This is a genomic window from Modestobacter sp. SSW1-42 (assembly GCF_046635825.1).
In the GTDB taxonomy this organism is placed as follows: Bacteria; Actinomycetota; Actinomycetes; order Mycobacteriales; family Geodermatophilaceae; genus Modestobacter.
The window spans coordinates 57,672-173,014 of sequence record NZ_JBISCA010000006.1 but is presented as its reverse complement, the minus strand read 5'-3'; the positions used below and the strand labels follow the sequence as shown (position 1 = coordinate 173,014).

The window sequence follows — 115,343 nt, the reverse complement described above, 5'->3', positions numbered from 1 at the left end:
GCCGCCGAGCTCGCCGACATGGTCCGCGAGCACATGGAGGGCGAGGGGTACGAGACCTTCGGCGACGTCGAGGTCCGGCTCGAGCGCGACGAGAGCCTGCGCACCGGCGTCTTCGAGGTCGCCTCGCACGTCGGCGACGACGGCCACCGCGGCGCCCCCGCCGCGCCGCCCCCGCCGCCCGGCCTGCCCCCGCTCCCCCCGCTGCGCGGCGGCGCCCCCGTCGCGGCGCCGCCGCCGGTGGCCGGGCACCCCGCCGACCAGGTCACCCACCTGCTCGTCGTCGACGGTCCGGGCACCAAGCACGTGCTCGAGCCGGGCAGCAACGTGCTGGGCCGCGGTACCGAGGCCGACATCCGGCTGCCCGACACCGGGGTGAGCCGCAAGCACGCCGACGTCCAGCTCACCGACGGCGCGGTCGCCGTCCAGGACCTGGGGTCCACCAACGGCACGCTGGTCAACGGCCGGCGGGTCGGGTTCCAGGAGCTTTTCGACGGCGACGTGATCCGGGTCGGCCACTCGGTGCTGGTCTACCGCCAGGACGGCGCGTGAGAGGCCCGGCTGTGTCCCGGTCGGGCGAGGTGGCATCGTGACCTCCGAGATCGTGCTCCAGGCCTTCCGCTTCGGCTTCCTGCTGTTGCTGTGGCTGTTCGTCTTCGCCGCCTTCCGGGTGGTGCGCGCCGACCTGTTCGGTGGCCGCACCGGCCGGGTGGCATCGGTGCCGCCCCGCGCGGCGCCGGTCCGCAAGCGGGGTTCCCGGGGCCCCCGGCACCTCGTCGTCACCGCCGGCCCGCTGACCGGGACCCGGATCACCCTCGGGGAGCAGGCCATCCTGATCGGCCGCGCCGACGACTCGACCCTCGTGCTCACCGACGACTTCGCCTCGTCCCGGCACGCGCGGCTGACCAACCGCGGCGGGCAGTGGTACGTCGAGGACCTCGGGTCCACCAACGGCACCTACCTCGACCAGCAGCGCGTGCAGGGTCCGCTGCTGGTCTCCCCCGGCCAGCCGATCCGGATCGGGCAGACCGTCCTGGAGCTCCGCACGTGACCCGGTCCGCGAGGTCGCGCAGCAGCAGAGCACCCAAGGTCCACGGATCGACGAGCGCCAGCGAGGAGACACGGTGACCCTGGTCCTCCGCTACGCGGCACGTTCCGACCGCGGGCTGATCCGCGGCACCAACCAGGACTCGGTCTACGCCGGGCCACGGCTGCTCGCCGTCGCCGACGGCATGGGCGGCCACGCGGCCGGTGACGTCGCCAGCAAGGTGGTCATCGCCGCGCTCGAGCACCTCGACGACGACACCCCCTCCGGCGACCTGCTCCAGGCGCTGCGCCAGGCGGTCTTCGACGGCAGCGAGCACCTGCGCGAGGTCATCCGCGAGTCCCCGCAGCTCGAGGGCATGGGCACCACACTCACCGCCGTCCTGTTCGCCGGTGGCCGGCTGGGCCTGTGCCACGTCGGCGACTCCCGCGCCTACCTGCTGCGCGACGGTGAGCTCGCCCAGATCACCCACGACGACACGTTCGTGCAGTCGCTGATCGACGAGGGCCGCATCACCGAGGAGGAGGCCAACAGCCACCCGCAGCGCTCGCTGCTGCTGCGCGCCCTCAACGGCCAGGACGTCGAGCCCGACCTGTCGATGCGCGACGCCCGCGCCGGCGACCGCTACCTGTTGTGTTCCGACGGGCTGTCGGGCGTGGTCAGCCACGAGACCATCGCCCAGGCGATGCGCGACCCCGACGCCCAGGCCACCGCCGACCGGCTGATCGAGCTGGCGCTGCGCAGCGGCGGCCCGGACAACATCACCTGCATCGTCGCCGACGTCGTGGAGGACGACGGCCGCGGTGCCCGCATCGACCCGGTCATCGACGGCGCCGCCGGCGACAACGTGGGCCAGCGCGAGGTCGATCCGCGCTCCGCCGCCGGCCGCGCCGCGCTGTCCCAGCCGCCGACCGGGGCGCCGACCGCCGTCCAGGCCACGGTCTCCCCGCCGGTCCGTCGCCGCCGTCCGCTGCGCACGGCCCTGATCGCGCTGACGGCGGTGGTGGTGCTCGGCGCGGCCGCGATCGGCGGCTACCTGTTCGTGATGGGGCACTGGTTCATCGGGGTCGCCGAGACCGCGGACGGCGACCGGGTCGGCGTCTTCCGCGGTCTCGACACCTCGGTCGTCGGGGTCGAGCTCTACCGGCTCGAGCAGGCCACGACGCTGGCCACCGGCGATCTCACCCAGGCCGCCCGCAACCGGGTCGCCGGCGGGATCGACGCCGCCGACCGCGCCGACGCCGACCGCATCCTGAGCAACCTGGAGGGGCAGCAGCTGCCCCCCTGCCGCACACCCAGCACAGCCAGCACCCCCACCACCTCCGCCGCAGCCACCAGCAGCGCGGCCCCCAGCACCGCCACGTCGGCCGAGGGCGTCCCCGCCGCCCCGCCGGCCCCCGGTGCCCTCCCCACCACGACCGGCGGCGCGCCCACGAGCAGCGACCCGGCGACCTCCTCCCCCACGACCACCAGCTCGGCTCCGGTCCCGGGTCAGTCCCGCTCCGGTGAGCCGGGGGTGGACTGCCGGGAGAGCGACTAGTGGCCGGTCCCGCCAGCGCTCCGGGCACCGACCCGAACGCCGCCCCGGCCACCACCGGCGCCACCCCCACCCGGCGCGGCACCGAGCTGCTGCTCCTGGGCTTCGCCGTCCTGATCACGCTGGCCGCGCAGTGCATCGTCGACCTCACGCTCACCGACGCGCTGAGCCCCGAGCTGGCCACCTTCGGCACCTGGTTCACCGCGCTGTGGCTGGTCGCCCACCTGGTGGTGCGCCGCTTCGCGCCCTACGCCGACCCGCTGCTGCTGCCGTGCATCGCCACGCTGTCGGGCCTGGGCCTGACGATGATCCACCGGCTCGACATCGCCGGGAACACCCTGGGCCGCAACAACTCCGGCGAGGACGCCCCGGTCCAGCTGCTGTGGGCCACGGTCGGGCTGGCGCTCTTCGTCGCCGTGCTCGTCGTCGTCCGCGACCACCGGGTGCTCGCCCGGTTCGCCTACACCCTGGCGCTGGTGGGCCTGGTGCTGCTGGCGCTGCCGGCCGTGCTGCCCAACTCCACGATCAACGGCGCCAAGCTGTGGATCCGGGTGGCCGGGTTCTCCATCCAGCCCGGTGAGTTCGCCAAGATCTGCCTGATCGTCTTCTTCGCCGCCTACCTGGTCGACAAGCGCGACGTGCTGGCGCTGGCCAGCCGGCGGGTGGCCGGCCTCGAGCTGCCGCGCGGCCGCGACCTGGGCCCGGTGCTGCTGGCCTGGGTGGCCTCGATCCTGGTGCTGGTCTTCGAGCGCGACCTGGGCAGCTCGCTGCTGCTGTTCGGCATCTTCGTGGTGATGCTCTACGTCGCCACCGAGCGGGCCAGCTGGCTGGTCATCGGCCTGCTGCTCTTCTCCGGCGGCGCCTACGTCGCCTACCAGGCCTTCTCCCACGTGCGGGTGCGCGTCGACACCTGGCTCGACCCGTTCGCCTACGCCGACACCGGCGGCTACCAGATGGTCCAGTCGCTGTTCAGCCTCGGCACCGGCGGGCTGTTCGGCGCCGGCCTCGGCGGCGGCCGGCCGGACCAGGTGCCGGTGGCCAAGAGCGACTTCATCGCCGCCGCGATCGGCGAGGAGCTGGGCCTGTTCGGCCTGGTCGCGCTGATCATCCTCTACCTGGTGCTGGTCGAGCGCGGCCTGCGCACCTCGCTGGTCGTCCGCGACGGCTTCGGCAAGCTGCTGGCCGCCGGGCTGGCGTTCGCCGTCGCCTGGCAGGTGTTCGTCGTCCTCGGCGGGGTCACCGGGCTGCTCCCGCTCACCGGCCTGACCACCCCGTTCGTCGCCTACGGAGGCTCCTCGCTGGTCGCGAACTTCGGCCTGGTCGCGCTGCTCGTGCGGATCAGCGACGCCGCCCGCCGGCCGGCCGCACCCCCGGCCCCGCCGGCCGCGAAGTTGACCGACGCGCCCACGGAGGTGGTCCGGCCGTGAACGCACCGCTGCGCAAGGTCGCCATCGCCGTCCTGGTGCTGTTCACGCTGCTGATCGTCAACGTCAACGTCATCCAGGTGGTGCGGGCCGGCGACCTGCGGGACGACCCGCGGAACACCCGGACGCTGTCGGAGGAGTACAACCGCGAACGCGGCGCCATCGTCGTCGCGGGCAACGAGATCGCCTCCTCGGTGGCCAGCCCTCCCGACGACCCGCTGCGCTACACCCGCACCTACCCCCAGGGCCCGCTGTTCGCCCCGGTCACCGGCTACCAGTCGGTGCTCGCCACCGCCAACGGGCTCGAGCGGGCCGAGAACGACGTCCTCATCGGCGACGACAACCGGCTCTTCGGCCGACGGATCGCCGACCTGTTCACCGGCCGCAACATCTCCGGCGGCAACGTCGAGGTCACCCTCGACCCGGCCGTGCAGCAGGCCGCGATGGAGGGCCTGGACGGCGTCACCGGCGCGGTCGTGGCGCTGGACCCGAAGACCGGCGCCGTCCTGGGACTGGCCAGCACCCCCACCTACGACCCGAACCGGCTCGCCAGCCACGACCTGGACGCCGTGCGCGCCTACGACTCGGAGATCACCCCCGACGAGGGCTCCGACGACGTCGACCCGCGCGTCAACCAGGCGACGTCGGAGATCTACCCGCCCGGCTCGATCTTCAAGGTGGTCGTCTCGGCCGCGGCGCTCGCCGGCGGCGACCACACCCCCGACACCGTGGTCGCCGCACCCCGCGACTACGTCCTGCCGAACACGAACACCCCGCTGCGCAACTTCGGCAACGAGGCCTGCGACCCCTCGGGGCAGCAGCGGCTCATCGACGCGCTGACCATCTCCTGCAACACCGCGTTCGCCCAGCTGGGCATCGACCTCGGTGAGGACCGGGTCCGCGACATGGCCGCGGCGTTCGGGATCGACGGCGAGAAGTTCGACATGCCGCTCACGGTCGCCGGCAGCACGGTCGGCGACATCCCCGACGACGCCGCGCTGGGGCAGAGCTCGATCGGCCAGAGCAGCGTCGCGGTCACCCCGGTGCAGGCGGCGATGATCGCCGCGGCCGTGGCCAACGACGGCAGCCTGATGCGGCCCTACCTGGTCGACTCCATCCAGGCGCCGGACCTGTCGGTCATCGACCAGACCGAGCCGGAGGAGATGTCGCAGCCGGTCTCGGCCGAGGTCGCCGAGCAGCTGACCACGATGATGCGCAGCGTCGTCGACAACGGCACCGGCCGCCGGGCCCGCATCGACGGCGTGCAGGTGGCCGGCAAGACCGGGACGGCGGAGACCGGGCGGCCCGACGAGGCCGACCACAACTGGTTCATCGGCTTCGCCCCCGCCGACGACCCGACGATCGCGGTGGCGGTCTTCGTCAAGAACGGCGGCGGCACCGGCGGCGACACCTCGGCGCCGATCGCGCGCGCCGTCATGCAGGCCCACCTCGGGCAGGGGAACTGATGGCCGTCCGCGTGGGCACCGTGCTGGCCGGCCGCTACCAGGTCACCGAGCCGATCGCGACCGGCGGCATGGGCGAGGTGTGGCAGGCCCGCGACCGCACGCTGGGCCGGATCATCGCCGTCAAGGTGCTCAAGAGCGAGTACACCGGCGACTCGAGCTTCCTCATCCGCTTCCGGAACGAGGCACGGCACACCGCGGCGCTGTCGCACCCGAACATCGCCTCGGTCTACGACTACGGCGAGACCACCGAGGACGGCCAGCGGCTGGCCTACCTGATCATGGAGTTCGTCGAGGGCAAGCCGCTGGTCACGATCCTGGCCGAGCGCGGCCGGCTCACCGCCGAGCAGACCCTCGACGTGCTGGGCCAGGCCGGCGACGGCCTGTCCGCCGCACACGCCGCCGGGATGGTGCACCGCGACATCAAGCCGGGCAACCTGCTGGTGCGGCCGGACGGCGTGGTCAAGCTGACCGACTTCGGCATCGCCTACGCCCGGGACGCCGCCCCGCTGACCCGCACCGGCATGGTCGTGGGCACCGCCCAGTACCTCTCGCCCGAGCAGGCGCAGGGCCACGTGGTCACCGCCGCCTCCGACGTCTACTCCCTGGGCGTGCTCGGCTACGAGTGCGTCGCCGGTGTGCGCCCCTTCGACGGCGAGTCGCAGGTGGCGATCGCGCTGGCCCAGATCAACCGGCCGCCGCCACCGCTGCCGGCCGACGTGCCCCCCGCGGTGCGCCGGCTCATCGACCGGGCCCTGTCCAAGGACCCGGCCGCCCGCTTCCCCGACGGCGGGGCCTTCGCCGCGGCCGTGCGCCAGGTCGCCGCCGGCGGCGCGGTCCCCCCGCCCACCGGCGCCACCCAGGTCCTGGGCCCCGACGGGACGGCGACCGCGATGATCCCGATGGCCGACGCCGCGACCGGTGTCATGCCCTCGACCGCACCCCGGACCATGCCGCCGCTGCAGGGCCCCCCGACCGGTGACGGCGGGAAGGGCCGCAGCCCCGGCGACCCCTGGGACGGCGAGGACGCCCAGGACCCCGCCGACCGCCGGCGCACCCGCCTGCTGTGGGCCGCCGGCGCGCTGCTGCTGCTCGGGCTGGCCGTGGTCGGCTTCATCGTGCTGAACTCCGGCGACCGCAGCCGGGACACCGGCGGCTCGGCCGCGCTCACCGGCGCCCCGCCCGCCGCGTCGAGCACCGCCCCGGTCAGCCCCACCGGGACAGACCTGGTCACGATCGACCCGGCGTCCTTCATCGGCCGGAACCTCGACGAGGTGATCGACGAGCTGGAGGCCGAGGGCCTGGAAGTGTCCGCCCAGGAGGCCACGGCAGAGCAGCTGCAGGCCACCGGGATTGACCTGGAGGAGGACGACGTCGCGGCGGTCGAGCCGTTCACCGACCGGGTCGACCGGGGCTCGACCATCACGCTCTACTACGCGACCGAGGACCACACGGCCCAGCCCGAGGAGACCAGCTCCGCGCCGACGGACGGCGGCGGCGGCGGCGAGCAGTCGAGCAGCGCGCCGACCTCGGCCGCCGGCGGTGGCGGAGGCGGTGCCGGCGTCCCCAGCAGCAGCAACGCCGCCCCGTCCAACCGCCCGTCCACCCGCCCGTCCACCTCGCCGGCACCGAGCGGGGGCGGCGGCGCCTCCTCGTCCGCGCCCGCCCCGGCACCCAGCAGCACGACCGCCGTCAGCACGCCGGCGGCCCCGAGCACGACCGCCTCCGAGCCGGCGGTCTCCCCGACCCCCACGGTGACCGAGTCACCGGCGGCGCTGGGCGGCGCCGTGGGCACGCCGCCCGCCCCGTGAGCCACCGGTGACACACCCGTTCCGCGCCGCCCGCGTCCTCCCGGTGCGGCCCCGGCCAGCGATTAGGCTCGCCGACGGCCCGCCGCACCGCGGTGGGGCGGTCCCGGCGTCGCGACCACGGCTCTGCTGCACCCCCCGAGAGGACCCCCGATCCCGATGACCACCCCCCAGGTGCTCGGCGAGCGCTACGAGATCGGTGGGGTGCTCGGCCGGGGCGGCATGGCCGAGGTGCACCGTGGCCGCGACCTGCGCCTGGGCCGCGAGGTCGCGGTGAAGGTGCTGCGCCAGGACCTCGCCCGTGACCCGTCGTCGCAGGTGCGCTTCCGCCGCGAGGCGCAGGCCGCGGCGTCGCTGAACCACCCGGCCATCGTGGCCGTCTACGACACCGGCGAGGACCGCACCGCCACCGGCGCCACCCCGTACATCGTCATGGAGTACGTCGAGGGCGAGACGCTGCGCGACCTGCTCCGCAGCGAGGGCCGGCTCTCCCCCGAGCGCGCCATGTCGCTCACCGCGGACATCTGCGCCGCCCTGGACTTCAGCCACCGCAACGGCATCGTGCACCGCGACGTCAAGCCCGGCAACGTCATGATCACGCCGCAGGGCACGGTCAAGGTGATGGACTTCGGCATCGCCCGCGCCGTCTCCGACTCCGCCGCGACCATGACCTCCACGGCCGCGGTGATAGGGACCGCCCAGTACCTCTCCCCCGAGCAGGCCCGCGGCGAGGGCGTCGACGCCCGCTCCGACGTCTACTCCGCCGGCTGCCTGCTGTACGAGCTGGTCACCGGCACGCCGCCGTTCACCGGCGACTCACCCGTCGCCGTGGCCTACCAGCACGTGCGCGAGGACCCGAGGACGCCGTCGTCGATCAACCCGGCGATCCCGCCGGCGCTGGACGCGATCCTGCTCAAGGCCATGAGCAAGAACCCGGCCAACCGGTACCAGTCGGCCGCCGACATGCGGGCCGACCTCCTCCGCGCCGTCGCCGGCCAGCGTGTCGAGGCGACGCCGGTCATGAGCGAGGCCGACCGGACCACGATCATCGGCGCCGCCCCCGCCGGGTACGACGAGGGGCAGTGGGACGGGCAGGACGAAGACCGGGGCAGCCGCAAGACGCTGATCGCCGCGATCGTCGGCGGCCTGGTGCTGCTGGCGCTGGTGGTCGTCGGCATCGTGGTGCTCAACAGCGGCGGCGACCAGGAGCCCACCGCCCCGGCGGTCGTGCAGGTGGCGGTGCCCGACCTGAGCGGCCGGACGGAAGAGGCGGCCACGACGGCGCTGACGTCGGCCCGGCTGACGCTGGGCGAGGTCAGCACCGAGGCCAGCGACACCGTCGCCGAGGGCCAGGTCGTGCGCACCGACCCGGCGTCGGGCACCCAGGTGGCCGAGCAGTCCCCGGTCGACCTCGTCGTCAGCGCCGGCCCGGACAGCATCGGCATCCCGGACCTGGCCGGCCGGGAGACCGCCGACGCCCGCGAGCGGCTGCAGGCCGCCGGGTTCACCGGCAGCGTCAGCACCGACCAGGTCGACAGCCTGGAGCCGGAGGGCACGGTCGTGGAGAGCGACCCGCCGGCCGGCACCGAGACCGCCCCGGACACCCCCATCCGGCTCAAGGTCTCCACCGGGACGATCGACCTGCCCGACGTCCGGGGGCTGACCGCGGCCGCCGCCCGCGAGCGGCTGATCGCCGCCGGGATCGACAACGGGGTGATCAGCGAGATCAACGGCGAGTCCGACACCGTCGCCCCCGGCACCGTCATCGACACCGACCCCGGCCCGCGGGCCCCGGTCGCCCGCGACGACGTCGTCGAGCTCCAGGTCGCCGTCGCCATCCCGGCCGACCCGGCGCCGAGCAGCACGCCGCCGTCCAGCAGCTCTGCGGCACCGAGCTCCACCCCGCCCGCGAGCCCCGACCCGGCGACCGTCAGCCCCACCCCGAGCGGCTGACCCCGGCGCACGCCGAGCGCGACACGAAGGGCCCCCTCCCGACCGGGAGGGGGCCCTTCGTCATGTCGGCGTGGAGCCGTCAGACGGTCGCGGTGGACAGCCGCCGCGTCGCGGCCGAGGCCGCCTCGACCAGGGCCGGGTCGGGGCTCAGCCCGCAGGAGACCAGCCAGTTGGCCAGCAGCTGGTGCCCGCCCTCGGTGAGCACGGACTCCGGGTGGAACTGCACGCCCTCGATGGGCAGCTCCCGGTGGCGCAGCGCCATCACGATGCCCGACGGCGTGCGCCCGGTGACCTCGAGCTCGGCGGGCACGGTGCCGTCCTCGACGGCCAGCGAGTGGTACCGGGTGGCGGTGAACGGCGAGGGCAGCCCGGCGAGCACGCCCACGCCGTCGTGCACGACCTGGCTGGTCTTGCCGTGCAGCAGCTCCGGGGCACGCCCGACGACGCCGCCGAAGGCCTCGGCGATGGCCTGGTGGCCGAGGCAGACGCCCAGCACCGGCAGGCCGGCCTCGGCCGCCGCGCGGACCATCGGGACCGTCACCCCGGCGTCGACCGGGGTGCCGGGGCCGGGGGAGAGCAGGACGCCGGCGACGTCGAGGTCCGCGAGCTCGTCGACGGTCACCGCGTCGTTGCGCCGGACCACGCTGGGCACGCCCAGCTGGCCCAGGTACTGGACGAGGTTGTAGACGAAGCTGTCGAAGTTGTCGACGACCAGCACCGGACGGACCGGTGCGGGCCCCGGGCCGGCTGCAGGGGCGTCAGGGAGGGTCACGGCGGGTTCAGGGCTCCGGAGGACGGCGACGGGGACGGACGGGCGCCAGGCGGGCGCTGCCGGGTCCAGGTGTACACGCCCCGGCCGCGGACGTCACCCGCCCCCGGGTCGCTCCGTCCGTGCGTACCGCATGTCCAGCGTGCCGTCGTAGGCCGGCAGGGCGATCTCGCGCTCCTCCTGCACGTCGTAGGTCAGGCCGTAGCGGTCCGCGTACCAGCGCAGCAGCGCGACGTCGGCCGAGGTGTCGAGCTGGCTGCGCATCTGGGTCGTGCTGCCGACCGCGGAGATGACGAAGGGCGGAGAGTAGGTGCGGCCCTGCAGCAGCAGGGTGTTGCCCACGCAGATGACCGCGCTGGTCGCGATCAGCCGCCGGCCCATGATCGACACGCCGTCCGCCCCGGCGGCCCACAGCGCGTTGACGACGGCCTGGACGTCGGACTGGTGGATGACCACGTCGTCGTTGGACTCCGCCCCGGCGGGGAGCGCCCCGTTGGGCCCCAGGTCGGCGTCGTCGAGGGTGACGGTCAGCCCGGGGCCGACGAGTCCGCTGAGACCGGCGGCGGTCAGCCTGGACCGGCCCACGGCCTGGGCCTCGGCCACGGCCCCGTTGCGGGTGGCGGCCTGGTCGGTGAGCGCCTGCACCTCGGCCTGCAGCTCGGCCAGCGTCTGTTCCTGGTCGGCGACCGAGGCATCGCGCTGGGCGATGAGGTCGGTCAGCTGCGAGCTCTGCCCGGCCCGCAGGTCGGTGCCCTGGGCGGTGGTCGAGGTGGTGGCGAAGATGAACCCGGCCACGAGCGCGACGACGGGCACGAGCGCCGTCCACGGGGTGGCGCGCGATGAGCCGCCGGACCGGCGCACGTCGACCTCCCCTGCTGGCTCCGCCGGGACACCCCGGCACACGGATCGGGTGACCCGGCCGCACGCTGGAGCCGTTCCGCTGGGCTTGCAGCTTAGGCTGGACGGAGTTCACGCCGGGGCGACAGGCCACGGCCCGGGAGGGAGTCCGCAGGTGCCGAAGTCGAAGGTGCGCAAGAAGTCGGTGTACACGCCGCCCGAGGGGGTCCTCCCCTCGTCGGCCGCCCGGGCCCGCGCCGTGCAGCCGAGCCCGCGCTGGTACGCCGTCCTGATGGTCGCGCTGATGCTCGTCGGGCTGCTGTGGATCGTCGTCTACTACGTGGCCGGCGACCGGATCGGCGTCATGGTCAGCCTGGGCGCCTGGAACTTCCTGATCGGCTTCGGCCTGATGGTCGCCGGTCTCGTGATGTCGATGCGCTGGCGCTGACCCCGCCCGGCCCCACCGCCGACAGGCCCCCGTCCCCTCCGGACGGGGGCCTTCGTCGTCCCGGGGACAGGTCGCCGGGGCGGTCGGGAGGGTCCTCGACCTGGGGACGACGACGGTGACCGTGCGGAGCGCTGCGGTCACACCCAGACAGAGTCGACAAGACGGTCAACGTGCAGGTCAGGCGCTCGTCCGTGCACGGCGGGACGATCCGCTGTGCACAGCCTCCCGGTGTGTCCACAGGCGGCCGCGGCGTCCGTCCACGGACTTGTCCACGAACTGTGGAGTTCCGCTTGGCGACGGCGAGACGCTGACCTGCGGTGATGCCCCCCGTGTGACTACTGGGGCGGAAACTACAGCGGGGTGACTACACCCGTGGAAGTCCGTCCCCAGCTGTGTACACAGCTGTGGGAAACCAGGGGCCTCCATCCACGTCGCGGCGGCCTACTACCCGCCTGCCGCCGAGGCAAACCAACAGCGTGACGCGATGTTCGTCGGCGTGTCCCGGCGCCATGTCGACAACTTCGGGCGGTGATCGGACGGCACTGGTGCGTGAGGAGAGCCGTGGGCCCGCCGCGTCAGGCTGTGGACGGACGAGTCGCCCGTACCGCCCCGGACCTGGGGACGCAGGGGCGCTCCGGCGGGTGACAAGCTGGCCGGGTGCAGTGGTCACCCCGCCTCGCCGAGACGACCGTGACGGCGCTGGCGGGGCTGGGACTGGCGCTGGGCGCCCTGCTCGCCGACCCCGTCGGCCGGGTGCTGCTGGGCGGCGCCGCCGCGTTGCTGCTCGGCCTGGCCGCTCGCGACGGGCTGCTGCGTCCGCGGGTGCGCGCCGACGGCGCCGGCGTCACCGTGCGGGCGCTCACCGGGACCACGACGATCGCCTGGCCGGTGCTGCGGGCGCGGGTGCGGAGCCAGCGGCGGTGGGGCGTGCGCTCGACCACGCTGGAGCTGGAGGACCGCAGCGACGACGCCGTCCTGGTCGTGCTGGGCCGCCGTGACCTGGGAGCCGACCCCGGGGTGGTCGCCGAGGCGCTCCACGCCACCGGGGCCGGCTCCTGACCGCCGTGGGCTAGCGGATCCCGCCGAAGACCAGCACGAGCAGGACGACGACCAGCAGGGCGGTGCCACCGAGGGCGACCGGCCGGTTGCGCCGGCCCAGCACCAGCGCCGCGGCCACCAGCGCACCGGCGACCAGACCGCCGAGATGTCCCTGCCAGGAGATGCCGGGCAGGAAGCTGACCACCAGGTTGATCGCCAGCAGGGTCAGCAGGCCGCGCAGGTCCTCGCGGCGGGACAGCAGGAGCACGCCCAGCCCGCCCAGGAGGCCGTAGATGGCCGCGGAGGCGCCCACCACGCCCTGGTAGGGCGGTGCGAACAGCTGGATCGCCGCAGCGCCGCCCAGGGCCGACACCAGGTAGAGCGTCAGGTAGCGGCCGCGGCCGAGCTGGCGCTCGAGCTCGGAGCCGAAGACCAGCAGCGCCAGCATGTTGAAGACCAGGTGCACCAGGCTGACGTGGGTGAAGGCGCTGGTGACCACCCGCCACCACTCGCCCTGGTCGATGGCGATGGGAGCGGTGGCGAAGTCGTTCTGCAGCGGCGAGGAGAAGCTGCGCAACGGGTTGACCCCGACGCTGATCGCCGAGGCCGCGGTGGCCAGGGCCACGAGCACGTTGACGCCGATCAGGCTGAGCGTGACCGGCCCGAACCGGCGGCTGGCTCCGCGCAGTCCGGTGGTGGGCCTGGGCTGCCGCACACCGGCGTTGCCGGCCGCGACGTCGTCCGGGCACTGGAAGCCGACCGAGGCCGGGTTCATGCACTCGGGGCAGATGGGCCGGCCGCAGCGCACACAGGAGACGCCGGTGGGCCGGTCCGGGTGCCGGTAACAGGTCCTGGCGGGGGGCGCCGGCTGCGGGTCTCCCGCGCCGGCGCCCCCGTTGCCCTCGGACGTGCTCAGCTGCGCTGCACCTCGACGGACTCGATGACGACCTCGTCCACCGGCCGGTCGCCGCGGGAGGTGGGCGTCGTGGCGATGGCGTCGACGACCTTCTTGCTGGCCTCGTCGACGACCTCACCGAAGATCGTGTGCTTGTTGTTCAGGTGCGGGGTGTTGGTGACGGTGATGAAGAACTGCGACCCGTTGGTGCCCGGACCGGCGTTGGCCATGGCCAGCAGGTAGGGGCGGTTGAACGACAGGTCGGGGTGGAACTCGTCGCCGAAGCGGTAGCCGGGGCCGCCGGTGCCCTGCCCGAGCGGGTCGCCGCCCTGGATCATGAACCCGTCGATCACGCGGTGGAAGACGGTGCCGTCGTAGAGCTTGGCGGTCGTCTTCTCGCGGGTGCGCGGGTCGATCCACTCGCGGGTGCCCTCCGCCAGCTCGGCGAAGTTGGCGACCGTCTTCGGCGCGTGGTCGGGGAACAGGTCGACGGTGATGTCGCCACGGTTGGTGTGCAGGACGGCACGCCGTGCTGCAGGAGTCTGCTCAGTCACGGGACCACTCTCCCACTGGTCACCGCAGCCCCGCTGGGCGCCCGCCCCCGCCGCCGTCCCAGGACCGGGCAGTGCGCGCTCCGGCGCGGTCGAGGAGCTCGCCGGCCGACGCCGGGGAGCGGGAGTGGAGACGAGGGGAATCGAACCCCTAACCCCCGCCTTGCAAAGGCGGTGCTCTGCCAATTGAGCTACGTCCCCGGACGGCGCGGCGGGCGCACCGGGTGGATCAGTGCCGGTGGATCAGGAGGAGCGGGGCGTGCTGACCGCGTCGGGTCCGCTGGTGGCCTGCGCCCAGAGGTCGGCCTCGCCCTTGGCGGCCGTGCGCTTGCGCACCGCGACCACGGCACCGGCAGCGAGCGCTGCCACCGCCAGCTTCTTCAGCACGCGTGACCTCCTCGGACTGTGGTGGCCACCGCGGTGCTGGTGACCGCTTCGCCGCGCCTCGGCGAGGGAGCCGACCCGCAGGCCGTGACTCCCCCGCTGTCGGTGCACGGTGGGCGTGGGAGGACTTGAACCTCCGACCTCATCCTTATCAGGGATGCGCTCTAACCGCCTGAGCTACACGCCCGTGAACCGGTGAACAGCTTACCTGCCCGCCTGGAGCCCCCTGACAGGGGGCTCCGTCAGGCCCCCTCGCAGGGGCCCGCCCCGAGGCACGAGGGGTGGGGGGCGAGGGGGTCCTTCATCACTCCCGCTCGGCGAGGGTGAGCTCGAGGCCGCCCACCAGGTCCGAGCAGAGGTTGTAGACGAACGTGCCGACGGTGCACAGCGCGGTCAGCAGCAGGATGTTGACCGCGCCGATCACGGCGGCGCCGGTGAACACCAGGCCGGCGGTGATGGTGAAGGACTCGACGGCCTCGCCACCGGTCGACGTGCTGACCTGGCCGATGAGGTCGTTGACGCTGTCGAAGACGCCGAGCCCGCTCAGCACGCCGTAGAGGACGCCGACGGCGACCATCCACACGAAGAACAGCGCGATGGACACCACCAGCGAGATCTTCAGCGCCGACCAGGTGTCGATGTGGCGCAACTGCAGCCGGGCCCGGCGGGGCCCGCGGCGGCCGCGTGCGGCCGGGCGGGGGGCGTCGGCGGTCGGTCGCGGCGCGGACGGAGCGCGCTGCGGGTCGATCGGCCGCGCGTCCTCCACCGGCCGGGCCGGCTCCCCCGGCCGGGCCCCGGCCGGGGGCAGGGTGACCGACTGGGTGGCGTCCAGCGGGGCGGAGCTGCGGGCCGCGGCCGAGCGGACGCCGGCCGAGACGCGGTTGCCCTGTCCCGTCTGGGGCACCGGCGGCGCGGGCGTGGACACTGCCCGGGCGTCGTCGGCCGGGGCGGCGGCCGGCACCGGCTGCCCGGCCAGCGGACGCGCCGTGGCCGCGGTGGACCCCGCAGGCGCGGGCGCCGCCGGGGCCTCCGCCGCAGCAACGGCCGGCTCGGCGACAGGAGCGGGTGCCGCCGCCGGGACGTCGGTGGCCTGGGTGGCGTCCGCCGGCTCCGCGTCGGCCGCTCCCGACCCCTCGCGGGAGTCGGTACGCACCGAACTACGCGCCCGGTCGCTCATCCCAGTCTCCTGTCAGCCTGCGGCTCTCGCCGCGTCGCTTCACCGGCCGGTGCCGTCCGGGATGGGACGGCGGTGCGGTCGGTGCCGTGGTCGTCGCGCAGGCCGGGACCAGGACGTCGTCGTCCCGGAACCCGACCTGGCATCCGCCCCACCCTAGGCTTCGGGCTCGTCGTTGTCCGTCGTACGCGCGATCGCCACGATGGAGACGTCCTCCGGCAAGTTCATGAGCTTGACGCCCATGGTCGCCCGGTCCCGGGTGTGCCGGACGCCGTTGACCGGGGTCCGGATCACGCCGCCGCCGGAGGTGATGGCGTAGAGCTCGTCGCCGAGCACCACCGCCAGCGCCCCGACGAGCGCGCCCTTGCGGGCCTTGGGGTCGGCGGTGAGCACGCCCTTGCCGCCGCGGTTCTGCTCCGGGTAGTGCTCGATGCCGGTGCGCTTGGCGTACCCGCCCTCGGTGGCGACCAGGACGTCGACGCCCTCCTGGACGACGATCATCGACAGCAGCGTGTCGTCGTCGGACAGCGAGATGCCGCGCACGCCCTCGGTGGCCCGGCCCATCGGGCGCAGCTGCTCGTCGGTGGCCTTGAAGCAGATCGACATGGCCTTGCGGGTGACCAGGAGCAGGTTCTGGTCCTGGCTGATCAGCGCGGCGCCCACCAGCTCGTCGCCCTCGCGCAGGTTGATGGCGATCACGCCGCCGGTACGCGGGGAGTCGAAGTCGGCCAGCCGGGTCTTCTTGACCTGGCCGCGGGCGGTGGCCAGCACCAGGTACGGGGCGACCGTGTAGTCCTTGATCTGGATGACCTGGGCGATCTTCTCGTCCGGCTGGAAGGCCAGGATGTTGGCCACGTGCGCGCCGCGGGCGGTGCGCGCCGCCTCGGGCAGCTCGTAGGCCTTGGCCCGGTAGACCCGGCCCTTGTTGGTGAAGAACAGGATCCAGTCGTGGGTCGAGCCCACGAAGAACTGCTGCACCAGGTCGTCCTGCTTGAGCGCGGCCCCCATGACGCCCTTGCCGCCACGCCGCTGCGAGCGGTAGAGGTCGGCCTTGGTGCGCTTGGCGTAGCCGGTGCGGGTGATCGTCACGACCACCTGCTCCTCGGCGATCAGGTCCTCCATGGACACGTCACCGTCGTGCGCGACGAACTGGGTGCGCCGGTCGTCGCCGTACTTCTCGACGATCTCGGCGAGCTCGTCGCGGATGATCTGCCGCTGGCGCTCCGGGGAGTCCAGGATCGCCTGCAGCTCGGCGATGCGGGCCTCGATCTCGGCCAGCTCGTCGAGGATCCGCTGCCGCTCCAGGGCGGCCAGCCGGCGCAGCTGCAGGTCCAGGATCGCCACGGCCTGGATCTCGTCGACGTCCAGCAGCTCCATCAGGCCGGTGCGGGCGGCCTCGGCGGACTCGCTGCGGCGGATCAGGGCGATGACGTCGTCGAGGTGGTCGAGGGCCTTGGCGTAGCCGCGCAGGATGTGCGCGCGCTCCTCGGCCTTGCGCAGCCGGTAGGCGGTGCGCCGGACGATGACCTCGACCTGGTGGGCGACCCAGAGCCGGACGAGCTCGTCGAGCCGCAGCGTGCGGGGCACGCCGTCGACGATCGAGAGCATGTTGCAGCCGAAGGTGGTCTGCAGCTGGGTGTGCTTGTAGAGGTTGTTCAGCACGACCTTGGCGACCGCGTCGCGGCGCAGCGTGATGACCAGCCGGCGGCCGACCCGGTCGCTGGACTCGTCGGCGATCTCGCTGATGCCCTGCAGCCGGCCGTCACGGACGCCGTCGGCGATCGCCTCGGCCAGGTTGTCCGGGTTGACCTGGTAGGGCAGCTCGGTGACCACCAGCTGCACGCGGCCGCGGGCGTCCTCCTCGACGGTGACGACGGCGCGCATGCGCACCGAACCACGGCCGGTGCGGTAGGCGTCCTCGATGCCGTCACGGCCGACGATGAGGCCGTGGGTCGGGAAGTCCGGGCCCTTGATCCGCTCCATGCAGGCGGTGAGCGCCTCCTCGGGCTCGGCCTCGGGGTGGTCGAGCATCCAGAAGACGGCCTCGGCGACCTCGCGCAGGTTGTGCGGGGGCATGTTGGTGGCCATGCCGACGGCGATGCCGGCCGAGCCGTTGATCAGCAGGTTCGGGATGCGCGAGGGCAGGACGAGCGGCTCGAGGTTCTTGCCGTCGTAGTTGGGCTGGAAGTCGACGGTCTCCTCGTCGATGTCCCGCAGCATCTCCATGGCCAGCGGCGTGAGCCGGGCCTCGGTGTAGCGCATGGCCGCGGCCGGGTCGTTGCCCGGCGAGCCGAAGTTGCCCTGGCCGTCGATCAGCGGGTAGCGCATCGACCACGGCTGGGCCAGCCGCACGAGGGCGTCGTAGATCGACGAGTCACCGTGCGGGTGGTAGTTGCCCATCACCTCGCCGACGACGCGGGCGCACTTGACCGTGGCCCGGTCGGGGCGGAAGCCCTGGTCGAACATCGCGTACAGCACGCGGCGGTGCACCGGCTTGAGGCCGTCCCGCACATCGGGGAGCGCACGCCCGACGATGACCGACATCGCGTAGTCGATGTAGCTGCGCTGCATCTCCTGCTGGAGGTCGACCGGTTCGACGCGGTCGCGGCTGGGGGTCTCGGTCACGTCTGGTTCTCCACAAGTCGATACACAGCGGTGGACAAATGCCCAGGTCAACCGACGAGTGAGAAGTCATCGTCGGGGCGGGCGCCACGCCGGGCAGCTGGTCGGTGCCGCGGCGTGGCGTCCAGGACGGGTCGCCGTCCGGTCGTGCAGGGGCCTACACGTCCAGGAAGCGGACGTCGCGGGCGTTGCGGGTGATGAAGCTGCGGCGCGCCTCGACGTCCTCGCCCATCAGGATGCTGAACAGCTCGTCGGCGGCCGCGGCGTCCTCGATGGTCACCTGCTGCAGCAGCCGGTGGTCGGGGTCCATCGTGGTCTCCCACAGCTCCTTGGCGTCCATCTCGCCCAGGCCCTTGAAGCGCTGGATGGCGTCGTCCTTGAGCTTGCGGCCGTTCTCGGCACCGAGCTTGAGGGCGCCGTCCTTCTCCTTGTCGGTGTAGACGTACTGGTCACCGACCTTGCCGCCCCACTTGATCTTGTACAGCGGGGGCATGGCCAGGTAGACGTGGCCGGCCTCGACCAGCGGCCGCATGAAGCGGAACAGCAGGGTGAGCAGCAGCGTGCGGATGTGCTGACCGTCGACGTCGGCGTCGGCCATCAGCACGATCTTGTGGTAGCGCAGCTTGCTCAGGTCGAACTCGTCGTGGATGCCGGTGCCGAAGGCCGTGATCATCGACTGGACCTCGGTGTTCTTGAGCACCCGGTCGATGCGCGCCTTCTCGACGTTGATGATCTTGCCGCGGATGGGCAGGATCGCCTGGAACATCGAGTCCCGGCCGGACTTCGCCGAACCGCCGGCCGAGTCGCCCTCGACGATGTAGACCTCGGAGTTGCGCGGGTCGGTGGAGCGGCAGTCGGCCAGCTTGCCGGGCAGGCCGCTGACCGACAGCAGGCTCTTGCGGGCGAGCTTCCGGGCGTCCTGCGCCGCGCGGCGGGCGCGGGCGGCCGAGGCGGCCTTGGTGATGATCGTCTTGGCCTCGGTCGGGTTGGCCTCGAACCAGTGGCCGATCGCGTCGTTGCAGACCTTCTGGACGAAGCCCTTGACCTCGGTGTTGCCGAGCTTGGTCTTCGTCTGGCCCTCGAACTGCGGGTCGCCCAGCTTCACCGAGACGATCGCGGCCAGGCCCTCACGGATGTCGTCGCCGGTGAGCGAGTCGTCCTTGGCCTTGAGGATGCCCTTGTCCTTGGCGTAGCGGTTGACGATCGAGGTGAGCGCCGCCCGGAAGCCCTCCTCGTGCGTGCCGCCCTCGTGGGTGTTGATGATGTTGGCGAAGGTGTGCACCGACTCCGAGTAGGCGTCGGACCACTGCATCGCGACCTCGACCGACATCGCGGTGTCGTTCTTGCCCACGCCGTCGGCGGAGAAGCCGATGACCGACTTGTGGATCGCGGTCTTGCGCCGGTTCAGGTGGGCGACGTAGTCGACCAGGCCCTGGTCGTAGCGCCAGGTGACCTCGGTGGGCTCGAAGGCCTCGTCGACGGCCTCGACCGGAGCGGCGTGCTCGGCCAGCGACTCCTCGCCGATGCCGGTCTCGGCCTTGCCCTGACCGGGGCGCTCGTCGCGCAGCACGATGGTCAGCCCCTTGTTCAGGAAGGCCATCTCCTGCAGGCGGCGGGCGATCGTGTCGTAGGAGTAGACCGTCGTCTCGAAGATCGAGGGGTCGGCCCAGAAGGTGATCGCCGTGCCGCGCTTGTCGGTGGCGCCGACCTGCTCCAGCGTGCCGGGCTTGGCCTCGGTGTAGTGCTGGTGCCACTGCTGGCCCTTGGTCCAGATCGTGACGTCGAGCTCGGTGGACAGCGCGTTGACCACGGTGACGCCGACGCCGTGCAGACCACCGGAGACGCCGTAGCTCTTGCCGTCGAACTTGCCGCCGGCGTGCAGGATCGTCAGGACGACCTCGACGGTGGGGCGCTTCTCGACCGGGTGCATGTCGACCGGGATGCCACGGCCGTTGTCCTCGACCCGGACGCCGCCGTCGGCCAGCAGCGTGACCCGGACGGTGTCGCACCAGCCGGCGAGGTGCTCGTCGACGGCGTTGTCCACGACCTCCCACACCATGTGGTGCAGGCCGCGCTCGCCGGTCGAGCCGATGTACATGCCGGGGCGCTTGCGGACCGCCTCCAGGCCCTCGAGGACGGTGATGGAACTGCCGGAGTAGGCGGTCTCGTTCTGGGGCGCAGCGACCACGTGGGGCCCTTCTCTTGCGCAGCCGCTCAGCCGGGGGCGACCACGTCGACTCCTCTGTCGACCGGCGCAGGGCGGCTCTGAGAGGGCTGCTGGCGGTGTGTCACCTCCAGCGTACCGGGTCGTGGACGCCAGATGCCGTCGTCCACGCCCTGACGTCGCGCGAGAGGCTCTGCCGGCAGACCCACCACCACCCGTGCAGCCCCCCGGCCGGACACGCCGTCCTGCGGCGGCTGGGACGGGCGGGACGACGCCCCGCTAGTTGACCGGGCCCTCGCCGGTGAGCTGGGTGGGGTCGAGCCGACCGGTGGGCTTGCCCGTGCGGCGGTCGACCAGCACGGTCACGCCCCACAGGACGACACCGATGACCAGCAGCACGCCGGCGATCCGGTACTGCTCGCCGGGCCGCCCGGCCCAGGGCGTGGCCAGGAAGGCACAGGCCAGCGCGCCGACGACGGGCAGCACGGTGGGGGTGCGGAAGTGGTCGGCGTCCACGCGGTCGCGCCGCAGCACCAGCACCGCGACGTTGACCACGGTGAACACGACGAGCAGCAGCAGCGCCGTCGTCCCGCCGAGCGCCGGGACGGCGCCGACGAAGGTGATCAGCCCGAACGCCAGCGCGGTGGTGAACAGGATCGCGGTGGTGGGCGTGCGCCGGGCGCGGTGCACCCGGCCCAGCAGCGGGGGCAGCACGCCCTGGTTGCTCATGCCGTAGACCAGCCGGCTGGCCATGAGCATGTTGATCAGCGCCGAGTTGGCGACGGCGAACATCGTGATGACGCCGAAGACCCCGATCGGGAAGCCGGGGGCGCCGGCCTGCACGACCTGCAGCAGCGGGGTGTCACCCTCGCTGAGCTTGTCGGCGGGCACCAGCGCGATCGCCGAGATTGACACCAGCACGTAGATGACGCCGGTGGCCAGCAGCCCGATCAGCAGCACCTTGGGGAAGATCCGCCGCGGCTCCTTGCACTCCTCGGCCATGTTGACCGAGTCCTCGAACCCGACCATGGCGAAGAAGGCGAGCCCGGTCGCGGCGATCACCCCGCCGATCATCGAGCGGTCGCCGGTGTCGACCTCGGTGACCCGGCCGAAGTCGCCCTCGCCCATGCCGAGCGCCCAGGCGCCGACCCCGATGACGATCAGCAGGCCGGTGAGCTCGACGCAGGTGAGCAGCACGTTGGCCTGGACGCTCTCGCCGACCCCGCGGTGGTTGACCAACGCGACCAGGCTCATGAAGCCCAGCCCGATGAGGGTGATGCCGATGCCGTCGGAGAACCCGAGCCCGAACACCTCGGCGGCGTTGGAGCTGAAGGCGCGGGCCGCGGTGGACGCCGAGGTGATGCCCGAGCTCATCACCGCGAAGGCGACCAGGAACGTGACGAAGTGGATGCCGAACGCCTTGTGCGTGTACAGCGCGGCGCCGGCGGCCTGCGGGTACTTGGTGACCAGCTCCAGGTAGCTGAAGGCGGTGACCAGTGCGACGAGGAAGGCGACCAGGAACGGCAGCCAGACCACCCCGCCCACCTGGGCGGCGACCTGGCCGGTGAGCGCGTAGATGCCGGTGCCCAGGATGTCGCCGACGATGAACAGCAGGAGCAGCCCGGGGCCCATCACCCGCTTCAGGCTCGGCTGGCCGTTCGCGGACCGGTCCTCGGTGTGCACGCTCTCGGCCATCGCGGTGCCTCCCCTGTGTGGTGACAGGGATGCTGCTGTGTGCGAGGTCACCTGTCGACCCGAACCGGCGCGCTGTTCCACGTGGAACGCGGCGGCAACACGGCGGCTACACGAGCAGCTGGGCCGTGGCGAGCTCGCGGTACAGCGGGCTGGTGTCGACCAGCTCGTCGTGCGTGCCGGAGGCGACCACCCGGCCGGCGTCCAGGGCCACGATCCGGTCGCTGTCGAGCACGGTCGACAGCCGGTGGGCGACCACGAGCAGCGCCCGGTCGGCGGCTGCGGCGGCCAGGGTGTCGCGCAGCAGCCCCTCGTTGCGGGCGTCGAGGCTGGCGGTGGGCTCGTCGAGCAGCAGCAGCGCCGGGCGGGACAGCAGCGACCGGGCGATCGCCAGCCGCTGGCGCTCACCCCCGGAGAGCAGCACGCCGTCGTCCCCCACCGGGACGTCCAGCCCGAGCGGCGACCGCTCGACGACGCCGGTGAGGCCGACGTCGGCCAGCGCGGCCCACAGCTGCTCGTCGGTGGCGTCGGGCGTGGCCAGCTGCAGGTTCTGCCGCACGGTGCCGGCCAGCACCGGCGCCTCCTGCTCGACGTAGCCCATCCGGGCGCGGAGCGCGGCCCGCGGCAGCTCGCGGGTGTCGGTCCCGGCCCACCGCACGGCGCCGGCGGTCAGCGGGTAGAAGCCCTCGACCAGCGCCAGCACGGTGGACTTGCCCGCACCCGACGGCCCGACCAGGGCGACCCGGCTGCCGGCGGGGACGGCGAAGGACACGTCGTGCAGCACCGGGGTCCCGTCGGGGTAGCCGAAGCCGACCCTGTCGAGCTCGAGCAGCGGCACCGGGTCGGCGGCCGATGGCACGCGCAGCAGCACCGGCGAGCGCCCCGGTCGCTCGGGCACCTCGTCGTGCTCGGGGTCCAGGGCCAGTACCTCCTGCACGCGGGCCAGCGCACCGAGGCCGGTCTGCAGCTGGGTGTAGGAGCTGATCACCTCGCCCAGCGGCCTGATCAGCAGGAACAGGTAGAGGATGAAGGCGACCAGGTCGGCCACGGCGATCGAGCCGGTGGCCACCCGGTACCCGCCCAGGCCCAGGACGGCGAGGAACGCGCCCTGCACGGCGATGCCGGCGGCCGGGCTGACCAGCGCCTGCAGCCGGGCCACCTGCACGCCCGCGGTGTAGGCGCGCGCCGCGCTGGTGCCCACGGTGGCGACCTCGCGGTCGGTCGCCCCGCTGGCCCGGATGGTGCGCACCGCCGACAGTGCGCGCTCCACCGCCGAGCTCATCTCCCCGACCTGCTCCTGCGCCTGCCGGGACAGCTCGCGGACCCGGCGGGAGGCCAGCACCGCCGTGGTCACCCCGACGCTCACCGCGAGCACCGTGACCAGCAGCAGCCAGACGTCGACCACCGCCATCGCGATCAGCGCCCCGACCCCGACCACCACCGACCCGGCCAGCTCGACCACCCCGCTGGTGACCGTGGCCCGCAGCAGCGTGGTGTCCGAGCCGACCCGTGACATCAGGTCACCGGTGCGCCGCCGGTCGTACTCGGCGACCGGCAGCCGGAGCAGCCGGTCGGTCAGCAGCCGGCGGGTCGACAGGACGACGCCCTCCGCCGTGCGCTGCAGCAGGAACTGCTGGCCGGCGCCCAGCACCGAGGCCAGCACCAGGACGACGACCAGCGCCAGGACGCCGGGCAGCACCGCCGCGTCGGAGCCGACCGCGCTGATCACCCGGCCGACCAGGGCAGGCTGGGCCAGCGCGGCGGCGGCCGAGACCAGCGAGAGCGCGGCCGCGCCGGCCAGCGCCCGGCGGTGCGGGCGCAGCAGCGGCAGCAGCTCGCGCAGCCCGGCGGTCGGCGGCGCCTCCGGCACGACGGGTGGCGCGGTCTCCCCGGTGGTCACCCGGCAGCGGCGAGGGCGCCGGCGATCGCGGCGAGCAGCCGGGCGTGGTGCTCGATCAGCTGCGGGCGGTTGGGGTCGGGGCGGACCGCGGCCAGGAAGCCGGCGGCCGTCCAGATCTCGTCGCCGTCGTCGGTGCCCAGCAGCGACTGGCGGACCAGCGGGTCGGCCACCAGCCGGCGCACCTGCGGGCCGTCCTCGGCGGTCAGCAGCACCCAGCGGCGGTCGAACTCCGGGTCGGGGCTGGGGACCTGCAGCAGGCCGCCGGTGCCGTGCCGCCACAGCCGGGCCGGGGACAGCCGGAAGGCAGGCACCGAGCCCAGCAAGGGCGCGGCGGTGACCGCGTGCGTGCTCACCCAGTCCCGACCCACCGGGGAGGCGATGTCGAAGGCGACCAGGTCCAGGCCGTCGCCGCGGCCGCGCAGCACCCGGCTGGGGCGGTCCTCGCGGCCGGGGCGCACCGGCGCGCTCTGGATCAGCGGCACCAGTTCGGCGTCCTGCGGGCTGGTGCCGTCGGAGGGGATCCAGCCCCACTGCCGGGCCCACGCCAGCGTGCCGAAGGGGTCGGTCGGGTCCGGCGCCGGTACGGGGTACGACTCGGCGTCGGGGCGGTCGTCGTCCACCGGCTCCTTGCGCAGGTCGTCGTCCCGCGACCGGCCGCCGAACAGGCTGCCGAGGCCGCGGCGCGGGCGGCCGGCGGCCGGGTCGTCCTTGGTGACCGGCTCGTCGGCCGGCCAGGGGGTCGGCGCCGGTGCGGGCGCGGGAGCGGCGGACGGCAGGCCGGGGCGGTCGGGCTCGACCGCCGGCAGGTCCCAGCCGGCCGGCTGCCAGCCCGCGCCGTCGGCGGCGGTGCTGCCGGTGGACCCGGCTGCGGGCGGGGTGTCCGGGCCGGGCGGGTCCTGGGGCGCGGGCGTGCCGGGTGCGGGCTCGCCGCCCAGGTGGGCCGGCTCCTGCCAGCCGGCCGGGCGGCCGTCCTCGAAGCCGTCGCCGTCGCGATCGCGCGGGCTGCTCATCGCCGGGTGCTCCTCGTCTCGCTGTCCGTCTGACTCACCGGGTGCCCGCTGTGGGCACCTCAGCCGTACGTGTCCCGCGGCCCCCGGCCGCGGACGGTGCGCGGGCCCTTCTTCCAGCTCGGCGCCGTCGGACCGACAACGCGCAGCCGGGTCACGACGTCCCCGCCCACCCCGGCGCGCAGTCGGCCCAGGATGCTCGGGGCCAGCAGCCGCAGCTGGGTGGCCCACGCGGTCGACTCGGCGACGACCAGCAGCTCGCCCTCGTTGAGCGACTCGGGCCGGCAGTGCGCGGCGATGTCGGCGCCGACCAGGGCGTCCCACCGGCCGAAGACGCTGCCGACCTTGGTGCGGGCGGTCCAGTCCTGCTGGCTGATCAGCGAGTCGACCAGCGCGCCGAGGGGCTGGGGGTCGTCGGCGCCGGGTCCCGGGCCGGTCCACCGGCGGCGCGGCCCGGCGATGCGGCGGCGCGTGGGCTGCGGCCGGGACGCCGACGCCGCACGCGCCGCCTCGAGCGCGGCGCGGGCGATGTCGGAGGGGCGGGCCGGTCGTTCCTCAGCCACCGTGGACCTCCCCGCCCTCGTCCTCGGCCGGCAGCACCGTCGCCCGGCCGTCGGCCACCTGAACCCGGGTGCCGCGCAGCGCCGGGGGGACGTCCTCGGCGACGGCGGCGGTGATCAGCGTCTGCTCGGCGCTGCCGGCGACCTCGGCCAGCGCCGACCGGCGGCCGGCGTCCAGCTCGGCGAAGACGTCGTCCAGGACCAGGATCGGGTCGTCGCCCTCGGCGCGCAGCAGCGCGAAGCAGGCCAGCTTGACCGCCAGCGCGAACGACCAGGACTCCCCGTGGCTGGCGTAGCCCTTGGCCGGCGCCGGGCCCAGGTGCAGCACGAGGTCGTCGCGGTGCGGGCCGACCAGGGTGATCCCGCGGTCGACCTCCTCCTTGCGACGCTCGGCGATCCGGTCGCGCAGCGCCGCGGCGAGCTCCTCGGCCGAGGGCAGCGCGCGGTCGGGGTCGGCGGGGGTGCCGTCGCCGGCCAGCGGCACGCTGCTGGTGTAGCCCAGCGCGGCCCGGTCGGCGCCCGGCCCGGCGACCCCGGCGTAGGCGTCGGTGACGTAGGGGGCGAGGTCGGCGACCAGCCGCAGCCGGGCGGCGAGCAGCTGGCCGCCGAGCTCGGTGAGGTGGTTGTCCCAGACGTCGAGGGTGGCCAGCGCGTTGCCGCGGGCGAGCTTCGCCGTCTTGAGCAGGGCGTTGCGCTGCTTGAGCACGCGGTCGTAGTCGCTGCGCACGCCGGCCAGCCGCGGCGTGCGGCTGACCAGCAGGTCGTCGAGGAACCGGCGGCGCTCGGCCGGGTCGCCGCGCACCAGGGCGAGGTCCTCGGGGGCGAAGAGCACCGTCCTGACCAGGCCGAGCAGCTCACGCGGGCGCTGCAGCGGGGCGCGGTTGACCCGCACCCGGTTGGCCCGGCCGGGGTTGATCTCGACCTCGACGAGCAGCTCGCGCTCGTCCTTGCGCAGCGCCGCCCGGACGACGGCCTGGGTGGCGCCGTGCCGCACCAGCGGGGCGTCGGCGGAGACCCGGTGGCTGCCCAGCGTGGCCAGGTAGCCGACCGCCTCGACCAGGTTCGTCTTGCCCTGCCCGTTGCGGCCGACCAGCACCGTGGGCCCCGGGGTCAGCGCCAGGTCGGCCAGCTCCCAACTGCGGAACTGGCCGACCTGGAGGTGCCGGAGGTACACCTGTGGTCAGGCCACCCCTGGGGCCAAAGTCGCGACTTTGGCCCCAGGGGTCAGCCGGGCACGGGGGTCCGTCATCACGCGGGCTTCTCGGCCACCCCGGTGTCGATGGAGCGCACCGCGTGGCCACCGAACTGGTTGCGCAGCGCGGCGACGGCCTTCATCGTCGGGGAGTCGTCCTGCCGCGAGGAGAACCGGGCGAACAGCGAGGCGGAGATGGCCGGCATCGGGACGGCGTTGTCGATCGCGGCCTCGACGGTCCAGCGGCCCTCGCCGGAGTCCTCGGCGTAGCCGGTGATCCGCTCGAGCTCGGGGTCCTCCTGCAGCGCCCGGACCAGCAGGTCCAGCAGCCAGGAGCGGATGACGGTGCCCTGGGTCCAGGAGGCGACGACGCCGGGGACGTCCTGGATCAGGTCGACCTTCTCCAGCAGCTCGTAGCCCTCGCCGTAGGCCTGCATCATCGCGTACTCGATGCCGTTGTGGACCATCTTGGCGAAGTGGCCGGCGCCCACGGGGCCCGCGTGCACGAAGCCCGCGCCCGGGTTGACCGGCGCACCCTCGGCGGCCTCGGCCGGGGGCTTGAGCGCGTCGAAGACCGGCTGAACCTTGGCGACGTCCTCGGCGGACCCGCCGACCATCAGCGCGTAGCCGTTCTGCAGGCCCCACACACCGCCGGAGACGCCGGCGTCGACGTAGCCGATGCCCTTCTCGGCCAGCTCGTCGGCGTGGACCTTGTCGTCGGTGTACTTCGAGTTGCCGCCGTCGACGACCACGTCGCCGGGGGAGAGCAGCTCGCCGAGCTCACGGACGGTCTGCCGGGTCGGGTCACCGGCCGGGACCATCACCCAGACCACGCGCGGTGCCTGCAGCGCGTCGACCAGCCCCTGCAGGCTGTCGACGTCCCGCGCACCCGGCGCCCGGTCGTACCCGACGACCTCGTGACCGGCGCGACGCACGCGCTCGGCCATGTTGCCGCCCATCTTGCCCAGCCCGATCATGCCCAGCTGCACGCCGGTCCTCCTCGTACTCGATGTCTCCGTCGTCCCGCGGGATGCCGCGGTCGGTCCAGCGCTGTCGTGCGTGTCCAGGGGCGCCCGCGACGCTGCGGGTCCTGTGCCACCGGCCGCCGGGGCCGAGGCTCGCTCGCGCCCATCGTGCTCGCCCGTCGCGTCGTACGCGCGCCGGGGTCCCCCGGTCCGGGGACGGCGTCCTCCGACCTCCCTCAGCCGGGCAGGCGCACCGGCATGATCAGGTAGCGGTAGCTGCCGGGGCGCTCGGCGGGACGGTCCCCGCCGTCGTCACCGGCCGGCTCGTCGACACCCGAGAGCACCGCGGGCTTGAGCGCGGTGGTGAAGTCCATCCGGGCGCGGGGGGTGTGCACGGCGGCCAGCCCGTCGAGCAGGAACGTCGGGTTGAAGCCGATGGTCAGCGGGTCGCCGTCGAACACGACGTCGCAGCGCTCCTCGGCCTGCCCCTCGTCGTCGGTGCCGCCGGCGCGCAGGGTGACCTGACCGGGGGTGAACTCGCAGCGCAGCGGCGTCCCGCGCTCGGCGACCAGGGCGACGCGCTTGGCGGCGTCGGTGAACAACCCGACCGGCAGCTCGGCGAACGACGAGGACTCGCTGGGCATGATCGCCCGGTACTTGACGAACTCGGCGTCCAGCAGCCGGGTGGTGGTCTGCCGGTCCTTGCCCGACATGCCGAGGATGCCCTCACCGGAACCGCCCGAGGACAGCGACAGCGTGACCTCCGGCCCGCTGGTGAGCGTCTTGGCCGCGTCGGCCAGCGTGCGCGCCGGCACCAGGACGGCGGCCGACAGCCCCGGGGTCTCCGGGCGCCAGGCGAACTCGCGGACGGCGAGCCGGTAGCGGTCGGTGGCGGCGAGGGTGACCAGGTCGCCCTCGATCTCCAGCCGCACGCCGGTCAGCATCGGCAGGGTGTCGTCACGCCCGGCGGCCACCGCGACCTGGCTCACCGCCTCGGCGAACGCGTCGCTGTCGACCACGCCGGCGGCTGAGGGCATGGACGGCAGGGAGGGGTAGTCCTCCACCGGCAGGGTCGGCAGGCTGAACCGGGCGTTGCCGCAGGTGATCGACAGCCGGGCGCCCTCGGCGACGACGTCGACCGGGTGCGGCGGCAGGGCCCGGGTGATCTCGGCCAGCAGCCGGCCGGGGACCAGGGTGCGGCCGCTCTCGGTGGACTGGACGTCGACCTCGGAGCGGGCGGAGACCTCGTAGTCGAAGCCGGAGACCGACAGCTGACTGCCCTCGACCTCCAGCATGATCCCGGCCAGCACCGGCACCGACGGCCGCGGCGGCAGGCTGCGTGCCGTCCATGCCACGGCCTCGGAGAGCACCTCGCGTGCCACCCGGAACTTCATCTCGTGACCAACCCCTTGCTGGTGTGCCGTGCTCGTCTGCGCTGGCTCGTGCGGCGCGGTGTGCGGCGCCATCCTCTCCTGTCCGACCCCCTGCTTGGCCAGTCCCCCGGTCGCGACGTCCGCTCCCGCACCGCCTCGTCACCGTCGGTGCGCAGTTCCCGTTCCCGGCCGGGCGGGTGGCGGAGCCCCCGTTCCGGCCCTCCCCAGCCTGAATGTGGTTCAAGAATCCCCGAGCAGAGATAACTCATCCTCGTCATCACGGGTGTGGATCCTGGGGAACGACCTCGTTTCCGCAGGTCGACCGCGCTTTCGCCCTGTTGGCCCGCTGTGGGCTGGTGACCCGTTCCCTGTGTCGACACGTGGACAACTCGACAGTTGTGCACCGTCACCGTGCGCTCTCCACCCCGTCTCCCCCGGTCACCCGCAGGTTCGTCCCCATCCCCAGGCGAAGCACGGGTTCGTCCACACGCGCAGATGTCGACATGTGGACCCCCGGGGGACATCAGGGGGACGACCTGCGGACGCCTGACCTGGGACGACGCCGGCGAGCACCGGACGGCACCGGGTGGTGACCGCTCTCCCCAACCTGTGCACAGCTCTGGGGACAAGACGACACGGGGACACGGTCGGTGACCGTGCCGCGGGGGACGGCCACCGGTCGGGGGACCCCGGAACAGGTGAACGTGCTGGTCGAGCGCAAGTTCGGTGCTGTGGACAGCGGCCGCGCGGGGGCAGGGGCGGCGTCCCGCGGGCACGTGCCGACGGCCCACGGGACCCCTCCGGAGGGGTCCCGTGTCGACCCGGACGGGCGGTCGGGCGACCGGTGGGACGCCGTCGTGCTCCGTGCCCACCCTGTGGGCGGCGGGGCACGACGGCTGTCCACTACTGGCGGGCGCGGCTCTTGATCCGGGCGGTGAGCTCGGTGACCTGGGTGTAGGTCGCGCGGCGCTCGCTCATGAGGCCGGTGATCTTCTTGACGGCGTGCATGACCGTGGTGTGGTCCTTGCCGCCGAAGGAGGCCCCGATGCGGGGCAGCGAGAGCTCGGTCAGCTCACGGCACAGGTACATGGCGATCTGCCGGGCGTTGACCAGCGTGCGGCTGCGGTTGGCCCCCTGCAGCTCCTCCATGGTCACCGAGAAGTACTCGGCGGTCGCGGCCATGATGATCGCCGCGGTGATCTGCGGGCCCTGCTCGTCGCTGATGAGGTCCTTGAGCACCAGCTCGGCCAGCGCCAGGTCGACCGGCTGCTTGTTCAGGCTGGCGAAGGCCGTGACCCGGATCAGCGCGCCCTCGAGCTCGCGGATGTTGGTCTGCACCTTGCTGGCGATGAACTCCAGGACCGCGTCGGGAGCCTGCAGCCGCTCGCCCCAGGCCTTCTTGCGCAGGATCGCGATGCGGGTCTCGAGGTCCGGCGCCTGGACGTCGGTGATCAGGCCCCACTCGAACCGGGTGCGGAGCCGGTCCTCCAGCGTCGTCAGCTTCTTCGGCGCCCGGTCGGAGGTGATCACGATCTGCTTGCTGGCGTTGTGGAGCGTGTTGAAGGTGTGGAAGAACTCCTCCTGCGTGCGCTCGGCGCGCTCCAGGAACTGGATGTCGTCGATGAGCAGGAAGTCGATGTCCCGGTAGCGGCGGCGGAAGTCCTCGGCCCGGCCGGAGTGCACCAGGTTGATGAACTCGTTCGTGAACTCCTCGGTGCTGACGTACCGCACCCGCACGTTGGGGAACATCCGCGCCGCGTAGTGCCCGATCGCGTGCAGCAGGTGGGTCTTGCCCAGCCCGGAGTCGCCGTAGATGAACAGCGGGTTGTAGGCCCGGGCCGGCGCCTCGGCGACCGCGACCGCGGCGGCGTGGGCGAACCGGTTGCTGTTGCCGATGACGAAGCTGTCGAACACGTACTTGGCGTTCAGGCCCGGGTCCAGCCCGGCCGGACGGCGGTCGGCGAACAGCGGGACGGCGCCACCGCCCCGGGCCGAGCGGTCGGCGGGACGGCGGTCGTCGGTGCCGCGGGCCTCGCCGGACTGGCCCTCGGTGGCGGCCTCACCCGGGTCGCGGTCCCAGGGGGCGAGCCGGCGGGCGGTGCCGTCGGACTCCGCGGTGGCCGAGCCGCGCGACCAGTCCCGGCCGTCACCGGACTCCGGCAGCCAGGCCTCGGCCCGGACGGCGTCGGTGCGCACCCCGAACGCGCTGCGGCCGTCGTCGACCCGGTCGCGGTCGGCGCGGTCCTCGGCGGCGCGGTCCTCCGCGGCCCGGTCCTGCGCGGCCCGCTCGCGGGCGGCGAGCTCGGCGGAGGCGCGGTCGTGGGCGATCCGGTCCTGGGCCAGTCGGTCGTCGTCCCGGTCGGCGGCCGGCCACTCGGGGGCGGCCGCGGCGGGGCGGTCGGGCCGGCCCCAGCGGCGGTCGTCGGGCTGGGCGTCGCGCCGGTCGGTCGCCTCGGGTGCGGCCGGCATGTCCTCCAGCTGCACCGCGACCCGGATGGCCCGGCCGAACTCGGCCGACAGCGCCTCGGCGAGCTGGATCCGCATGCGGGACTCCAGCACCGTCTGGGTGAACTCGTTGGGTGCGGCGAGCACGGCGGTGTCCTCGACCAGGCCCAGCGGCCGGGTCAGGTTGAGCAGTGCGTTCTGCTGCGGGGACAGGCTGGTGGCCAGGCGCTCGCGGATCTGGTCCCAGACCGTCGCCAGGTCGACCGTGGAGTCGGCCATCGACTGTGTCCCTCCTCGTGCTCCGGGTGGTGCGCTCCGGTCCCGCCGGACGCGTTCGTCCACAGGGGACGGACGGCGGTCGGTGGACTGCTGGATCCCCCGGCCACTCCCCAGGTGTGGACACCCGCGAGGGCGTCGTCCACATGAGTGTCCACAGTCTGTGCACGCCCGGCGACAGGGGTGCCGGTGCCGGCGGGGCCGGCGGCCGGTTCCCGCGTCACCACTGGTCAGCGCAGTGGGTGGGTGGTCGGGGAGCGAGCTGGGGACCGGTCGGACGACGGAGTGGGCATACGGACGCACGTCCATTCGTCCAACACGGAGCGACGGCGACGCTAACAGCCCCATCCACAGCCCGGCAACGACCCGCGCACGGGTCACCGCGGCCGGGCACCCGGCGTGGGCGCGTCCGTCGTCCCCAGGCGTGGACGACGGCGCACCCCGGCCGGTCGGGCTCACCCGCCAGGAGCCGCGCGCACTCGGCTATGCTGGTCGGAGTCTGTGCACAGGACCCGTCGCACCTGCCCCACCGGGGTGCGGCCCGGGGCCCGGGCGCAGCAGACCAGCCCCGGGGGAACCGGGTGCCGGTCGCGGGCCCGTCCACCGGGTCGGTGGCCTGCCCGTACCCCGCGCGTGCGCTGCCCGACCGGGTCCGCGCGCACCCACGTCGTCAGCAGTAGGAGTCCCTCGTGAGCAAGCGCACCTTCCAGCCGAACACCCGCCGCCGGGCCAAGACCCACGGCTTCCGGCTGCGCATGCGCACCCGGGCCGGCCGCGCCATCCTCGCCGCCCGCCGTGGCAAGGGTCGCGACAAGCTCTCCGCCTGAGGTGCTGCCCGCGCAGGCACGCCTGCGCCGGCGGCCGGACTTCACCGCGGTCGTGCGGTCCGGCCGTCGTGCCGGGCGCCCGACCCTGGTGCTGCACTACCTCTCCGAACGGCCCGTCGGTCCGGCCGGGCGTCCTGCGGACGTCCCGACCGGACCGCGGGCCGGTTTCGTCGTCGGCAAGACGGTGGGCAACTCCGTCTGCCGGCACCGGGTGACCCGGCAGCTGCGGCACCTCGTCGCCGCGGAGCTCCACCGGCTGCCCGCCACCGCCGACCTGGTCGTGCGCGCCCGTCCCGAGGCGGCCGATGCCGGTTCGGCGGTGCTGGCGCGCGACCTGGACGCCGGTCTGGACCGGCTGCTCGGTGCCCGTCCGGCCCAGCCGCGGGCTGCACGGCCGTGACCGGCTCGCCCGCCCGGGCCCTGCTGTCCGCGGTGCGCTTCTACCAGCGCGCGATCAGCCCGGCCTTCCCGCCGCGCTGCCGCTTCGAGCCCAGCTGCAGCGCCTACGCCGCCGAGGCCCTCGAGGTCCACGGCGCCGCCCGGGGCAGCTGGCTGGCCGTCAGGCGACTGGTCAAGTGCGCCCCGTGGCACCCCGGCGGGCTCGACCTGGTGCCCGCACGTCCCGCCCGGTCCGAGGACGGCGGAACCGTCGGAGGGGCCCACTCGTCGTCCCCCTCGGCGCAGTCGTCGGCACCTCCCGCGGCACCTGCTCCACCGGCCCGGGGCGCACGTCGCACGGGCCGAGCCACTTCGCCGGCTCCCCGCCGGTCCGCGCAGCAGGAGGCTGGCGTTGCTTGACTGGATGTACACCGCGATCGCGTGGGTGATGAAGACGTGGCACTCCGCGTTCTCCACCTTCCTGGACCCGGCGAGCGGGTGGACCTGGGCGCTGTCGATCGTCTTCCTGGTCATCACCATCCGGGTGCTGCTGTTCCGCCTGTTCGTCAAGCAGGTCAAGTCGCAGCGCGCGATGCAGGAGATCCAGCCGGAGATGGCCAAGCTGCGCAAGCAGTACGGCAGTGACCGGCAGGGCCTGAGCCAGGCGATGATGGCGCTGCAGAAGGAGCGCGGGGTCAACCCGCTGGCCGGCTGCCTGCCGCTGCTCCCGCAGATCCCCGTCTTCATCGCGCTCTTCCACGTGCTGCGCCGGCTCGCGCCGGGCAAGCCCGGCCTCTACAGCTGGGACGACACGCTCACGAACCAGGCGGCCAGCGCCAAGCTGTTCGGGGCGCCGATCTCGGCGTCGTTCAACATGGACGGCGCCAAGGAGCAGGCGATCCTCGGCCTGACCGGCGGCAGCTACACCAACATCCGCCTCGTCGCGATGGTCCTCATCGTGGTCATGTGCTTCACGACCTTCTTCACCCAGAAGCAGATCCAGAAGCGCTCCGGCCCGGTCGAGGGCCAGGCCGCGATGGTGCAGAAGCTGCTGCTCTACGGGATGCCGATCAGCCTCTTCGTCTCCGGCTTCTTCTTCCCCATCGGCGTGCTCCTGTACTGGTTCACGAACAACCTGTGGACGCTGGGCCAGCAGTTCTACATCCTCAAGGCCCTGCCGATGCCCGGCTCCCCCGACGCGCTGGCCAAGGCCGCCGCCGAGAAGCCGGCCATCGACCCCAAGACGCTGGCGCCCAAGCCCGGTGCCAAGCCGGTCCGCCCGAAGAACAAGCCGGCCACCGCGTCCCCCGCCTCGACGGTCGACGCCGACGGGTCGGTCGTCGACCCGGCCTCCCCCGTCGACGGCGACCCGGCCCCCACCGCCGACGCCGCGCGCACCGGCTCGTCAGCGACCGGCGCGACCGCGGCCGGCTCGGCCGGCGGCCGTCCCTCGGGCAGCGCCAACCGGCCGCGGTCCGGGGCGTCGGGCAGCCGTTCGGCGGCCGGCCCGGCCAACCGCGGCAAGCGCGGCAAGCGCCGCTGACCGGCCGGGGCACCCGGGCTCCTGGCCCGCCGCGTGCCCGGCCCCTCGACCACCGGGTTCGCCCGGCCGCCTGCACCACACGGAGGACCTGACATGAGTGCACCCCACAGCGACACGGCCACGACCGCCGAGGCGACCTCGGATGCGGTGCTGACCCCCGCCGGTGGGTCCGGCGACCCCGCGCTCCCCGATGCCGATGCCGCCTCGGTCGACGCCGTCGTCGAGCCCGTCGACGTCGACGAGGACGACGAGGAGGGCGGCGAGGGCCTGCTGGTCCGCGAGGGCGACGTCGCCGGCGACTACCTCGAGCGCCTGCTGGACATCCTCGACGTCGACGGCGACATCGACCTGGACGTCGAGGGCGACCGCGCGTCCGTGGCCGTGGTCGGCGGCGAGCTCAAGACCCTGATCGGTCCCGACGGCGCGACGCTCGAGGCGCTGCAGGAGCTGACCCGGCTGGCGGTCGCCCAGTCCACCGGTGTCCGCAGCCGGCTGATGCTCGACATCGGCGGCTTCCGGGCCAAGCGGCGGGCCGACCTGACCGCGCTCGCCTCGGCCGCGGCCGAGCGGGTGGCGCAGAGCCGGCAGCCCGAGCGGCTGTCGCCGATGAACCCGTTCGAGCGCAAGGTCGTCCACGACGTCATCGCCGGGGCGGCCGGGGTGCACAGCGAGTCGGAGGGCGAGGAGCCCAACCGCCGCGTCGTGGTCCTGCCCGACCGGTGACCGGCCAGGCGAGCGGGCCGGCGCCCCGGCGGCCCGGTGTGCGCGCATGACCGGCCCTGACGTCCCGGCCGAGCAGGCCGGACTCCCGGACGACGGTGTCCCGGAGATGCCGGCCGTGGCGGCGTCCGTGTTCGGGGACGCCACCGAGGCGGCGGCCCGGTACGTGGCGATGCTGGCCGGTGACGGGGTCGTCCGGGGCCTGATCGGCCCGCGGGAGGTCCCGCGGCTGTGGGACCGGCACCTGCTCAACAGTGCGGCGCTGGCCGAGGCGGTGCCGGTGGGCGCCCGGGTGGTCGACGTCGGCAGCGGCGCCGGTCTGCCCGGCATCCCGCTGGGGCTCGCCCGCCCGGACCTGACGCTGACGCTCGTGGAGCCGATGGCCCGCCGGGTCGAGTTCCTCACCGACGTCGTGAGCGCCCTGGGAGCGCCGTGGCGGATCGTCCGCGGCCGGGCCGAGGAGCGGTCCGTCGTCCGGGCCGTCGGACCCGTGGACGTCGTCACGGCCCGGGCGGTCGCGCCGCTGCCCCGGCTCGTGGGCTGGTGTGCGGGACTGCTCACGCCCGGCGCCCAGCTCATCGCCCTGGTGGGCGAGCGGGCCGCCGCCGAGGTGCCCGAGCTGGTCCCCGAGCTGGAGAAGGCGGGGATGCGCGACGTGCACACGCGCGCGGTCGGTGGAGAGCTGGGCTCGGCAGCCACTACCGTGGTGGTCATGACCCGCGGCGGCTCCGGCCGGCCCGCGCGCACGCCCGGGTGACGTCGTTCCACGTGGAACGGCACCAGCGACGCATCGACGTTCCACGTGGAACACGGTGGTGAGGAGGACGCACCGATGACTGACCCCGGTGAGCGGCTGCGCTCCAGTCTCGCTGCTGACCAGGCCGTCGGTCCGGACTTCGACAGCCCGATCGCCATGGAGGCGATGCGGGCCACCCGGGTGCTCCACGCCGCCGATCAGGACCCGTTCCCGGCGCCCGGCCGCATCCGCGTCGTCACCATCGCCAACCAGAAGGGCGGCGTCGGCAAGACGACGTCCACGGTGAACCTCGGCGTCGCCCTCGCCTTCTACGGCCTGCGCACGCTGGTGATCGACCTGGACCCGCAGGGCAACACCAGCACCGCCCTGGGCGTCGACCACACCGTCGGCACCCCGTCGATCTACGACGCGCTGGTGGGCGACAACACCCTCGCCGAGGTCACCCACCCGACCACGGCCAGCCCCAACCTGTTCTGCGTCCCGGCGACCATCGACCTGGCCGGCGCCGAGATCGAGCTGGTCTCCGTCGTGGCCCGTGAGCACCGGCTCCGGCGGGCCATCGAGACCTACCTGCACGAGCTGCCCGCCACCGAGCGGCCGCACTACGTGCTCATCGACTGCCCGCCGTCGCTGGGGCTGCTGACGCTGAACGCGCTGGTGGCCGGGGACGAGGTGCTCATCCCCATCCAATGCGAGTACTACGCGCTCGAGGGGCTGGGACAGCTGCTCTCGAACATCGACCTGGTGCGGCAGCACCTCAACCCGGGCATCGCGGTGAGCACCATCCTGCTCACCATGTACGACGGGCGCACCAAGCTGGCCGACCAGGTGGCCGACGAGGTCCGCAACCACTTCGGCGACCTGGTGCTCAAGTCCGCCATCCCGCGCAACGTCCGGGTCAGCGAGGCGCCGGGCTACGGCCAGTCGGTGCTCACCTACGATCCGGGCTCGCGGGGCTCCACCAGCTACGTGGAGGCCGCCCGGGAGTTCGCCGAGCGTGGAGCGCTGCTGCCGGCCGCCACGGCCCAGCCGACGACGCCGCCTCCCCCGCCCCCGGTCGCCGGTCCGCCCTCGGTGGCGGCCATGGTGCTCGGTGAGCCGGTGGCGACGCCGGCACCGCGCGGGCGGCACGCGACGTGAGCCCGACCCCAGGCGCGACGGGCCCCGCAGGCCCCAGCACGACACCCGGGCCGCGTCGGCGGACCACGGGCCCTGACGAGGAGGACCAGTGACGAAGCGCGGCGGTCTCGGCCGGGGCCTGGCGGCCCTCATCCCCACGAGCGCGCCCGCACCGACGGCCACGCCCGCCGCACGGGCGGCCGAGGCGGCCGAGGCCGCGGTCAGCGGGGCGGCCGAGGCCGCGGTCAGCGGGGCGGCCGAGGGGCGTGCCGCGTCGGTGACGGAGCTGCCCGCCCGCGTGCTCGAGGAGGTCGCCGGCGTCCCCGGTGCCCAGCTGCGCGAGCTCCCGGTCGGTGAGGTCGTCCCCAACCCGAAGCAGCCCCGTCAGGTCTTCGACGACGAGGCGCTGGAGGAGCTCACCCACTCGGTGCGCGAGTTCGGGCTCCTGCAGCCGATCGTCGTCCGGGAGGGCGCCGGCGGCCGCTTCGAGCTCATCATGGGCGAGCGCCGGCTGCGGGCGGCCCGCGCGGCCGGGCTGGAGACCGTGCCGGCCATCGTCCGGGACACCACCGACGACGCGATGCTGCGCGACGCCCTGCTGGAGAACATCCACCGGGTGCAGTTGAACCCGCTGGAGGAGGCCGCGGCCTACCAGCAGCTGCTGGAGGAGTTCGGGGCCACGCACGAGGAGCTGGCCAGCAAGATCGGGCGCAGCCGCTCGCAGGTCACCAACACCATCCGGCTGATGAAGCTGCCGGTGAAGGTGCAGACCCGGGTGGCCGCCGGGGTCATCTCGGCCGGACACGCCCGCGCGCTCCTCGGGCTCCCCGAGGCCGACGCGCAGGACGCGCTCGCCACCCGGATCGTGGCCGAGGGCATGTCGGTGCGGGCCACCGAGGAGGCCGTCGCCATGGCGGTGGCCGACTCCCCCACCGCGGCCCGGCGCTCCGCGCGCAAGATCAGCGCCCCGGGGGTCGAGGACCTCTCCGGACGGCTGTCGGACATGTTCGACACCAAGGTGAAGATCCAGATCGGCCGGGCGAAGGGCCGCATCGTCGTCGAGTTCGGATCGGTCGACGACCTGCAGCGGATCATCGGCATGATGGCCCCGGACATCACCGGGCGCTCCGACCAGACCGACCAGTGACCTCCGGACCATTCCGTCATTGACGGAACGGTCCGGAGGTGGAGCTCAGACGGAGGGCTCCTCGCCCTCGGCGCCGTTCGCCGGCCCGATCACCGGCGGCGGGTACGCCGCTGCCGACGACGGCCGGGACGACGGCCGCGGCGTGGAGGTCACCGCGCGGAAGGTGCCGGTGTCGACCGAGTCGAACGTGGAGTGCAGGTCGAGCTCGGCCTCGATGACCCGCGCCAGCCGGCGCACGCCCTCACGGATCTGGTCGGGCTCGGGGTAGCAGTACGACAGCCGCATGTGCTCCCGGCCCGAGCCGTCGGCGTAGAAGCCGATCCCGGGCACGTAGGCCACGTGCGCGGCGACGGCGCGCGGCTGCATCAGCTTGGCGTCCAGCCCGTGCGGCAGCTTCAGCCACACGTAGAAGCCGCCGTCGGGCTTGCTCCAGGTGGTGCCGCGGGGCATGAGCGCGGCCAGCGACTCCAAGGTCGCGTCGCGGCGCTCCCGGTACAGCTCGGTGAAGACCTTGATCTGCTGCTGCCACGGCTGGGTGTCGAGGTACCGGGCGACCGCGTACTGGGTCAGCGACGGCGGGCAGAGGACCTGCGCCTCGGTGGCCAGCACCAGCTTCTCGCGCACCGCCAGCGGGGCCAGCACCCAGCCGACCCGCAGCCCCGGGGAGAAGGTCTTGGAGAACGAGCCGAGGTAGATGACCCGCTCGTCGTTGCGGGCCCGCAGCGCACGCATCGGCTCGTGCTCGAAGCCGAGCAGGCCGTAGGGGTTGTCCTCGATGACGAGCAGGTCGTACTGCTCGGCGATCGCCATGACCGCCTCGCGCCGCTGCTCGGAGAGGGTGACGCCCGCGGGGTTGTGGTAGTTGGGCACCGTGTAGAGGAACTTGACCCGGTCGCCGCGCGCCCGGCACTCGATCAGCGCCTGCTCCAGCGCCTCCGGGACCAGTCCGTCGGCGTCCATCTCGACGTGCCGGACCTGTGCCTGCGCGGCCTGGAAGACGCCCAGGGCACCGACGTAGGACGGGCCCTCGGCCAGGATCGTGTCACCGGGGTCGACGAACACCCGGGTCACCAGGTCGAGCGCCTGCTGGGAGCCGACGGTGACCACGACCTCGCTCGGCGAGGCGTCCACGATGCCCTCGAGGGCCATCACGTCGCAGATCCGCTCGCGCAGCCGCGGGTCGCCCTGCCCGGAGCCGTACTGCAGCGTCTGGGCGCCCATGCCGGAGACCAGCTCACCGATCATGGAGCCGACGACGTCCAGCGGGAGGGCGGTGACGGCCGGCATGCCGCCGGCCAGGGACACGACCTCGGGCCGGCTGACCACCGAGAACAGGGCCCGGATCTCCGAGCTCTTCATCCCGTGGGTGCGTGCTGCGTACCGGTCTGCCAGAGGGTCCAGCCGCGGGTGCCGCAGAGAGACGTGCGAGGGCGCACCCTGTGAGCGCGCCCCGGCCTGACCGGGACCGACCGAGGGGTCGGGCACAGGAGGGGTCACCTGTCGCAGTGTAAGCGGCCCACCCCGCAGCCGGACCGGTCCGTCCCCCTCGGCGTGCCGCGGTCCTCGCTGCGCCCGCCGCACGGTGCGGCGAGGGGGTCGTTGCTCAGCGCCGGGCGGGGAGCAGGAACGTGCCGGTGGGCGGGTCGGCGTCGGCCGGGAGGAACAGGCGCTGGACGGCGGCGGCGACGGCCTGGGCGACGGTGCTGCGGACCCGGGCGTCGAGCAGCAGCAGCCGGTCGACGGGGTGCGAGAGGTACCCGCAGTCGACCCGTACGGCCGGCATCCGGGTCATCCGCAGGATGTCCCAGGTCTTGGGGTGCGAGCCGCAGTCGAGCAGGCCGGTACGGGCGATGACCTCGCGGCGCACCAGGTTGGCGAACTGCTCGCCGACGGTCGAGCTGGCCCCGGACCCGGTGCCGTAGTAGTAGCTGGCGACCCCGCGTGCGTGCGCGGAGTCGTGCGCCTCCATGTGCAGGGACAGGAAGAGGTCGGCGCGGGTGTCGTTGGCGAAGGCGGTGCGGTCACCGGCCGCGGGGTCGCCGTCGCGGCCACGCGTCAGGTAGACCGTGGCGCCGGCGGCGGCCAGCCGGCCCTCGATCCGGGACGCCAGGTCGAACACCAGGTCGGCCTCGGTGGTCTCGCCGGCGGTGAACCCGGTGTCCGACCCGCCGTGGCCGGGGTCGAGGACGATGACCCGGCCGATGAGGTGCGATCCGGACTCCACCATCGAGGCGCTCTGCCGCAGCAGCTGCGGGCGGCCACCGGTGACCCGGCGGCCCAGCTGCTTGAGGGCGCGCAGCGTGGCGGGCCCGCAAGTGCCGTCGGCGGTCAGCCCGTAGTCGCGCTGGAAGGTGCGCAGCCCCGACTCGGTCTCCGCGCCCAGGATGCCGTCGGCGCGGCCGGCGTCGTACCCCAGCTCCAGCAGGAGCTCCTGCAGCCGCCGGACGTCGTCGCCGCGGACGGGCCGCTCGGGGTCGTAGCGCAGCAGCCGGTCACCGAGGGACCAGCGGGCCTCGTACAGCGCGCGGTAGGTCTCGTCGCCCACGCGACCGTCGACCGACAGCCCGCGCACCTGCTGGAAGTGCCGGACGGCGAGCTCGGTCTCCGCGTCGTAGTCGGCCGTGGGGCCGGCGGGCTGGGCGGGGTCGCCGTCGAGCAGGCCGAGGGAGCGGAGCACTGCCTGCACCTCGGCCACGGCGGGGCCGGTGCTGCCGGGTCGCAGGACGTCCATGCGGCGCTCGTCGCTCCTCTACGGGTCAGGGGGCCGGTCGCAGGGGGCGGCCGGTCGTCCGGACGTCGATTGTGGCCCGTGGTGACCAGCCGGTGTGCACCGGGTGACCCGGCGGGGACGGGACCGCCGTCCCGGAGGGGGCCGGAACGGCGGAGGCCCGCCGGTCCGGGAGGGACGGGCGGGCCTCGTGCGGCCCTCCTGCAGGGGCAGGAGGGGGCGTCGTCAGATGTAGTCGGACAGGTCCGAGAGGATGGCGCCCTTGGGCTTGGCGCCGATGATGCTCTTGACCGGCTTGCCGCCCTGGAACACCGTCATCGTCGGGATCGACATGACCTGGTAGTCGCGGGCGATCTGCGGGTTCTCGTCGATGTTGAGCTTGGCGATGGTGAGCTTGTCGGCGTGCTCCGCCGCGATCTCCTCCAGCACCGGGGCGACCATCTTGCACGGGCCGCACCACTCGGCCCAGAAGTCGACGAGCACGGGCTTGTCGCTGCCCAGCACGTCGGTGGCGAAGCTGGCGTCGGTCACGGTCACGGTGTTCTTGCCTGCCATGGTGGTGCTCCCTGTGGTCGCGGGTGAGACGGTCGGTAGAACAGGAGCAGGGCCGGGTCTATGCCCCCGGCCCCGCCTCAGCGCTCGTCGAAGGTGTCGGCGAGCCACCGCTCGGCGTCGATCGCGGCGGCCGCACCGGTGGCGGCCGAGGTGATGGCCTGCCGGTAGATGTGGTCGACGACGTCGCCGGCGGCGAAGACGCCGTCGATGCTCGTGCGGGTGGTCGGGTGGTCGACCACCACGTACCCCTCGTCGTCCAGCTTCACCTGGCCGGCGAACATCTCGCTGCGCGGGTCGTGGCCGATGGCGACGAACAGACCGGTGACCGGGAGCTGCTCGGTGGCGCCGGTCGCGACGTCGGTGAGCTCGACGGCCGAGACCGCACCCTCACCGTGCACGTCGGTCACCTGCTTGCCCAGGGCCCAGCGGATCTTCTCGTTGTCCTGCGCCCGCTTGACCATGATCTTCGACGCGCGCAGCTCCTCGCGGCGGTGCACCACGGTGACCGACTTGGCGAAGCGGGTCAGGAAGGTGGCCTCCTCCATCGCGGAGTCACCACCCCCGACGACCACGATGTCCTGGTCGCGGAAGAAGAAGCCGTCGCAGGTGGCACAGGCGGAGACGCCGTGGCCGAGCAGACGCTGCTCGTTGTCCAGACCCAGGTACCGGTACTTCGACCCGGTCGCGATGATCACCGCGTGCGCCCGGTGCACCTCGTTGCCGACCTTGACGATCTTCGGGTCGACCGTGAGGTCGACCTCGGTGACGTCGGAGGGCACCAGCTCGGCGCCGAAGCGCTCGGCCTGGGTGCGCATGTCGTCCATCAGCTGCGGGCCCTGGATGCCCTCGGGGAACCCCGGGAAGTTCTCCACCTCGGTGGTCGTCATCAGCGCACCACCGAACTGCGAGCCCTCGAACACCAGCGGGTGCAGGTTCGCGCGGGCGGCGTAGGTGGCGGCGGTGTACCCGGCGGGGCCGGACCCGATGATGATCAGGTCACGGACGCCGTCGTGCTCCGCCGGGGGGATGGCCGGGTGCGCCGGGTCGGTGGAGACCGCGGGGCCGGGAGCGGGCTGGTCGTTCGTCACGGGCGGCACAACGGACAGCCTAGGTCGGGCATTCCCCGAGGCCCCGCTGCAGGGCCCCGCGGGGAGCTCGCGAGTCGTGGGGGGCAGCGGGGTCCTCCTGCACACCCCGCACGGGGGGTGCTGGGGACGCGGGCGTCAGCCCGCGGCCTGGACGGTGACCTCGGCCAGGTCGGCGTTGAAGACGCTGCCCGCGGGGACCAGGCCGGTGACCCAGACCAGCACGTAGCGGGTCGTGACCGGTGCGGCGAAGGCCAGGTCGGTGGTGCCGGTCAGCTCGCCCTGGGCCGCGACCGTGAAGTCGCCCAGGTCGCCGTCGGGGGTGCCCCCGGTGCGGACCTCGACGGTCGCGCCGGGCTTCGTGGTCTGCAGCTGGACGCCGCCGACCGCCTGGTCGCTGCCCAGGTCGTAGACCACCCCGACGCCGTCCTTGAGGTTGCCGAAGTCGGGGGAGTTCCGGTAGTCCAGCGTGGTCCAGGCGGTGGCCGGGTCGCCGTCGGTGGTGAGTGGCACGTCGTCGTCGTTCTCCGGCTCCCCGTCGCCGAAGGGGTCGTACACGGCGGCGGTGGTGACCGGCAGCGGAGCGCCCGGTGCGGCTGCGGCCGGGGACGACGGCTCGCCGGCCGCGGGCGAGGAGCCGGCGGTGACGCCGGGGACCGAGCCGGTGCCGTCGGAGTCGACGCTGCTGGCCACGGTCAGCACGTTGCTGCCCACCCACCAGCCGATCGCGATGATCACGGCGAGGGCCAGCAGCGGCAGCCCGACGACGGCCAGGCGCCGGCGGGCGGTGGGGGCCGGCTCGTCGTCCGCCTCCTCCTCGTCGGGGAAGGTCTCCTCCCAGTCGAGGTCGTCCTCGTCGTCGACGGCGGGGGTGTACCGGGCGGCCAGCGGCCGGGCCATCGCGCGCCCGGGGACCGGCGGGAGGGTGTGCGGGTCGAGCCGGACCGGGCCGCCCGGGTCGTCCGCGGCGTCGGCCAGGTCGCGGCGGTCGCGCAGCTTGCGCATCCAGCCGCTGTCGGTCAGGCCGTCGGGGCGGGCTGCCTCCTGCGGGGCCGTGCGCGGGCGCTCGGCGAGCAGCGCGACCATCGCGCCGGCGCTGGACAGCCCGTTCGCCGGGTCGGTCGAGCGGGCCCGGCGCACCAGGGCGGCCAGGTCCGGAGAGGCGATCGGGGTGGGGCGGCCGGCGGTGAGGCACAGCTCCAGCAGCGCGCCCAGCGCGGCGATGTCGCCCTTCTCGGTGCTGGTGGCGGCCGGCACGGACAGCAGCCCGACGAGGCCACCGGGGCGCAGCACGACGTGCTCGGCGGTCAGCCCGCCGACGGCCAGGCCGACCCGGTGGGCCTCCGCGACGCCCTCGGCCAGGCGGCGGACCACGGCGCTGGCCTCGCGCTCGCCCAGCGGCCCGCTCTCGGCCAGCCGGTCGGAGAGGCGGGTGCCCTCGATCCACTCGTTGACCACGTAGGCGGCGCCGCCGGGCTCGGTGCCACCGGTGCCCTCGGCCGCGTCGTAGACCATCGCCAGCGCCGGCGTGGCCAGCCCGCCTGCGGTCAGCGCGCGGTTGATCCACTCCCGGGCCGCGGGGCCGCCGGGGGTGTGCACGCGCAGCGCGACGTCCCGGTTGAGCACCCGGTCACGGGCCCGCCACGAGCGGATGACGCCGGTGGGGGTCACCTCGTCGGGGGCGACCTGGTCGAGCGGGCGGTAGCGGTCGGGCAGGCCGGTGGTCGTGGACGTCACGGACGCTGCCGACCTCCTGCTCTGTCCTGCCGAGGACGACGCCCCCGTGCCCGGCACCGGTGGTCTGGTCACCGTGATCGCCCGAGCCGCGCCCGGACACCGGCCAGGCCGTCCCGGACCTCGGGGACGCCGACCACCACGGCACCCGCGACCACCGCGCTGCCGATGACCACGGTACCGAGGAGGACCGCTCCGAGCGACCCCGGGACCGACTCCCCCAGCGACCGGCCGGCGAGGGAGACCGCGACCCAGCCCAGGACGCCGGCGACCAGCGAGACCAGGGCCATCCGCGCGACCGTGCGGCCGGCGTCCGGGCCGGCGCGGACGCCGAGCTTGCGGTGCAGCGCGATGCTGCCGGCCAGCCAGCCCATCAGGTACGTGGTGCTGGTGGCGATCATCAGCCCGGCGACGACGTGCTCGGGGCTGACCAGCGCGGGCACCAGCAGCAGCAGCGGCACCCGGACGGCGACCATGGCCAGCTGGATGAACGTCGGCGTCCGGGCGTCCTTCATGGCGTAGAAGACGCGCAGCTGCAGGAGGGTGACCGCCATCGGCAGCAGCCCGAAGGCGCCCCAGGCCAGCGCGATGCCGATCGCGTGGGCCTGCTCGACGCTGGTGTTGCCCCAGCCGAAGGCGACCGTGGCCACGGCGGGGCCGAGCACCACCAGGACGGCGGTCACCGGCAGCAGCCCGGTGGCCGACAGGCGGGTGCCCAGGGTGAGGTCGGCGACGACGCCGTCCAGGTCCTGGCGGGCGGCGGCGCGGCTCATCCGGGGCAGCAGCGCGGTCAGCAGGGCGACGCCGATGATCCCGTAGGGCATCTGGAACAGCAGGCTGGCGATGGCGAAGGCGCTCGAGCCCAGCCCGCCCTCCCGGCCGGCGGCGTTGGCCACGCGCATCGCGATGATCACGCCGACCTGGCTGATCGCCGCGTAGGCCACGACCCAGATGCCCAGCGAGCCGGCCTCGCGCAGCCCGGTCCCGCGCAGCCCCCAGCGCGGGCGCAGCGGGACGCCGGCCTTGTGCAGCAGCGGCAGCAGGACCAACGACTGGACGGCGATGCCGGCGGTCGTGCCGATGCCGAGCAGCCACACCTGGTAGTCGCTGATGGTGACCGGGGTCAGCTCGCCGGGGCCGCTGGCGGCGATGAACAGCGCACCGGTGGCGATGACCACCAGGTTGTTGAGCACCGGCGCCCAGGCCGGGGCGCCGAACACCCCGCGGGAGTTGAGCACCGCGGCGGCCAGCGCGCCCAGTCCGTAGAAGACGATCTCCACCAGCAGCAGCCGGGCCAGCCAGTTGGCCAGCGCGACCTGGTCGGCGTCCCCGCTGATGTCGGCGAGCCGGGTGAGCAGGGGTGCCCCGAGCACGCCCAGACCGGTGATCACCAGCAGGCCCGCGGTGGCGACCGTCATCAGCCGCTGGGTGTAGCCGACGCCGCCGTCGGGGTCCTTCACCTGCGCCTGCACCAGCAGCGGGACGACGACCGAGGACAGCACGCCGCCCAGCAGCAGCTCGTAGACCAGGTTGGGCAGGGTGTTCGCGGTATTGTAGGCGTCGTTGACCAGGGTCACGCCCAGCGCCGCGGCGATGACCACGGTGCGCAGCAGCCCGGTGAGCCGGCTGACCAGGGTCGCGACCGCCATCGTCCCGGCGGCCCGCAGGATCCCCTTGCTGCCGCCGGGGGCGCCCTCGCGTTCGGTGACCTCCGCGTCGTCCTCGTCGACCCGCTGGACCGGCGGGAAGGCGGGGATGAGCTGGGTGTCGTCGGGCCCGGGGACGAAGCGGCGCACGCGGGTGGACGGCGGGACGGGCGGCAGGTCGGTGCGCCGGCGCGGCACGACCGGGGGCAGCCCGGCCACGGGGGCGGGGTCCAGCGGCGCCACCGGCGGCAGCGGCCGGCGCGCCGGCGGCGGGGGCACCTGCGGCAGCTCGGCGCCGGTGCGCGGGCCGGCGCCCGACGGCCGGACGGAGGGGTAGTTCGGCGGCAGGGGCAACGGCCGCGGCGGGACCCGGGAGGGTGCGCCGTCGGCGGAGGAGCCCGCGTCGCGGGGCGGCGGCGGGGACGCCGGGGGCGCGGTCTCGGGCCCGCCGACCCCGCGCACGCCCTTGTACGGCGGCGGCGGGAGCGAGACGGGCGGTCCGGGACGGACGGGCGGGCGGGCGGCACCGTCGGCGTGGGAGCGGTCGCCGGGGCGCTGCTCGTCGCCCGGCTCCCGGGACCCGGCGGCGGCGCGCTGGTCCTCCGCGGAGCGGGCGCGGGGTCCGTCGCTCACACCGGGCTCCGGGTGGGCGGCAGGCTGGCGCCGTCGGCCGGGGACGCGTCGCCGCCGGCCTCGCCGCGGCGCCGGGCCAGCACGAAGTTCACGGCCCGGCGCAGGAAGAGCAGACCGAGCAGGCTCGCGGCGCCGATGGTGAGCCCCAGCGTGATCGGGCCGTAGGCGGTGCTCCGCACCTGCATCCGGACCTCCTCCCCCAGCAGCTCGCCGCCGGGGGTGGTCAGCCGGGCGGTGACGGCGAAGCCGCCGGACTGCTGGACCCGGGAGGGCACCTCCAGCTGACGGCGGGAGTCGGGCTCCAGGGTGGTGACGCCGATGTCGTCGGTGGTCAGCTGCACGTTCTCGCGGGTGATGAGCTCGAGCTCCACGTCGATGGGGAAGGGCAGGTCGTTGCGCACGGTGAGCACCAGCGGCGCGTCCTGGGAGGCGAGGCTGTACGTGCCGTCGACCGGGGCGACCAGGGTGACCTGGCGGCGCAGCGCGTCGAAGGTGTCCCGCAGCCGGGCGGCCGAGGCGGTGAACCCGACCGGGTCCCCGCGCCAGCCGGCCGAGGCGGCGCGGGCGATGGCGGCGTCGTAGCCGGCGAGCACGGTGGCCGGCTCGGTCACGGCAGCGGCGAAGTCGTCGCGCACCCGGGCGGTCGCGGCGACCACGCCGACGTCGTCGGTCGACAGCGGCGTCCCGGTCCCCGCCTCGGGCACCAGGTCGCCGGCCGGCCCGGGTGTCGTGGCGGCCGGGTCGGCGCCCGTGCCGGCCAGGTCGGGCACCGGGACGGCGGCCAGCCACGGCTCCTGGACGGTGTCGGCCATCATCGCCGCGACGGTCGCCGGGTCGGGGTCGATGCGGCGCGGCGGGACGACGAGCAGCGTCGAGGGCGCGTCCGTCGTCTGGGTGGCCAGCGCGCCCAGCTCGGCCAGGAAGCTCTGCTCGGTGAGCCGCCCCGTGTCGGTGCCCTCGGTCGCCTCGGTCACGAGCTCGGTGAGCCGCTGGTCGGCGACCAGGGCGGTGACCGGCCCCGCCGCGGTGGGCAGGGTGCTGGCCGGTGCCGCCGAGCCGCCCGCGGCGCCGACGGCGCGGTCGCCCGCGGTCAGCGACCCCTGGGCGAGCACGACGGTCCGGGCGCCGCCGCTGCGCAGGGCGTCCAGGGTGTCCGGGCGGACCGCGCCGTCGACCGGCCAGGCGACGTCGGTGCGCGGGGTCACCCCGAGGACGTCGCGGACGATCGCGGCGCCGGCCCCCTCGGCGGTCGCCTCGGTGGTGCCGGGGACCCCGGGCTGGCGGGCGGTGCCCTCGGGCGTGCCGGGCAGGGCGCGGGTGAGCACGTCGGTCGCCCCGGCGGCGACCACCGCGTCGCCGTCCACGTCGGCGTAGGGCAGGGCGACCACCGACGTGGCCGCCGCGGTGCGCAGCCGCCCGAGCAGCTCGGCGGCGTCGGCGGTGCCGGTGCCCTCGGCGTCACCGACGCGGTAGGGGCCCGCGGCCATGACCGCGAGCTCCTCCAGCAGCGCCGGGTCGACGGCCAGGGTCACCGGCACGGCCGGCCGGGACTCACCGGGCGCCCGGGGCAGCCGGTCCAGGACGTCGAGGGCGCGGTCGAGCCGGCCGCCCTCGGCGACCTGGGCGGCCAGCTCGTCGTCGAGGAAGGTGCCGGCGGGGTCGCGGTGCGGCCGGTCGGTGATCGGCCAGAGCCAGGCGACCGTGGTCCGCCGGTCGGACGGCGCTCGGACGACGAGCTGGGTGGCCAGCTCCCCCACCCGCTCCTCGGTGCCCTCGCTGCTGACCCCGTTGACGTTGACCAGCACCGGGTAGACGCCGTCCTCGGTGAGCTGCAGCGCCTCGGCGGTGGTGGCGTAGTCGAGGGTCAGCGACTGGCCGGGGGCGAGCCCGCTGTCGACCTCCTGCCAGGGCGCCGCGGCGGTCGCTCCCGCGGTGTCGGCGGCGTCGCGCTCGGCGTCCAGGCCGGCCCGGGTGCGCAGCACGTCGCCGCGCTGCAGCCGCACCGACAGCTCGCGGTAGGTGGTGGGACCGTCGTTGACCAGGGTGAGCCGGAGCTGGACCGGGGCCCCGGGGGTCACCGTGCGGGGCTCGAGCTGCTCGACCACCACCCGCACCGGCCGGGTCGCCTCCGTGGCGGCGCTGGCGGCGCCACCGTCGTCCGGCGTCGCCTGGGCGGCCGGCAGGCCGACGACGCCGGTCAGCACCGTCAGCACGGCCCCGAGGACGGCGACCCGCCCCGCGGCCCGGGAGCCCGGCAGCGTCGCGCAGGAGGCGGCGCCGAGGCCGGGGTGGCGGCCGTCGGCGCGGCCGGCGGCCCGCCGCCTCACGCGCTGTCGGCCAGCAGGCCCGGCGCGCGCTCCACCAGGGCGCGCTCGTCGGCGTAGGCCAGCCGCCCGCCCAGCTCGGTCAGCGGCACCCAGGCCACCTCGGTGACCTCCACGTCCTCGTCGGACAGCGCGCCACCGGTGGCCCGCAGCAGGAAGTGGTGGACGGTCTTGTGCACGCGCCGCCCGTCGGCGACGAACCAGAAGTCGATGATCCCCAGCGGCGCGACGACCTCACCGATGATGCCGGTCTCCTCGGCGACCTCGCGGACGGCGGTGTCCTCGGGCGTCTCGCCCTCCTCGATGTGCCCCTTGGGCAGGGACCAGAGCAGGCGGCCACGCCGGTCGGTGCGCCCGATGAGGGCGGCCCGCGGTCCGGTCAGCGCGTCGTCGGCGACCACCAGGCCGCCGGCCGAGGTCTCGTCGACCCGGCGCAGGCGGCGGCCGGGGCGCTGTCGCCCGCCCGTCCCAGCCATGCGGAGAGGGTAGCGCGCGCGACCGCACTACCCTCGATCGTCGTGTCCGTCGAGCATCCGCGTCGCCCTCCCGCCCAGCCCGTCCCCGCGGCGGTGCAGGCGACGGTCCGCGAGCTCGTCGAGGTCGAGCCGGTGCTCGTCGAACTGGGTGAGCGGTTCACCGCGGCCGGCTTCGAGGTGCACCTCGTCGGCGGGTCGGTGCGCGACGCGCTGCTGGCCGCGGGGTCGTCGTCCCCGGTGCCGGCCGGTGACCTGGACCTGACCACCGACGCCCGGCCGGAGCAGACCCTGGCGGTGCTGCGCGGCTGGGCCAGTTCCACGTGGAACACCGGGATCGCGTTCGGCACGGTGGGCGCCGAGATCCGCGGCACGCGGGTCGAGATCACCACCTTCCGGGCCGACCGCTACGACCGCGAGTCCCGCAACCCCGAGGTGGCCTGGGGCGACTCGCTGGTCGACGACCTGGCCCGTCGGGACTTCACGGTGAACGCGATGGCCGTGTCGCTCGGGCCCGACCGGGCGGTCACCGACCCCTTCGGCGGGCTCGGCGACCTGCTCGCCCGCCGGCTGCGCACGCCCGGCCGTGCCGAGGACTCCTTCGCCGACGACCCGCTGCGGATGCTGCGCGCGGTCCGGTTCGTCGCCCAGCTGCAGCTCACCCCGGACGACGAGGTCGTCGCGGCGATGACCCGGCTGGCCCCGGAGCTGGCCCGGATCACCGCCGAGCGGGTGCAGCACGAGTTCTCCCGCACGCTGCTCAACGACGCCCCCCGCGAGGCGCTGGACCTCTTCGTCTCCACCGGGCTGGCCGACGTGGTGCTGCCGGAGCTGTCGGCGCTGCGGATGGAGATCGACGAGCACCACCAGCACAAGGACGTCTACGTCCACTCGCTGATCGTGCTGGACCAGGCGATCGCGCTGGAGCGGGCCGACCCGGCGTCCCCCTCGCCGGACCTGGTGCTGCGGCTGGCCGCGCTGCTGCACGACATCGGGAAGCCGGCCACCCGCCGGCACGAGGAACGCGGCCGGGTCTCCTTCCACCACCACGAGGTGGTCGGCGCCAAGCTGGTGCGCAAGCGGCTGACCGCGCTGAAGTACCCCAAGGAGGTCGTCGAGGCCGTCGCCCGGCTGACCTTCCTGCACCTGCGGTTCCACGGCTACGGCAAGGGCGAGTGGACCGACTCCGCCGTCCGCCGCTACGTCACCGACGCCGGTGACCTCCTCCCCCGGCTGCACAAGCTGGTGCGCTCGGACTCCACGACCCGCAACAAGAGGCGGGCGGCCGCGCTGTCGGCGACCTACGACTCGCTCGAGGAGCGGATCGCGGTGCTGTCGGAGGCGGAGAACCTGTCGCGGATCCGCCCCGACCTCGACGGCAACCGGATCATGGAGCTGCTGGACATCCCGCCGGGCCGCGAGGTCGGCGAGGCGTGGCGCTTCCTCAAGGACCTGCGCCTGGAGCGCGGCCCCCTGGAGCCCGACGAGGCCGAGGCCGAACTCCTCACCTGGTGGCGCACCCGCTCGTGAGTGGAGTCCCACGGCGCCAGAAACGCACCGCTGGGACTCCATGACCGGGCACCTGTGGATGACGGGGCACTGGTCCCGCGGCTTCGACCACGCTCGTCGGGTGCCGTCCGAACCGCCCACCGTGTCCACGCGGGCCCAGCTCGCGACCCAGGGGGTCACGCGGCACCGCGTCCGTCGGGCCCTCGGCTCGGGTCGCTGGCTGGAACCGGTGCCGGGCGTGGTCGTACGCCACTCCGGGAGCCTCACCCGGCGGGAGCGTCACGAGGTCGCGCTCGCCTGGGGTGGCCCGGGCGCGCGGCTCTCGCACTCGACGGCGTTGTGGCTGCACCGGGCGCGGATCGAGGAACCCCGGGCCGCTCACCGGGTGGCGGGGTGCGCGGGGACTACCGGCAACCCGCCGACGGCGGGCTCGTCGAGGTCTCGGTGCCTCACGGGCGGCACCTCGAGTCCACCGGCTTCGTGGTCGTCCACCAGACCCGGCGTCCGTTGGGCGATCAGGTCGTGTCCGGACTCCCCGTCACCGGTGCAGCCCGGGCCGCCGTCGACGTGCCGCTGTCGGCCCGTCGACGTCAGGACGTCGAACACGTGGTCGCCGACGTCCTGCAGAAGGAGCTCACCGACCTGGCCGAGCTGGCGGCCGAGACCCGAGCGGTGGGCCGGCTGGTCACGCCCTGGCTGCGTCAGACGCTGACCGACGCCCTGCGTGGCATGCGCTCGGTCGGCGAGGCCGACCTCCGGCGCGTGATCCTGGCCGCGGGACTACCGGAGCCGGAGTGGAACGCAGCCGTGTCCACCCCGTTCGGCGCGTTCCACCTGGACGCCTACTGGCGAGCCCAGCAGGTGGGCGCGGAGGCGGACGGCACGGCGTTCCACCTGTCGGCCCGTGACTGGCAGGCCGACCTGGTCCGCCAGAACGCCGTCCACGTGACCGGCATCCGGCTCATGCGCTTCCCCGTGCCTCGACTGCGTTCCGCCGGTCAGGCCTGCGGCCGCGAGCTGTGGGCGGCACTCGGGCTCTGATGGAGTCGGAGGGGTGCGATTCTGGCGCGCTGGGATTCCATGGCGCCGTGGCGGGCCCAGCGGGAGAAGGCGAGGGCGGTGAGGAGGTAGCCGGCGCCGACGGCGACGAGCACCGGCCAGCTGACCCCGGTCGCGGGCAGCAGCAGTGCCCCGACCAGCAGCGCCAGCACGTAGAAGACGTTGAACAGGGTGTCGTAGGCGGAGAAGACCCGGCCGCGGAAGTCGTCGTCCACCGACTCCTGCAGGGTGGTGTCGACGCAGATCTTCACGCCCTGCGCGACGAACCCGAGGGTCAGCACCGCGGCCACGACGGCCGGCGGGGTGAACAGCCCGCCGAGCACCAGTTGGCCCACCCCGGCGAGCAGCAGCAGCGCGATCACCCACGGCGCCTTGCCCCACCGGCGCACCGCGGCCGGGGTCACCGCGGCGGCCAGCAGCGTGCCGGCCGCGCCGGCGGCCAGGACCTCGCCCAGCCCGGCCAGCCCACCCGGGAACAGCCCCGACTCGTCGGTGAAGCTGTTGCGGTAGAGCAGCAGGGTCATCAGCGTGAGCAGCCCGTAGAACACCCGGTGCACGGCCATCACCGACAGGACGGCGGTGGCCGGCGGGTGGGCGAGCATGTGCCGGGCGCCGGCGACCATCCCGTGCAGGACGTCGCGGGCGCTGACGGTGGCCGCGAGGGTCAGGTGGTCGGGCCCCAGGTACGGCCGCGGGAAACCGGAGACGACCGCGGAGGCCACCAGGTAGGGCACCGCGGACACCAGCGCCAGCAGGGCGTAGCTGGCCGAGCCCGAGCCGGCCAGCTCGGTCGCCCCGATGGCCACCCCGCCGCCCAGCACCGCGGCGATCGCGCCCGAGGTGGTGGACAGGGCGTTGGCCGAGACCAGTGACGGCTCGTCGGTGACGTGCGGCAGCCCGGCCGACAGCGCCGAGAGCACGAACCGGTTCACCGAGAAGACGAGCAGCCCGGCGACGTAGAAGCCGGCCCCGGTCACCTCGGCCAGGATCAGCGCGGCCACGCCCAGGACCAGGACGGCGCGGACGAGGTTGGCGACCAGCAGCACCTGCCGGCGGCTCCAGCGGTCCAGCCACACGCCGGCGAACGGGCCGACCAGCGAGTACGGCAGCAGCAGGACGGCGAAGCCGGCGGCCACGTCGAACGGGTCGGTGGCCTGCGAGGGGTTGAACAGCACCGTCCCGGCGAGCGCGGCCTGGAACACGCCGTCACCGAACTGGGAGGACAACCGGGTCGCCAGCAGCCGGCGGAAGTCGCCGCGCAGGAGGAGGTGACGCACGGTCGTGGGCGCCTGCTGCACTCCGCCAACACTACGTCGCCGGTGGTGACCTGCCAGCCCAGCGCGGGCCACCGGTGGACGGCGCACCCGACGCCGGCCGGCAGGTCGGCGTGGCGCCCCTCACCGTCGAGGCTGATGCACACTGGAGGGGATGAACCCGGTGCCCTCGTCACCCGATCCCGAGCGCCGTCCGACCGCCGAACAGGCATCCGGACGCCGCCGGTCCACCGACGCACCCGCGCTGTCGGTCGGCACCCTGGACGACGTCCGTCCTGGCTCGTTGCTGGTCGCACTGCCCGGGCTGACCGACCCGACGTTCACCGGCTCCGTGGTCTACGTGCTCGACCACTCCGACACCGGCACCATCGGCGTCGTGCTCGGCCGGCCCAGCGAGGTGCGCATCGGCGACGTCCTGCCGGGCTGGTCGGAGCTGGCCGTGGCGCCCGAGGTGTTCCACGTGGGCGGGCCGGTCGAGGCCGACACCGCGCTGTGCCTGGCCACCCGCCGCGGCAGCTCGCCGCTGCCGGCCGACAGCGGCCTGCGGCAGGTGTCCGGCGCGGTGCACCTGGTCGACCTCGACAGCGACCCCGATGCCCTGGACGGCGAGATCGGCGGCCTGCGGGTGTTCGCGGGCTACGCCGGCTGGTCCAACGGCCAGCTGGCCGCCGAGCTCGCCGAGGGCGCCTGGGCCTGCGTCACCGGCCTGCCCGGCGACGTGCTGACCGGCGCGGCCGGTCCCGAGCTGTGGCGGTCGGTGCTGCGCCGTCAGTCCGGCCGGCTGGGCGTGCTGTCGACCGCTCCCGCGGACCCCAGCGCCAACTGACCCGGCGTGTCGGGTCGACACCTGCGCGTGTCGACTTCCCGTCCCCGGCCCTCAGCTGGTAGGAAGGAACCCGCAAGAGGGGGCGGCCTGGGGAAGAGGCCGCCCCCTCTTGTGCTGTCTGTCGGCCCTCGCTCAGAGCCCCAGGGTCGCGGCGATCTCCGGGTGCGCGGTGAGGTCGACCGTGTCGGCGTCGGCGGGCAGCGGGATCTCCCGTTCGCCGTGGTCGGACAGGTCGATCGTGACCTGGAAGTCCTGCAGCTCCGTCACGTACCGCAGCAGCAGCCGGCTCTCCGCACCCACCGCGATCGTGGCGCCGGTGCCGCTGCGGAAGACCGAGGCCAGCTCGCCGTCGACCTGCTCGGCGCCCTGCCAGGTGTAGGCACCGAACGACCCCGGGTCGTCGGCGCTGGGGGCCGACAGCCGGGTGACCATCTGCACCAGCACGTCCAGCAGCGACGCCGTCCCGTTCGCGTTCGCCGCGGTGACCGGACGGCGGACGTAGGTCGCGGCCGGGAGCCCGGCGCCGCCGAGCGCCTCGGCCAGCCCGGGCACGTCGCCCTGGTACAGCTCCTCCTGGCTGAAGAACAGCGTGCGCGTCTCCTCGGGCCGGCCGTCGCCGTAGGTGGTCACGGCCTGGGCGCGGCCGATGCTCCGGGCGAAGTCGACCTCGCCGGTGAGGGTCAGCACCGCGCCCTGGGCGTACGGGGCGCGGACCTCGAAGTCGGCGCCACCGGCCTCGCGGTCGGCGTGGAGCACCTGGCTGAGGACCTCGGCCTCCTGGGTGCTGACCGGGTCACCCGGCGTCCGCTGCGCGGCCTCGTCCTCGCCGCAGCCGGCCAGCAGGACGGCGACCACACCGAGGACCGCGACCCGGGACGACAGGCGCGCGAGCGGACGGGGACGACGGAGCGGGTGCATGCCCCCAGCGTAAGGACCTCCTCGCCCCCCACCCCTCGCAAGCTCGGCATGGGCCCCTGCGAGGAGGCCGAACAGATCAGGGCCCCGGACCGTGAGGTCCGGGGCCCTGTGCAAGACCTGCGTCAGCGCTCGACGTCGCCGCGGATGAAGGCCTCGACGGCGTCCCGGGCGGTGCTGTCGTCGTACTGCTCCGGCGGGCTCTTCATGAAGTACGAGGACGCCGACAGGATCGGGCCGCCGATGCCGCGGTCCTTGGCGATCTTCGCGGCGCGGACGGCGTCGATGATGATGCCGGCCGAGTTCGGGGAGTCCCAGACCTCGAGCTTGTACTCCAGGCTCAGCGGGACGTCGCCGAACGCGCGGCCCTCGAGGCGGACGTAGGCCCACTTGCGGTCCGACAGCCACGGCACGTGGTCCGAGGGGCCGATGTGGACGTTGTCCTTGCCCATGTCCCGGTCGACCTGGCTGGTCACGGCCTGGGTCTTGGAGATCTTCTTGGACTCCAGGCGCTCGCGCTCGAGCATGTTCTTGAAGTCCATGTTGCCGCCGACGTTGAGCTGCATCGTGCGGTCCAGCTGCACGCCGCGGTCCTCGAACAGCTTGGCCAGCACCCGGTGGGTGATGGTGGCGCCGACCTGGCTCTTGATGTCGTCACCGACGATCGGCACCCCGGCGGCGGTGAACTTGTCGGCCCACTCCTTGGTGCCGGCGATGAAGACGGGCAGGGCGTTGACGAACGCGACGTTCGCGTCGATGGCGGCCTGCGCGTAGAACTCGGCGGCCTGCTGCGAGCCGACGGGCAGGTAGCAGACGAGGACGTCGGCGCCGGACTCGCGCAGCGCGGCGACGACGTCGACCGGCTCCTCGTCGGACTCCTCGACGATCTCCCGGTAGTACTTGCCCAGGCCGTCGAGGGTGGTGCCGCGCTGGACGGTCACGCCGAGCGGCGGGACGTCGGCGATCTTGATGGTGTTGTTCTGGCTGGCGGAGATCGCCTCGGAGAGGTCGCGGCCGACCTTCTTGCCGTCGACGTCGAACGCGGCGACGAACTCGACGTCGGAGACGTGGTAGTCGCCGAACCGGACGTGCATGAGGCCGGGGACCGTCGCGGTCTCGTCGGCGTCCTTGTAGTACTCCACGCCCTGGACGAGCGAGGCGGCGCAGTTCCCGACGCCGACGATGGCGACCTTGACCGATGCCATGGACTGTCTCCCTCCGGCGGACCCGCTGCGGGCCCGGACGATGTGTGGTGCGGATCTGGTCGTGCTGATCAGGTGGTGCTGGTCGAGCTGTGCGGTGCGGGTGGTGCCGTCCTGGGGGGCGGCGGGCCGGCCGCCGGTGGTGCCGCACCGGGGTCGGTGCGCTCGCTGTCGATCAGCTCGGTCAGCCACCGGACCTCGCGGTCGACGGAGTCCAGACCGTGGCGCTGGAGCTCGAGCGTGTAGCGGTCGAGCCGCTCCTGCGTGCGGCGCAGCGAGTCCAGCAGCCGGTCGCGCTGGCGCTCGAGCGTGCGGCGGCGGCCCTCGAGGATGCGCAGCCGGACGTCGGAGGCGGTGTGGGCGAAGTTGGCGAGGTGGACGCCGAAGCGGCCCTCGTCGTCGTAGGCCTCCGGCCCGGCCTCGCTGACCAGGTCGGCGAAGCGCTCGCGGCCGGCGTCGGTGATCGTGTAGACGACCTTGCCCCGCCGCCCGGTGAGCGCGGGGGCGTCGGCGGGCAGCAGCGCCCGCGGGGTGGGCTCGTCGCTGGAGATCAGCCCGGCGGCGTGCATGCGCTTGAGCGCGGGATAGAGCGAGCCGTAGGAGATGCTGCGCCGCCCGCCCAGGACGGCGGCGAGCTCCTTGCGCAGCTCATAGCCGTGCACGGGCGACTGGTGCAGCAACCCCAGGATGGCGAACTCGAGCACCGTGTCACCTCACTCTCGGCCGGTCGATGTATCGGGACGATACATCCGGCCGCGGTACCGAGCGCAAGTCGGAACGGACCCGGTCGGGACCGCGCGTGTCCGTCCCGACATCGCGGGAGGGTCGTCGCGCGGCCTCCCGCTGCGTACATTGACCCCGTGCCCCGGGCGCCGAGCCGCTCCCCGGACGGGCAGCACGCACGAACCGGCGCCGCGTCGCGACGGAGTGGTCGCCACACGGCTGGGTCCGGTGTGCCGTGTGGTGCGCACGTGCCGGATCCCGGTCCGCTCCCTGCCCGGGCACAGCCGGAGACGGCATCCTGGGTGGGCCGGGCGGAGCGACACCCTCGCCACCCGACATCCCACGAGCTGCAGGAAAGGGGCCACCGCGTGCCTCCCTTCGACGAGACCGCCCGCGTCGGCCCCAGTGCCGGTCAGGTGCGCCGCCCACCGGCGGCCCGGGCGGCGAACGGTGGCGGCGCCGCCGGACCGCGCCGTCCGGCAGCGCCGAGCCGCAGCCGGGCGACGGCCTCCCGCAGTGGTGAGGCGCGCCCGCCGGCGGCCCGGTCCGGTGGGGGTGGCGGGCGACCGCCGGTCAAGCCGCCGACCGGGGGACGCCGTCCCGGGGGCTCGGGCAGCGGCGCGGGCCGCCCACCGGGCGGGGCGGGGAAGAAGCGCACCGGCAAGCAGCGGCGGCGTCGCTTCCTCAAGTTCGTCGCCGGTGCGTTCCTGGGCATGCTGGTGCTGCTCGGCGTCTTCGTCGGGGTCGTCTACGCCTCGACCGAGGTCCCGTCGCCGGACTCGATCACCAACAAGCAGACGACGGTCCTCTACTACGCCGACGGCGTGACCGAGATGGCCCGGCTGTCCGACGGGGAGAACCGCACCAGCGTGCCGCTGGCGCAGATCTCCGAGCCGGCCCGCAACGCCGTGCTGGCCGCGGAGAACCGGGGCTTCTACTCCGACCCGGGCATCTCCTTCACCGGCATCGCGCGGGCGGCGTGGAACAACGTCACCGGCGGCTCCACCCAGGGTGGGTCGACGATCACCCAGCAGTACGTGAAGAACGCGATCCTGAACTCCGACCAGACGTTCAGCCGCAAGTTCAAGGAGCTCTTCCTCGCGGTCAAGCTGGACAACGAGTACTCCAAGGACGAGATCCTGGAGAACTACCTCAACACCATCTACTTCGGCCGTGGTGCCTACGGCATCGAGACCGCGGCGAACACCTACTTCGGTGTCCCGGCGTCCCAGCTGACCGCCGAGCAGGGCGCGGTGCTGGCGGTGCTGATCCGCAACCCGAGCGCCAACGACCCCGAGACCAACCCCGAGGGCGCGCAGAAGCGCTGGGGCCTGGTCCTGGACGCGATGGTCGAGGCCGGCTGGGTCGACCCCGCCGCCCGGACGCCGATGGCCTACCCGCCGGTGCAGCCGAGGACCGGCGCCAACCTGGGCATCCCGTCCGGGCCGGAGGGCCTGATCGTCGAGCAGGTGCTCGACGAGCTGACGGGCCCGGGCATGGGCTTCGAGAACGTCGAGGGCGCGGGCCTGCGGGTCACCACCACGATCGACAAGGGCCACCAGGACGCCGCCGTGGCCGCCGTGAACGACGTCATGGACGGTGAGGACCCGGGTCTGCGGCAGGCGCTGGTGGCGGTCGACCCGCGCACCGGTGGCGTGGTCGCCTACTACGGCAACAAGCAGCACGGCAGCGACGACCCGACGGTCGACACCACCGACTACGCCCAGGCCTACAAGCAGCCCGGCTCGTCGTTCAAGCCCTACACCGTGGCCACCGCCCTGCAGAACGGCTTCAGCGTCGACACCCGGCGCGACGGCACGTCGCCGCAGGAGTTCCCGGACCGCGAGCGCGAGGTGGTCAACTCCGGCAACGCCCAGTGCGCCGCCTGCACGATCAAGGAGGCGGTCACCCGGTCGCTGAACACCACCTTCTACGGCCTGGCCTACGACCTGGGCCCGGCGAAGGTGGCCGAGCAGGCGCGGGCAGCCATGGGCATCGGCGAGACCTGGCCGGACGACGGCTCGGTCCCGGAGACGCTGCGGGGCAAGACGTCGCTGGCCAGTCCGGAGAACGGCCAGACCGGTGGCGCGATCGGCATCGGTGAGTACGAGGTCCGCCCGATCGACCAGGCCGTGGGCTTCGCGACGCTGGCCGCCGGCGGGATGTACCACGAGCGCCACTTCGTGGCCCAGGTCGCGGACACCACCGGTGCGGTGCTGCGGACGGTGACCGGCGCCGAGAACGCGCGGCCGGTCATCCCGGCCGAGGTCGCCAGCGACACCACCTTCGCGATGGAGGACGTCGCCAAGTCGTCCAAGCGGGCGCTGGAGGGCAACCGCCCGGTGGCGTCGAAGACCGGCACCCAGGGCCTGGGCGCGGAGAACTCCGACGCCTGGATGGTCGGGTTCACCCCGTCGATCTCCACGGCCGTGTGGATGGGCACCCAGGGCATCGCGCCCATCCGCGACGCCCAGGGCAAGATCATCTACGGGTCGGGGCTCCCCGGTCAGATCTGGCAGCAGTTCATGGACGCCGCGCTGGCGGGCACGCCCGAGGAGCCGCTGCCCGCCAAGGCGGTGATCAAGGCCGACCCGCAGGTGGACGACGTCGCCGAGGCGACGACGGAGGCGCCCGCCTCGACCAGCCAGGCGCCGGTGACCCAGGAGCAGCAGCAGGCGACGCAGGCCCCGGCGCCGTCGACCGCGGCCCAGAGCACCGGTGCGGCGGAGTCGCGGGCCCGGGAGCGGGCGCGGGCCGAGGCCGAGCGGGCGCGTCAGGCGGCGGCGAGCAACAGCAGCGCCGCGGCGGCGAGGTCCACCGCGTCGACGAGCAGCGTCCCGGAGCCCACCGCGACCCCGGAACCGCAGCCGGCCCAGCCGTCGGCGCCGGTGCAGCCGATCCCCACCCCGAGCACCAACTGACGCAGGCACACTGATCGCGTGACCGCACCGCCGACGGGCCCGTCCTCCGCACTCCCGGAGGGCGGGCCCGTCGCGTCGGGCGCCTCCGCGTCGAGCCGGCGGCGGGTCGACGTTGCCGTCCCGGCCGACCCCGACCGCGTCGTCCCCAGCTGGGTCGACCCGGTCGCGGCGCAGGCCAGCGAGGCCGTGGGCGGCCCGTGGGGGCGGCACGCGGTCACCGGACGGGCGCTGTTCTGGACGCCGCTGCGGGTGTGCCTGCTGTTCACCGTGGTGGTGCTCGGCCTGGCCTGGGCCAAGCAGGCGCCGTGCGCCTCCGGCGACTGGTCGGGCTCGAAGCAGTACACCCACCTCTGCTACAACGACGCCGTCCCGCTGTTCGGCATCCACGGGCAGGACGAGGGACTGGTGCCCTACCTGGACTCCGCGGTCGAGTACCCGGTGCTCACCGGCGGCCTGATGCAGCTGGCCGCGGTGGTGGGCCGGGCCTACGACGCGCTGGCCGAGGGGCCGGGGCTGCTGCCGGACACCGTGCCGGTGGAGACCTACTACGTCGTCACCTGCCTGCTGCTGTCGGTGCTGGCCCTGCTGGTCACCCGCGGCGTCCTCGGGCTGACCGGCCGCCGCCCGTGGGACGCGGCGATGGTGGGGCTCTCGCCGCTGCTGCTGGTGCACGCCTTCACCAACTGGGACCTGCTGGCCGTCGCGCTGACCACCTTCGGGATGCTCGCCTGGGCGCGCCGCCGTCCGGTGCTGGCCGGGGTGCTGATCGGGCTGGGGATCGCGGCCAAGCTGTACCCGGTGCTGTTGCTGGGCGCCCTGTTCGTGCTGTGCCTGCGGGCCGGGCGGTTGCGGGCGTGGCTGTCGGCCACCGTGGCCGCGGGGCTGGCCTGGCTGGCGGTGAACCTGCCGGTCGCGCTGGCCGCGCCCGAGAACTGGGCCCGCTTCTTCAGCCTCAGCGACACCCGGCCGGCCAACCCCGAGAGCGTCTGGGCGATGCTGCTGGACCTCACCGACGGGCAGGCGCTCGACGGCCCGCTCGCGGCGGGGCAGACGCCCTCGGTGCTCAACGCGACCGTCGCGGTGCTGATGCTGGCCGCGTCGGCGGGGGTCGCCTTCCTGGCCCTGGCGGCCCCGGTCCGGCCCCGGGTGCCGCAGCTGGCGTTCCTGCTGGTCGCGGCGTTCCTGGTGTTCAACAAGGTGTGGAGCCCGCAGTACTCGCTGTGGCTGCTGCCGCTGGCGGTGCTCGCCCGGCCGCGCTGGCGGGAGCTGCTGGTCTGGCAGGTCACCGAGGCCCTGGTCTGGCTCACGACGATGCTGTACTACCTCGGCACCGACAACCGCGGCATCGGCGTGGAGTGGTTCTACCTCTCCGTCGGGGTGCGCGACGTCGTCGTCCTCGTGCTCGCCGGCCTGGTGGTGCGCGACGTCTGGCGGCCCGACGGCGACCTGGTGCGCCGCAGCTGGCCCGGGATCGACGACCCCGCCGGCGGCGTCCTGGACGGCGCCCCCGACCGGGTCACACTGCGACGCTGGCGCGCCGCACCGCGGCCCGGAGCCGTGCCCCTGTCAGGGTGAGCCGCTGAGCCGCTGAGCCGCTGAGCCGCTGAGCCGCTGAGCCGCTGAGCCGCTGAGCCGTTCGGTCGTGGGACCCTCCGGGCCCCACTCCTCGCGGTCCCCAGTGGCCGGGCCCCGCCGTCCGCCGACGGGTGGTGGTCCCGGTCCGTCGTCCGCTGCTCCGCCGGTCGTCCGGGGGTCAGCCGAGGGCCTCGCGGAGGAGGGTGATCTCCTCGGCGTGGCCGGCGGCGTCGCCGGGGGTCTCCAGGACCACCGGCGCCCCGGCGGCCCGGGCGACGCCGACCAGCAGCTCGAGCGGGATCTCCCCCGACCCCAGCGGTGCGTGCCGGTCGCGGCCGGAGCCGGCGGGGTCGCGGCTGTTGTTCAGGTGCACCAGGTCGATCCGCCCGGTGATCGCACGGACGTCCTCGACCACCCGGGTGAGGTCCCAGCCGGCGGCCCAGGCGTGGCAGGTGTCGAGGACGAACCCGGCGCCGAACTCCCCCACCGCGTCCCAGAGCCGGGCGACGGCGGCGAGCTCGCGGGCCATCGCGTTGTCACCGCCCGCGGTGTTCTCGATCAGCACCGGGACGCCGAACCCGCCGTCCTCGGCCTGCCGGGAGAACGTCTTGCGCCAGTTGTCGACGCCGGCGGCCGGGTCGTCCTCCGCCAGCACGTGCCCGCCGTGCACGACCATGCCGGCCGCGCCGATGGCGGCCGAGGCGGCGGCGTGCTGGCCGAGCAGCTTGCGGCTGGGGATGCGGATCCGGTTGTTGGTCGAGGCCACGTTGACGATGTACGGCGCGTGCACGAAGACGGCGACGTCGGAGGCCAGCAGGTCCGCGGCGTCCGGGCGGTCCAGCGGCTTCTTCCAGCCCTGCGGGTCGGCGAGGAAGACCTGGACGGCGTCGGCGTCCATCTCCGCGGCCCGGGCCAGCGGGCCACCGTCGTCCAGCTCGTTGGTCTCGGTCAGGCCCGGTCCGACGTGGACACCGATCAGCTGCTCAGCCACCCGGCGACAGTAGTGCCGCGACCGGTGGGTCCACAGGTCGGAGCCGGGTGGTCCGGCTCGCTGGTAGCCTGTGCGGTGCTCGTCCCGTCTGCTGCCCGCTCCCGTGGGTCTGGACGGGGTGCGCGACGCGTGTACGACCCTCCTGCTGCAGATCCCCTGCGGCCGCTGAGACCAGAGGAGGTGGGGTTCTCCGTGCGTCACTACGAACTGATGATCATCCTCGACCCCGAGCTCGAGGAGCGCACCATCGCTCCCAGCCTGGATCGATTCCTGACCGTCGTCACCAACTCCGGTGGCACCGTCAAGACCGAGATCTGGGGCCGCCGTCGGCTGGCCTACGAGATCAAGAAGAACGTCGAGGGCATCTACGCCATCGTCGACATCCAGGCCGAGCCTGCTGCTGTCGCCGAGCTGGACCGCCAGCTGAACCTCAACGAGTCCATCCTGCGCACCAAGCTGATGCGGCCCGAGGTCCACTGACCATGGCCGGCGAGACCGTCATCACCGTCATCGGGAACCTGACGGCCGACCCGGAGCTGCGGTTCACCCCGTCCGGCGCCGCCGTCGCCAACTTCACCGTCGCCTCGACCCCCCGCACCTTCGACCGTCAGTCGCAGGAGTGGAAGGACGGCGAGGCGCTGTTCCTGAGGTGCAACGTCTGGCGCCAGGCGGCCGAGAACGTCGCCGAGTCCCTCACCCGCGGTTCGCGGGTCATCGTGTCGGGGCGGCTCAAGCAGCGCTCCTTCGACACGAAGGAGGGCGAGAAGCGCACCGTCATCGAGCTCGAGGTCGACGAGATCGGCCCCTCGCTCCGCTACGCCACGGCCAAGGTCACCCGCGCTGCCCGCAGCGAGGGTGGCGGCGGCGGCGGTGGTTTCGGCGGCGGCAACGGTGGCGGTGGCGGCGGCGGCGGCTTCTCCGGCGGCGGTGCGAGCGACCCCTGGTCGACTCCGCCGGCGTCCTCCGACGAACCGCCCTTCTGAAAGGACCCCCTCGCTCCCCAGGCCACGCTCCGCGCGCCCTGGGCCCCGGCGAGGGGGCCACACAACATCTCTGAACGACTCTCCCTGGAGAACCCCAAGTGCCGAAGCCTCCCCCCCGCAAGATCAAGAAGAAGGTCTGCCAGTTCTGCAAGGACAAGGCGACCTACATCGACTACAAGGACACGACCCTGCTGCGGAAGTTCATCTCCGACCGCGGCAAGATCCGTGCCCGCCGCGTCAGCGGCAACTGCAGCCAGCACCAGCGTGACGTCGCCGTGGCCGTGAAGAACAGCCGCGAGATGGCACTGCTGCCCTACACCTCCACGGCGCGCTGACCATGAGCACCATGAAGCTGATCCTGACCGCCGAGGTGACCGGTCTCGGTTCCTCCGGCGACACCGTCGAGGTCAAGGGCGGCTACGGCCGCAACTACCTCCTGCCCCGTGGCCTGGCCATGGTGGCCACCCGTGGGGCCGAGAAGCAGGTCGCCAGCCTGCGCCGGGCGCGTGCCGCCCGTGACGTGCGCACGCTCGAGGAGGCCCAGGCCGTCGCCGCCCGCCTCTCCGGGCTGACCGTCACGCTGCCGGCCCGTTCCGGTGACGGCGGCCGTCTGTTCGGCCGCATCACCACCGCCGACGTGGCCGCTGCGGTCACCGCCGCCGGTGGCCCGGAGCTGGACCGTCGTCGCATCGAGCTGCCCAGCAGCATCAAGAGCGTCGGCACCCACACCGTCACGGTGCGGGTCCACCCCGAGGTCAGCGTCCCGGTCACCCTGGACGTCGTCGCCGGCTGAGTTCTCCCCAGCACCATCCCCACGAGGGGCGTCGGACTCCGGTCCGGCGCCCCTCGTGGCGTTCCCGGGGGCCGGTCGCCGTCCGCTCGTGTCGACACGGTGTGCGGAGGCGGTCGTGTCGACACCGGGGCACGGTCGCCGCCCCGACAGCCGGTTGCTGCATGGTCACCGTGCGTGCGGTGCGCGTGTGACCAGCGGGAACGATACGACACGCCGGTGGTGAAGGACACCCGCTGGTCGGCCGGATTTCTTCCGTCCACAGCCTGCGCACGGACCGAGTGCAGGTGGCGGGCGGGTTGACGGGACACGACGGGGCCGGTCCCCTGCGGTCTCCACACGGTGACCACCGCAATCCACCGACTTGTCCACAAGTTGTGCAGAGAGGCGTGCACAGCGGTGTTGGACGGACCCCCTCCCGGGTTCCTACCGTCGTCCCCGGCTCCCGCCGGACCGAGGACTGTCGGCACCCGGTGGTAGACGTGTGTCGAACAGCTGTTCGAGCAGGGCGCGTCGCGCCGGTGGTCCTCCGGGCCCCCGCGCGCGGCAGAGGAGGGTGGACCACGTGGCGGTACTGGACGACATCAGCAGGCCGCGGGCCGCGGCTCCGGAGTACGACCGGCAGCCCCCTCAGGACGTCGCTGCCGAGCAGTCGGTGCTCGGCGGCATGCTGATGAGCAAGGACGCCATCGCCGACGTGGTGGAGGTCCTGCACGGTGCCGACTTCTACCGCCCGGCCCACCAGATCGTCTTCGACGTGATCCTGGACCTGTACGGCCGCGGGGAGCCCGCCGACGCGATCACCGTCGCCGCCGAGCTCAACCGCACCGACCAGCTGTCCAAGATGGGCGGCGCGGTCTACCTGCACACGCTCATCGCCTCCACGCCGACCGCGGCCAACGCCGGCTACTACGCCGCCATCGTGGCCGAGCAGGCCGTGCTGCGGCGGCTGGTCGAGGCCGGCACCCGCGTCGTCCAGCTCGGCTACGGCGCGGCCGGTGGCAAGGGCGACGTCGACGACATCGTCGACCGCGCCCAGCAGGAGATCTACGACGTCACCGAGAAGCGGATGAGCGAGGACTACTCGCGCCTGGCCGACGTCCTGCAGCCCACCATGGACGAGCTGGACGCGATCGCCTCCCGCGGTGGCACCGCCCGCGGTGTCCCCACGGGCATCCGCGACCTCGACGAGCTGACCAACGGCCTGCAGGCCGGGCAGATGGTCGTCATCGCGGCCCGGCCCGGTGTCGGCAAGAGCACCCTGGGGCTGGACATCGCCCGCTCGGCGACGGTCAAGCACCACATGCCGGCGGCGATCTTCTCGCTGGAGATGAGCAAGCACGAGATCACCATGCGTCTGCTGTCGGCCGAGGCGAAGGTGCCGCTGCACCACATGCGCGCCGGCTCGCTGTCCGACGAGGACTGGTCGAAGCTCGCCCGCCGGATGGGCGAGATCGCCGACGCCCCGCTCTACATCGACGACTCCCCGAACATGACGATGATGGAGATCCGGGCCAAGGCGCGGCGGCTCAAGCAGCGCAACGACCTCAAGCTCATCGTCATCGACTACCTCCAGCTGATGACCTCGGGCAAGAAGGTCGAGAGCCGCCAGCAGGAGGTCTCGGAGTTCTCCCGTGCGCTCAAGCTGCTGGCCAAGGAGCTCGAGCTGCCGGTGATCGCGATGAGCCAGCTGAACCGTGGGTCGGAGCAGCGTCAGGACAAGAAGCCGATGCTGTCCGACCTCCGTGAGTCCGGCTCGATCGAGCAGGACGCCGACATGGTGATGATGATCCACCGCGAGGACATGTACGAGAAGGAGTCCCCGCGGGCCGGCGAGGCCGACATCATGCTGGTCAAGCACCGCAACGGCCCCACCGCCAACGTCACCGTCGCCTTCCAGGGCCACTACAGCCGCTTCGTCGACATGGCCAACTGACCGGTCCCCTGCCCCGTCGCGCCGGGCGGCGCGGTCCGGTGCAGGTGCCCGCTGCCGGCCGCGCTCCGGTGCGTCACCGGTGCGCGTGTCGTCGCACGATCGGGTGGATCGGCTCCAGTCGGGGCCCTCCGGTGTCGATGTCCAGGATGTCGTCCGTAGACCGATCCTGGGAGCCCACTCGTGCACACACTCCTCACCGGCCTGTTGAGCAAGGTCGCCTCCGCGGGTCTCACCGCCAAGGTGGCCGCCGGTGCGACCGCCCTCGTGGTCGCCGGTGGTGGTGCGGCCGCGACGGCGCAGGCCGTCGAGTCGACCCCGTCCGCCGGTACCGAGGTCTCCGCCGAGCCCACGGACACCCTGGTGACCGACCCGGTCGTCACCGATCCGGCCCCCACCGGGCCCGAGGTCACCGACCCGGCTCCCACGGAGCCTGAGCCGAGCGAGCCGGCCCCGACCGAGCCGGCCCCGACCGAGCCGGCCCCGACGGAGCCGGCCCCGACGGAGCCGACGGAGCCCGAGCCCGCGGAGCCGGTGGTCCCCGAGCCCGACGTGACCGAGCCCGACGTGACCGAGCCCGAGGTGACCGAGCCGGAGGCGCCGCAGGCGGCCCACCCGGACAACCACGGCGCCGCCGTCTCCGCGGTCGCCCACGACAAGAGCGTCACCGGCCGGGACCACGGCAAGGCCGTCTCGGAGGCCGCCCGCGCCGGCAAGGACGCGGACGACGAGGCGGACGAGGTCGAGGTCGAGCAGCCGGAGGCCCCCGAGGTGGCGGCCGAGACGGGCGGGAACGGCAAGGGCAAGGGCAAGGACAAGGGCTGAGCCCGCCCGCAGGGCAGTGAGCCGACAGAGGTCGGGCGACGTCCGCCCGGCCCCTGTCGCCGTCCTCACGCCGGGTGGCCGCGCGTCGCTGCGGAGGATCCGCCCCGCGCGCTCGTAGCGTCGGGAGTCGATCGACTCCCGGGGGCTCCACGTGAAACACCGCATCGCCGTCCTGCTCGCCGCGACGGCGCTGGGCACCGCCGGCTGCCAGACCATCGCTCCCGCGACCACCCCGGACGCCGTCTCCGAGGCCGCGCGGCAGGCGCAGGCCGGCGCGCCGACCGCCGGTGAGGCCGCGGCCGACGTCCTGGCCCGGCTGGCGGTCAAGGGCCGCGCCCCGGAGACCGGGTACGACCGCGACCGGTTCGGGCAGCAGTGGGCCGACGTCGACCGCAACGGCTGCGACACGCGCAACGACGTCCTGGCCCGGGACCTGACCGACGAGGCGTTCAAGCCCGGCAGCGACTGCGTCGTGGTCACCGGCACGCTCGCCGACCCCTACACCGGGCAGACGATCCGGTTCGAGAAGGGCGACGGCAGCAGCGTCGACATCGACCACGTGGTCGCCCTCAGCAACGCCTGGCAGACCGGCGCCTTCGCCTGGGACGAGGCCCGCCGCACGGCGCTGGCCAACGACCCGATGAACCTCCTCGCGGTCGACTACTCGGCCAACCGGCAGAAGGGCGACGGCGACGCCGCGACCTGGCTGCCCGACGCGCGCGGCTTCCGGTGCACCTACGTCGCCCGCCAGGTCGCGGTGAAGGCCGGTCACGGGCTGTGGGTGACCCAGGCCGAGCACGACGCCATGGCCCGCGTCCTGGAGACCTGCCCCGGCCAGCCGGTCCCCGCTCCTGATGCGGCGCCGGCCGACGGTCCCGCGGAACCGTCCACCGCGCCGACGGACGGGTCCGCGGGCCCGTCCGCGACCCCGCCCCCCGGGCCGTTCCCGAACTGCGCCGCCGCCCGCGCCGCCGGAGCCGCCCCGCTGCACCGCGGCGACCCCGGCTGGTCCGACAGCATGGACGGCGACGGCGACGGCACCGCCTGCGAGTGACCCACCGTGGCGGGTGCAGCGCGGTCGTCGGGCCGCGGCGGTGGAGCTGCGCGGGGCGCCCGCCGTCGCGGGTGGTGGTCCCGCCGGTCGGCGCCGGGGAGCCGGCGGTGCCGGTCCGCCACCCACCTGTGCCCGGGGTGAGCCTCCCCCCGGGGCCGAGAGTGGCCACTCCCCCCGGGGACGGCGGTCAGTCGCGGAGGTTGAGCTGGTCGTGCTCCAGCGCGAAGGCGTCGAGCTTCTCGGGAGACGGCGTCCGGCCACCGGCGTGCAGCTGCACCAGCCCGGTGAAGTAGTCCTCCCGCGGGATGCCGGGGGTGAACAGGATCAGGAAGCGCGCGCCGACGTCCGGCCCGGCCGACCGGAAGCCGTGCACCGACGAGCGCGGTACGTACACCAGGTCCCCGGCCTCGGCCGTCGTCCACGCGCCGTTCGCGAGCACCTCCAGCGAGCCCTCCAGCACGTGGAAGGACTCGCTGAACGTGCGGTGCAGGTGCGGACCCGGCCCGCTGCCGCCCGGCGGCATGGTCACCTCGAACAGGCCCAGGTCGCCGCGGGTCTGGCTGCCGGTGGCGATGAACCGGGTGCGGCCGGCGGACGCCTGGTCCTCCTGGCGTGACCAGGTGGCCGGATCGGGCAGGTACGTCATGGCCCGTTCCTACCCCTGGGCGCGCACGGCCACCAGGAGGTCGCGGTCCGGGGCGAACCCCCCCCCGGGGGCGAGAGTGGCCACTCTCGCCCCCGGGGGGCGTCAGCGGAGGACGGCGACCAGGAAGTCGGCGTCGGGGGCGAAGGGCCGCAGGTCCCAGGTGGACAGCAGCAGGTCGGCCTGCCAGCCGGTCGCCCGGGCGTCGGCGAGGAAGTCGTCGAACGCGTACCCGCGGCCGGCGCCGAAGCCGAACGCCGCGCGGCCGCCGTCGGCCAGGTGCGCCCGCAGCCGCCGGAGCACCTCGCGCCGGGTGCTCGGCGCGAGGAAGGCCATCACGTTGCCGGCGCACACAATGCCGTCGAAGCGGTCGGGCAGGTCCAGCTCGGCCAGGTCGCCGACGAGCCACCGCGGACCGGGGTGGTCGGCCTCGGCGGCGGCGATGAGCACCGGGTCGCCGTCCACGCCCACCACGGTGTGCCCGGCGTCGTGCAGCACGGCGCCCACCCGGCCCGGGCCGCAGCCGGCGTCGAGCACCCGGGCGCCGCGCGGGAGCATCGCGTCGACCAGCCGGGCCTCCCCGGCCAGGTCCGCGCCGCGGGCGGCCATCGCCCGGAACCGCTCGACGTAGCGGTGCGAGTGCTCGGGGTCGGACTGGGTGATCTGCGTCCATGCGCTCGGCTCGACCATGGGGGCATCATCGACGGTCGGCCGCAGCGGCGAGGGAGGGGGACCGACGTGCGACGTGAGCCGAGCATCCTGCACCTGGACCTCGACGCCTTCTTCGCGGCCGTCGAGCAGCGCGACAAGCCCTCCCTGCGGGGCCGGCCGGTCGTCGTCGGCGGCACCGGCGGGCGGGGCGTGGTCTCGACCGCCTCCTACGAGGCCCGCGTCTACGGCGCCCGCAGCGCCATGTCGACCATCGAGGCCCGCCGCATCTGCCCGGCCGGCACCGCCTTCCTCGGCCCCCGGTTCGCCGCCTACAAGCGGACGTCGGAGGTGGTGATGGCGCTGCTGCGCGACCTGTCGCCGCTGGTCGAGCCGGTGTCGATCGACGAGGCCTACGTCGACCTGGCCGCGGGCGGGCACGACCTGACCGTCGAGGGGCTCACCGCCCTGGCGCGCGACCTCAAGGAGCGCATCCGGACCGCCACCGGCGGGGTCACCGGGTCGGTGGGCATCGGGACGTCGAAGTCGCTGGCCAAGATCGGGTCGGAGCTGGACAAGCCCGACGGGCTCACCGTCGTCCCGGCCGGGTCCGAGCTCGAGGTGCTGCACCCGCTGCCGGTGCGGGCGCTGGGCGGCGTCGGCCCGGTCACCGCCGAGCGGCTGGCGCAGATCAAGGTGTCGACCGTCGGCGACCTGCACCGGCTCTCGCTCGTCGACCTGACCAGCCTGGTGGGCCAGGCCAACGGCGCCGGGCTGTACCGGCTGGCCCGCGCCGACGACGACCGGCCGGTGGTCGCCGACCGGGAGGCGAAGTCGGTCAGCGCCGAGGAGACCTTCGCCCGCGACGTCACCGACCCCGCCCGGCTGGCCGCCGAGGTCGACGCACTGGCCGGCCGGGTCGGCACGCGGCTGCAGCGCTCGGGCACCTCCGGGCGCACGGTCACCCTCAAGGTGCGCCGCTACGACTTCAGCACCCTCACCCGCTCGCAGACCCTCGCCCACGCCGTCGACGACCCGCGGCAGATCGCCGAGGTCGCCCACCGGCTGCTCGCCGCCGTCGACCGCACCGGGGGGCTGCGGTTGCTCGGCGTCGGCGTCTCCGGGCTCTCGGTCTACGCCCAGGGCGACCTCTTCGCCACGGAGGCCGCACCGGTCGCCGACGACGTCCCCGTCCCCGACCCCGAGCCGGTGCCCGAGGACCCGCGGCCGGGCCCCGCGGTGGTCGCCTGGTACCCGGGGCAGGACGTCGCGCACCCGGAGCACGGCGCGGGCTGGGTGTGGGGCAGCGGGCTGAACCGGGTGACCGTGCGGTTCGAGGGCCCGCTCACCGCCCCCGGCCCGGTCAGGACGCTGGCCGCGGACGACCCGGACCTGCAGCCGGCCGACCCCCCGGACTGGACCCCCTGAACGGGTGGACCAGCCCCCTGGGGTGAGGCGCACGGACCCCCGGTCACGCCAGACTCGCAGCGTGCCCCTGGACCCCCAGCTCCCCTCGGACGACGACCACCTCGTCGACCGGTCCCCGGGCGACCCCGCCGAGCCCGCGCAGGACCCCACCCTCGACGAGGCCGGCCGCGAGCGGGCGCTGCGCACGGCGGCCGAGCGGGGCGACGCCCCCGCCGCCCTGGCGCTGGCGCACCTGCTGCGCGAGGACGGCCGGCACGGCGAGTCCTGGCACTGGGCGCAGCTCGCCGCCGACGCCGGGAGCCTGTCCGCCGCCGGGACGCTGGCCTGCTGGCGCTGGGTGGAGAGCCGCGACCCCGCGCTGGAGCCGCAGCTGCGCGCCGGCGCCGACCACTCGCACTCGGCCCGGGCCGGCCTCGCCGACCTGCTGCGCACCACCGGGCGGGTCGAGGAGGCCCGCACCGTGCTCGAGCGCGGCGCCGTCCGCGGCGAGGTCGCCAGCTGGCTGCCGCTGGGCAACATCTACCGCGAGGAGCTGGACGACGTCGTCGCCGCCGAGGCCGCCTACCGGGCCGGCATCGAGGGTGGCGACCTGCACTCCCACCACAACCTCGGCGTCCTGCTGCTGGGCACCGGCGACGTCGACGGCGCCATCGAGCACTTCTCCATCGCCGCCGCGGGCGGCGACGAGCTGGCCGCCCGGGTGCTGCGCGAGGTCCTGTACGAGGGCTGAGTCAGCTCAGCGGGTGGGCCCAGCCCTCCTGCCCGTGCGCCGACCGCCAGAACTCCAGCTCGTACCGGGTGGCCAGGGCGAACGCCCGGTGCATCGCCGGCACCTCCGACGGCGTGGCCGCCGCGGCGTCGTCGACCAGCTGCCGCGCGCGCCGGGTGGACTCCTGGAACGCCGGGTCGTCGTAGGTGGCGACCCAGCGGGCGTAGGGGTGCCCGGGCGTGCTGCGCGCCGTCGCGGCCAGCCGGACGCCGGTGTCGGCGTAGACCCAGTAGCAGGGCAGCACCGCCGCCGCGGCCACCGCGTAGGACGCGGTCGCGGCCGTGGCCACCAGGTAGGAGACGTAGCCCAGGCACGTGGGTGAGTGCAGCAGCTCCGCGGACGCGGGGCCCAGCAGCTGCGAGCCGAGCAGGTCCGCGTGCAGCGCGGTCTCGACCGTGCGGGTGACCGACGCCGAGTCCGCCCAGAACGCCGCGGCGTCGGGGTCGGGGGCGCGGGCGGCCAGCAGCGCCAGCGCCCGGGCGTACCCGGCCAGGTACAGGGCGTCCTGTTCGAGGTAGTGACGGAACGCGGCCGGGGCGAGCGTGCCGTCGCCGAGCTCGGTCAGGAAGGCCAGCTCCTCGATCGTCGTCCGCAGGTGGGCGGTGCCGGCCCAGGCGTCGTCGGTGAAGGTCACGCCTCCCACCACCCGGCGAAGTGGTGCACCGGGCCGTGGCCGGAGCCGACGCCGAGAGCGGCGCCCGCTTCCAGCGCCGCCTGCAGGTAGGTGCGCGCGCGGTCGACCAGCGGGGCCCAGTCGGGCTCCCGGCCGGCCAGCCGGTCGTGCGCGGCGAGCGCAGCCAGCGCCGAGGACAGCGTGCAGCCGGTGCCGTGGGTCGAGGTCGTGTCGACCCGCGGGCGCCGGGTCTCCAGCACCCCGCCGGCGGTCACCAGGACGTCGACGCTGGACTCCCCGCCGAGGTGGCCGCCCTTGAGAAGCACCGCCGCCGGCCCGAGGGCCAGCAGCGCGGTGGCCTGCGGCGCCAGCTCCTCGACCGAGGTGGCCGGCGCGACGTCCAGCAGCGCGGCGGCCTCGGGCACGTTGGGGGTCAGCAGGTCGGTGACCGGCAGCAGGTCGGTGCGGACGGCGTCCACGGCCTCGGCCGAGATGAGCCGGTCGCCGCTGGTGGCGACCATGACCGGGTCGCAGACCACCGGGCCGCCGGGCCGGCCGGCCAGCACCCGGGCGACCTCGCGGACGACGTCGGCGGTGCCCAGCATGCCCAGCTTGGTGGCGTGCACGCGGACGTCGGCGAACAGCGTCTGCAGCTGCAGCGCCACGAAGTCGGCCGGGACGCCGTGCACCCCGGTGACCCCGCGGGTGTTCTGCGCGGTGAGCGCGGTGAGCACCGCGGTGCCGTAGGCGCCCAGCGCGCTGAAGGTCTTCAGGTCGGCCTGGACGCCGGCGCCCCCGCTCGGGTCGCTGCCGGCGACGGTCAGCGCGACGGCCGCGCTCATCGGGCGGTCTCCTTCCGCAGCAGCCGGGCGGCCTCGGCCGGGTCGGCGGCGGCGCAGATGTCGGAGACCACGCAGATGCCGTCGACCCCGGTCACCAGCGCGGCGTTGTCGGCGTGGATGCCCCCGATCGCCACCGTGACCAGGCCCGCGGCCCGGGCACGGTCGGCCAGTGCGCGGACGCCGGCGGGCTCGAGCGACCCCCCGGCGTCGGGCTTGGTGGGCGTGGACCACACCGGGCCGATGCCGACCAGGTCGACGGTTCCGTCGGGCAGCGCCAGGACCGCGTCGAGCTCGGCGTCGCTGCCGGTGGAGACCCCGACCAGCGCGTCAGGCCCCAGCAGTGCCCGGACCTCGTCGGCGGGCAGGTCGTCCTGGCCCACGTGCACGCCGTCGGCGCCGGCGACCAGCGTCACGTCGACCGCGTCGTTGACGAACAGCGGCACGTGCGGCGTCGCCTCCAGCACCGCCTGCACCGCGCGCGTCAGCGCCAGCAGCTCGCGCCGGCTCGCGGTCTTGTCCCGCACCTGGACGGCGGTCACCCCACCGGCGACGGCCTCGGCGACCACCTCCGGCACCGACCGGGGCGCGCAGAGCAGGGTGTCGGTGACCAGGTACAGCGCCGGGTCGAACCGCCGGGTCACCAGCTCACCTGCGCCCGGGCCAGCGCGTCGCCGTCCACCGCGTCGAGGGCGTCCAGCCACAGGGCGGCGAAGGTCCCGGGGCCGGCCGCGGTCGCGGCGGCGGCCTCGGCGGCCAGCGCCACGTGGGCGTGCGCGGCGACGGCGCCGGTCAGCGCGTCGCCGGCGGCGGCCACGTAGGCGGCGACCAGCCCACCGAGGGCGCAGCCGGCGCCGGTGGTGCGGGTGAGCAGCACCGATCCCCCACCGACCCGGACCACCCGGTGCCCGTCGGTGAGGACGTCGACCGGCCCGCTGACCGCGACGACCGCACCGGTGCGCCGGGCCAGCTCGCCGGCGGCGTCCAGGGCGTCCTCGGGGCCGTTGACGCTCTCCACGCCGCGGCCGCCCTTCCCGGCGCCGGCCAGCGCCAGCACCTCCGAGGCGTTGCCGCGGACGACGGCGGGCGCGAGCCCGACCAGGTCGGCGGCGAGCTCGGTGCGGAAGGTCAGCCCGCCGACGGCGACCGGATCGAGCACCCAGGGGGTGCCCGCGTCCCCGGCGGCGCGGGCGGCGATCCGCATGGCCTCGGCGGTGCGCTGCTGCACGGTGCCCACGTTGACCAGCACCGCGGAGGCGACCGCGGCGAACTCGCCGGCCTCGACGGGCTCGTCGACCATCGCCGGCGCCGCGCCCACGGCCAGCAGCGCGTTGGCGGTGATCGTCTGGACGACGGTGTTGGTGAGGCAGTGCACGAGCGGTGCGGTGTCGCGCAGCGCCGCGTTGGCAGCGCGCAGAGAGGTGGCGTCCACGCCGTGACATCCCTTCGCCAGCGGGAGCTGGAGCAGGTTCGACGGGTGTGATCTCAGTCCCGGTCGGGACACCCCGTGTCGGCTGGCGACGCTAACACCACGGTCGCGACCGGCCGCACCGCCGGTGCACCCGGGCCCCGGCCCCACGACACCGGATGGCGCACCGTCGCAACTGCCCGGTTCGGCATCCGGGCCGCCCTATGCTCCGGCGACCGGGACGTCCCACCGCCGGCCGGTCGACCGGAGACCCCGGACGGCCTCGGTTCGTCCGCACCGCCGGTGCCGACCGCCTGCTGCGTCGCAGGCCCCGCCGTCCGGGGTGACGCCCGCCCGAGAGCCCCCGTCAGAGAGCCCGACCACGTGACCGCATCCCGCTCCACCGCTGCGCCCCCGGCCCGCGTCGGCCTGCGCAGCACCGGCGCGGCCCTCGTCGTCAGTGCGCTGGCCCGCACCGTCCTCGGCGTCCTCCTGCTGCTGGTGCTCGTCGCCGTGCTCCCCGCCGTGGTGGGCTGGCGGTCCACGCTGGTCACCTCGGGGTCCATGGCGCCGCAGGTGCAGCCCGGTGACGTGACGGTGGTCCGCCCCGTGGACACCGCCGACCTCGAGCCCGGTCAGGTGCTGCTCGTCGACGCTCCGGGCTCCCCCGGCAGCCTGCTGCTGCACCGGCTGGAGTCGGTCGAGGAGGACGGGCTCCGCCTCCGGGGTGACGCCAACCCCACCGCCGACAGCGCGCTGGTCGACCCGGCGAGCGTGCACGGCGTCGGGACCCTGCGGCTGCCGAGCCTGGGCCTGCCCGCCCTCTGGGCCTCCCAGCAGCGCTGGCTCCCGCTGTCCGCCGTGGTGGTGGGGCTGGCCGCCGTCACCGGCCTGGCGCTGCTGCACCGCTCACCGACCGCCGACCGTGCGCGTCCGGTGTCGGGACGGCGCGGTCGCTGGGCGTGCGCGGGAGCTGCCGTGCTCGGCGTGGCCGTCCTGCTCCCGGGCACCGCCACGGCGGCCTTCAGCGCCACCACCGGCAACGGACCGGTCTCGTTCCGCTCCGCGGTCTACTACAGCTGCGCCTCGGCGGCGGCGGGTGCGGGTGCGGCGCAGTACCTGGACCTGCAGGAGACCAGCGGCACCGTGGCCCGCAACCGGGGCTCCTTCTCCGGGGACGGCAGCTACGTCGGCGGGGTGACGTACAACGTCCCCGGGCCGGCGTGCCACAGCGCCGCGCGGGCGGTCCGGCTGGACGGCACGTCCGGCCTCGTCCAGTCCTCGGTCGGCGTCACCCTCCAGGCCGGGACGTCGTTCACCACGCAGCTGTGGTTCGCGACCACGACCGCGCGGGGTGGGCACCTGATCGGGTTCGGCAACGGGACCAACGGCGCCACGTCGAGCGCCCGGGACCGGATGGTCTACATGACCAACAGCGGTCAGCTGCGGTTCGGTGTCTACGACGGGACGCCCAAGACCGTCCTGTCGCCGGCGCGCTACAACGACGGCAGTTGGCACCTGCTCACCGCCACCTTCGAGGCGGGCACCGGGCCCGGCGCCGGGCTGCGGCTGTTCGTGGACGGCGCGCTGGTCGCCGAGGACCCCGCCGCCACCGCGGCGCAGCCGGGCACCGGCTACTTCCGGGCCGGGTACGACGACCTCGCGGGGTGGCCGGACGTCCCGACGAGCAACTGGTTCGCCGGCTCCATCGCCCACATGAGCGTCTACGCGACCAGGCTGCTGCGCGCCGAGGTGGCCGACCAGTACGCCGCCGTCGGCTGAGAGATCGGGACGGCAGCGTCCGAAAAGGGTGCTCGCCGGGGTGAGACGACTTGATCATGATGCGCTGACCTGCGACTCTGGCCGCCAGAGACCCAGGGGGAGGGCGCATGGACCCGGTTGCCGTGGCCTTCCTCGCCGTCGGCGGACTGGGCCTGCTCGTGCTCGTCGTCTCCCTGCTCGCCGGGGAGCTCGGCGACCTCGGGCACGCCGACGCCGACGGCCCGTTCTCCGTCCCGGCGATCGCCGCGTTCCTCGGCGGCATCGGGTTCGGCGGCGCCGCGGCGTCCGCGCTGCTGCCCGAGCTGCCCGGGCCGGCCACCGTGCTGCTGGCGCTGGTGGCCGGTCTGGTGGTGGCCCTGCCGCTGGCGGCCGGCGCCGTCCGGCTCTCCGCCGCGCTGCGCGACATGCCCACCGAGCCCACGCTCACCGCTGCCCGGCTGCTCGGGGCCCAGGGCGTCGTCATCAGCCGGGTTCCCCCTGGCGGGTTCGGCGAGGTGCGGCTGGCCGTGGCGGGGCAGCAGCTGAAGTACCACGCCCGCAGCGACGTCCCGCTGCCCGCGGGCACGCCCGTCTACGTCGTCGACGTCCCCACGGAGACCTCCGTGCACGTCGTCTCCACCGCTCCGGAGACGACCGTCCCACTCCCAGACACCGGAGGAACCCCGTGACCCTGCTCATCGCCATCGGCGGCATCGCGCTGCTCGTGCTGCTGCTCGTCCTGCTGGTGCTCTCCCGGATCAAGGTCGCCGGGCCCAACCAGGCCTTCCTGGTCACCGGCCGGCAGGGCCGCTCGGTCACCAGCACCGACGGCGCGGTCAGCCGCGACATGTCCGGGCAGAAGGTCGTGATGGGCGCCAGCGTCTTCGTGCTCCCGGTGGTGCAGAAGCTGCACTCGATCGACCTGTCCAGCCGCCGCATCCCGGTCGGCATCCGCGGCGCGGTGAGCCTGCAGGGCGTCAAGTGCGACCTCGAGGGCGTCGCGATCGTGAAGGTGGGCGGCAACGAGGGCGCGATCCGGGCCGCGGCCCAGCGCTTCCTCAACCAGCAGGAGGGCATCGACACCTTCACGTCCGAGGTGCTCGCCGGGGCGCTGCGCTCGATCGTCGGGCGGCTGACGATCGAGGAGATCATCCGCGACCGGGCGGCGTTCGCCTCTGCCGTCGCCGAGGAGGCCGAGTCCTCTCTCACCGGCCAGGGCCTGGTGCTCGACACCTTCCAGCTGCAGGACATCCAGGCCGAGGGCACCTACCTGGCCGACCTGGGCCGCCCCGAGGCCGCCCGGGTCCTCAAGGAGGCCTCCATCGCCGAGGCGCGCGCCCGGCAGGCCGCGCAGCAGGAGCAGCTGCTCGCCGACGAGGCGATCGCGATCTCGCAGCGCCAGCTGGCTCTGAAGCAGGCGGAGATCGACGCGGAGATCGACGCCGCGAAGGCCCGCGCCGCCGCGGCCGGCCCGCTGAGCCAGGCCGCCCAGGACCAGGAGGTGCTCGCCGCGCAGGAGAAGGTCGCCGAGCGCACCGCCACCCTCACCCAGGCCCAGCTGGACACCAAGGTGCGCCGTCCGGCCGACGCCGAGCGGTACCGGGTGGAGCAGGAGGCCGAGGGGCGCAAGAACTCCGCGATCCTCACCGCCGAGGCGCAGCGGCAGGCCACCATCGCCGCGGCCCAGGCCGCCGCCGAGCAGGCGCGGCTGTCCGGTGAGGGCGAGCGGGCCCGCCGCAGCGCGCTGGCCGAGGCCGAGGCCATCGAGGGCGCCAAGCGTGGTGAGGCCGAGAAGCTGCGCCGCCAGGCGATCGCCGACGCCGTGGAGCGTGAGGGCGCCGCCGAGGCCGCCGCGATCCTGGCCCGCGGGCAGGCCGAGGCCGCCGCGATGGACGCCCGCTCCGACGCCTTCGCCAACTACGGCGAGGCCGCCATCCTGGACCTGCTGGTCAAGGTGCTGCCCGACGTGGTGTCGGCCGCGTCGGCCCCGCTGGCCGCGGTCGACAAGATGACCGTCATCTCCGCCGACGGCGCCGGCTCGCTGGGCCAGTCGGTCGCGGCGAACGTCGCGCAGGGTCTGCAGCTGTCCGGCGACCTCACCGGCCTGGACGTCGCCGGGATGCTGCGCCGGCTGGGCACCGGGGCCACCGACGGCGGGCCGGCCGCGCCGGTGACCCACGTGCCGCTGGACGGTGCCAGCAGCAACGGCTCCTCGGCCGACGGGCACCGCTGACCGCTCCCGCGCTCCCGGGTGGCCCGGCCCACCTGGCCACCCGGTGGGGCGTGGCCGCGGCCCCAGTCCGTCACCCAGCGGAGTGACCGAGTCACTCAACGTCTGCCCGCGTGAGGCCGTTGCTCCTACCGTTCCCCTCAGGGACCGCGGCAGGAGCCGGGCCCCATGCCGACGCCGGGAGACCGAGGATGCGCAGCGCCACCGCTCGACGTCCGCGCTCTGCCCGCGCGCGGGCCCGGCTGGCGGCGGCCGCCTCGGCCGTCGGCGCCCTGCTGCTGGCCGTCACCGTGGTCTGGCAGTCCGCCGCGGCCGGCTTCACGACGACGACGCCGCCGCTGACCGCCACGGCGGGCGCCGCCACCATCACGCTGGCCGACGACGACGCGGGGTCCGCGCTGTTCAGCGTGGCCGGTCTCAAGCCCGGTGACAGCGCGGGCACCCGGTGCATCACCGTGCGGTCCACGAGCTCCCGGCCGGTCGACGTGCAGGTGTTCGTCGAGGGCATCAGCGACCGGACGCTGGCCGGCTGGCTGGACGTCGGCGTCCGGGTGGGCACCAGCGGGGGCTTCGCCGGCTGCACCGGCTTCCGCTCCCAGGCCCAGGTCTTCTCCGGCCGGCTGACGGGCTTCCCCACCCGCTGGGCCACGGGGCAGCCGACCTGGACCGCGGCCGCCGCCGGGCAGGCCCGGACGTACGAGGTGACGCTCACCCTCGACCCGAACACGCCCACGACCGCCCAGGGCCGGACGGCCGCGGTGACCTTCGTCTGGGAGGGGCGCACCTCGTGACCCCGCCCGGCGGGCTCCGCGACTCGCAGCCGGCCCTCGTCGTCAGCGCGCTGGCCCGCACGGTCCTCGGCGCCCTGGTGCTGCTCGTCCTGGTCTCCGTCGTCCCGGCGGCGGCCGGCTGGCAGTCCACCGTGGTCATGTCCGGGTCGATGGCGCCGAGCGTCGAGCCCGGGGACGTGACACTGGTGCGCCCGGTCGATGCCGCCGCCCTCGAGCCCGGTCAGGTCCTCCTCGTCGACGACCCTGACGTCCCCGGCGGGCTGCGCCTGCACCGGCTGGTGGCCGTGACCGACGTCGGCCTCCAGCTCAAGGGCGACGCCAACGCGACGCCCGACGGCTCGCTCGTGGACGCCGCGGCCGTGCACGGGGTGGGCGCCCTGCGGCTGCCCGGCCTCGGCCTGCCGGTCGTCTGGGCGTCCGAGGGGCGCTGGGTGCCGCTGTCGGGCGCCGTGCTCGCGCTGACCGCGCTGCTCGGGCTGGCCCTGCTGCACCGCTCCTCCGACGACGACGAGCCCACGGACCCCCCGGGCCGGGCGCGGTCCGGTGCGGCGGCACCGCCGGCGCGGACCGCGGTGCGCGCCACGACGGCGGTGCTCGCGGTCGCGGTCCTCGTGACCGGCACCGCCTCGGCGGCCTTCAGCGGCAGGACGACCACCGCGAGCAGCGTCGGCACGGCGCCGTACTTCACCTGCGCCGCTGCCGCCAGCGGCGAGACGGCCGCGCAGTACCTGGCGCTGCAGGAGACCACCGGCACGGTGGCCTACAACCGCGGCACCTACAGCGGCAACGGCACCTACGCCGGCGGGGTCACCCTCGGGGTGCCGGGGCCGGTGTGCAACAGCGCCTCCGGCGCCGTGCGCCTCGACGGCAGCTCCGGCTTCGTCCACACGCCGATCAACGTCAGCAACCCGCAGACCTTCAGCACCCAGCTGTGGTTCACCACCACCACGGGCCGCGGCGGCTACCTCGTCGGGTTCGGCAACGGCACCAACGGGGACACGTCCTCGACCCGGGACCGGCTGGTCTACATGACCAACGCGGGCAGGCTCACGTTCGGCGTCTACGACGGGACGCCGCAGACGATCACCACCCCGGGCTCCTACAACGACGGCAGGTGGCACCAGGTCACCGCGACGTTCTCCCCCTGGACCGGCGCCCGGCTGTACGTCGACGGCAAGCGCGTGGCCACCAACGCCTCGATGAACGCGGCTGAGGCCGTCTCCGGGTTCTTCCGGGCCGGGTACGACAGCCTGTCCGGCTGGCCGGACCCGCCGACGAGCCCGTACTTCGCCGGCTCGATCGCCCACCTGGGCATCTACGCGTCGGCGCTGACCGACGCCGAGGTCGCGGCACAGTACGGCGCCGCCAACTGACCGACCCGGCGCCGGGCGTCCTCCCGGTACAGGTCACCATCTCCGGGTGACCGAGCTGCCCCCGCTGCGCACCGCCCGCTTCTCTGAGCTGACGCCGGCCGAGCTGTACGGCCTGCTCCGGCTGCGGGTCGACGTCTTCGTCGTCGAGCAGGCCTGCCCGTACCCGGAGCTCGACGGCCGCGACACCGAGCCGACGACCCAGCACCTGTGGTTCGCCGACGACGACGGCACGGTGCTGTCGACCATCCGGGTGCTGCACAACGGCGAGGACCGCGCCATCGGCCGGGTCGCCACCGCGGTGTCCGCCCGCGGCCGGGGGATGTCGGCCCGGCTGGTCGAGCGCGGCATCGAGCTGTGCGAGGGCCGCACGATCGACATCGGCGCGCAGGCGTACCTCGAGGGCTGGTACGAGCGCTTCGGCTTCCGGCGGTCGGGCCCGGACTACGACGAGGACGGCATCCGGCACCTGCCCATGCGCCTCCCCGCCCGCTGACCCGCCCCGGCCCCCTCGCAGGGGCCCGCCGCGAGCCTGCGAGTGGTGGGGGACGAGGGGGTCCTTCAGCAGTCCGAGCCGGTCAGGGACGCCGCGGGCAGCCAGTCGGCCTCGAGCAGCTCGGCGATCTGCTGGAGCCCTGCGGTGTCGCCGCCGGCGGTCGAGCCGGTGACCGCCAGCCGCTCCACCATCACCCGGGCGACGTCCTCCTCGACGGTGTCGGCGGCGAACGCCACCCGCCACGGGGAGACCTGGTGGTCGCGGTGGGTGCGGCCGGTGACCTGGCGGGCGGCGATCCCGGAGAACCGCGGCTGGTGGAACAGCCCCACCCGCGGCGTGGTCGAGGCGGTGAGCCCGCCGGGCAGCTGCTCGCCGGCGTGCAGGCTGATCGAGGCGGTCACGGTGAACACGCACACCGGCGCCTGCCCGGTCTGGAACCGCAGCCGCTCGGCCTCGACGTCGAAGCGGTCCCGGCCGTAGATCCCGGCCACCGCGATGCCGCCGTCGAGCAGGGCCTCGCGGATCGGGTCGGCGGCGGTCTCGACGAACTCCACCGAGACGGCGACCTGCCGGTCGGCCTCGACCTGCGCCTTCACCCAGTCGACGGTGGCCGCGGCCCGGATCAGCCCGGCCTTCTGCCGGAAGCGCAGCAGCGCCGCCCGGCCGCGCGCGGTCTCCCGCTTGCGGCGGGCCAGCTGCATCTCGGCCCGGAACTCCGACCACTCGGCCTCGTACTGCGCCTGCTCGATCGGGGTCAGCTCCACGGGGGTGCCGGTCACCGACACCGGCCCCCACGGCGCCGGGCGGTGCAGGGTGGCCGGCGGGTCGGTGTCGGCCAGCCAGCTGCGCAGCCGGGCCAGGTCGGCGCGGCGCTCGTCGGCGTCCTCGGTCCAGCTCCAGCCGTAGCGGGCACGTTCCACGTGGAACCCGTGCGCGGCCAGCCGGGTGGGCAGGTCCGACCACTCCTTGAGCGGCTCGCCGTGGACGGCGGCGAAGTGCGGCGCCAGGTAGGGCAGCTCCAGCGGTGAGTGCGCCGGGGTGGCGGTGGCCAGCAGGACGTAGGGGGCGTCCCTGACCCGGCCGGCGCCGGAGACGGCCTTCCAGTGCTTCCACCGCTGCGTCGTCGTGTGCCGCACCATGTGCGCCTCGTCGGCGATGACGACGTCGAACCGGCTGCCGGTGGCCCTGAGCGCGCCGTCGACCTTGCCGAGGCGGTCCCAGGTGGTCACGCACCAGCGCAGCCCGGCGTCGCCGAACGCGGCGATGGACCGCGCCCAGTGCGGCACCGTGATCGCTGCGGGCCGGTCGGCCACGACGAGCACGGTGCGCACCGGGCGCTGGGCGGCGATCTGCTGCACGGCCAGGACGGCGGTGCCGGTCTTGCCGACGCCGGGGTCGTCGCCGAGCAGGAACATGCGGCCACCGGCGGCGGCGTGTGCGGCGACGACCGCGGCGCCGGTGGTCTGCTCGGCCCGCGGGGTCATCGACCGACCGGGTGGCACCGGGCGCGGGTCGGCGTTCAGCTCGTCCTCGACGAACCGCTCGAAGCTGTACGGCGCCGGGTCGTAGGGCGCGAGCGCCGGGGGCAGGGCGGCGCCGACGTACACGTGCGTCGACAGCCCGGCGTGCCAGGTCGCACCGGGCGCCGGGGCGCGGAACGGCACGGCCAGCGCCCAGACCCGCTGGCCGGGCGGGGCGGTGGGCAGGCCCGCGGTGGCCTTCGCCGCCGTCCTCCGCGGGGCGGCCTTCGCCGGGGCGGCCCGCTTCGCGGGGGCCTTGTCGGCGGGCGTCGCCTTCTTCGCCGGTGCCGCCTTCTTCGCCGGCGCCGTCGCGCGCGGGGTCGTGGTGCGGGTCGAGCTGGTGGAGCGCCGTCGGCGTCCGGGCACGGGGATCTCCTGCGGTCGACGGGCCGGTCGCTGCGACGGTAGGCGGGGCCACCGACGATCCGCGGCAGCGACGCCGGTCGCGGGGCGTCTGGTGGGATGGGGGCATGACCGATCCCGTCCGGCTGTCCGCGCGCACCCTCGGCGACAGCGGTCCGCGGGTGGTCTTCGTGCACGGGCTGTTCGGCCAGGGCCGCAACTGGACGACGATCGCGCGGCAGCTGGCCGAGGACGGCCACCGCGTCACCCTGCTCGACCTGCCCAACCACGGGCACTCGCCGTGGACCGAGCAGGTCGACTACCTCGACATGGCCGGGCTGGTCGCCGCCGAGCTGACGGCGCTCGGGGAGCCGGTCACGCTGGTCGGCCACTCGATGGGCGGCAAGGTCGCGATGCACGTCGCGCTGCGCTCTCCCGAGCTGCTGCGCGCCCTGGTGGTCGTCGACATCGCCCCGGTCGAGTACCCGGAGACCGGCGGGCGCAGCGACGACCCCGACGAGGAGGCCTCCCCGTTCGCGGCGTTCATCGCGGCGATGAAGGCGATCGACCTCGACGCGCTGGCCACCCGGGAGGAGGCCGACGCGGCGCTGCGCCCGGCCGTCCCGAGCACGATGGTGCGGTCGTTCCTGCTGCAGTCCCTCGTCCGGGACGGCGTCGGCGCGGGCGGGGGGTGGCGCTGGCGGCTCAACCTGGACACCCTGGGCCGCGACCTGGCGCGGCTGCGCGGCTTCCCCGAGCCCCCGGCCGGCGCGCACTACGACGGGCCGGTGCTGTGGATCGCCGGGGCGAACTCGCACTACGTGCTGGACCCCGACCGCCCGCGGATGGCCGAGCTGTTCCCGCTCGTGCGCCTGGTGCGGGTGAAGAACGCCGGGCACTGGGTGCACTCCGAGCAGCCCGAGGTGTTCGTCGAGACCGTCCGCCGGTTCCTGCAGCAGGTCGAGACGTGACCGGGCTCGCGAGGTCACGCATGGACACAGCACCCCGGGTCGCGGCGTGACCCTCCACCCGCGGCCGGTGCCGCTGATCGGCGACCCGACGGCGGCCTCCGAGCGCGCGGCCGACCCGACCGGCTGGGCGTTCGACCCGGCCGAGCGCGACGCCTTCCACCGGGTGGTCGCCGCCCGCCGCGACGTCCGCCGCTACCGCCCCGACCCGGTGCCGGCCGACGTCCTGGAGCGGGTGCTCACCGCCGCGCACGCCGCGCCCAGCGTCGGGCACAGCCAGCCGTGGCGGTTCGTGGTGGTCACCGACCCCGGGGTGCGCGACCGGGCCGCCGTCCTCACCGACCGCGAGCGGCTGCGCCAGGCCGCCCAGCTCGAGCCCGACGCCGCCCGCCGGCTGCTCGACCTCAAGCTGGAGGGTGTCCGCGACGCACCGCTGGGCGTCGTCGTCTGCTGCGACCGACGCACCCCGGCCACCGGGGTGCTGGGCCGCGCCACCTACCCCGACGCCGACCTGTGGAGCTGCGCCGCCGCGATCCAGAACCTGTGGCTGGCCGCCCGCGCCGAGGGTCTGGGCCTGGGCTGGGTGACGCTGTTCCGCCCCGCCGACCTGGCCGGGCTGCTGGGCCTGCCCGACGGCGTCGAGACCCTCGGCTGGCTGTGCCTGGGCTGGCCCGACGAGCGCCCGCCCTCCCCCGGCCTGGAGCGGGCCGGCTGGTCGCAGCGGCTGCCGCTGGCCGACGTCGTCATGGCCGACCGCTGGGCCGGTGCCGCTCCCCCGCCGTCCGCGCTGCGCGGACCCGACCAGCCCGACGTCGTCGCCGCTCGGGACGGCGGTGACCGGCTGCTCACCCCGCCTGGCTCGCTCGGCGTGCTCGACGCCGCCGTCGACCGGGCCGTCGCCCTGGGCCGCGGCGGGGTGACCGGCGGCGTGCTCGTGCTCGCCGCCGCCGACCACCCGGTCGCCGCGCACGGCGTCTCCGCCTTCGACCCCCGGGTCACCCGGGACGTCACCGAGGCCGCCGTCGCCGGGACGGCGGTCGGGGTCACCGCCGCCCGCGGCGCGGGGCTGCGGGCCGTGGTCGTGGACGCCGGGGTCGCCGGGGCGCCGGTGCCCGGGGCCGTCGACGTGCGCCCGGCCGGCCCGCGCGGCGACCTGGTCGACGCCCCGGCGATGACCGCCGAGGACACCGCGGCCCTCGTCGCGGCCGGCCGCGCGCTGGGCGCTGAGGCGGGTGCCGGCGGGCTGGTGGCCCTCGGCGAGGTCGGCGTCGCCAACACGACCGTGGCCGCGGCGCTCGCCTGCGCGTTGTTGCACGTGGAACCAGCGGCCGTCGTGGGGCTCGGCTCGGGCGCCGACTCGGCGATGCTCGCCCGCAAGGCCGCGGTGGTCACCGCCGCCGTGGCCCGGGCCGGGCGCGTCGGCGACCCGCTGACCGCGCTGGCGCAGCTCGGCGGCCCGGAGCTCGCCGTCCTGGCCGGGGTCGCCCTCGGCGCGGCCGGGGCGCGGGCGGTGGTCGTCGTCGACGGGTTCGCCGCGTCGCTGGCCGCGCTGGCCGCCGTCCAGCTGGAGCCGGCCGTGCAGGCGAGCCTGGTCGCCGGGCAGCGGAGCCGGGAGCGCGGGCACGACCTGGTGCTGCAGGCGCTGGGCTGCGAGCCGCTGCTGGACCTCCGGCTGCGTGCCGGTGAGGGTGTCGGGGCCGTGCTGGCCGCCAGCCTGCTGCTGCAGGGCCTCGCCGTCCGGCGGACCGCCGCCCGCGTCGACCGCTGAGCGGACCCGGGAGGGCCCCGCGGTCCGGGCCGCGGGAACAGGGTCCGACGTCCTGCCCGGCGTGGGCGCGCGCCTCTGCGCCGGCCGGACGCCCGTGCCGACCATGGGACCGACCGCGTGCCAGAGCCCCCGGAGGTCGTCATGTCACCAGCCGTGCGGGCGCTGCCCGTCGCCGTCACGAGTGTGCTGCTGGGAGCCGTCCTGGCCGTCGCCGGGCCGGTGGACGCCCGGGCCCAGGACGTGCCCTTCGTGCACGAACTCGTCGACCTGCTGGTCGTCGGACCGCCGACGGCGAGCAGCCCCTTCGACCCGGCCGCCTTCGAGCACTGGACCGACGACGACCGGGACGGCTGCGACACGGGTGAGGCCGTGCTCATCCGGCAGTCCCGGGGCGAGACGACGGTCGACAGCAGCTGCCGGGTCGTCGCGGGCTCCTGGAGCACCTGGACGGGCACGGAGGTCACCTCCGGCGAGGACGTGCAGGCCGCTCCGCTGATCCCCTGGGAGGAGGCCTGGCGGTCCGGTGCCAGCGCGTGGACGCCTGCGCAGCGGCGCGCCTTCGCCAACGACCTGGCCTTCGACCGGACGCTGACCGTGCTGACGGGCGAGGAGGAGCGGCTCCGCGCCGCCCAGGACCCGGCCGGCTGGCAGCCGGCACCCCAGCTGCGGGCGCGCTACGCGATCGAGTGGGCCCTGGTGAAGTACCGCTGGAACCTCTCGGCCGACCCGGCCGAGGTGGCCGCGCTCCGGGCCGCCGTCCCCGCGGCGAGCTCGGGTGTGGCGTTGCCCGTGCGGATGGACGTGCCACCTCCGGTCGCTGCGCCGGTCAGCGGTCCGGTGATGCGGCACGGCCAGCAGCTGGCGTCGGGGCAGGCGCTGACCTCAGCCGACGGCCGCTACACCTTCGTGATGCAGGCCGACGGCAACCTCGTCCTCTACGCGCCCGGACGGCGGGTCCTGTGGAGCTCGCACACCTACGGCCGGCCCGGCGCGGTGTTCCGGCTCGAGGTGGACGGCGCCGCGGTCGTCCGCGCCCCGGGCGGGCAGGAGCTGTGGAACTCCGGGAGCGCAGGTGGCCTGGCGTCCACGCTGCAGGTGCAGGACGACGGCAACGTCGTCCTCCATCGCCGCAACAACGCCGTCGGCTGGTACTCGGGCTGGGACCGGTGGACGCTGACGCCCGGCCAGCAGCTGACGACCGGCCAGCAGGTGACCTCGCCCGACGGGAGGTACTGGCTGGTCCTCCAGCCCGACGGCAACGCGGTCGTCTACGTCTCGGCCACCGGACGGCCGGTCTTCGCCACCGGGTCCTACGGGGCTGCGCGCCTGGTGGTGCAGGGCGACGGCAACCTCGTCGCCTACCGCTCCGACGGGGTCGCCCTGTGGAGCTCGGGCACGTGGCAGGAGGGCCCCAGCACGCTGGCGATGCAGGACGACGGGAACCTGGTGCTGTACCGCCGGGACGGCTCGCCGTCCTGGTACTCGGGCTGGGACACCGGTCGCTGGGCCACCGGGCCGTCCGACGGCACCATCGTCCCCCGCCGGCGCTGACCGGCACCCGGCGCCGGACGGTCCGTGCTGCGCACGGTCACCCCACGGAGGGTCGGTGCTAGTGGGCGGTGCGACCGTTTCCTACAGTCCGGGGCCACGGCGGCCCATCGGGCGGCACCAGCGCGGGGACGGCAGATGAGCCAGCACGACGACCACGAGGGCAAGGACCGGCAGCCCACGGAGCCCTTCGCCCAGCCGCCGTACGGCCAGGTCCCGCAGCCGTACGGCCAGCCGCCGTACGGGGCGCCCCCGCCGTACGGGGCACCGCAGCCGTACGGAGCGCCCCCGCCGTACGGGGCACCGCAGCCGTACGGGGCGCCCCCGCCGTACGGGTACGGCTACCCGCCGCCGCAGCGGACCAACGGCATGGCCATCGCCTCGATGTTGCTGGGGATCCTCTGGATCTACTGGATCGGCAGCGTCCTGGCCCTGGTCTTCGGCTACGTGGCCAAGCGGCAGATCCGGGAGCGCGGCGAGGGCGGCGGCGGCATGGCGACCGCCGGCATCGTGCTCGGCTGGGTCGGCATCGGCGTCCTCACCCTCGTCCTGGTGTTCTTCGTGGCGGCCAGGACGTCGAGCTCCAGCTGACGGGGTGGGCCTGGGGCCGGGCGAGGACCGTGATCGTGCTCGGTGCTGGTGTGGTCGGGGCAGTGGGCTGGTGGATCGACTCCCGGCCTCGGATCCGCGCGGTGACCGCCCAGGCGATCCTCGTGCGGCGGGGACGCCGGGTGCAGACCATCACCCCGGCCGACCTGCTGGACGTCGTGCCGCGGTACACCGGCCCCTACGGCCTGGAGCTCACCGTGCGGGACGCCGAGCCGCTCCGGTTCGACGGCACCGCCCAGGGGTTCTCCATCGCCGATGCCCAGGCCGCCGCCCTCCGCCGCTGGGCGGGCCGGGACCGCTGACGCGGCCCGCCCACAGGGGTCGAGCCGGGCGAGGTGACGTTGAGCCGCGCCACGGCACGGCTCCACGTCCGCCCAGCCGGGTCGACCCGGCTGGGCGCCGGCCCCGCGAGCCCGCAGGGGTCAGCTGAACAGGCCGCGGACGTCGTCGGCGGTGAGCGCACCGGAGGCCAGCGCGCCGTCGTCCACGACGCGGGAGAAGAGCTCCTGCTTGCGGGCCTTGAGCTCCATGACCTTCTCCTCGATGGTGCCCACCGCCACCAGCCGGTAGACGATCACCGTCTTGTCCTGGCCGATCCGGTGCGCCCGGTCGACGGCCTGCGCCTCGGCCGCCGGGTTCCACCACGGGTCGAGGACGAACACGTAGTCGGCCTCGGTGAGCGTCAGCCCGAAGCCGCCGGCCTTGAGGCTGATGAGGAACGCCGGCGCCGTCCCGGTGCGGAAGGCCTGGACGGCGGCGTCGCGGTCGCGGGTGGTGCCGTCGAGGTAGACCCAGTCGATGCCCTCGGCGGTCAGCCGGTCGCGGACGCTGCGCAGGAAGCGGGTGAACTGGCTGAACACCAGCACCCGGTGGCCCTCGGCGACCACCGCGCGCAGGTGGTCGAGGAAGGCGTCGGCCTTGCTGGAGCGCACGTCGGCGTAGGCCGGGTCGATCAGCGCCGGGTCGAGGCTCAGCTGCCGCAGCAACGTGAGCGACCGGAAGATCGTCATCCGGTTCTTCGACATGTCCTCGACCAGGCCCAGGACCTTGCTGCGCTCGCGCTGCAGGTGGGTCTGGTAGAGCTTGTCGTGCTCGGGGTTGAGCACCACCTCCAGCACCTGCTCCTGCTTGGGCGGCAGGTCGGCGGCCACCATCTCCTTGGTGCGCCGGCGCACCAGCGGCCGGATGCGCCGGCGCAGCAGGGCCAGCTTCTCCGCGTCGCCGTCCCGCTCGATCGGGACCCGGTAGTACTCGGTGAACCGGGACGGGTCGGGGAACAGCCCGGGCGCGACGATCGAGGTCAGCGCCCACAGGTCCATGACGCTGTTCTCCAGCGGCGTGCCGGTCAGCGCGAACTTCACCGGCGCCGACAGCTGCCGGGCGCACTGGTAGGTGCGCGACTGGTGGTTCTTGACGAACTGCGCCTCGTCGAGCACCAGCGCCCGCCAGGGCAGGCCGGTCCAGGAGTCGGCGTCGATGCGGAACAGCGCGTACGAGGTGATGACGACGTGCGCGCCGGCGACCTGCGCGGCCAGCGACCGGCCGGTGCGGCGCTCGGTCTCGGCGACCGTGACCACCCGCAGCCCCGGGGCGAACCGCGCCGCCTCGCGCGACCAGGTCGACATCACGCTGGTCGGGGCGACCACCAGCGCCGGCGCCTCGTCGAGCTCGCCGGCCTCGTGCGCGCGCACCAGCAGGGCCAGGGTCTGCAGCGTCTTGCCCAGCCCCATGTCGTCGGCGAGCACCCCGCCCAGCCGGTTGTCCCAGAGGAAGGACAGCCAGCCGTAGCCCTCGTGCTGGTAGGGCCGCAGCTCCGCGGCCAGCCCGGCCGGGACCGGCGGCGGCGTGGCGTGCTCGGCATCGATGAGCCCGCGCACCTCGCGGTGCCAGCGCTCGCTCTGTGCCTCGACCACGCCGAGGCCCATCAGCTGCTCCCAGACCGCGGCGGCGTAGCGGCTGACCTGGACGCCGTCACCGGGGACGTCGCGCAGCTCGCGCGCCTCCTCGATGAGCAGCCGCAGCTGCTCGAACTCCGGGCGCATGAGGGAGAAGTGCGTGCCGCTGAGGAGCACCAGCCGGGTGCGGCCGGCGGCGAGGGCCTTGTAGAGCGTCTCGAAGGGCACGCTCTGGCCGTCGACGGTGACGCTGACGCCCAGGTCGAACCAGTCGGACTCCCGGGTGTCGCGGGCGGTGAAGCTGATCTGCGGCGCGGAGGTGTTCTGCCGGTAGTCCGGCGGCGTGCCCACGACCGTGACGTCGACGCCGGGGTCGGCGCGCAGCGCGGGCAGCACCTCGGTGGTGAACTCCAGCGCCTCCACGCCGGCCAGCTCGACCGAGGCGGCCAGCTCGCGCTCCGTCGTCCACAGCTCCGGCAGCCCGCCGACCGGGCCGGGCAGCGCCTCGACCAGGGCCTGCTCGGCGGCCGGGTCGCGACCGTCGCCGGGGGTGGACGGGTGCCCCGGCGGGTGCGAGCGGTCGGGGCCGTACTGCACCGCCCACGTGACGCACACCGTGGCGTCGCCGGGGTAGCGGACCTCGGCGGCCAGCCGCGGCGGGACGACGTCGGGCAGGTCGACCGAGCCGTCGACGGAGACCACCGGCACGGTCTGGGCCAGGCCCGGGTACCAGTCGCGCAGGAACCGCTCGACGTCAGGAGCCGGGATGGCGATCGACCCGCCCCGGGCCACCAGCCCGGCCAGCGCCGGGGGGACCGGGGAGTCGAGCCGGGCGAGCACCAGGCCCGGGGCGCCGTCGGGGGCCTGGTCGCGGGGCGGGCCGTCGACGGTGACCCCGTGCGGCGGGACGCCGAGGAACGACAGCGCCGCCGGGTCCACGGGCCGCCCGTCGACCCGCAGCAGCGCCGACAGCTCGGTGCGGTCGTCGTCGCGGCGCAGGTCGACGGCGACGTCGGCGTCCTCGGGGGCGAGCACGACCGGCCGGGGCGGGCGGTCGGCGGTGAGCAGCGCGACGCCGTCGGACACCGCCTCGGCCAGCAGCCGCCACAGGCCGGGGCCGAACTCGTGCAGGTACACGTCGACCGGCGCGTAGGAGTAGTACTGCCCGCGCGCGGCCTGGTGGGTGGCGTGCAGCGCGCGCAGCGCGGCCAGGTGGGCGGGGTCCCAGCCCGCGCGGACGCTGTCGTACTGCAACTGCTTCCACGAGACGCCGCTGCGCACCCACTGGCCGCGCTGGCCGGGGGTGACCGGGCGCAACCGCACCAGCCGCTGCCGGGTGCCGGGGGCGCCGACCGAGGCGCGCCCCCGGCCCGGCTCCTGCTCGACGACCTCGAACTGCAGCCCGAGGGGTGCCGCGGCGCGCGGGACCCGCTCGGCGGCCGCCGTCACCAGCTCTTCGAGCTCCTGCTCCCAGCTGCGCTCCGCGCCGCGCAGCCGGCCGCCCGGCGCACGCTGGACCTGGGGCCGCAGGTACAGCAGCACGGCCACCGCGTGCTTGCAGTCGTCGCCCACCGGGCAGGTGCACGCGCCGGCCCAGCCGACCCGGCCGCCGTCGGTGCGCACCACCGTCGTTCGGTAGGGCGCCTCGGCGCCGCCCTGCACCAGGCCGGTGACCCGGCGGGCGTCCTCGGCGACCCGGACGTCGAGCACCGCGCGGGCGACGTACCGCCGGGCGCGGTCGAGCACGTCGGGCCCCACGGCGTCGGCGAGGGCCGCGTCGGTGACCATCTCCCGCCAGTCCCCGAGCACCCCGACAGGCTACGGCGGTGGGCCGACAGACCGGTCCGCCGCGACGGGGTCGGCGCGGGCGCCTGCCCCGGTGCGGTCGCCGGAGGTGCGCGATGATGCTCGGGCGCGCCGGTCGACGGCGCGCCGAGACGGACCGGACAGGGGCGGGGACCAGCTGGTGAGTGACGAGACGGGCGCCCGGCAGCGGCAGGCCGCTGTCGACTTCGCCGCGGTCTTCGCCGCGCAGCCGACCGCCTACCTGGTCATGTCACCCGACCTGGTCATCGTCGAGGCGAACGCCGCCTACCTGGAGCTGCTCGGCCGGACCCGGGGGGAGCTGGTGGGCCGCTACGTCTTCGACGCCTTCCCGCCCGCACCGGAGGCCCTGGACGCCGACGGCGTCAACCCGCTCCAGGCGTCGTTCGAACGGGCCCGGGACACCGGGGTGCCCGACCAGATGCCCCTGTTCCACTACGAGGTGCACGACCACGCGCTGGGCCGGGCGGTCCCGCGCGCCTGGTCGCTGATCAGCGCGCCGGTCCTCGACGCCGAGGGGCGCACGCAGCTGGTGCTGCAGCGTGTCGAGGACGTGACGGAGTTCCTGGCCGAGCGGGAGCGCCTCGCGGCGCGCCGGGACGACGGCAGCTGGGCGCGGCTGGACGTGCTCGAGGCCGACCTCTTCGCCCGCACGCAGGAGCTGCGGGCCGTGCTGGCCTCCCAGGAGGCGACCGCCCGCCGGCTCGCCGCGATGGCGCAGGTGGTGCTCCAGTCGACCGAGGCCGAGACCGTCGAGGACGTCACCGACGTCCTGGCCGGCGCGGGCCTCGCCGCGATCGGCGCGGACGGCGGCGCGATCTGCCTCCGCGACGACGAGCGCGGGGTCGTCGACCTGACGCTGACCCCGTCTCTGGGCGAAGGAGCCCAGCGGCGGTACGGCACCCTCGGCCTCGGCAGCCGGTTGCCCGGGGCCTGGTCGGCGCGCACCGGGGAGACGGTGGTCCTGGACGGCCAGGCCGCGGCGGAGGCCTGGGACCCCGGGATGCGGGAGGCGATCGAGCAGTCGGGGCAGCGCTCGTGGATCGCCGTGCCGCTGACCATCGGAGGGCGGCTGCTCGGGTCCCTGCTGGCCGGGTGGGAGGACGAGCGCGCGGTCCCCGACTCCGAGGTCGAGCTGGTGCAGGCCTTCGCCGCCCAGTGCGCCCAGGCACTGGACCGGGTGCAGGTCCTGACCCGCGAGCGGCGGTCGGCCGAGCGCAGCCGGCGGCTGGCGGAGGACCTGCAGCGCAGCATGCTGACCGAGCCCGTGCAGCCCGACCACGGCCAGATCGCCGTCCGCTACCTGCCGGCCACCGGCTCGGCGCAGGTGGGCGGCGACTGGTACGACGCCTTCCGGCACGCCGACGGGTCCGTCGACCTGGTCATCGGCGACGTGGTCGGCCACGACATCGGTGCGGCCGCGACGATGGGGCAGCTGCGCAGCCTGCTGCGCGGCATCGCCGTCTCCGGTGCGGCGGGCCCCGCGCAGGTGCTCGACACGATGGACACCGCGATCGCCCAGCTCGGGCTGGCCACCTACGCCACCGTGGGCATGGGCCGGCTGGAGCGGGACCCGTCCGGCGCCACCCGGCTGCGCTGGGCCAGCGCCGGCCACCCACCCCCGGTGGTGCTCGACACCGACGGCCGTCACGTCCCCGTCCCCGAGGCGCCCGGCCGGCTGATGCTCGGCGTCGAGCCGGCCGTCACCCGCGGGGAGAGCGTGCTCGACCTCGACGACGGCGCGACCGTGCTGCTCTACACCGACGGGCTGGTCGAGCGGCCCGGCAGCGACCTGGACGCCGGGGTCGCCGCCCTGCGCGAGGTCGTCACCGAGGCCGCCGACCTGCCGCTGGAGGAGCTCTGCGACCGGGTGGTGGACCGGCTCGTCGACGGCCGGCCCGCCGACGACGTCGCGCTCGTCGCCGTCCGGCTGGACCGGGCGTCGGCGGGCAACTCCGGCCGCACGCCCGCGCAGTACGCCGCGGCGCACGCCGGCTGGCACAGCGACAGCCCGGTCCCGGCGGTGTCGGGCGCCCGGCTGACCCTGGAGCTGGCGTCCCTGCGCGGGCTCAGCGGGGTGCGCCGGCAGATGCGGCAGTTCCTGCTGTCGTCCGTGGACGCCGGACCGGGCGTCGAGGACGCCGTCGAGCGGGCGGTCCTGGTGATCGACGAGCTGGCGTCCAACGCGCTGCGCCACGGGGCACCGCCGGCGAGCCTGCACATCGCCGACGAGGACACCCGGTGGATCGTGCTGGTCACCGACAGCGCGCCCGGGCGCCGGCCCACCCCCGCACGGGGCCGGCGGGAGGGGCAGGGGGGCTACGGGCTGTACGTGGTCGAGGACCTGACCGCCGACCACGGCGTCCACTACGCGGCCGAGCGCAAGGTGGTCTGGGCCGTCCTGGACAAGCAGCTGCCGCCGTCCTGAGCACGGGCGGACGGCCGGAGAGGGTGACCCGGGTCGCGCGGGGAGGGTCCCCGGCGCGAAGATCACACCCATGAGCTCCGACCGCGCCGGCCAGCCCGCCCAGCCCTCCGACCTGGTCGACGTCCCGCACCTGGTGACGTCGTACTACGCGGTGCAGCCGGACCCGGCCGACGTCGCCCAGCAGGTCGTGTTCGGCACGTCCGGGCACCGCGGGTCCTCGCTGGACGGCGCGTTCAACGAGGCGCACATCCTGGCGACCACCCAGGCCATCTGCGAGTACCGCAGCCAGCAGGGGTACGACGGCCCGCTGTTCATCGGCCGCGACACCCACGGCCTGAGCGAGCCGGCCTGGGTCAGCGCGCTGGAGGTGCTGGCCGCCAACGACGTCACGGTCCTGGTCGACGCCGCCGACCGGTACACGCCCACCCCGGCGGTCAGCCACGCGATCCTCACCGCCAACCGCGGGAAGACCACCGGGCTGGCCGACGGCATCGTCGTCACCCCCTCGCACAACCCGCCCCGCGACGGCGGCTTCAAGTACAACCCGCCCTCGGGCGGCCCGGCCGACACCGACGCCACCGGCTGGATCGCCCGCCGGGCCAACGAGCTGCTGGCCGCCGGGCTCGAGGGCGTCCGGCGGGTGCCCTTCGCCCGGGCCCGCGCCGCCGCGCAGCCCTACGACTTCCTCGGCACCTACGTCGACGACCTGCCGAACGTGCTCGACATCGACGCGATCCGCAGCGCCGGCGTGCGCATCGGCGCCGACCCGCTGGGCGGCGCGAGCGTCGACTACTGGGGTGCCATCGCCGAGCGGCACGGCCTGGACCTCACGGTGGTCAACCCGCTGGTCGACCCGACGTGGCGCTTCATGACCCTCGACTGGGACGGCAAGATCCGGATGGACTGCTCCTCGCCGTCCGCGATGGCCTCGCTGATCGACAAGCGCGCCGACCACCAGATCGCCACGGGCAACGACGCCGACGCCGACCGGCACGGCATCGTCACCCCCGACGGCGGGCTGATGAACCCCAACCACTTCCTCGCCGTGGCGATCTCCTACCTGTTCGCCCACCGTCCCGAGTGGGGCGCCGGCACGGCCGTGGGCAAGACGCTCGTGTCGAGCTCGCTGATCGACCGGGTCGTCGCCGACATGGGCCGCACGCTGGTCGAGGTGCCGGTCGGCTTCAAGTGGTTCGTGCCCGGCCTGCTCGACGGGTCGGTCGGTTTCGGCGGCGAGGAGTCCGCCGGCGCGTCCTTCCTCCGCCGGGACGGCGGCGTGTGGACCACCGACAAGGACGGCATCCTGCTCGCGCTGCTGGCCTCGGAGATCCAGGCGGTCACCGGCAGCTCGCCCTCGCAGCTGCACTCGTCACTGACGGAACGGTTCGGCGAGTCCGCCTACGCGCGGATCGACGCGGCGGCCACCCGCGAGCAGAAGGCGGCGCTGGGCAAGCTCTCCCCCGACGCCGTCACCGCCACCGAGCTGGCCGGCGAGCCGATCACCGCCAAGCTCACCCGGGCACCGGGCAACGACGCCGCGATCGGCGGGCTGAAGGTCACCACCGAGAACGCCTGGTTCGCCGCCCGCCCGTCGGGCACCGAGGACGTCTACAAGGTCTATGCCGAGTCGTTCAAGGGCCCCGAGCACCTGGCCCAGGTCCAGGCCGAGGCCAAGGACGTCGTCACCGCCGCCCTCTCCGCCTGACCCCGCCGTGGGGCCAAAGTCGCGACTTTGGCCCCACGGAGGTGCAGGCTCGGGAGCCGGGTCGCTCGCGGCTCCCGTCTGACGGGGGCCGAAGTCGCGACTTCGGCCCTCGGGGGTTGCGGCCCTGGTCGACGTCAGGCGTCGAGGGCGTCGCGGACCCGGCGGACGACGGAGTCCAGGTCCCGCAGGTCGGGCGCGCTGAGCCGGATGACCCGCCAGCCCGCCGCGACCAGGACGGCGTAGCGCCGGTCGTCCTCGATGATCTTCTCGGCCTCGAAGTGGTGGGCACCCTCGTACTCGACGACGAGCTTCGCCTCCGGCCACGCGAGGTCGACCTTCGCGAGGAACTCCCCGCCGTCCAGCACGTGGAACTGGGGCACCGGCCGCAGACCGGCCAGTACCAGGGCCACCCGCACGCGCGACTCGGGCGCGGACTCCGCCCGCGGGTCGACCAGGCCGAACGCACGCCGCACCCTCGTGACCCCCCACTCCCCTGCAGCGCCCTCGAGTCGTGACATCAGGGCTGCGGTGGTGACGGGCCCGCGCCGGACCATGGCGTCGAGGGCGGCAACAGCTGTGCCGAGCGGTTCCAGCGCGGCGACGTCCCACGCCGTGCGGAGCGGTGAGGTGACGGGCACGCCCTCGACGACGTCGACGTCCGCTGGCGCCAGCACGGTCCGGTGGACCCGGACGCCGCGTGGGCCGGCCCACCGGACCTCGGCGGGCCGCAGCACGGTGACCGGGTCGTGCAGGCCGGCGAACGGGGCGCCGTGCCAGGCGGCCGCCGAGTGGCCGCCGATGGCGGTGCCGGCCGGGAGCAGCAGTGCGACCCCCGTGGCACGGAGCCGGTGGTCGAGTCCGATTCCGGGGTCGGCGTACACGCCCTGCACCAGACGGCGGTAGCCCAGGGACCGGAGCTGTTTGCGGGTGATCGCGCCCTCGGCGATCGCGTGGCTGGCGATGAACACGCCGTGCAGGGGTCGTCGGGACACCGGTGCACAGTGGCCGACCGGCACCTGTCCCCGCTGCCGCCGTCCACAGGGGGGCCAAAGTCGCGACTTCGGCCCCCCTGTGGTGGGGATGAGGCGCCGTCCCGGGTGCCTCGTCCCGGCGGTCTTCGCCCGGGGCCGAAGTCGCGACTTCGGCCCCGGGGGTGGGGTCAGCTGACGTCGTCGTCGACCCAGTCCAGGGACTTGGTGACGGCCTTCTGCCAGTTGCGGTACAGCCGCTCGCGCTCCTCGGCGGGCATTGCGGGCTCCCACCGCTTGTCCTCGGCCCACTTCGCGGTCAGCTCGTCGAGGTCGGACCAGAAGCCGACGGCCAGGCCGGCGGCGTAGGCCGCGCCCAGCGCGGTCGTCTCGGCGATCTCCGGGCGGATCACCGGGACGTCGAGGATGTCGGCCTGGAACTGCATGAGCAGCTCGTTGCCGACCATCCCGCCGTCGACGCGCAGCTCGGTCAGGTCGACCCCGGAGTCGGCGTTCATCGCGTCGAGCACCTCGCGGGTCTGGTAGGCCGTGGCCTCCAGGACGGCGCGGGCCAGGTGGCCGCGGTTGACGAAGCGGGTCAGCCCGACCACCGCGCCCCGGGCGTCGGCCCGCCAGTGCGGGGCGAACAGGCCCGAGAACGCCGGCACGAAGTAGGAGCCGCCGTTGTCCTCGACCTCGCGGGCCAGGGTCTCGATCTCCGGCGCGCTGGAGATCATCTTCAGGTTGTCGCGCACCCACTGCACCAGCGAGCCGGTGACCGCGATCGAGCCCTCCAGCGCGTACACCGGCTTGGCGTCGCCGAGCTGGTAGCACAGCGTGGTGAGCAGCCCGTTCTTCGACGGGACGGCCTCCTCGCCGGTGTTGAGCAGCATGAAGTTGCCGGTGCCGTAGGTGTTCTTGGCCATGCCCTTGGTGAAGCAGACCTGGCCGAAGGTGGCCGCCTGCTGGTCACCCAGGGAGCCGGCGATGGGCACCCCGGCGAGGAAGCCGGACTTCCGGCCGACGCCGTACTCCTCGGAGTTGGACCGGATCTCCGGCAGCATCGAGACCGGGATCTTCATCTCCGCGGCGATCTCGGTGTCCCACGCCAGCGTGCGGTAGTCCATCAGCATCGTGCGGGAGGCGTTGGAGACGTCAGTGAGGTGCTTGCCGCCGTCGACCCCGCCGGTCATGTTCCAGATCAGCCAGGAGTCGATGGTGCCCATGAGCAGGTCACCGGCCTCGGCCTTGGCCCGCGCGCCGTCGACGTTGTCGAGGATCCAGCGCACCTTGGGGCCAGCGAAGTAGGTGGCCAGCGGCAGGCCGACCTTGGCCTTGTAGCGGTCGGCCCCGCCGCCCAGCGCGCCGAGCTCCTCGCAGATCTTCCCGGTGCGGGTGTCCTGCCAGACGATCGCGTTGTAGACCGGCTTGCCCGTGGTGCGGTCCCAGACGACCGTCGTCTCGCGCTGGTTGGTGATGCCGACGGCGACGATGTCGCTGTTGCTGGCGTTGCCCCGGGCGAGGGCCTGGCCGACCACCTCGCGGGTGTTGACCCAGATCTCCTCGGGGTCGTGCTCCACCCAGCCGGCCCGCGGGAAGATCTGCTCGTGCTCCTTCTGCCCGACCGCGACGACCTTCCCGTCGTGGTCGAAGAGCATGCAGCGGGTGCTCGTGGTGCCCTGGTCGATGGCTGCGACGTACTGCGGCATGTCGATTCCCTCTCGTGTCGTGTGCGGTCAGATGGAGACGTGGGAGAAGGCGCCGGCGAGCACGGCTCCGATGATCGGGCCGACGATCGGCACCCAGGCGTAGCCCCAGTTGCTGCCGCCCTTGCCCTTGATGGGCAGCAGGGCGTGGGCGATGCGGGGGCCGAGGTCGCGAGCGGGGTTGATCGCGTAGCCCGTCGGCCCACCGAGGCTGGCGCCGATGGCCACGACCAGCAGGGCGACGGCGAGCGGACCGAGCTCGCCGGGGGTGTCGCCGAAGCGCAGGATGACGTAGATCAGCACGAACGTCGCGATGATCTCGGTGACCAGGTTGTCGACCGTGCTCTTGATCGCCGGGCCGGTGGAGAAGGTGCCCAGCTGCGTGCCGGCCACCTCGGGCTGGTCGTAGTGCCGCCGGTAGGCGGCCCAGGCGAGGACGGCGCCCACGAAGGCGCCCACGAGCTCACCGGCGAAGTACGTCAGCGTGCTGGCCAGGGTGATGTCGACGCCGGGGGCGTACTCGTCAGCGCCGCTGACCCACAGGCCGATCGTGACAGCGGGGTTCAGGTGCGCGCCCGAGGTGGCCGCGCCGTAGACGCCGACGAAGACGGCCAGGCCCCAGCCGAAGGAGATGAGCAGCCAGTTCGGCCCGTTGCCGAACGTCTTGGCCAGCGCGACGTTGGCGACGACGCCGACGCCGAGCAGGATGAGCAGTCCGGTCCCGATGACCTCGCTGCCGAAGACGGTCCAGAGACCGACGGTGTCCACGTGTAGGCGCTCCTCACGACGGGTCCGCTGCACTGCGGACCGTGGATGTCGCGACCCGGTGGCGTGATCGCCGTCACCAGGCCGTCCAGCGGACCGTAGAAGCGCTGGTGTGACCCGGACAACACGGCCGGTACGACATGGTCGTACCGGGTCAGGGAGCGCCCCACGCGATGCTCAACCGGACCGCCCGCTCCCACGTCGGGTACTCGGCGGTGAGCGCCTGCGCCCGGCCCGGGGACGGCGTCCACTGGGCTGCCCGGTGCCAGTTGCGCCGCAGCGCCTCGACGTCCGACCAGACCCCGACGGCGAGCCCGGCTGCGTAGGCGGCGCCCAGCGAGACCGTCTCCCCCACCATCGGCCGCACCACCGGGGTGTCGAGGACGTCGGCGAGGAACTGCATGAGCAGGTTGTTGGTCGTCATCCCGCCGTCGACCCGCAGCGCCGGCAGCGACAGCCCCGAGTCCGCGGCCATCGCCCGGACGACGTCCCGGGTCTGCCACCCGGTGGCCTCCAGTGCCGCCCGCGCCAGGTGCCCCTTGGTGACGTAGGAGGTGAGCCCGGCGACCAGACCGCGCGCCTCACCGCGCCAGTGCGGGGCCAGGAGCCCGGAGAACGCCGGGACGACGTAGCAGCCGCCGTTGTCGCTGACGGTGCGCGCCAGCGTCTCGACCTCCGCGGCCGAGGAGATGAGCCCCAGCCCGTCGCGCAGCCACTGCACCAGCGCGCCGGCCACCGCCACCGACCCCTCGAGCGCGTAGTGCACCGGCTCCCCGGCCAGCTGGTAGGCGACCGTGCTGATCGAGCCCGACCGGGTGCGCACCAGTTCGGTCCCGGTGTTCTGCAGCAGGAAGCTGCCGGTGCCGTACGTGCACTTGGCCTCCCCCGGGGAGAAGCAGGTCTGGCCGAACAGCGCGGCCTGCTGGTCGCCGAGCGCGCCGGTGATCGGCAGCGCCGGGGACAGCGCCGTCGCCGTGCCCAGGACGCCGACCGAGGGGCGGATCTCGGGCAGCATCGCGGCCGGGACGTCGAAGAAGGCGAGCAGGTCGGGGTCCCAGCGGCAGCTGCGGACGTCCATCAGCAGGGTGCGGCTGGCGTTGGTCACGTCGGTGACGTGCACGCCGCCGTCCGGGCCGCCGGTGAGGTTCCAGATCAGCCAGGTCTCCATCGTGCCGAACAGCAGCCGGCCGGCCTCCGCCCGCTCCCGGGCGCGGGGCACGTGGTCGAGGATCCAGCGCAGCCGCGGCCCGGAGAAGTAGCCGGCGAGCGCCATCCCGGTGCGTTCGGCCACCAGCGCGGCGTCGGGCCGGGCAGCCAGCGCGGTGACCAGGTCGTCGGTGCGGGTGTCCTGCCAGACCAGGGCCCGGGTCACCGGCCGGCCGGTCTCCCGGTCCCACACGACGGTGGTCTCGCGCTGGTTGGCGATGCCCAGCGCCATCACCTGCCCGGTGCCCGGGACGTCGGCCAGCACCTGGGCCGCGGTGCGCTGAGTGTTCGCCCAGATCTCCATCGGGTCGTGCTCCACCCAGCCCGGCCGCGGGAAGTACTGCCGGTGCTCCCGCTGGCGCACCGCGACCATCCGCCCGCCCCGGTCGAAGACCAGCGACCGGGTCGACGTCGTCCCCTGGTCGACGGCGAGCACGTAGCGGTCAGGCACCGGGGGACCCCAGCTCGCGGGAGACCGCGTGCGCCGCGTCGGTGACCATCGCCAGCACCAGCGGGCGCGGGACACCGCGGACGTCGAACAGGGCGCTCTGCGGGCCGGTGACACCGAGTGCGGCGACCACCAGCCCGCCCGCCCCGCGCACCGGTGCGGCGATGCTGCCGACCTCGGGCTCGTGCTCGCCGCGGTCGGCCGCCCAGCCGCGGGCGCGCACCTCGGCCAGCTCGGCCAGCGCCGCGGGCAGCCGGGGCCCGGACCGGGCGCCGGTGTGCGGGTGTCGGTGCGCGCGCAGCACCTTGCCCAGCGCGCAGCCCGGCGGCAGCGCCGTCCCGACCTCGAGCAGCTGGGCGGAGTCGTCGGGCCGGAAGACGTGGTGGACGACGACGACCTCGTCGCCGGAGAGCGTGGCCAGCCGGACGGCGTGCCCGCTGCGGGCGGCCAGCGCGTCGGCCCAGTTCGACGCCCGGGCGCGCAGCTCGTTGGCGTCCAGGGCGGCGCCCAGCCGCAGCAGCGCCGCGCCGAGGCTGTAGCGGCCGGTCGCCGGGTCCTGCTCGACGAAGCCGACCAGCAGCAGGGTGCGCAGCAGGCTGTGGGCGGTGGTCTTGGGCAGACCGACCGCCTCGGCGATGTCGGTGACGCCGAGTGTGCCGCCGGACCCGGCCACCACGTGCAGGATGGCCGCCGCCCGCTCGATGGACTGCACGCTGCCGGGCACGGCGCGACCGTAGGCCATGGCAGCGCCCCGTGGAGCGCGCCCGGCTGTGCGACATCGTCGGACGGCGACCCTCGGCGTCGACGCCCGGACCGACCTACCGTGGAGTGCCAGAGGCCACAGCGACGTGCGCCGGCCCGGCACGAGGAGCAACAAGATGACCGCTGTCCCCCCGCTCGGTCCGCAGCAGCGTGCCGAGGCCTGGGCCGAGCTGGCCCGGGGCGAGTTCGAGGTCCTCGTCGTCGGCGGCGGGGTGACCGGCGCCGGCGTCGCGCTGGACGCGGCCACCCGCGGCCTGCGCACGGCCCTGGTCGAGGCGCGTGACTTCGCCAGTGGCACGTCGTCCCGCTCGTCGAAGCTCTTCCACGGCGGCCTGCGCTACCTGGAGCAGTTCGACTTCGGCCTGGTGCGCGAGGCGCTGCACGAGCGCGACCTGTCGGTGAACCGGATCGCCCCGCACCTGGTCAAGCCGGTGCCCTTCCTCTACCCGCTGACCCACCGCGGCTGGGAGCGGCCCTACGTCACCGCAGGCCTGGCGCTCTACGACGGCCTGGCCCGGTTCGGCGCGCTCTCGGAGCCCATGCCCGGGCAGAAGCACCTGACCCGGACCGGCGCCCGGCGCATGTTCCCCGCGCTCCGGCCCGACGCCCTGGTCGGCGCGGTGCGCTACTACGACGCGCAGGCCGACGACGCCCGGCACACCCTCACCGTGGCCCGCACCGCCGCCGCCTACGGGGCGACCGTGTTGAACTCCGCCGAGGTCGTCTCCTTCACCCACGCCGGCGGCCGCGTGGTCGGCGCCCGGGTGCGCGACGTCGAGACCGGGCAGGAGGTCGACGTCCGCAGCGAGGTCGTGGTCAACGCGACCGGCGTCTGGACCGACGACCTGCAGACGCTGGTCGGCGGGCGGGGGCGGTTCCACGTGCGGGCCAGCAAGGGCGTGCACATCGTCGTCCCGCGCGACCGGATCAACGGCGAGGCCGGCCTGATCCTGCGCACCGAGAAGTCCGTGCTCTTCGTGATCCCGTGGGGCAGCCACTGGATCGTCGGCACCACCGACACCGACTGGTCGCTGGACAAGGCGCACCCGGCGGCGTCGAAGGCCGACATCGACTACATCCTCGAGCACGTCAACACGGTCCTGTCGGTGCCGCTGACGCACGCCGACATCACCGGCGTCTACGCCGGCCTGCGCCCGCTGCTGTCGGGCGAGGAGGAGTCGACGAGCCAGCTCTCCCGCGAGCACGCCGTCGCCCGCCCCATGCCCGGCGTCATCGCCGTCGCCGGCGGCAAGTACACGACCTACCGGCCCATGGCCGCCGACGCCGTCGACGCGGTGGCCGAGGACGTCACCCGCCGGGTGCCGCCGAGCGTCACCGAGGACATCCCGCTGGTCGGCGCCGAGGGGTACAAGGCGATGGTCAACTCCCTCGACGCGCTCAGCGAGCGGTGGGGCCTCCCGCGGTTCGCCGCCGAGCACCTGCTCAACCGGTTCGGGTCGCTGACCCCGGAGGTGCTCGCGCTGGCCGCCGACGACCCGGCGCTGCTCCAGCCGGTGCCCGGCGCCGAGGAGTACCTGATGGTCGAGATGGTCTACGCCGCCGCGCACGAGGGCGCCCTGCACCTCGACGACCTGCTCGCCCGGCGCACCCGCATCTCCATCGAGACGCCGCACCGCGGGGTCGACTGCGCCGAGGCGGTGGCCCGCGCCGTGGCCGGCGTCCTCGGCTGGGGCGAGGAGCGGATCGGCGCCGAGGTCGACAGCTACCGAGCCCGGGTGGAGGCCGAGCGGCGCTCGCAGGAGGCCGCCGGTGACCAGGAGGCCGACGCCGCCCGCGTCGCCGCTCCCGACACCCGCGCCATCGCCGTCGGCCGCGCCCTGGCCTGACCGCGCGCAGCGGTGATCAGGTGACCTGATCCAACTCCGTCCCCCCGCGCCAACGCTGGTGCGGGGGGACAGTCGTCGGTGCAGGGGGACCAGGTGCGACCGGCTCGGGACGGCGGAACCGGGAGAGCTGCGAGGTCCCCGATGCACTGCTGTACCCAATACAGTTCTGCATCGTGACGGACGCCGACCAGGAGCGCCCCCGGCGGCGCCGCGAGGCGACCGTGGAACGGCTGCTCGACGCCGCGCTGGAGACCTTCGCCGAGCAGGGGTTCGCCGCCTCGAGTGTCGTGGACGTCTGCAGCCGCGGTGGGTTCACCCGCGGGGCGTTCTACTCCAGCTTCCGCAGCAAGGACGAGCTGTTCGCCGCCCTGATGCACCGCGAGGTCGAGCGCGACCTGGCCCGCGCGGCCGACATGCTCGACGGCCTGGGCCACGAGCCCGACCCGGTCACCGCCGCCGTCGACCGCAGCCTGGCGCTGTTCCGGGTCGGTCGGGTCTGGACGCTGGTCACCACCGAGTACGTGCTGCACGCCGCCCGCCACCCCGAGGCCGCGGACGTGCTCCGCCGCCACCGGCGGCAGATGCAGGAGAGCCTGGTCGAGGTCATCACGCCGGCGCTGGCCGAGGCCGGTCTGCACCTGCGCGTGCCCGCCGCCGAGCTGATGCGGGCGGTCTTCGCCCTGCACGCCGGCATGACCGTGCTGTCGCTCACCGACCCGGCCGAGGCCGACGGGCTGCGGCGCGACGCGCTGCTGATGCTCGTCCGCGGCGCCGTCAGCACCACGCCGACCACCCCCTCACCCGGCTGATCCAGGAGAACCGATGTCCACCCTGCTCTACCGCCTGGGCCGCGCCGCCTACCGCCGGCGCGCCCTGTTCTCCGCGGCCTGGGTGGTGGTCCTCGGCGTCGTCGTCACCCTGTTCCTGACCATCGGCGGGGAGTTCGACGACGAGTTCACCATCCCCGGCTCGGAGTCCCAGGCGGCGCTCGACCTGCTGGGGCAGGCCTCGCCCGGCGCCGCCGGTGCCGGCGCCCAGCTGGTGTTCATCGCCCCCGAGGGCACCACCGTGGCCGACCCGCAGCTCGCCGCGGCCGTCGGGCAGGTCGTGGCCGCGGCCGCGCAGGTGCCTGACGTCGCGGCGGTGCAGGACCCCTTCACCAGCCAGGCGATCAGCCCCGACGGCCGGGCGGCGCTGGCGACGGTGCAGTACGGCGTGAGCGCCGACCGGCTCTCCCCCGACGCCCTCGAGCAGCTGCAGGAGGCCGGTGGCGCGGCGACCGCGGCCGGCCTCGAGGTCGAGGTCGGCGGCAACGCGTTCAACACCGGCGCGGTCACCGTCGGCCCCACGGAGCTCGTCGGCGTCGTCGTCGCCGTCCTGGTGCTGGTGCTGACCTTCGGATCGCTGCTGGCCGCCGGGATGAACCTGCTGACCGCGCTGGTCGGGGTGGGGATCGGGCTGACCGGGCTGCTGGCGCTGTCCGGGGTGATCACGCTGTCGTCGACCGCGCCGACCCTGGCGCTGATGATCGGCCTGGCGGTGGGCATCGACTACACGCTGTTCATCCTGTCCCGGCACCGCTCGCAGCTGGCCGCCGGCATGGCACCCGAGGAGTCGGCCGCGCGGGCCACCGGCACCGCCGGGTCGGCCGTCGTCTTCGCCGGGCTGACCGTGGTCATCGCTCTGGCGGGGCTCGCGGTCGTCGGCATCCCCTTCCTCACCGTCATGGGCCTGGGGGCGGCCGGCACCGTGCTGGTCGCCGTCCTCGTCGCGCTCACCCTGCTGCCGGCGCTGCTCGGCTTCGCCGGCGCCCGGCTGGTGCCGGGGCCCGGGTCGCGGGCCGCCCGCCGCGAGCAGGCGCTGACCGAGCACACCGGCGCGCCGGCCCGCACCGGCGGGGCCCGCTGGGGCGCGTTCGTCACCCGGCGGCCGGCGCTCGTCGTCGTGGTCTGCGTGGTCGGCCTGCTGGTCATGGCGGTCCCGGCGCTGCAGCTGCGGCTGGCGCTGCCCGACGCGGGCACCGCCCCGGCCGAGAGCACCGAGCGGCAGGCCTACGACGCGGTCAGCCGGTACTTCGGCCCCGGCGTCAACGGGCCGATCCTGGTCTTCCTCAGCGACCTGGACCCCGCGACCGCCGAGCAGACCGTAAACGAGGCGGCCGTGACCATCGGCGGCACGCCCACCGGGGCGCCGGGGCAGTTCGACGGCGGCCTGGACGACGTCGTCTACGCCGCGCCCCAGCTGCTGCCCGGTGGCACGAACGCGATCCTGCAGGTGGTGCCCGAGAGCGGCCCGCAGGACGAGGCCACCACCGACCTGGTCACCGCGCTGCGCGACGCCGGCCGCGACCTCGAGGCCCGCACCGGCGCCCAGGTCGCGGTCACCGGGCAGACCGCGGTCGCCATCGACGTCTCCGACCGGCTCACCCGGGCGCTGCTGCCGTTCACGCTGGTCGTCGTCGGCCTGGCGCTGGTCCTGCTGCTGCTGGTGTTCCGCTCGGTGCTGGTGCCGGTCAAGGCCGCGCTGGGCTTCCTGCTGTCGGTGGGCGCGTCCTTCGGCGCCGTCGTGGCCGTCTTCCAGTGGGGCTGGCTGATGGACCTCTTCGGCGTCCCGGCCACCGGCCCGGTGATCAGCTTCATGCCGATCCTGCTCATGGCGGTGCTGTTCGGCCTGGCCATGGACTACGAGGTCTTCCTGGTCTCCCGGATGCGCGAGGAGTTCGTGCACGGCGGGGCGCCCCGCGCGTCGGTCGTGGCCGGCATGCGGCACGCATCGCGGGTCGTGGTCGCGGCCGCGCTGATCATGTTCGCGGTGTTCGCCAGCTTCGTGCACATCGACGACGTGACGGTGAAGGCGATCGCGTTCGGCCTGGCCGTCGGCGTGCTGGTCGACGCCTTCGTCGTCCGGATGACCCTGGTGCCGGCGGTGCTGGCGCTGATGGGCCGGTCGGCCTGGTGGCTGCCGCGCTGGCTGGACCGCGCGCTCCCCGACCTGGACGTCGAGGGCGCGAGGCTCGAGGCGGCGCGGGAGCCCGCCCCGGCCGGGCGCAGCTGACCGGCCCTCCGGTTCCACGTGGAACCGGAGGGCAGGCCATGCTCGGTCCATGAGCGCTCCTCCTCCGGACGTCGTCGACCTCGTGCGCGAGCTGGTGCGCCGGCCCACCGTCTCCGGGGACGCCGCCGCGCAGCGGGAGGTGCTCGGCGTCGTCACCGAGGTGCTCACCGCCGCCGCCCCCCACCTGCAGCGGCGGGAGGGGGCGGACCGGGACCAGCCCTGGACGCTGCTCACCTCCCCCACCGACCCGGGTCGGCCGCGGCTGCTGCTGGCCTGCCACGTCGACACCGTCCCGGCCGCGGACCCCGCCGGCTGGCAGCGGGACCCCTTCGGCGCCGACCTGGACGACGGCCGGGTCTGGGGCCGTGGGGGTTCGGACATGAAGGCCGGGCTGGTCGCCGCGGTGGCGGCGCTGGCGGCCGCCCCCGAGGGGACGCCGGTGGCGCTGCTGCTCAGCAGCGACGAGGAGATCGGCTCGCGCGGGGCGGCCGCCGCGGCCGCTGCCGTGTCCGCGCTGGAGGTGGGGGCGGTCGTGGTGCCCGAGGCCACCGGCAACCGGGTGGTCCTGGGTCACCGGGGGGCGCTGTGGCTGGCCGTCCGGGCCCAGGGGCGCGCAGCGCACGGCAGCACGCCGGAGCGGGGGCACAACGCGCTGCTGGACCTGGTCGCCGTCCTGGGCCGGGCGGGGCAGGCGCTGCCGCTGGCCGAGGAGCCGTTCCTCGGCACGGAGACGTGGAACCCCGGGGTGCTGCGCAGCGGCACGGTGCCCAACGTGGTGCCCGACCGCGCGGAGGTGCTGGTCGACCAGCGGACCGTCGGCGACGGCGCGGCCCTGCTGGCCTGGTGGCGGGCCCAGCCGGAGGTCGCCGGGGTCGACGTGCTCGTCGACCTGCCCTCGGTGCGCACGTCCGCCGAGGACCCGTGGGTCGCGGGGCTGCCCGCTCCGGTGGACCCGGCGCCGGCGACCTACTTCACCGACGCCTCGGTCCTGCGGCCGGTGGTCGGCGACGCCCCGATCGTCGTCTGGGGGCCCGGCACCCCGGCGGCGATGCACGCGGTCGACGAGCACGTCGAGGTCGGCGAGCTGCGCCAGGCCACGGCCACGTTCACCGAGGTGCTCCGCCGCTGGCCCGGCTGAGGCGCCGGCCCCGGGGGCTCACCGGCCGGTGCTCTCCCGCACGGTGAGCGAGGGGGTCAGGGCCACCCGGGACGGCGGGGCGTGTTCGTCGCCGAGCACGCGGGAGAGCAGGCGCACCGCCTCGGCGGCGATCTCGGGCTGCGGCTGGCGCACGGTGGTCAGCGGCGGGTTGGACAGCGCGGCGAAGGGGACGTCGTCGAACCCGGTGACCAGCAGGTCCTCGGGCACCCGGACGCCGGCGCCGGTGCAGGCCTGCAGGACGCCGAAGGCGATGAGGTCGTCGGCGCACACCACGGCGTCCGGTCGTGGCCCCTCGCGCAGCAGGTGCTCGGCCGCCTGCCGCCCCCAGGCGATCGAGTACTCGCCCAGGTGGACCCCGGCGACCGTGAGGCCAAGCCGCCCGGCGTGCCGGCGGAAGCCGGCGACCCGGAGCTCGGTCGAGGAGTTGGTGAGCCGGGAGCTCACGAAGGCGGCCGACCGGACGCCGCGGCCGGCCAGGTGCTCCATCACCAGGCCCAGCGCGGCGTCGTCGTCGACCCCGACCCAGTCGCTGTCGACCCCGGAGACGTACCGGTCGACCTGGACCAGCGGCAGTTCCTGCGCGGCCCGGCGGACGGCAGCGGTGCTGAGGCTGCCGTGCACGGGGCTGATGACGATCCCGTCGACCTGCCGGGCCACCAGGCTGCGCAGCCGCTGCGCCTCGAGCTCGGGGTCGGAGCGGGAGGAGCAGAGGAAGAGCTGGCGGCCGGCCTCCTGCAGGGCGTGCTCGACGTGCTCGACCAGCCCGGTGAAGAACGGGTTGGTGATGCTGGGGACGACCATCCCGACCGTGTCGGTCCGGCTGCGCCGCAGCGCGCTGGCGATGCCGTTGCCGGCGTAGCCCAGCTCGTCGGCGGCGCGGCGGACCTGCTCGGCGACGGCCGGGGACACCGGCTTGGCGCCGGACAGGGCGCGGGAGACGGTGGCGGTGGACACCTGCGCCCGCTCGGCGACGTCCCGGATGGTCACCCTCGCCACGCTGGCCGTCCTCCCCGTCCTCCGCCCCGGCGGGACGCGTCCCCATCCTGTCTGGTCCCGGGCGCCCAGGCGCGGGCGCGAGTGTTCCTCGCTCCGATGTCCGTGGGATGTCGGGTCGCTGACCAGTGGAAACACGAATGTAAACGATTGCCTCTTGACGGCGACAGGGGCTCTCCCACTAGCGTTCCCCTCGTCCTGCAATCGATTACATGAACGGGTGTGGACGTGTCAGCTCCGCTGGGTGTGTACCCGCGCAAGCCGTCGGCGATGGCCGAGCTCTTCGCCTCCGAGAAGACGCTCATCGGCGCCGTGCACCTCCCACCGCTGCCCGGGAGCCCGTCCTACCGGGGCCAGTCGGTGGCCGAGCTCAGCCGGTTCGCCGTGGAGGAGGCCGCCACCTACGTGAGCAACGGGTTCGACTCGGTGATCGTGGAGAACCACTGGGACCTGCCCTTCCTCAAGCCCGGCGAGCACGGGTACGAGGTCGCCGCCGCCATGGGCGTGATCACCGCCGCGGTGGTGGCCGAGCTCGGCTCCCGGGTCGGGGTGAGCGTGCTGTCCAACGCCGGCACCTGCTCGGTGGCCGCGGCGTGGTCCGCCGGCGCCGGCTGGGTGCGGGTCAACCAGTGGGCCAACGCCTACGTGGCCAACGAGGGCTTCATCGAGGGCCAGGCCGCCCGCACCACCCGGTACCGGCACGAGATCGGGGCCGACCCGGTCAAGGTCTTCGCCGACGTCCACGTCAAGCACGGCGCCCACGCCATCGTCGCCGACCGCACGCTGGCCGAGCAGACCGAGGACGCGGAGTTCTTCGACGCCGACGTGCTCATCGCGACCGGGTCGCGCACCGGTCACGCCACCTCGGTCGAGGAGGTCGTCGGGATCCGCGACCACACCCAGCTCCCCGTGATCATCGGCAGCGGCATCGACCCGGGCAACGTGGCCGCGCTGCTGGCCGAGTGCGACGGCGCGATCGTGGCGTCCTCGGCCAAGGAGAACGGCCGCTGGTGGGGCCGCGCCGACGCGGGGAAGGTGCGCGCCGTGGCCCGGGCCGCCGGCAAGTGATCGTCTTCTGCGGGTACGCCAACCTCGACGTGGTCGGCCGGGTGCCCCGCTTCCCGCAGCCCGACGAGCGCGTGCACGCCGCTGCCGTCGAGCACCTGCCCGGCGGCATGGCGGCCAACGCCGCCGTCGCGGCCGCCCGGGCCGGCGCCCCGGTCGCCTTCGCCGGCGTGGTCGGGGACGACCCGCTGTCCGACCGGTTCCTGGCCCAGCTCGCCGCCGAGGGGGTGGACACCGGCTGGACCGACCGTGGGGGCTTCCTGTCGACTGCGATCGTGCTGGTCGACGGCGCCGGCCGGCGTTCGGTGGTCAGCGAGGACGACGCGCTCGGGGGCGCCCACGTCCAGTCGGTCGCCGACCGGCTCGCCGGCGCCGGGGGCGGGCTCCTCTACCTCGACGGCTACCGCGCGGCGGAGCTGGGCCGCGCCGTGCGCCCGGGCGTCTCCCTCGCCGTCGACCTGGACGGCTGCGACGACCCGGCGACCGCGCGGGAGGCGGTCCGGCTGGCCGACCACGTCGTCGTCGGGCGCGGCCGCCTCACCGGGCCGCTGGACGTGCCGGCCACCGGGTGGGCGGAGCTGGCCCGCTCGTCCGGCACCGTCCTCGTCGTCACCGACGGCGCGCGGGGCTGGTCGCTGCACGGGCCCGACGGCGCCGTCTCGCAGGGCAGCGCGCTGACCGTCGACGTCGTCGACGACACCGGAGCCGGCGACTGCTTCAGCGGCACCTACCTGGCCGGCCTGGCCGGTGGGGTGACCCCCGTGGCGGCGGCCGTCCGCGCCGGCATCGCCGCCAGCCTGTCCTGCACCGTGCCCGGCGCCCGCGGGGCACCGGCGCCCGCGCTCGTCGACGCCGCGCTGAGCGGCCCCCCGGTCCCGGCCCCCTGACCTCTCGCCGCACCACCCGCACCACCGCAGCACCTGCTCCCCCGCACCGCGATCCCGCACCGACCCGGCACCGCAACCTGGAGGACCCATGAACCGCCCCCTCGCCCTCGCCGCAGGCGCCTGCCTGCTCGCCCTCGCCGCCTGCGACAGCGCCCCGGCGCCGTCCGGCGACCCCGCCGCGGCGCCCGCCTCGGGCAGCTCGGCGTCCGGCTCGCTCCCCGAGCCGTCCGCGCAGCCGGCCGGGTGCGAGACCCCGGACGGCCCGCTGCAGGTCGGGCTGGTGACGATCAACCTCCAGGCGCTCTTCTTCAACCAGATCAACACCGCCGCGCAGGCGATGGCCGACGGCCAGGGCGTCGAGCTGCAGGTCATCAGCGGCAACGACGACTCCGTGACCCAGGCCAACGCCATCGACACCCTGGTGGCCGACGGCGTGGACGCGATCATCGTCGACGCCATCGACACCGAGGGAATCAAGCCCTCCGTGCAGGCCGCCGACGCCGCCGGCATCCCGGTGGTCGCCGTGGACGCGATCGTCGACGACCCGGCCGTGGACGCCCAGGTCGGCACCGCCAACGCCGAGGGCGGGGCGGCGCTGGGCGAGGCGCTGCTCGAGGCGTCCGGTGGCGAGGGCGAGGTCGGCATCGTGGGCGCCCTGAACTCGACCATCCAGCTGGAGCGCCAGCAGGGCTTCGAGGAGGCCGTGACCGGCGGTGGCATGACCATCGGCACGGTCGTCGACGGCAAGAACGTGCAGGAGACCGCCCAGTCGGCCGCGGAGAACCTGCTGACCGGCAACCCCGGCCTCGAGTACGTCTACGCGACCGGTGAGCCGGCGCTGATCGGCCTGGCGGCCGCCGTCCGCGGCCAGGGCGCCCAGGACCGGGTCGACGTCGTCGGCTGGGACCTCTCGGACCCGGCCGTCCAGGGGCTGCGGGACGGCTGGATCACCGGCGTCGTGCAGCAGCAGACCTTCGAGTTCGGCTACCGGGCGATGGCCGCGGCGATCGACCTCGCCTGCGGCAACCCGGTCGAGCGGGACCAGCCGGTGCCCACGGAGATCGTGACCCCGGACAACGTGGACGACTTCACCTTCTACCTGGAGGGCTGAGCGGTGGCGCTGCCTGACACCCGCGGGGACCTCCTCGTCGAACTGGCCGGCATCACCAAGTCCTACGGGCCGGTGAAGTCGCTGCAGGGCGTCGACCTGACCCTCCGCCGCGGCGAGGTCCTCGGCCTGGTCGGCGACAACGGCGCCGGCAAGTCGACCCTGATGAAGGTGCTGGCCGGGGCGGTCCAGCACGACGAGGGCGAGATCCGGGTGCACGGCAGCCCGGTGCGCTTCGCCAACCCGTCGGACGCCCAGGCGGAGAAGATCGGCATCGTCTACCAGGACCTGGCGCTGTGCGACACCCTCGACGTGGCCAGCAACCTGTTCCTCGGCCGCGAGCCGCGCCGCGGGCCGTTCATCGACCGCGGCCGGATGCACCGGGACGCGGCCCGCATCCTGGCCGACCTGCACGTCAAGGTGAAGAGCACCCACCAGGAGATCGGCACGCTCTCCGGCGGCCAGCGGCAGACCGTGGCCATCGCCCGGGCCGTCTCCTTCGCCCCGGACGTGCTGATCCTCGACGAGCCGACGGCGGCCCTGGCCGTCGCCGAGGTGGAGTCGGTGCTCCGGCTCATCGGCGAGGTCGCGGCGCAGGGGGTCGGGGTCATCCTGATCACCCACCGCCTGCAGGACCTCTTCCGGGTCTGCGACCGGATCACCGTCATGTACGAGGGGCGCAGCGTCGACGACGCGGCCATCGCCGACCTGGACATCGAGACCCTGGTCGGCCTCATCACGCGGACGCCCGCGACGCGACGCACCGAGGGGACGCCGGCATGACCACCACCGAGACCACCGTCGCGCCCGAGCCCACCGTGGCCCGGCTGGCCCAGCAGCGGTCGTTCTGGCAGCGCACCAACAAGGCCACGCTGGTGATGGCCGGGGTCACGCTGCTCGTGTTCGTCTTCTTCGCCGTCGCGGACGAGAACTTCCTGACCTTCGCGAACCTGTCCAACCTGGCCACCCAGGTGGGGCCGGTGCTCATCGTCGCCGTCGCGATGACCTTCGTCATCACCGCCGGCCAGATCGACCTGTCGGTCGGCTCGATCGTGGCGTTCACGGCGGCGATCTCCGCCCAGCTCCTGGTGGCCGGCTGGGACTCCTCGTTGGTCATCGTGGCCGCGCTGCTCATGGGCCTGGGCTGGGGGCTGGTCAACGGCTGGTTCACCGCCTACCAGGGCATCCCGGCGTTCATCGTCACGCTGGCCACGCTGTCGGTGGTCCGCGGCATCGCGCTGTTCCAGACCGAGGGCTTCTCGGTGCCGATCGAGTCCTACACGCTGGTGGCGAAGCTCGGCACGGCCCGCTGGCTGGGCTTCTCGGCGACGGCCTGGATCGCCCTGGTCGTGGTGGTCCTGGGCTTCGTGCTGCTGCACGCCACCCGGTTCGGCCAGTACGTGATCGGCATCGGGTCGGCGCAGGAGTCGGTCCGCCGGGCCGGCGTGAACGTCAAGCTGGTCACGATGAGCGCGCTCGGGTTCTCCGGGCTGGCCGCGGGGCTGGCCGGGCTGCTCATCGCCGCCCGGCTGGGCTCGGGTTCGGCCAACAGCGCCCAGGGCTTCGAGCTCACCGTGATCGCCGCGGTCGTGCTCGGGGGCACCAGCCTGCTCGGCGGCCGCGGCACCATCGTCGGCACGCTGATCGGGGCGCTGCTCACCCAGGTCATCGCCAACGGGCTCACCCTGCTGTCGGTCAGCCCGTACCTGACCCCGATCATCACCGGCGCGGTGCTGGTCCTGGTGGTCTGGATCAACCTGCGCGGCAAGGACCTCGGCTGGTTCCTCCGTCGGCTCACCGCCCGCCGGTGACCGGCGTCCGCACCGTCACCGGCGACGTCGACCCGGCCGAGCTGGGGCTGGTGCTCCCGCACGAGCACCTGGTCAACGACAACGCGGTGGCCTTCCGCCCGGCGGCGGACCCGGAGCTGCGCGCCCTGCTGGACGCGCCCGTGTCGGCGGACCTGGCCTGGCTCTTGGCCGACCACCCCTACGAGAGCGCGGACAACTGCCGGCTGGACGACGCCGAGGCGATGGCGGCGGACCTGCGCACGTTCGCCTCGGTCGGCGGGCGGACCGTCGTCGACCTGACCCCGCCGGGCATCGGCCGGGACCCCGAGCGGCTCCGGGAGCTGTCCCGGGCCACCGGCGTCCAGGTGGTGATGGGGTCCGGCTGGTACCTCCAGGCCACCCACCCACCGCACGTCGCGACGTCCACGGCCGACCAGCTCGCGGCCGAGCTGGTCGCCGAGTTCGACCCCGCGCACGAGCTGCGGCCCGGCGTCATCGGCGAGATCGGGGTCTCCCCCGCGTTCACCGACGACGAGCGCCGGGCGCTGCGCGCCGCCTGCCGGGCCCAGCGTGAGGTCGGGGTGCCGCTGTTCGTCCACCTGCCCGGCTGGCAGCGCCGGGCGCACGAGGTGGTCGACCTGGTGGTGGACGAGGAGGGCGTCGACCCCGGCGCCGTCGTGCTCTGCCACATGGACCCCTCCGGCGCCGACCGGGACTACCAGCGGTCGGTCGCCGCGCGCGGCGTCGTCTGCGAGTTCGACATGGTCGGGATGCCGTTCGACTACCCGGGGGAGGGTCAGTCGCCCTCGCCGGCCGAGACGGCCGCCGCCGTCGCCGCCCTGGTCGCGGCCGGTCACGGTGACCGGCTGCTGCTCTCCCACGACCTCTTCCTCAAGGCGATGCTCAGCCGCTTCGGCGGCAACGGGCTCGCCTACGTCCCCGTCGTCTTCGCCGACCGGCTGCGCCGCAGCGGGATCGACGCCGACACGGTGGCCGACCTGATGACCGCCAACCCGCGCGCGCTGTTCGAGCGCGCCTCGAGAGGACTCTGACGTGGCCCGCATCCTGATCGCCGGCGAGAGCTGGATGACCACCTCCACCCACGTGAAGGGCGTGGACGAGTTCTCCGTGCACTCCTACGTCGAGGGCGTGGGGCCGCTGCGCGACGTGCTCACCGCCCGCGGGCACGACGTCGTCCACCTGCCGGCGCACCTGGTGCCCACGCAGTTCCCCGGCGACGCCGCCGCGCTGTCGGGCTACGACCTCGTCGTGCTCTCCGACATCGGCGCCAACTCGATCCAGCTGTCCCCCCAGGTCTTCGAGCGGTTCCAGCCCGGCGAGGACCGGCTGGCCGCGCTGCGGACCTGGGTCGGGGACGGCGGCGCGCTGCTGATGATCGGCGGGTACCTGTCCTTCAGCGGCTTCCAGGCCCGGGCGGCCTTCCGGCAGACGGTGCTGGCCGACGTGCTGCCGGTCGAGATGCTGGCCGAGGACGACCGGGTCGAGGCCCCCGCGGGTCTGGTGCCCAGCGTCGTCGACCCCGGTCACGCGGCCCTCGGCGGTGCCGGGGACGCGTGGCCCGCACTGCTGGGCTACAACCGGGTGGTCGCCAAGGACGACGCCGAGGTGCCGGTCCGGGTGGGCGAGGACCCGCTGGTCGCGCTGGGCACCTTCGGCAGCGGGCGGGCCGGGGCGTTCACCTCCGACTGCTCCCCGCACTGGGCGCCGCCGGCCTTCTGCGAGGAGTGGCCGGGCTACGCCGACCTGTTCGACGGGCTGGTGCGCTGGTTGGCGCGCGCGTGAGCTCCCGGTCCGCGGCCCTGGTCGACCGCAACGCCGCGCTGCTGGACCGCGCTTGCGGCATCCGGTTCGTCCGGGAGGCCACCGACGGCACGCTGGGCGCCGGCGACCTCGCCCGGTACCTGCTGGTGGAGGAGGCGTTCGTGCTGACCGCCGCCCGGGTGCTCGGCCGGGTGGTGTGGGAGTCCACCACCTGGTCGGACCTGCTGCCCTCCGCCCGGTCGCTGACCAACCTCGTCACCGAGCAGCGCGACTACTTCGCCGCGGTCCGCGACCGGCACCCGGCGACGGGTGGGCCGGCGGCCCTGGCGCGGGCGCAGGTGCTGTCGGACGTCGTCCTGCGGCAGGTCGCCGAGGCCGGGCGTCCGGCCGCCCTGACCGGGATGCTCGCCGCGGAGACGATGTACGCCCGCT

At 74.6% G+C, this 115,343-nt stretch carries 99 protein-coding genes, 2 tRNA genes and 1 riboswitch (2 of these 102 cut by a window edge); of the genes, 56 read left to right on the top strand and 45 right to left on the bottom strand.

Annotated elements, in window-relative coordinates:
- The 7 genes from ACGBYP_RS20040 to pknB form a co-directional block, all read left to right on the top strand.
- Positions 1 to 549, top strand: the 3' portion of a protein-coding gene (locus ACGBYP_RS20040) for an FhaA domain-containing protein (RefSeq protein ID WP_411586994.1). The gene continues 231 nt to the left of window position 1, outside the view; the window shows 549 of its 780 coding nt (coding positions 232-780); its start codon lies beyond the left edge, outside the window; its stop codon occupies positions 547 to 549.
- A 37-nt stretch (positions 550 to 586) separates the two neighbouring features.
- Positions 587 to 1,048: an FHA domain-containing protein gene (locus tag ACGBYP_RS20035; protein WP_411586993.1), complete on the top strand. Its 462-nt coding sequence runs from the start codon at positions 587 to 589 to the stop codon at positions 1,046 to 1,048.
- Positions 1,049 to 1,121: 73 nt separating this feature from the next.
- Complete coding sequence (locus ACGBYP_RS20030) at positions 1,122 to 2,582, top strand: PP2C family protein-serine/threonine phosphatase (protein WP_411586991.1); 1,461 nt, start codon at positions 1,122 to 1,124, stop codon at positions 2,580 to 2,582.
- The gene (locus ACGBYP_RS20025; RefSeq protein WP_411586990.1) at positions 2,582 to 4,006 is read left to right on the top strand and encodes an FtsW/RodA/SpoVE family cell cycle protein; all 1,425 of its coding nucleotides are present in this window, start codon (positions 2,582 to 2,584) and stop codon (positions 4,004 to 4,006) included. The genes ACGBYP_RS20030 and ACGBYP_RS20025 overlap by 1 nt, the downstream gene beginning before the upstream one ends.
- The gene (locus ACGBYP_RS20020; RefSeq protein WP_411586987.1) at positions 4,003 to 5,469 is read left to right on the top strand and encodes a peptidoglycan D,D-transpeptidase FtsI family protein; all 1,467 of its coding nucleotides are present in this window, start codon (positions 4,003 to 4,005) and stop codon (positions 5,467 to 5,469) included. The genes ACGBYP_RS20025 and ACGBYP_RS20020 overlap by 4 nt, the downstream gene beginning before the upstream one ends.
- Positions 5,469 to 7,277, top strand: a complete 1,809-nt coding sequence (locus ACGBYP_RS20015; RefSeq protein ID WP_411586986.1) for a serine/threonine-protein kinase — start codon at positions 5,469 to 5,471, stop codon at positions 7,275 to 7,277. The genes ACGBYP_RS20020 and ACGBYP_RS20015 overlap by 1 nt, the downstream gene beginning before the upstream one ends.
- 156 nt (positions 7,278 to 7,433) lie before the next feature.
- Entirely contained in the window at positions 7,434 to 9,227 is a 1,794-nt protein-coding gene (pknB, locus tag ACGBYP_RS20010; RefSeq protein WP_411586984.1) for a Stk1 family PASTA domain-containing Ser/Thr kinase, read from the top strand.
- A 79-nt stretch (positions 9,228 to 9,306) separates the two neighbouring features.
- Here the strand turns inward: pknB and ACGBYP_RS20005 are convergent, their stop codons facing one another.
- A complete protein-coding gene (locus tag ACGBYP_RS20005; protein WP_411586982.1) occupies positions 9,307 to 9,999 on the bottom strand; it encodes an aminodeoxychorismate/anthranilate synthase component II in 693 nt (230 codons plus the stop codon).
- Between the two features lie 93 nt (positions 10,000 to 10,092).
- Positions 10,093 to 10,809 carry a DUF881 domain-containing protein gene (locus tag ACGBYP_RS20000; RefSeq protein ID WP_411586979.1) on the bottom strand — a complete coding sequence of 239 codons (717 nt, stop codon included), beginning with the start codon at positions 10,807 to 10,809 and terminating at the stop codon, positions 10,093 to 10,095.
- Positions 10,810 to 11,008: 199 nt separating this feature from the next.
- Between ACGBYP_RS20000 and crgA the strand changes: the two genes are divergently transcribed.
- Together crgA and ACGBYP_RS19990 are read left to right on the top strand one after the other, a co-directional pair.
- Positions 11,009 to 11,281: a cell division protein CrgA gene (gene crgA / locus ACGBYP_RS19995; protein WP_411586978.1), complete on the top strand. Its 273-nt coding sequence runs from the start codon at positions 11,009 to 11,011 to the stop codon at positions 11,279 to 11,281.
- Positions 11,282 to 11,938: 657 nt separating this feature from the next.
- Positions 11,939 to 12,340, top strand: coding sequence for a PH domain-containing protein (locus ACGBYP_RS19990; protein WP_411586977.1), 402 nt, complete (start codon positions 11,939 to 11,941; stop codon positions 12,338 to 12,340).
- 10 nt (positions 12,341 to 12,350) lie between these two features.
- Here the strand turns inward: ACGBYP_RS19990 and ACGBYP_RS19985 are convergent, their stop codons facing one another.
- From ACGBYP_RS19985 to dnaA, 16 genes are all read right to left on the bottom strand, one after another.
- Positions 12,351 to 13,094 (bottom strand): rhomboid family intramembrane serine protease, encoded by a 744-nt coding sequence (locus ACGBYP_RS19985; protein ID WP_411586975.1) that lies wholly within the window; start codon positions 13,092 to 13,094, stop codon positions 12,351 to 12,353.
- 137 nt (positions 13,095 to 13,231) lie between these two features.
- On the bottom strand, positions 13,232 to 13,768 hold the full coding sequence (locus ACGBYP_RS19980) for a peptidylprolyl isomerase (protein WP_411586973.1): 537 nt from the start codon (positions 13,766 to 13,768) through the stop codon (positions 13,232 to 13,234).
- Positions 13,769 to 13,893: 125 nt separating this feature from the next.
- Positions 13,894 to 13,966, bottom strand: a tRNA-Ala gene (locus ACGBYP_RS19975).
- A gap of 42 nt (positions 13,967 to 14,008) precedes the next feature.
- Positions 14,009 to 14,152 (bottom strand): DLW-39 family protein, encoded by a 144-nt coding sequence (locus tag ACGBYP_RS19970; RefSeq protein ID WP_411586972.1) that lies wholly within the window; start codon positions 14,150 to 14,152, stop codon positions 14,009 to 14,011.
- Positions 14,153 to 14,262: 110 nt separating this feature from the next.
- Positions 14,263 to 14,336, bottom strand: a tRNA-Ile gene (locus ACGBYP_RS19965).
- Between the two features lie 117 nt (positions 14,337 to 14,453).
- Positions 14,454 to 15,326: a DUF3566 domain-containing protein gene (locus tag ACGBYP_RS19960; protein ID WP_411586971.1), complete on the bottom strand. Its 873-nt coding sequence runs from the start codon at positions 15,324 to 15,326 to the stop codon at positions 14,454 to 14,456.
- A gap of 153 nt (positions 15,327 to 15,479) precedes the next feature.
- Positions 15,480 to 17,948, bottom strand: coding sequence for a DNA gyrase subunit A (gene gyrA / locus ACGBYP_RS19955; RefSeq protein ID WP_411586970.1), 2,469 nt, complete (start codon positions 17,946 to 17,948; stop codon positions 15,480 to 15,482).
- A gap of 154 nt (positions 17,949 to 18,102) precedes the next feature.
- Complete coding sequence (gene gyrB / locus ACGBYP_RS19950; RefSeq protein ID WP_411586968.1) at positions 18,103 to 20,133, bottom strand: DNA topoisomerase (ATP-hydrolyzing) subunit B; 2,031 nt, start codon at positions 20,131 to 20,133, stop codon at positions 18,103 to 18,105.
- A 255-nt stretch (positions 20,134 to 20,388) separates the two neighbouring features.
- Positions 20,389 to 21,804 (bottom strand): APC family permease, encoded by a 1,416-nt coding sequence (locus ACGBYP_RS19945; protein ID WP_411586966.1) that lies wholly within the window; start codon positions 21,802 to 21,804, stop codon positions 20,389 to 20,391.
- Between the two features lie 106 nt (positions 21,805 to 21,910).
- Positions 21,911 to 23,701, bottom strand: a complete 1,791-nt coding sequence (locus ACGBYP_RS19940) for an ABC transporter ATP-binding protein (RefSeq protein ID WP_411586964.1) — start codon at positions 23,699 to 23,701, stop codon at positions 21,911 to 21,913.
- The gene (locus tag ACGBYP_RS19935) at positions 23,698 to 24,711 is read right to left on the bottom strand and encodes a hypothetical protein (protein WP_411586962.1); all 1,014 of its coding nucleotides are present in this window, start codon (positions 24,709 to 24,711) and stop codon (positions 23,698 to 23,700) included. Before ACGBYP_RS19935 ends, ACGBYP_RS19940 begins: the two co-directional genes overlap by 4 nt.
- A gap of 59 nt (positions 24,712 to 24,770) precedes the next feature.
- Positions 24,771 to 25,271 carry a DUF721 domain-containing protein gene (locus tag ACGBYP_RS19930; RefSeq protein WP_411586960.1) on the bottom strand — a complete coding sequence of 167 codons (501 nt, stop codon included), beginning with the start codon at positions 25,269 to 25,271 and terminating at the stop codon, positions 24,771 to 24,773.
- Complete coding sequence (gene recF, locus ACGBYP_RS19925) at positions 25,264 to 26,442, bottom strand: DNA replication/repair protein RecF (RefSeq protein WP_411586958.1); 1,179 nt, start codon at positions 26,440 to 26,442, stop codon at positions 25,264 to 25,266. Before recF ends, ACGBYP_RS19930 begins: the two co-directional genes overlap by 8 nt.
- Positions 26,443 to 26,516: 74 nt before the next feature.
- Positions 26,517 to 27,527 (bottom strand): phosphogluconate dehydrogenase (NAD(+)-dependent, decarboxylating), encoded by a 1,011-nt coding sequence (gene gnd, locus ACGBYP_RS19920; protein WP_411587253.1) that lies wholly within the window; start codon positions 27,525 to 27,527, stop codon positions 26,517 to 26,519.
- A gap of 134 nt (positions 27,528 to 27,661) precedes the next feature.
- A complete protein-coding gene (dnaN, locus tag ACGBYP_RS19915; RefSeq protein WP_411586957.1) occupies positions 27,662 to 28,819 on the bottom strand; it encodes a DNA polymerase III subunit beta in 1,158 nt (385 codons plus the stop codon).
- 882 nt (positions 28,820 to 29,701) lie between these two features.
- Complete coding sequence (gene dnaA / locus ACGBYP_RS19910; protein ID WP_411586955.1) at positions 29,702 to 31,522, bottom strand: chromosomal replication initiator protein DnaA; 1,821 nt, start codon at positions 31,520 to 31,522, stop codon at positions 29,702 to 29,704.
- A gap of 686 nt (positions 31,523 to 32,208) precedes the next feature.
- On the opposite strand from dnaA, the gene rpmH reads away from it, so the two are divergent.
- The 8 genes from rpmH (at position 32,209) to ACGBYP_RS19870 (ending at position 38,010) form a co-directional block, all read left to right on the top strand.
- The gene (gene rpmH, locus ACGBYP_RS19905) at positions 32,209 to 32,346 is read left to right on the top strand and encodes a 50S ribosomal protein L34 (RefSeq protein WP_163610199.1); all 138 of its coding nucleotides are present in this window, start codon (positions 32,209 to 32,211) and stop codon (positions 32,344 to 32,346) included.
- A gap of 1 nt (position 32,347) precedes the next feature.
- Positions 32,348 to 32,746 carry a ribonuclease P protein component gene (gene rnpA, locus ACGBYP_RS19900; RefSeq protein ID WP_411586953.1) on the top strand — a complete coding sequence of 133 codons (399 nt, stop codon included), beginning with the start codon at positions 32,348 to 32,350 and terminating at the stop codon, positions 32,744 to 32,746.
- Positions 32,743 to 33,144: a membrane protein insertion efficiency factor YidD gene (gene yidD / locus ACGBYP_RS19895; RefSeq protein WP_411586951.1), complete on the top strand. Its 402-nt coding sequence runs from the start codon at positions 32,743 to 32,745 to the stop codon at positions 33,142 to 33,144. The genes rnpA and yidD overlap by 4 nt, the downstream gene beginning before the upstream one ends.
- 4 nt (positions 33,145 to 33,148) lie before the next feature.
- The gene (yidC, locus tag ACGBYP_RS19890) at positions 33,149 to 34,267 is read left to right on the top strand and encodes a membrane protein insertase YidC (RefSeq protein ID WP_411586950.1); all 1,119 of its coding nucleotides are present in this window, start codon (positions 33,149 to 33,151) and stop codon (positions 34,265 to 34,267) included.
- Positions 34,268 to 34,360: 93 nt separating this feature from the next.
- Positions 34,361 to 34,990, top strand: a complete 630-nt coding sequence (locus ACGBYP_RS19885; protein ID WP_411586948.1) for a protein jag — start codon at positions 34,361 to 34,363, stop codon at positions 34,988 to 34,990.
- 46 nt (positions 34,991 to 35,036) lie between these two features.
- Positions 35,037 to 35,744 (top strand): 16S rRNA (guanine(527)-N(7))-methyltransferase RsmG, encoded by a 708-nt coding sequence (gene rsmG / locus ACGBYP_RS19880; protein WP_411586947.1) that lies wholly within the window; start codon positions 35,037 to 35,039, stop codon positions 35,742 to 35,744.
- Positions 35,745 to 35,819: 75 nt separating this feature from the next.
- Positions 35,820 to 36,884, top strand: coding sequence for a ParA family protein (locus ACGBYP_RS19875; protein ID WP_411586945.1), 1,065 nt, complete (start codon positions 35,820 to 35,822; stop codon positions 36,882 to 36,884).
- Between the two features lie 88 nt (positions 36,885 to 36,972).
- Positions 36,973 to 38,010: a ParB/RepB/Spo0J family partition protein gene (locus ACGBYP_RS19870; RefSeq protein ID WP_411586944.1), complete on the top strand. Its 1,038-nt coding sequence runs from the start codon at positions 36,973 to 36,975 to the stop codon at positions 38,008 to 38,010.
- Positions 38,011 to 38,055: 45 nt separating this feature from the next.
- Here ACGBYP_RS19870 and ACGBYP_RS19865 read toward each other — a convergent pair whose 3' ends face one another.
- The 8 genes from ACGBYP_RS19865 to ACGBYP_RS19830 all read right to left on the bottom strand — a co-directional run bounded on the left by ACGBYP_RS19865 (position 38,056) and on the right by ACGBYP_RS19830 (position 49,191).
- Positions 38,056 to 39,369 carry a PLP-dependent aminotransferase family protein gene (locus ACGBYP_RS19865; RefSeq protein ID WP_411586943.1) on the bottom strand — a complete coding sequence of 438 codons (1,314 nt, stop codon included), beginning with the start codon at positions 39,367 to 39,369 and terminating at the stop codon, positions 38,056 to 38,058.
- 244 nt (positions 39,370 to 39,613) lie between these two features.
- Entirely contained in the window at positions 39,614 to 40,741 is a 1,128-nt protein-coding gene (locus ACGBYP_RS19860) for an N-acetylmuramoyl-L-alanine amidase (RefSeq protein WP_411586942.1), read from the bottom strand.
- Positions 40,742 to 40,963: 222 nt separating this feature from the next.
- Positions 40,964 to 41,293 (bottom strand): thioredoxin, encoded by a 330-nt coding sequence (gene trxA / locus ACGBYP_RS19855; RefSeq protein ID WP_269174208.1) that lies wholly within the window; start codon positions 41,291 to 41,293, stop codon positions 40,964 to 40,966.
- Positions 41,294 to 41,370: 77 nt separating this feature from the next.
- Complete coding sequence (trxB, locus tag ACGBYP_RS19850) at positions 41,371 to 42,321, bottom strand: thioredoxin-disulfide reductase (RefSeq protein WP_411587251.1); 951 nt, start codon at positions 42,319 to 42,321, stop codon at positions 41,371 to 41,373.
- A gap of 195 nt (positions 42,322 to 42,516) precedes the next feature.
- Positions 42,517 to 44,115 carry a hypothetical protein gene (locus ACGBYP_RS19845; RefSeq protein WP_411586941.1) on the bottom strand — a complete coding sequence of 533 codons (1,599 nt, stop codon included), beginning with the start codon at positions 44,113 to 44,115 and terminating at the stop codon, positions 42,517 to 42,519.
- A gap of 68 nt (positions 44,116 to 44,183) precedes the next feature.
- On the bottom strand, positions 44,184 to 46,391 hold the full coding sequence (murJ, locus tag ACGBYP_RS19840; protein ID WP_411586940.1) for a murein biosynthesis integral membrane protein MurJ: 2,208 nt from the start codon (positions 46,389 to 46,391) through the stop codon (positions 44,184 to 44,186).
- A complete protein-coding gene (locus ACGBYP_RS19835) occupies positions 46,388 to 48,718 on the bottom strand; it encodes a DUF6049 family protein (protein ID WP_411586939.1) in 2,331 nt (776 codons plus the stop codon). Before ACGBYP_RS19835 ends, murJ begins: the two co-directional genes overlap by 4 nt.
- The gene (locus ACGBYP_RS19830) at positions 48,715 to 49,191 is read right to left on the bottom strand and encodes an NUDIX hydrolase (protein WP_411586938.1); all 477 of its coding nucleotides are present in this window, start codon (positions 49,189 to 49,191) and stop codon (positions 48,715 to 48,717) included. The genes ACGBYP_RS19835 and ACGBYP_RS19830 overlap by 4 nt, the downstream gene beginning before the upstream one ends.
- A gap of 42 nt (positions 49,192 to 49,233) precedes the next feature.
- On the opposite strand from ACGBYP_RS19830, the gene ACGBYP_RS19825 reads away from it, so the two are divergent.
- Together ACGBYP_RS19825 and ACGBYP_RS19820 are read left to right on the top strand one after the other, a co-directional pair.
- A complete protein-coding gene (locus ACGBYP_RS19825) occupies positions 49,234 to 50,718 on the top strand; it encodes a CCA tRNA nucleotidyltransferase (protein ID WP_411586936.1) in 1,485 nt (494 codons plus the stop codon).
- Between the two features lie 372 nt (positions 50,719 to 51,090).
- Positions 51,091 to 51,738: a hypothetical protein gene (locus ACGBYP_RS19820; RefSeq protein ID WP_411586935.1), complete on the top strand. Its 648-nt coding sequence runs from the start codon at positions 51,091 to 51,093 to the stop codon at positions 51,736 to 51,738.
- Here the strand turns inward: ACGBYP_RS19820 and ACGBYP_RS19815 are convergent.
- Positions 51,696 to 53,033, bottom strand: coding sequence for an MFS transporter (locus ACGBYP_RS19815; RefSeq protein ID WP_411586934.1), 1,338 nt, complete (start codon positions 53,031 to 53,033; stop codon positions 51,696 to 51,698). The two genes, ACGBYP_RS19820 and ACGBYP_RS19815, sit on opposite strands and share 43 nt — an antisense overlap.
- Before the next feature lie 151 nt (positions 53,034 to 53,184).
- Between ACGBYP_RS19815 and ACGBYP_RS19810 the strand changes: the two genes are divergently transcribed.
- Complete coding sequence (locus ACGBYP_RS19810; protein WP_411586932.1) at positions 53,185 to 53,856, top strand: YqgE/AlgH family protein; 672 nt, start codon at positions 53,185 to 53,187, stop codon at positions 53,854 to 53,856.
- Positions 53,857 to 53,988: 132 nt separating this feature from the next.
- Here ACGBYP_RS19810 and ACGBYP_RS19805 read toward each other — a convergent pair whose 3' ends face one another.
- From ACGBYP_RS19805 to ACGBYP_RS19795, 3 genes are all read right to left on the bottom strand, one after another.
- The gene (locus tag ACGBYP_RS19805) at positions 53,989 to 54,774 is read right to left on the bottom strand and encodes a hypothetical protein (protein ID WP_411586930.1); all 786 of its coding nucleotides are present in this window, start codon (positions 54,772 to 54,774) and stop codon (positions 53,989 to 53,991) included.
- Positions 54,775 to 54,896: 122 nt separating this feature from the next.
- Positions 54,897 to 55,976, bottom strand: coding sequence for an inositol-3-phosphate synthase (locus tag ACGBYP_RS19800; RefSeq protein ID WP_411586929.1), 1,080 nt, complete (start codon positions 55,974 to 55,976; stop codon positions 54,897 to 54,899).
- Between the two features lie 68 nt (positions 55,977 to 56,044).
- Positions 56,045 to 56,677: a PadR family transcriptional regulator gene (locus ACGBYP_RS19795; protein ID WP_411586927.1), complete on the bottom strand. Its 633-nt coding sequence runs from the start codon at positions 56,675 to 56,677 to the stop codon at positions 56,045 to 56,047.
- A gap of 387 nt (positions 56,678 to 57,064) precedes the next feature.
- Between ACGBYP_RS19795 and ACGBYP_RS19790 the strand changes: the two genes are divergently transcribed.
- On the top strand, positions 57,065 to 59,617 hold the full coding sequence (locus ACGBYP_RS19790; RefSeq protein WP_411586925.1) for a transglycosylase domain-containing protein: 2,553 nt from the start codon (positions 57,065 to 57,067) through the stop codon (positions 59,615 to 59,617).
- Between the two features lie 18 nt (positions 59,618 to 59,635).
- Entirely contained in the window at positions 59,636 to 61,192 is a 1,557-nt protein-coding gene (locus tag ACGBYP_RS19785) for a glycosyltransferase family 87 protein (RefSeq protein ID WP_411586924.1), read from the top strand.
- 178 nt (positions 61,193 to 61,370) lie between these two features.
- Here ACGBYP_RS19785 and ACGBYP_RS19780 read toward each other — a convergent pair whose 3' ends face one another.
- Positions 61,371 to 62,183: a deoxyribonuclease IV gene (locus ACGBYP_RS19780; RefSeq protein ID WP_411586923.1), complete on the bottom strand. Its 813-nt coding sequence runs from the start codon at positions 62,181 to 62,183 to the stop codon at positions 61,371 to 61,373.
- A 192-nt stretch (positions 62,184 to 62,375) separates the two neighbouring features.
- Between ACGBYP_RS19780 and rpsF the strand changes: the two genes are divergently transcribed.
- The 7 genes from rpsF (at position 62,376) to ACGBYP_RS19745 (ending at position 67,768) form a co-directional block, all read left to right on the top strand.
- Positions 62,376 to 62,663 (top strand): 30S ribosomal protein S6, encoded by a 288-nt coding sequence (gene rpsF, locus ACGBYP_RS19775; RefSeq protein WP_411586921.1) that lies wholly within the window; start codon positions 62,376 to 62,378, stop codon positions 62,661 to 62,663.
- 2 nt (positions 62,664 to 62,665) lie between these two features.
- Positions 62,666 to 63,166 carry a single-stranded DNA-binding protein gene (locus ACGBYP_RS19770; protein WP_269174224.1) on the top strand — a complete coding sequence of 167 codons (501 nt, stop codon included), beginning with the start codon at positions 62,666 to 62,668 and terminating at the stop codon, positions 63,164 to 63,166.
- A gap of 98 nt (positions 63,167 to 63,264) precedes the next feature.
- Positions 63,265 to 63,501 (top strand): 30S ribosomal protein S18, encoded by a 237-nt coding sequence (rpsR, locus tag ACGBYP_RS19765; RefSeq protein WP_036333041.1) that lies wholly within the window; start codon positions 63,265 to 63,267, stop codon positions 63,499 to 63,501.
- 11 nt (positions 63,502 to 63,512) lie between these two features.
- Complete coding sequence (rplI, locus tag ACGBYP_RS19760) at positions 63,513 to 63,959, top strand: 50S ribosomal protein L9 (protein ID WP_411586920.1); 447 nt, start codon at positions 63,513 to 63,515, stop codon at positions 63,957 to 63,959.
- 562 nt (positions 63,960 to 64,521) lie between these two features.
- Entirely contained in the window at positions 64,522 to 65,892 is a 1,371-nt protein-coding gene (dnaB, locus tag ACGBYP_RS19755) for a replicative DNA helicase (protein WP_411586919.1), read from the top strand.
- A 180-nt stretch (positions 65,893 to 66,072) separates the two neighbouring features.
- Positions 66,073 to 66,714 (top strand): hypothetical protein, encoded by a 642-nt coding sequence (locus ACGBYP_RS19750; protein ID WP_411586918.1) that lies wholly within the window; start codon positions 66,073 to 66,075, stop codon positions 66,712 to 66,714.
- A 151-nt stretch (positions 66,715 to 66,865) separates the two neighbouring features.
- A complete protein-coding gene (locus ACGBYP_RS19745) occupies positions 66,866 to 67,768 on the top strand; it encodes a DUF1524 domain-containing protein (protein WP_411586916.1) in 903 nt (300 codons plus the stop codon).
- A gap of 187 nt (positions 67,769 to 67,955) precedes the next feature.
- On the opposite strand, the gene ACGBYP_RS19740 is transcribed toward ACGBYP_RS19745, so the two are convergent.
- Together ACGBYP_RS19740 and ACGBYP_RS19735 are read right to left on the bottom strand one after the other, a co-directional pair.
- Entirely contained in the window at positions 67,956 to 68,414 is a 459-nt protein-coding gene (locus tag ACGBYP_RS19740) for a cupin domain-containing protein (RefSeq protein WP_411586914.1), read from the bottom strand.
- 102 nt (positions 68,415 to 68,516) lie between these two features.
- Positions 68,517 to 69,101, bottom strand: a complete 585-nt coding sequence (locus tag ACGBYP_RS19735; RefSeq protein WP_411586913.1) for a class I SAM-dependent methyltransferase — start codon at positions 69,099 to 69,101, stop codon at positions 68,517 to 68,519.
- 48 nt (positions 69,102 to 69,149) lie between these two features.
- Here ACGBYP_RS19735 and ACGBYP_RS19730 point away from each other — a divergent pair, with 48 nt between their 5' ends.
- The gene (locus tag ACGBYP_RS19730) at positions 69,150 to 70,487 is read left to right on the top strand and encodes a DNA polymerase IV (protein ID WP_411586912.1); all 1,338 of its coding nucleotides are present in this window, start codon (positions 69,150 to 69,152) and stop codon (positions 70,485 to 70,487) included.
- 61 nt (positions 70,488 to 70,548) lie between these two features.
- Positions 70,549 to 71,217 carry a hypothetical protein gene (locus ACGBYP_RS19725; RefSeq protein WP_411586910.1) on the top strand — a complete coding sequence of 223 codons (669 nt, stop codon included), beginning with the start codon at positions 70,549 to 70,551 and terminating at the stop codon, positions 71,215 to 71,217.
- A 1-nt stretch (position 71,218) separates the two neighbouring features.
- On the opposite strand, the gene ACGBYP_RS19720 is transcribed toward ACGBYP_RS19725, so the two are convergent.
- The 4 genes from ACGBYP_RS19720 to thiM all read right to left on the bottom strand — a co-directional run bounded on the left by ACGBYP_RS19720 (position 71,219) and on the right by thiM (position 74,140).
- Positions 71,219 to 71,890, bottom strand: coding sequence for a TenA family protein (locus tag ACGBYP_RS19720; protein WP_411586908.1), 672 nt, complete (start codon positions 71,888 to 71,890; stop codon positions 71,219 to 71,221).
- Positions 71,887 to 72,711, bottom strand: coding sequence for a bifunctional hydroxymethylpyrimidine kinase/phosphomethylpyrimidine kinase (gene thiD, locus ACGBYP_RS19715; protein ID WP_411586906.1), 825 nt, complete (start codon positions 72,709 to 72,711; stop codon positions 71,887 to 71,889). The genes ACGBYP_RS19720 and thiD overlap by 4 nt, the downstream gene beginning before the upstream one ends.
- On the bottom strand, positions 72,708 to 73,352 hold the full coding sequence (thiE, locus tag ACGBYP_RS19710) for a thiamine phosphate synthase (RefSeq protein WP_411586903.1): 645 nt from the start codon (positions 73,350 to 73,352) through the stop codon (positions 72,708 to 72,710). The genes thiD and thiE overlap by 4 nt, the downstream gene beginning before the upstream one ends.
- On the bottom strand, positions 73,349 to 74,140 hold the full coding sequence (thiM, locus tag ACGBYP_RS19705; RefSeq protein WP_411586901.1) for a hydroxyethylthiazole kinase: 792 nt from the start codon (positions 74,138 to 74,140) through the stop codon (positions 73,349 to 73,351). Before thiM ends, thiE begins: the two co-directional genes overlap by 4 nt.
- A riboswitch (TPP riboswitch) is annotated at positions 74,133 to 74,226 on the bottom strand. Its footprint overlaps the gene before it by 8 nt.
- Positions 74,227 to 74,500: 274 nt before the next feature.
- Here thiM and ACGBYP_RS19700 point away from each other — a divergent pair.
- The 6 genes from ACGBYP_RS19700 (at position 74,501) to ACGBYP_RS19675 (ending at position 80,764) form a co-directional block, all read left to right on the top strand.
- Entirely contained in the window at positions 74,501 to 75,898 is a 1,398-nt protein-coding gene (locus ACGBYP_RS19700; RefSeq protein WP_411586900.1) for a LamG-like jellyroll fold domain-containing protein, read from the top strand.
- A gap of 107 nt (positions 75,899 to 76,005) precedes the next feature.
- Positions 76,006 to 76,566, top strand: coding sequence for an NfeD family protein (locus ACGBYP_RS19695; protein WP_411586899.1), 561 nt, complete (start codon positions 76,006 to 76,008; stop codon positions 76,564 to 76,566).
- On the top strand, positions 76,563 to 78,110 hold the full coding sequence (locus ACGBYP_RS19690; RefSeq protein ID WP_411586898.1) for a flotillin family protein: 1,548 nt from the start codon (positions 76,563 to 76,565) through the stop codon (positions 78,108 to 78,110). The genes ACGBYP_RS19695 and ACGBYP_RS19690 overlap by 4 nt, the downstream gene beginning before the upstream one ends.
- Before the next feature lie 188 nt (positions 78,111 to 78,298).
- A complete protein-coding gene (locus ACGBYP_RS19685) occupies positions 78,299 to 78,898 on the top strand; it encodes a hypothetical protein (protein ID WP_411586897.1) in 600 nt (199 codons plus the stop codon).
- A complete protein-coding gene (locus tag ACGBYP_RS19680; protein WP_411586895.1) occupies positions 78,895 to 80,271 on the top strand; it encodes a LamG-like jellyroll fold domain-containing protein in 1,377 nt (458 codons plus the stop codon). Before ACGBYP_RS19685 ends, ACGBYP_RS19680 begins: the two co-directional genes overlap by 4 nt.
- A gap of 46 nt (positions 80,272 to 80,317) precedes the next feature.
- The gene (locus tag ACGBYP_RS19675; protein ID WP_411586894.1) at positions 80,318 to 80,764 is read left to right on the top strand and encodes a GNAT family N-acetyltransferase; all 447 of its coding nucleotides are present in this window, start codon (positions 80,318 to 80,320) and stop codon (positions 80,762 to 80,764) included.
- Positions 80,765 to 80,829: 65 nt separating this feature from the next.
- Here the strand turns inward: ACGBYP_RS19675 and ACGBYP_RS19670 are convergent, their stop codons facing one another.
- Positions 80,830 to 82,650 carry a helicase gene (locus ACGBYP_RS19670; RefSeq protein WP_411586892.1) on the bottom strand — a complete coding sequence of 607 codons (1,821 nt, stop codon included), beginning with the start codon at positions 82,648 to 82,650 and terminating at the stop codon, positions 80,830 to 80,832.
- 104 nt (positions 82,651 to 82,754) lie between these two features.
- On the opposite strand from ACGBYP_RS19670, the gene ACGBYP_RS19665 reads away from it, so the two are divergent.
- The 5 genes from ACGBYP_RS19665 to ACGBYP_RS19645 all read left to right on the top strand — a co-directional run bounded on the left by ACGBYP_RS19665 (position 82,755) and on the right by ACGBYP_RS19645 (position 87,821).
- On the top strand, positions 82,755 to 83,597 hold the full coding sequence (locus ACGBYP_RS19665) for an alpha/beta fold hydrolase (RefSeq protein WP_411586890.1): 843 nt from the start codon (positions 82,755 to 82,757) through the stop codon (positions 83,595 to 83,597).
- Positions 83,598 to 83,643: 46 nt separating this feature from the next.
- Positions 83,644 to 85,362, top strand: coding sequence for a 5,6-dimethylbenzimidazole synthase (gene bluB / locus ACGBYP_RS19660; RefSeq protein ID WP_411586887.1), 1,719 nt, complete (start codon positions 83,644 to 83,646; stop codon positions 85,360 to 85,362).
- 141 nt (positions 85,363 to 85,503) lie between these two features.
- Positions 85,504 to 86,913 (top strand): hypothetical protein, encoded by a 1,410-nt coding sequence (locus ACGBYP_RS19655; protein ID WP_411586886.1) that lies wholly within the window; start codon positions 85,504 to 85,506, stop codon positions 86,911 to 86,913.
- A gap of 135 nt (positions 86,914 to 87,048) precedes the next feature.
- Positions 87,049 to 87,501, top strand: coding sequence for a DUF4190 domain-containing protein (locus ACGBYP_RS19650; protein ID WP_411586884.1), 453 nt, complete (start codon positions 87,049 to 87,051; stop codon positions 87,499 to 87,501).
- 101 nt (positions 87,502 to 87,602) lie between these two features.
- Positions 87,603 to 87,821 (top strand): hypothetical protein, encoded by a 219-nt coding sequence (locus ACGBYP_RS19645; RefSeq protein WP_411586882.1) that lies wholly within the window; start codon positions 87,603 to 87,605, stop codon positions 87,819 to 87,821.
- Between the two features lie 120 nt (positions 87,822 to 87,941).
- Here the strand turns inward: ACGBYP_RS19645 and ACGBYP_RS19640 are convergent, their stop codons facing one another.
- Positions 87,942 to 91,223 (bottom strand): SNF2-related protein, encoded by a 3,282-nt coding sequence (locus ACGBYP_RS19640; protein ID WP_411586880.1) that lies wholly within the window; start codon positions 91,221 to 91,223, stop codon positions 87,942 to 87,944.
- 157 nt (positions 91,224 to 91,380) lie between these two features.
- Here ACGBYP_RS19640 and ACGBYP_RS19635 point away from each other — a divergent pair, with 157 nt between their 5' ends.
- Both ACGBYP_RS19635 and pgm read left to right on the top strand, forming a co-directional pair.
- Positions 91,381 to 93,666, top strand: a complete 2,286-nt coding sequence (locus tag ACGBYP_RS19635; RefSeq protein WP_411586878.1) for a SpoIIE family protein phosphatase — start codon at positions 91,381 to 91,383, stop codon at positions 93,664 to 93,666.
- A gap of 70 nt (positions 93,667 to 93,736) precedes the next feature.
- The gene (gene pgm / locus ACGBYP_RS19630; RefSeq protein WP_411586877.1) at positions 93,737 to 95,371 is read left to right on the top strand and encodes a phosphoglucomutase (alpha-D-glucose-1,6-bisphosphate-dependent); all 1,635 of its coding nucleotides are present in this window, start codon (positions 93,737 to 93,739) and stop codon (positions 95,369 to 95,371) included.
- A gap of 134 nt (positions 95,372 to 95,505) precedes the next feature.
- Here the strand turns inward: pgm and ACGBYP_RS19625 are convergent, their stop codons facing one another.
- The 5 genes from ACGBYP_RS19625 to ACGBYP_RS19605 form a co-directional block, all read right to left on the bottom strand.
- On the bottom strand, positions 95,506 to 96,363 hold the full coding sequence (locus tag ACGBYP_RS19625; protein ID WP_411586876.1) for a DUF559 domain-containing protein: 858 nt from the start codon (positions 96,361 to 96,363) through the stop codon (positions 95,506 to 95,508).
- A gap of 167 nt (positions 96,364 to 96,530) precedes the next feature.
- On the bottom strand, positions 96,531 to 98,048 hold the full coding sequence (gene glpK, locus ACGBYP_RS19620) for a glycerol kinase GlpK (RefSeq protein ID WP_411586874.1): 1,518 nt from the start codon (positions 98,046 to 98,048) through the stop codon (positions 96,531 to 96,533).
- 27 nt (positions 98,049 to 98,075) lie between these two features.
- The gene (locus tag ACGBYP_RS19615; RefSeq protein ID WP_411586873.1) at positions 98,076 to 98,813 is read right to left on the bottom strand and encodes an MIP/aquaporin family protein; all 738 of its coding nucleotides are present in this window, start codon (positions 98,811 to 98,813) and stop codon (positions 98,076 to 98,078) included.
- 151 nt (positions 98,814 to 98,964) lie between these two features.
- The gene (gene glpK / locus ACGBYP_RS19610; protein WP_411586871.1) at positions 98,965 to 100,467 is read right to left on the bottom strand and encodes a glycerol kinase GlpK; all 1,503 of its coding nucleotides are present in this window, start codon (positions 100,465 to 100,467) and stop codon (positions 98,965 to 98,967) included.
- A complete protein-coding gene (locus tag ACGBYP_RS19605) occupies positions 100,460 to 101,188 on the bottom strand; it encodes an IclR family transcriptional regulator (RefSeq protein WP_411586868.1) in 729 nt (242 codons plus the stop codon). Before ACGBYP_RS19605 ends, glpK (ACGBYP_RS19610) begins: the two co-directional genes overlap by 8 nt.
- A 154-nt stretch (positions 101,189 to 101,342) precedes the next feature.
- On the opposite strand from ACGBYP_RS19605, the gene ACGBYP_RS19600 reads away from it, so the two are divergent.
- The 4 genes from ACGBYP_RS19600 to ACGBYP_RS19585 all read left to right on the top strand — a co-directional run bounded on the left by ACGBYP_RS19600 (position 101,343) and on the right by ACGBYP_RS19585 (position 107,265).
- Entirely contained in the window at positions 101,343 to 103,073 is a 1,731-nt protein-coding gene (locus ACGBYP_RS19600; RefSeq protein ID WP_411586866.1) for a glycerol-3-phosphate dehydrogenase/oxidase, read from the top strand.
- 173 nt (positions 103,074 to 103,246) lie between these two features.
- The gene (locus ACGBYP_RS19595; RefSeq protein ID WP_411586863.1) at positions 103,247 to 103,882 is read left to right on the top strand and encodes a TetR/AcrR family transcriptional regulator; all 636 of its coding nucleotides are present in this window, start codon (positions 103,247 to 103,249) and stop codon (positions 103,880 to 103,882) included.
- A gap of 13 nt (positions 103,883 to 103,895) precedes the next feature.
- Positions 103,896 to 106,127 carry an MMPL family transporter gene (locus ACGBYP_RS19590; protein WP_411586861.1) on the top strand — a complete coding sequence of 744 codons (2,232 nt, stop codon included), beginning with the start codon at positions 103,896 to 103,898 and terminating at the stop codon, positions 106,125 to 106,127.
- 49 nt (positions 106,128 to 106,176) lie between these two features.
- Positions 106,177 to 107,265 (top strand): M20 family metallopeptidase, encoded by a 1,089-nt coding sequence (locus tag ACGBYP_RS19585; RefSeq protein WP_411586859.1) that lies wholly within the window; start codon positions 106,177 to 106,179, stop codon positions 107,263 to 107,265.
- An 18-nt stretch (positions 107,266 to 107,283) separates the two neighbouring features.
- Here ACGBYP_RS19585 and ACGBYP_RS19580 read toward each other — a convergent pair whose 3' ends face one another.
- Positions 107,284 to 108,273 (bottom strand): LacI family DNA-binding transcriptional regulator, encoded by a 990-nt coding sequence (locus ACGBYP_RS19580; protein ID WP_411586857.1) that lies wholly within the window; start codon positions 108,271 to 108,273, stop codon positions 107,284 to 107,286.
- A gap of 234 nt (positions 108,274 to 108,507) precedes the next feature.
- On the opposite strand from ACGBYP_RS19580, the gene ACGBYP_RS19575 reads away from it, so the two are divergent.
- The 8 genes from ACGBYP_RS19575 to ACGBYP_RS19540 form a co-directional block, all read left to right on the top strand.
- Complete coding sequence (locus ACGBYP_RS19575) at positions 108,508 to 109,347, top strand: BtpA/SgcQ family protein (RefSeq protein ID WP_411586855.1); 840 nt, start codon at positions 108,508 to 108,510, stop codon at positions 109,345 to 109,347.
- Complete coding sequence (locus ACGBYP_RS19570; RefSeq protein WP_411586854.1) at positions 109,344 to 110,231, top strand: carbohydrate kinase family protein; 888 nt, start codon at positions 109,344 to 109,346, stop codon at positions 110,229 to 110,231. The genes ACGBYP_RS19575 and ACGBYP_RS19570 overlap by 4 nt, the downstream gene beginning before the upstream one ends.
- Before the next feature lie 88 nt (positions 110,232 to 110,319).
- Positions 110,320 to 111,342, top strand: coding sequence for a substrate-binding domain-containing protein (locus ACGBYP_RS19565; RefSeq protein WP_411586853.1), 1,023 nt, complete (start codon positions 110,320 to 110,322; stop codon positions 111,340 to 111,342).
- Positions 111,343 to 111,345: 3 nt separating this feature from the next.
- Positions 111,346 to 112,122, top strand: coding sequence for an ATP-binding cassette domain-containing protein (locus ACGBYP_RS19560; RefSeq protein ID WP_411586852.1), 777 nt, complete (start codon positions 111,346 to 111,348; stop codon positions 112,120 to 112,122).
- Positions 112,119 to 113,150 carry an ABC transporter permease gene (locus ACGBYP_RS19555; RefSeq protein ID WP_411586850.1) on the top strand — a complete coding sequence of 344 codons (1,032 nt, stop codon included), beginning with the start codon at positions 112,119 to 112,121 and terminating at the stop codon, positions 113,148 to 113,150. Before ACGBYP_RS19560 ends, ACGBYP_RS19555 begins: the two co-directional genes overlap by 4 nt.
- Positions 113,147 to 114,181: a phosphotriesterase gene (locus tag ACGBYP_RS19550; RefSeq protein ID WP_411586848.1), complete on the top strand. Its 1,035-nt coding sequence runs from the start codon at positions 113,147 to 113,149 to the stop codon at positions 114,179 to 114,181. The genes ACGBYP_RS19555 and ACGBYP_RS19550 overlap by 4 nt, the downstream gene beginning before the upstream one ends.
- 1 nt (position 114,182) lies before the next feature.
- Positions 114,183 to 114,932 (top strand): glutamine amidotransferase, encoded by a 750-nt coding sequence (locus ACGBYP_RS19545; protein ID WP_411586846.1) that lies wholly within the window; start codon positions 114,183 to 114,185, stop codon positions 114,930 to 114,932.
- On the top strand, positions 114,929 to 115,343 hold the 5' portion of the coding sequence (locus tag ACGBYP_RS19540) for a TenA family protein (protein ID WP_411586845.1). It continues 218 nt past the right edge of the window; 415 of the gene's 633 nt are visible here — the first part of the coding sequence; its start codon is at positions 114,929 to 114,931; its stop codon lies off the right edge, out of view. Before ACGBYP_RS19545 ends, ACGBYP_RS19540 begins: the two co-directional genes overlap by 4 nt.

Excerpts from the sequence above, each read along its gene's own strand:
- dnaN (WP_411586957.1), bottom strand. The coding sequence starts at position 28,819 with ATGAAGTTCCGGGTGGCACGCGAGGTGCTCTCCGAGGCCGTGGCATGG.
- yidC (WP_411586950.1), top strand. The coding sequence starts at position 33,149 with ATGTACACCGCGATCGCGTGGGTGATGAAGACGTGGCACTCCGCGTTC.
- ACGBYP_RS19805 (WP_411586930.1), bottom strand. The coding sequence starts at position 54,774 with ATGCACCCGCTCCGTCGTCCCCGTCCGCTCGCGCGCCTGTCGTCCCGG.
- ACGBYP_RS19960 (WP_411586971.1), bottom strand. The coding sequence starts at position 15,326 with ATGAGCGACCGGGCGCGTAGTTCGGTGCGTACCGACTCCCGCGAGGGG.
- thiD (WP_411586906.1), bottom strand. The coding sequence starts at position 72,711 with ATGAGCGCGGCCGTCGCGCTGACCGTCGCCGGCAGCGACCCGAGCGGG.
- rplI (WP_411586920.1), top strand. The coding sequence starts at position 63,513 with ATGAAGCTGATCCTGACCGCCGAGGTGACCGGTCTCGGTTCCTCCGGC.
- ACGBYP_RS19650 (WP_411586884.1), top strand. The coding sequence starts at position 87,049 with ATGAGCCAGCACGACGACCACGAGGGCAAGGACCGGCAGCCCACGGAG.
- pgm (WP_411586877.1), top strand. The coding sequence starts at position 93,737 with ATGAGCTCCGACCGCGCCGGCCAGCCCGCCCAGCCCTCCGACCTGGTC.
- ACGBYP_RS19695 (WP_411586899.1), top strand. The coding sequence starts at position 76,006 with ATGGACCCGGTTGCCGTGGCCTTCCTCGCCGTCGGCGGACTGGGCCTG.
- ACGBYP_RS19665 (WP_411586890.1), top strand. The coding sequence starts at position 82,755 with ATGACCGATCCCGTCCGGCTGTCCGCGCGCACCCTCGGCGACAGCGGT.
- ACGBYP_RS19685 (WP_411586897.1), top strand. The coding sequence starts at position 78,299 with ATGCGCAGCGCCACCGCTCGACGTCCGCGCTCTGCCCGCGCGCGGGCC.
- ACGBYP_RS19935 (WP_411586962.1), bottom strand. The coding sequence starts at position 24,711 with ATGAGCAGCCCGCGCGATCGCGACGGCGACGGCTTCGAGGACGGCCGC.
- ACGBYP_RS19830 (WP_411586938.1), bottom strand. The coding sequence starts at position 49,191 with ATGGCTGGGACGGGCGGGCGACAGCGCCCCGGCCGCCGCCTGCGCCGG.
- ACGBYP_RS19860 (WP_411586942.1), bottom strand. The coding sequence starts at position 40,741 with ATGGACGTCCTGCGACCCGGCAGCACCGGCCCCGCCGTGGCCGAGGTG.
- ACGBYP_RS19865 (WP_411586943.1), bottom strand. The coding sequence starts at position 39,369 with ATGAAGAGCTCGGAGATCCGGGCCCTGTTCTCGGTGGTCAGCCGGCCC.
- ACGBYP_RS19885 (WP_411586948.1), top strand. The coding sequence starts at position 34,361 with ATGAGTGCACCCCACAGCGACACGGCCACGACCGCCGAGGCGACCTCG.
- ACGBYP_RS19585 (WP_411586859.1), top strand. The coding sequence starts at position 106,177 with ATGAGCGCTCCTCCTCCGGACGTCGTCGACCTCGTGCGCGAGCTGGTG.
- rsmG (WP_411586947.1), top strand. The coding sequence starts at position 35,037 with ATGACCGGCCCTGACGTCCCGGCCGAGCAGGCCGGACTCCCGGACGAC.
- ACGBYP_RS19655 (WP_411586886.1), top strand. The coding sequence starts at position 85,504 with ATGTCACCAGCCGTGCGGGCGCTGCCCGTCGCCGTCACGAGTGTGCTG.
- ACGBYP_RS19945 (WP_411586966.1), bottom strand. The coding sequence starts at position 21,804 with ATGGCCGAGAGCGTGCACACCGAGGACCGGTCCGCGAACGGCCAGCCG.
- ACGBYP_RS19735 (WP_411586913.1), bottom strand. The coding sequence starts at position 69,101 with ATGGTCGAGCCGAGCGCATGGACGCAGATCACCCAGTCCGACCCCGAG.
- ACGBYP_RS19740 (WP_411586914.1), bottom strand. The coding sequence starts at position 68,414 with ATGACGTACCTGCCCGATCCGGCCACCTGGTCACGCCAGGAGGACCAG.
- trxA (WP_269174208.1), bottom strand. The coding sequence starts at position 41,293 with ATGGCAGGCAAGAACACCGTGACCGTGACCGACGCCAGCTTCGCCACC.
- ACGBYP_RS19555 (WP_411586850.1), top strand. The coding sequence starts at position 112,119 with ATGACCACCACCGAGACCACCGTCGCGCCCGAGCCCACCGTGGCCCGG.
- ACGBYP_RS19985 (WP_411586975.1), bottom strand. The coding sequence starts at position 13,094 with ATGAACCCGGCCTCGGTCGGCTTCCAGTGCCCGGACGACGTCGCGGCC.
- ACGBYP_RS19600 (WP_411586866.1), top strand. The coding sequence starts at position 101,343 with ATGACCGCTGTCCCCCCGCTCGGTCCGCAGCAGCGTGCCGAGGCCTGG.
- ACGBYP_RS20015 (WP_411586986.1), top strand. The coding sequence starts at position 5,469 with ATGGCCGTCCGCGTGGGCACCGTGCTGGCCGGCCGCTACCAGGTCACC.
- dnaA (WP_411586955.1), bottom strand. The coding sequence starts at position 31,522 with ATGGCCGACTCCACGGTCGACCTGGCGACGGTCTGGGACCAGATCCGC.
- ACGBYP_RS19810 (WP_411586932.1), top strand. The coding sequence starts at position 53,185 with ATGAACCCGGTGCCCTCGTCACCCGATCCCGAGCGCCGTCCGACCGCC.
- pknB (WP_411586984.1), top strand. The coding sequence starts at position 7,434 with ATGACCACCCCCCAGGTGCTCGGCGAGCGCTACGAGATCGGTGGGGTG.
- glpK (WP_411586874.1), bottom strand. The coding sequence starts at position 98,048 with ATGCCGCAGTACGTCGCAGCCATCGACCAGGGCACCACGAGCACCCGC.
- ACGBYP_RS19770 (WP_269174224.1), top strand. The coding sequence starts at position 62,666 with ATGGCCGGCGAGACCGTCATCACCGTCATCGGGAACCTGACGGCCGAC.
- ACGBYP_RS19875 (WP_411586945.1), top strand. The coding sequence starts at position 35,820 with ATGACTGACCCCGGTGAGCGGCTGCGCTCCAGTCTCGCTGCTGACCAG.
- ACGBYP_RS19590 (WP_411586861.1), top strand. The coding sequence starts at position 103,896 with ATGTCCACCCTGCTCTACCGCCTGGGCCGCGCCGCCTACCGCCGGCGC.
- ACGBYP_RS19565 (WP_411586853.1), top strand. The coding sequence starts at position 110,320 with ATGAACCGCCCCCTCGCCCTCGCCGCAGGCGCCTGCCTGCTCGCCCTC.
- ACGBYP_RS19800 (WP_411586929.1), bottom strand. The coding sequence starts at position 55,976 with ATGGCATCGGTCAAGGTCGCCATCGTCGGCGTCGGGAACTGCGCCGCC.